The following is a 115,343-nucleotide window of genomic DNA, read 5'->3' on the forward strand; positions in this document are numbered from 1 at the left end:
GATAACGCTCATGCTCACTGGCCAGGTCGGCACCCCAGTAAATGGGGAATTCAAACTTGTGCCCATCAGCTACAGCTTTCTCTAATATCTCTACACCTTCTGTATAAGTGAGGCGCACAAAAGGCTTTTCGAGTACAGATTCGAGGCGTTCGACCAAATCCTTGTCGAAGTGTTCGGCCAAGAATTTGATATCATCGATACAATGATCTAAGGCCCAGCGTACACAGAACTTGATGAACTCCTCGGCCAAATCCATATTGTCCTCTATCTCGTTGAAAGCCACTTCAGGTTCGCACATCCAAAACTCTGCCAGATGTCTCGGCGTGTTGGAGTTTTCCGCACGGAAAGTCGGTCCGAAAGTGTAGACTCCTCCCAGAGCTAAAGCTGCCATTTCAGCTTCCAATTGCCCGGAAACGGTGAGAGAGGTCTGGCGAGCAAAGAAATCTCGGCTGTAGTCAACTGCTCCTTCTTCTGTCTTGGGGCAATTCGCCAAGTCGAGAGTTGTTACTTGGAACATTTGACCAGCTCCTTCGCAATCGCTCCCGGTGATCAGAGGTGCATTGAAGTAGAAGAATCCTTTTTGATGAAAAAAGGTGTGAATGGCGTAGGCCATGTGATGTCTTAGCCGGTAGATAGCCCCGAATGTGTTAGTACGAGGACGCAAATGGGCAATCTCTCTCAGAAACTCCAGTGAGTGACCTTTCTTTTGCAGAGGGTAGGTATTAGGATCGGCTGTCCCATACACCTCCAAGTCTGTAGCTTGCAGCTCCACACTTTGTCCTTTGCCTTGTGAGGCAACCAGCCGACCGGTAGCCCTTATACAAGCTCCGGTGGTGATAGAACTTATCAAATCCGAAGAGAAGGAGGGGAGATCTACTACAATTTGCAGATTGTGTATGGTAGACCCATCGTTGAGAGCCAGGAAAGCCACGTTTTTGTTACCACGTTTGGTGCGTACCCAGCCCTTTACGGTCGCTTCTTGATCTGTAGAAATCCCTTGCAACAGCTCTACGATCATACTTCTTTTTGACATATCGATTATGTGTTTTGAAGGAAGGGTAGTTTTATTCAAAACTGCCCATCCTTAGGTTATTTACTTCCTGTTCGTCGAGGTAACGCCATTTGCCACGTGGCAGGTTTTTCTTTGTCAGACCGGCAAAATATACGCGATCGAGTCGCTTGACGTGATACCCCAGATATTCAAATATGCGTCTTACGATGCGATTTCGTCCCGAATGTATTTCTATACCTACCTGAGATTGGTCGTCCGCCTTTACATAGCTGATGGCATCGGCATGGATTTCTCCATCTTCAAGCTCTACTCCCTGAGCTATGCGCTGCATATCTTCTACTGTTACATCTCTATCCAACCATACGTGATAGATCTTTTTCTTCTTGAACTTCGGGTGAGTCAGCTTGGCTGCCAGATCTCCGTCGTTGGTTATGAGTATTACTCCAGTGGTATTGCGGTCCAGTCGCCCCACGGGGTAGATCCGCTCGGGACAAGCCTTGCGTACCAGGTCCATCACTGTAAGTCTGCATTGCGGATCATCGGATGTCGTGACACAGTTTTTCGGCTTGTTGAGCAAGACATACACCTTGCTTTCGATGGAAACAGGTTTGCCATTGAATAGGACCTCGTCCTGTCTGGTGATACGTGTCCCCAGCTCTGTGGCCACTTGCCCGTTTACTTGTATCATCCCCTTCTGTATCAGCTCATCCGCTTCCCTGCGTGAGCAGATACCTGCATTGGCCAAAAACTTGTTTAGACGAATCGGTTCGTTTGGATCGGCCAACACTTCCTGATATTTTACTGGGTCGATCCTGCGTGGACGATTTTGATTGAGCTTTTTGCGATTGTTTTTCCCTCGCTGCTGTCCGATCGCTTGTTTGTTTGGTCTTTGGTATGGTCTCTGTTGCCAGTGCATTCCTCCGCCTTCTCTCTCTCCCATATACCCTGGCTCCATAGGTGCCATTTGCGAATTTCTCTGCAAGGGGCGGTGTGGATATTGAGGCTTGTTGGTTCGCTGGAAGTAGTCCGTACCTGTCGGACGACCGGGGCGTTGATAGTCTGTCAATGGCTCTTTCCCCTGCTGTTGGTGTGTGTTATAGCTGCGAGGGCGAGCATTTTGTTCATAGTAACCTTGAGAAGATTCGTTGTTTCTTCGCTCGTAGGGACGTGCAAAGTTTTCTCTGCGCCCGGTGTTGGCAAACAGTGGCGGCATATTTTCCCCTGTGCGAGCTTCGGTATGCAGAGTGCGTGGCTTCTTGTTCATCGTGTAGGGGATACGCTCTACTGCAGCCGGGCGTTGTGATCCGCTGCTTTCGCCTATGCGTACTCTACGACGACGAGAGATAGCGGTAGCCCCTTGAGACTGGGCCGATATGCGTTCCTCATAATTTTGTTTTACCTCCTCACGTTCGTTTTCGTTGAAGTGAGAGTCTTTTTGTTCTTCCATTGGGTCTTGTCTGTGAATTGATATTACAGCCTCACGGCTGGCGTTTTTTATTGATTAAAATTTAGTTGGATTTTTGTCCGGACAAATTCTGCCTAATATATCCCAACATAGGAGAAGGGAGTAATTTGTCTCAGTTCTTCTTTTACTTGTTCGGATACATCCAGCCCATCGATAAATCCTGCTATGGATTCCCGGCTGATCGCTTCGCCGGTACGTGTGAGGGCTTTAAGTGTTTCGTAAGGGTTGGGATAACCCTCACGCCGCAATACCGTTTGAATAGCTTCCGCTACGACCGCATAGTTACGCTCCAGATCGGCATCGATAGCAGCCCTGTTGAGCAAGAGCTTGCTCAGGCCTTTCTCCAGACTTTTCAGGGCTATCAGTCCATACCCCAGAGGCATACCGATATTACGTATTACGGTAGAGTCTGTTAAGTCTCTTTGCAGGCGAGAGATAGGTAGCTTGCGAGCCAAATGAGTCAAGAGGGCATCGGCAATTCCGAGGTTCCCCTCTGCATTCTCGAAGTCAATTGGGTTCACTTTGTGTGGCATGGCAGACGAACCGACCTCTCCGGCCTTGATCTTCTGCTTGAAATACTCCATTGATATGTACATCCAGATGTCTCGGCTCAAGTCTATCAATATCGTATTGATTCGGCAGAGAGCATCGAAAATAGCGGCCAGATGATCATAGTTGGAGATTTGGGTTGTATAGGCTTCTCGCTCCAGTCCGATAGAAGAGAGGAAACGATTGGCAAAGTCCTCCCAACGGTGAGATGGGTAGGCGATATGATGAGCATTGAAATTGCCAGTAGCTCCTCCGAATTTTCCTGTGTATGGCACGGCTTCGAGAGCTTGGTACTGCTGTTCCAAACGGTATACGTAGACTTCAAATTCTTTGCCGAGTTTGGTTGGGGAAGCCGGTTGCCCATGGGTTTTAGCCAGCATGGGAACATCTCTCCATTCTTGCGACATCGATTGCAGCTTGCTGTGTATTTGCTTGAGCACAGGTATATATACCTTCTGCATGGCATCTTTTAGCATCAACGGAAAAGCCGTGTTGTTGATGTCTTGGGAGGTTAGACCAAAGTGAATGTATTCCTTAGCGGCAGTCAGCCCCAGCTTGTCGAATTGTTCTTTGATGAAGTATTCCACGGCCTTTACGTCGTGGTTAGTCGTCTCTTCTATTTTCTTTACCGCTTGAGCATCGGCCAGAGAAAAATCCAGATATATTTTCCGGAGTCCTTCTTCGGATGTATTTTGCAGGGCGGTCTTGAGTTGGGGTAGTTCCCGGCTCAAAGCTATCAGGTACTCTATTTCGACCAGTACTCTGTATCTGATCAGTGCATACTCAGAGAAGTAACTGCTAAGTCCTTCGGTCTTGGAGCGGTATCGCCCGTCTACCGGAGAGAGAGCGTTCAATTCATCAAATTGCATGGTATGTCTTTGTTTGTAGGCACAAAGTTAATAATTCCTTTTGCGGAAAGAGACTTTGCTTACAACCATAGCCCTGATTGGGCTGATATCGTGTTCAGAGGATGAGCCAAGCTTGAAGGGAACAAAGTGGACTGCGGATGATGATGTAAATGCAATTTTTTACGGAAATGGATGCACAACGACAATTGAGTTCTTAACAGATACAAAAGTCAAAAGATAGATGTGCACCCCTCTATTTTTGATGGGAGCAAGCGTGTCAGCGTAATAGGAGGAACTTACAACTTTGATGGAAGTACTGTCATTTGGAAAGTTGATGGGAGAACAATTAAAGGAGCTGTGTCTGGAAGCATAATAATGATAGGTGAAGGCGTTGCTGGGAAAAAGGTGTACATAAAAGGAGTGATTTCAGAACAATATAGCCTATCTGGTAATTTTCCTGGCTTCAAAATTTAGAGCATCAAGGAATGGCCATGTAAAGCGGTTTCTCTAATAGTTTTTATTCTATTAATAGTGTCTTTTGTGAAAATGAAAGAGGGTGTACCATAGCTCGATAGCATGGTACACCCTCTTGGCTTTTTGTCGTAAATGAGAGGGGTTGTATAGAGAGACGCTTCCTAACTGTGATTCGGTTGCATGAAATCGGAATGAGATTTAGTCTATTCTGATTTTTCTTGCAAAAGTTCCTTTCGAGGTCTGGATCCGCACGATGTATGTGCCGGGCAACAGTCCTTCGTTTTGTATGCGTCTGCCGTCCATAGTATAGACGTCTTGTATAGAGGCGTTTTCACCTTCGGCCACAATCTTGTCTTTGAGAGGGAAGACTTTGACTTCGGTTTGCTCCGGAGTCTCGATACCCAAGAAAGCTGTGATAGGTCTGTTGGCAGCATTGTACACTTCGCAAGCATCGGGTGTTTTCAATATGTTGTCCCGGAGTTTTTTTGCAGCAAAAGCCACAATGCGTGTATTAGCTCCGGTCCATTCTTGCTTGAAGTCTATTTCTGTATTGTATTTAAAGTTTCCGGCTTCATCGAAAGTAAGTTTGATCCCTTCTTTCGGGGTAACAAATTGGCGGATAACTCCCATGTGCCAAATCGGATTTTTTCCGGTTGCGGTTGTTGCACTTGTTCCGGTACCATTTTGGTCTTCCGAATAGATATGGTCTTCCACTATATAGACATTGATATAACAATCGTCTTGATCCAAGAATCCTTTCACTGACTGTCCGTCTATTTCTATCTTCAGTTTTCGGTTTTCGGCAACATAAGTATCTTTCACATCCAGACTTACTACGGCCGGACGTTCGAGAGCTTCTGTAATATATCCCTCCAAGGTAGCTTCTTCTTTGCCTGGATAATGGGCTGGATAGGTATAGCGTGTATTGAGCTTACTACTCATACGATCCAACATGATAGCCGGAGCAGAGGGAGGCGCAGCCCCAAACAAAGGCAGGAGCGAATTACTTTCTTCGAGGGTGAATTTGTCCGTTTTAAAGCCTACATGATGTACAGCCCAAGCCACTTTGGGGCTAAATTTGGGCTTCTCTAGTACCTGATGGATCAAATGGTGAGCCTTGGGGCAGCTGCTACACATCTCTGTGGAGAATTGCTCCATGAGAGTTACACGGTCGAATGCTTTCGGCAAAACTCCCGCAATGTCTATTTCCTTCAAGAGAAGATCCTTAGGTTTGTCGTTGATTTTGTTTACTCTAATCGAGAGTTTATCTCCATTCTTGGCTTTAAGAGAAGCAACTTTCAGATAGGTAAATCCACGTGGCATGATTGCGGTTTCGTATGCCTCGTTGTGTACTTTCTCTCCATTTACAAAATATGAAATATCAAGCTTGTTGATCTTATTCGATCCGAAGTTCTGTATGTCAAAACTTATTCCAATGTTACTTTGGCTTACAACTACCGGGTTCACTTTTATGTTGGCCAGCTGGATCAAGTTGTCTGTAATCTCAGGTTTAGCTCGCAGGATTAGCTGCTGGTGTAAGGCTCCGACAGCTTGTCCTTGTCCCTTGAATTTTTTGCCATTTGAGGCGATCAGGGTAGCTTCTTCTACAGTACTCAAGTTTCCATCCGTGAGAATAATCTGTGGGCTTTCCTGTAGCTTCTGTTGATAGAAATAGCCGATTGTCAAAGGCTCTTTATAGGGGATAGGTACAGGAGTATCAAATATGATTTCGTTCCATCCCTTTTCTAAATTGACAATTTTGCTGGCTTTCTTTTTGTCGAAATCATCAGGCCAGCCGATAATGAAAACCTCAGCTTGCTTTACGGGGACAGCCACCGCTATTCTCACACCGACTGCTTCGCCACCATCTACAAAGTCTTTGATCTTTGTGTAGGGGAACATAGAACCCAACGCAACCGAAGTAATGTAGTTGATATTGTCGTACCCCATAGCATTGCTGTATTGGAGGTTTTCTATCTCATCGTAACCAAGATAGTAGTAGCCCTCCGTAGTTTTTAGTTCATCCTGTTGTTGGGCAAAAACTGTGGCGGGGAAGCAGCACAAGGCAATCAACCCCAGCAAAAACGTCTGTAATTTTCTTTTCATGACAAGCTTTTTATGAATGATTCAAAACATAAGCGGAAACCACACCCTGCCTCAAGCTTCTGACCTTTGCGAGAGGCTTGATCTTACCGGGGCCAAGGCCTTCGACGAAATGCAACCTTGAGTCCATTATACGAACCCCCAAAATGCTGTTTCAGTAGCCTTTTTGCCGGACTTTGCAGTGCGAGACAGTCAAGAAGAAGTTGAGAACGAGGGTTTTAGGAGTCTGCCCAAACCCGGAATGCTGATAATAACGCCACGAGAGCTGTATTATGCAACAGTCTCAACCCATCCTTGCCACTTTCCGGAATCTTCGAGGGCTCCGGAATATCGGGTGTTCGCAAACACCGGGGGAGGTTGTTTCGTAACTCTCGCAAAGTAAAGAAAAATATCCGGTTTTGTGGCCTATGAGTCTTTAATCGTGGCGGAATGTTTTCATATCGTGATAAAATGTCTGTTTGCTCTTTCATATCGACATTTTATGGTTTATTGGAAGGAACTTTTCTGAGGGCTTACTGCTTCTAAATAAAGGTTATATTTGCCGAATAAACTAACAGCAAGCAAAATACCTAAAAAGTTATTTGTAATGGAACAGCAAAACAAGTCCACTCGCATTGAAAGCGATTTGATTGGCGAAAGAGAGATCAGCAATGATATTCTCTATGGTGTACAAACGCTGCGTGGCATCGAAAATTTTAGGATCAGTAATTTCCATCTCAACGATTATCCTTTGTTTATCAAGGGATTGGCTCTGACCAAAGAATCTGCCGCCATAGCTAACCATCGCCTGGGCTTGCTCAGCGACGAGCAGAAAGATGCTATTGTGGCTGCCTGCCATGAAGTGGCTGAAGGTAAGCACGACAAAGACTTCCCCGTAGATATGATACAGGGAGGAGCCGGTACGACCACCAATATGAATGCCAATGAGGTGATCTGTAACCGAGCTCTCCAGTTGATGGGGCATCAGCCCGGAGAGTTTAAGTATCTCAGTCCTAACGACCATGTAAATGAGTCTCAATCTACCAATGATGCGTATCCCACGGCTATCCATTTGGGGTTGTATGCCACTCACTTGAAGTTTATGCCTCATTTGGAAGCCCTTATCCGTGCTCTTCGTGACAAGGCCGCACAGATGACCGATGTGCTGAAGATGGGTCGTACACAGTTGCAGGATGCTGTGCCTATGACATTGGGGCAGACTTTCAATGGATTTGCCTCTATCCTCTCCGATGAGGTGGAAAATCTGGAGCATGCAGCAAAAGAGTTTCTCACGGTGAATATGGGTGCTACGGCTATTGGAACCGGTATTTGTGCCGAACCCAAGTATGCCGAATATTGCACCGAAGCCATGCGTCAGGTGACCGGTTGGGACATCAAACTCTCTGCCGACTTGGTAGGAGCCACCAGCGATACTTCTGTGATGATCGGATACAGCTCTGCTCTGAGAAGATTAGCTGTAAAGGTGAATAAGATTTGCAACGATATCCGTTTGCTCTCTTCCGGTCCTCGCTGTGGTTTGGGCGAATTTAATATCCCGGCTATGCAACCCGGTTCTTCTATCATGCCCGGTAAGGTGAACCCTGTGATCCCCGAAGTGATGAGCCAAGTGTGCTACAAGGTGATGGGGAATGACTTGTGCGTGATGATGGCAGGAGATGCTGCTCAAATGGAGCTTAACGCCATGGAGCCTGTGATGGCCCAGTGCTGCTTCGAGAGTGCCGACTTGCTGATGAATGGCTTCGATACTCTGCGTGAGCGTTGTATAGTAGGTATAGAGCCCAACAGAGATACCTGTGCCAACTATATAAAGAATAGTGTAGGTATCGTGACAGCCCTTAACCCCATTATCGGCTACAAAAATTCTACCAAGATCGCCAAGGAAGCAATGGCGACTGGCCGTGGTGTATATGATTTGGTACTTGAGCATGGTATTCTCAACAAAGAAGAGTTGGATACAATACTCAGCCCGGAGAATATGATCAAGCCGGTGAAGCTCGACATTAAACCTCGTCGATAAGTCAGAGGCAAAAAATAAACAAGAAAGAGGGGGTATGCCACGACACTGAGTTGTGGCGTACCTTCTTTTTTTTGAGTCCTTGTACGGATTTTGATAGGAGGGAGTTGTACAGCACGGCACTCTATTACTTTTGATATTCGGGTTTGATCGTATACCACAAGTATCCTTCCCTGCATCCTCCATATCAAAGCTTTCAAGATTACCGCATCCTGCAAAGTCGACAAAAGGGCAAGTCTTAGTTGCCATTTTGGAGCCCGTGCAAAGGGCTTGAGAGACTGTTTTCTGTGGCCGAAATTGATATGTTTTGTAAATTCCTTCTCGCCGCAAAAACTGAAGAAATAGAGGGAAAAGAGGCTGTATGGACAAGCGAATTTATTCCTCTCTTTTTTTGCTCATGATGACTCTCTGGAATGCCGATGGATAGGGCGTTTTGAGAGGGTCGAATTTTTCTCCTGAGAGAAATTTCGCTAACACAGGAGAGAGCAATTTTTTTCTCAGGAGAGAATTTTCGTTCTCTCCCGTGTTAGCAAAAAACCGCTCCTATGGACATCAAAAAAGAGTGAGAAAATCGAATCCAAAAACCTCGGTTTTGAGTAGAAAAAACTCCTTGAAACAGAAACTTAAATAAACAGAATGGCGAGAAATATAACATTTTTATCGAAGGGAGTTATTTTGAGCTTTCAGTAGGAGCTCGTGCAAAATAACCTTGGGGTATCTACTGCTCCGGCTCAAATCAAGATCGCTCGGAAAAGAGGAGGTTCAACTCAACCAAAAAAGTCGGCTGCCTATTCTTTCTATTTGCACTTTGTGTCCGTGAGCTTCCTCCGAAGCGTGGTGCCGGGCAATAGCCAAACAGAGCATGTCCTCTATCAGAGGCCGATGCTCGATTTCTTTCTCGTCGTTCGGCTCAGGCAGGTGTAGCTCTATTTGTAATCTACCGGTCGGATGTTCTTCGATCATTTTTATTTCCTCTCTTCTGTCTCCCTCGGGCTGGGTGTAGACTTTGCCGAAATACAAATCAAAGGCATACCAAGCGTTTGTATCGATGATCCATGAGGCAAGTTGTTCACTCAGCTCCTCGAACTCGGCTTCTGCTTTGTCTGATTGGTATAGGATGGTCGGGTACTGCCCTTCTATTCCCAGTGCATTGAAGTATTCAGTCCAGGGAAAAGATTCGACTATTCTGCCTAAGCTCAAGCGAGAGGCAGAAAGGTTCCTTTCTCCAAATTCAAATGTTTCGGGAGAAGTTTCTCCGGAGAAGCTTTCTTCTGGATTCATTGCATTTAGGTTTATCTTTGGAGAAACAAATGTAGTATTATCCGATCATGAGTAAGATTCAATGTATAGGTGTGCTTACTTCCGGAGGTGATGCTCCGGGTATGAATGCCGCCATCCGGTCGGTTACCCGTGCCGCTATAGCCGAGGGGATGCAGGTAAAGGCGATTTATCGAGGATTTCGTGGCCTGATTTCCGGTGAAATACGGGAGTTTCATACCGAAGATGTGAGTAATATCATCCAGCGTGGAGGTACGATTTTGCGAACAGCTCGCTGCGACGAATTTACTACTCCGGAGGGTAGGAAAAAGGCTTACGAAACACTCAAGAGTGAAGGTATTGATGCGCTGGTCGTAATCGGAGGAGATGGATCTTTGCGTGGAGCCGCAGCCCTGTCTGCCGAATATAATTATCCAGTGGTCGGCCTGCCCGGTACAATCGACAATGATCTCTATGGTACGGATATTACCATTGGCTATACCACTGCTTTGGACACGATAATGGAGGCTGTGGATAAGATTAGAGATACAGCTTCGTCTCACGACAGACTCTTTATAGTGGAAGTGATGGGGCGAGATGCCGGCTTCCTTGCTCTCAATGGAGCTATAGCCACGGGTGCGGAAGCGGCTGTGATACCGGAGTGTGCTATTGGCCCCGACGAGTTGACACGAACTCTCAAGCAGGGCTTGCGCAAGACCAAGAATAGCAGCATCGTGTTAGTAGCTGAGAGTGAAGTGACCGGAGGAGCCATAGGGGTTGCTCGGCGAGTGCGAGAGCTGTATCCGGAGTTCGATGTGCGTGTCACGATCTTGGGACATATACAGCGAGGAGGCAGCCCTTCTGCCACAGACCGTATCTTAGCCAGTCGGATGGGTATTGCTGCTATCACGGCCCTGATAGAAGGGCAGCGGAATGTGATGATCGGAATTAAGAACAGCCAGCTTGTCTATGTCCCTTTTAGCAGAGCTATCAAGGGAGACAAGGCTATAAATCGGGATTTGGTGAATGCCGTCTCTATCTTGTCTACCTGACGAAAGCGTGGCCACAGCCCTTTTTCGTCGCAGCCTGATCGGCTGGTACGAGCGAGATCATCGACCATTGCCTTGGCGAGAGACTGCAAACCCTTATTTTGTCTGGTTGAGTGAGGTGATATTGCAGCAGACGAGGGTAGAGCAGGGTACTGCCTATTATCATCGGTTTATCGAGGCTTTCCCTACTGTTTTTCACTTGGCTGATGCCGATGAAGATCAAGTGCTGAAGCTTTGGCAAGGTTTGGGGTATTACTCTCGAGCGCGTAACCTTCGGGTTGCGGCTCAACGCTTGGTGCAGGAGTATGGTGGCAGCTTACCTGCCGATCGCAAAAAACTGTTGGCTTTGCCTGGTATAGGCCCCTATACGGCTGCTGCTATTCTCTCTTTTGCCTATGACTTGCCTTTTGTAGCGGTGGACGGAAATGTGCAGAGGGTTGTGAGTCGCCTTTTCGCTCTCCCTTTGCCTGTGGATAGCCCTCAAGGGAAAAAAGAGGTAGATCGTCTGGCCGATCTGCTCTTGGATAGGGAGCATCCGAGGCTCTTTAATAATGCTACCATGGAGCTGGGGGCCACGGTTTGTTTGCCAGTCTCTCCTCGTTGCTCCGACTGCCCTGTCGCAGACTTTTGTTTGGCGCAAAAGCTGGGTACTGCCGAAGAATTGCCACTGAAATCACCTAAACGACAGTTGCGAGATCGTTACTTCCATTATATAGATGTGCGAGACAGTCGCTCTGCTTCTCCTTTGATGTTACTCGGTCGTCGGGGGGGCGGAGATATTTGGCAAGGGCTATATCAGCCTTTGTTGGTAGAGACTCCTGTAGCTATGGAGCCGGCAGATTTTCTGGCTTCCGATTCTTTTGTCAGTCTGAAGAGGTCTTTCCCGAGTTTGGAGCCGAAAGGATATACCTCTGTTGAGACGCACGTGCTTACGCATCAGCGTATCCATGCCCGTCTTTATCGAGCCGAAGCCGATTTGGAGACCTCTTGTTTGGACGATTACCCTCCATATCAGCTCATAATGGTAGACGATCTACCTATTTATGCATTTCCTCGTTTGTTGGAGATTCTCTGGAAGAAAGGAGATGTATTATTCTGACTTATAGTTTTTTATGCATCCTTCTTTTGCTTATACCTGATTCTCGATAGCCTTTTGTTCATTACTTTTTTGTCTCTTTGTATACCTACTTGTTGGTATTCTCGATTCTTGTATTACCTTTGCGGTAGAAAACCATAAGTATTGTATCACCAAACTAAAACAAGGAAAAAATCATGGCTTACGTAATTTCAGAAGACTGCGTTGCATGCGGTAGCTGCATAGATGAATGTCCAGTATCTGCTATCTCTGAGGGCGATATCTATAAGATCGACCCGAACGTATGCACAGATTGTGGCACATGTGCCGGTATCTGCCCCTCTGAGGCTATCCATCAGGCATAAGCCCCGTCCATCTGTCTTACAGAGAAACACAAGAGACATCCCTACAGAGTTTTGTAGCGGGATGTCTCTTGTGTTATATATAGATTTGCCGTGGATTAGCCTCTCTGTTGTTGACTGAAGGGCCACGGACTAGTGTCGTGTATTTATGGATTTGCCAGAAGAATCGAGGATGTCTCCCTGCACGACAGAGTAGCTATAATGGAGCTATATATATGGAGCTTTTGAGAAAGACTCTGGAATGCCTCTCTGTTCCCCTATCCCACGAACTTATTTCATCGTTGTGCTTGATGCCGAAGCATGCAGCCGTTATTTCATGCAATAGTCCGGAAAAGAGAGAGCATGCCCTCTCCTTTTCCTGCCAGGTTTGATTGCTTTGTGCTAGGAGGGGCTTCCGAGCAAGATCGGAGATTTGTTTTTCTGCAACGCTGTGAATGTCCGTTGAAGATCATGCTTTTAGATGTCTTGAGATGTATTTTATGTGTATAAAAGTTCGGGTAGGTATTGCAGGTTTGCAGAATTACAGTATCTTTGCAGTCGCTAAACGCTTCTACTCGATTGGGTGAAGTATTAGCTGCTGGTTTGGCCCATTCGTCTATCGGTTAGGACGTCAGATTTTCATTCTGAAAAGAGGGGTTCGATTCCCCTATGGGCTACAGAATAACAAAAAAGAATAAGGATAAAGTATGGCAAATCATAAGTCATCCATTAAGAGGATTCGTCAGACCAAGAGCCGTCGCCTCCACAACCGTTACTATGCTCGTACAACGCGCAACGCTGTATATGCATTCCGTAAGTTGGAGGATCGTGCAGAGGCAGAAAAGCTGTTGCCGAGCATGAGTTCTATGTTGGATAAGCTGGCTAAGCGTAACATCATCCACAAGAACAAGGCTGCAAACTTGAAGTCCAAGTTGGCTAGACAGATCGCAAGAATGGCCTGAGAGCCTCTGAGAATCCGAAAGAAGGATTACAAATAGAAAGTTTTCGTTGGCCCATTCGTCTATCGGTTAGGACGTCAGATTTTCATTCTGAAAAGAGGGGTTCGATTCCCCTATGGGCTACGAGGTTAGAGAGGGATCTCGGTCTTTTGAAAGACGAGAGTTGGCGCATCATCGGTGGGTGATGTGCCTTTTGTTTATTCCCATAAATCCTAAGTTCTGAGAAAGCTTTGGATGGTTGAGGGGGCAACTTCGATTTCTTTTGCTAATGGAGAAAAGTTTTGTCTCGACCCAACAAAAAACTTCGAATTTTGGTTTTGTATTCAGTATGTAATATTCAAACCAATATCAGTTGTATGAAAGCAAAGTTCACGAACAAGATTCTCGTTTTTGCCTTAGGTCTGTTTCTCTCCGGAGGTATTGTGTTGGCTTCATGTGGAGGGCGCTCTTCCAAATCTGTCGATGCAAAAGAGAAAGAAGGTACGCCCACCAATGTGCACTACATAGACGGCAAGCAGATGCAGGAGCAAGTCTATGACTTCAAAGCAAATCCAAAGACTTTTGTATATAAAGGAAACAAGCCTGCTATTATTGATTTCTATGCCGACTGGTGTGGCCCTTGCCGGCAGTTGAGCCCCAAGCTCAATGAACTGGCAAAGAAATATGCAGACAAGTTGGTCATCTACAAAGTCGATGTAGATAAGGAAGGCGAATTGGCACGTCATTTTGGCGTAAGCAGTATTCCTATGCTCCTCTTCGTACCTGTTAAGGGGACCCCTATTCAGACAATGGGCAACTTGCCTATGTCCGACTTGGAGGCAACTCTTGCTAAAGTTCTTTGATCTCTCTCTCTTTTTTAGCTATATCAACGGCCTTCCGCAAAGAAAAACGGAAGGCCGTTTTTTTATCTCTCTCTTTGCTTTTCCTTTGCTGGGAGCGAATTGATTACCTTTGCGCAAGTTCTGAGCTTCCTTCCGGATATTCGTTACTCATATCCGGGCTCTGAAAAATCGGACAAGAATAATAAAATATACAATACTGCTCTATGGCAAAGGAACTTAAGGAACTTACCTCTCGTTCGGTAAGTTACTCTCAATGGTATCAAGACTTGGTTATTAAGGCCGATTTGGCCGAAAACTCAGCTGTGCGTGGTTGTATGGTTATCAAGCCTTACGGCTATGCAATTTGGGAGAAAATGCAACGCTATCTTGATGATATGTTTAAGGAAACTGGGCATTCTAACGCCTATTTCCCTCTTTTCATCCCGAAGAGTTACTTGAGTCGTGAGGCTGAGCATGTAGAGGGCTTTGCCAAGGAATGTGCTGTAGTGACCCATTACAGACTGAAGAATGCTCCCGACGGAAGCGGTGTGGTGGTTGATCCTCAAGCAAAGTTGGACGAGGAACTCATCGTGCGTCCTACTTCGGAAACGATTATTTGGAGTACTTATAAGAATTGGATACAGAGTCATCGAGATTTGCCTATCCTCTGCAACCAGTGGGCCAACGTGGTGCGTTGGGAAATGCGCACCCGTCTTTTCTTGCGTACGGCTGAGTTCCTTTGGCAAGAAGGACATACTGCCCACGCAACCAAAGAAGAGGCTGAGGAAGAAACCAAGCGTATGTTGGAGGTGTATGCGACTTTTGCCGAAGAATATATGGCTATGCCCGTAGTCAGAGGGGTCAAGAGTGCCAGTGAGCGATTTGCCGGAGCATTGGATACCTATACTATAGAGGGGTTGATGCAGGACGGTAAGGCTTTGCAATGTGGCACTTCGCATTTCCTTGGGCAGAACTTCGCCAAGGCTTTCAATGTGACTTTTGCAGACAAGGACGGTGAGCAGAAATATGTCTGGGCTACCAGCTGGGGTGTTTCTACTCGTCTGATGGGGGCTTTGATCATGAGCCACTCGGATGATAATGGGCTCGTCCTTCCTCCCAAATTGGCTCCATACCAGGTCGTTATCGTTCCTATTTACAAGAGTGAGGAGCAGCGTACAGCTATTACAGAGAAAGTGGAAGGACTTATGGCCGAGCTGAAGGCTCTCGGTATTTCGGTGAAGTATGACAACAACGATGCCAAGAAACCTGGGTGGAAATTTAGTGAATATGAATTGAAGGGAGTACCAGTTCGTTTGGCCATTGGTGCTCGTGATTTGGAGAATGGCACAGTGGAAATTGCACGCCGAGATACCCTCAGCAAGGAGACTATGCCTCTTGAGGGAATTGCTCGTCACATAGAGGCCTTGCTGAAGGATATTCAATCGAATATCTACAACAAAGCTCTTAAATACAGAGAAGAGCATACAATCACGGTGGATAGCTATGATGAATTCAAAGAAAAGATAGAGGAAGGTGGCTTTATCCTTGCCCATTGGGATGGTACGCCCGAGACCGAAGCTCTTGTCAAAGAAGAGACTAAAGCAACTATACGTTGCATCCCATTAGCCGGAGATAAGACTCCGGGTAAGTGTATGGTGACGGGCAAACCTTCTGCTTGTCGTGTCCTTTTTGCCAGAGCTTACTGATTCTCATCGAGAGGTGATGAAGTATATTCCATTGGATATTGACGGCTTGCTGTTGGTGGAGCCCGTAGTCTATTCCGATGACAGAGGTTACTTTGTCGAGACATACAGACAGGCGGATATGGAGCAAGCCTTGGGGAGGACTGTATCTTTTGTGCAGGAAAATCAGTCCGGATCCGTATATGGTGTTCTCCGGGGTATTCACCTGCAGTTGGGAGAGGCTGCGCAGGCCAAGTTGGTACGCTGTGTCCACGGTCGCATTATAGATGTGGTGGTGGATTTAAGGCCAGAGTCTCGGTACTTTGGCAATCATACCTCTGTGGAGTTAAGCGCAGATAATCACCGACAGCTCTATATCCCCAGGGGTTTTGGTCATGCGTTTGTGGCACTGAGCCCGCAGGTTGTTTTTCAGTACAAGGTCGACAATCTGTATGCTCCGCAGTCTGAATGCTGTATTCGCTATGATGATCCCGACTTGGGGATCGAATGGGGAAGGATAGCCCCGGAGTTGTCCTCTTTTCTGCTGAGTCCCAAAGACCTTGCCGGAATAAGTTTCAGGGAATATCGGGAGCTATATGGCTCTGGCAAGTACTAATTGATCTATTCTCATGCTTACATATTTAGTCACCGGAGCAGCTGGTTTCATCGGATCCAACTTTGTGCGTATGCTCAGGGAGGAAGAGCCCGAGGTGCGTATTGTGGCAGTAGATAAGCTCACCTATGCGGGTAACTATGCTTCTATTGCCGACTTGGTAGATAATGAGCAGCTTTTTGTTTTTCATCGGGCTGATATTTGCGATGCGGAGGCTATGGGAGAGCTCTTTGCTCACTACACCCCTCAGTATGTCATTAATTTTGCCGCAGAGAGCCATGTGGATAGGAGCATAGAAGACCCTCAACTTTTCCTCAGAAGTAATATTCTTGGAGTGCAGGTGCTTCTGGATGCTGCACGCAAGCAATGGCAGCAAGGGAAAGATGAGCAGGGCTATCCTTTGTGGCCGAAAGATCATCGATTTTTGCAAGTCTCGACCGATGAGGTGTACGGAAGCCTCGGACCGGAGGGGTATTTCACGGAGACTACTCCTTTGGCCCCCCGTAGCCCCTATAGCGCATCCAAGGCTTCGGCAGACTTTTTCGTACAGGCAGCTGTTGAGACTTTTCATTTTCCCGGCTTGATTACCCGTTGTTCCAACAATTATGGCCCTTATCAATTCCCGGAAAAACTGATCCCTCTTGTTCTGAACAATATATTGCAGGCAAAATCTTTGCCTGTTTATGGAGATGGTTCTAATGTGAGAGACTGGCTATATGTGACGGATCATTGTCGAGCTATCCGACGAGTTCTGCTAAGAGGAAAGGTGGGGCAAGTGTATAATGTGGGTGGACACAATGAATACTCCAACCTGCAGCTGGTACATATTATCCTCGAAACGGTGCGAAGCTTGATGGAAGAGAATCCCAAGTATAGGGATGTCCTGAGAGTTGATGTTCAGAAAAAGTCCGACTTGAGCTGGATTGGTCCCGGTCTGATTTCTTTCGTTAAGGATAGACTTGGGCACGATGCTCGTTATGCAATTGATCCGCAGAAGATTAGCGAGCAATTGGACTGGGAGCCGACAACGGATTTCCCGACTGGGATTGTCAAGACCGTGCGCTGGTATCTCGAACACCAAGATTGGGTGCGCGGAATTGTCGATGGCGACTATCAAGACTATTATAGAAAAATGTATTCTGGCAGGTGAATTTAAGAATCCAGAGAAAGGCATTACAATCAAACTATTATGCAAAAGACTTATATCCAACAGTATTACGACGAAGATTATCAACACTGTTTTGGCTGTGGCCCAAAGAATCCCGATGGCTTGCACATCAAGTCTTATCCATCGGAAGATCTGCAAACTACCTATTGTCATTACACGCCGGCCCCAGCTTATAGCGGAGGGCATCCAAGCAAGGTCTATGGAGGGATGATTGCCATGCTTTTTGATTGCCATGGCACAGCCTCTGCAGCCTATTTTTTTATGGTCAATAATGGTGGAAAATATGGAGAGGAGCAGATGCGTAGATTTGTTACAGCACATTTGTCTATCAATTACCGTAAGCCGACACCACAATCTGAGGAGCTGAAGCTAGTTGCTGTAGCAGAGGAGATTGGCGAGCGCAAGGTGCGTCTCAAAATGCTCCTTTATGCTTCCGGAAATCTTTGTGCGGATGCCGAAATGGTAGCGGTAGGTCTCTGATCTCCTCCATATTCGTTTTTTAGTCTTTTTCTTCTCATTCACTTATGTCTCTTTGCAGGATGCGCTCTTTTTCTGTGACCTCCTTCTGGGTCTTGAGCATAGTAGCGGCTTTGTTGGTTTCCTGTCGTAGTCGTTTGCCCCGACAGGAGGAGTCTGAACGTCTGCCCAAGCGAGAATTTCGTGGAGCTTGGATACAGACAGTTTACCAAAGCGAATATGCCCAATTGGGATCGGAGGGGGCTTCTGCGCTGCTTGAGAAACGTATTAGAGCTTTGCACCGTGCTGGTTGTAACGCTGTGATATTTCAAGTAAGGCCGGAGAGCGATGCTTTTTATGCATCATCAGTGGAGCCGTGGAGTCGCTTCTTGACAGGGACACAGGGTGTAGCCCCTTCTCCATATTGGGATCCTCTGAATATGGCTATTGAGTTGTGTCATAGCCTGGGTATGGAGTTGCATGCTTGGATCAATCCCTACAGGGCCTCTACTTCGGCTACGGCTGTTTTGGCTCCTAACCATCCAGCCTGCATCAATCCCGAATGGTTTGTCAATTACAACGGTCAGCTTTACTACAATCCTGCCTATCCGGAATGCCGTGCACATATCCGTCGAGTAGTGAAGGATTTGGTTTTGCGCTATGATATAGATGCACTGCATATCGATGACTATTTTTACCCCTATCCGGTTGCCGGTTTGACTTTCCCTGACCAGGCCTCTTTTGAACGCTTGGGATTAGTAGAGGGGTATCGTCCTGAACAGATAGGAGATTGGCGACGCGACAACGTGAATAAGTTGATACGAGACATTCGTACCACAATCAACGAATGTAAGCCATGGGTGAGATTTGGAGTAAGTCCGTTTGGTATTTATCGCAATAAACATTCCACACAGGACGGAAGCGGGAGCCGTACTTCTGGGTTGCAAAACTACGACGATCTCTATGCTGATGTCCTTCTTTGGGATAGAGAGAAAAATATAGATTACTTGGTTCCTCAGCTTTATTGGCCCATTGGTCATAAGGCGGCCGACTTCGGAGAGTTGGCTCCTTGGTGGAATAGGCATACAGAGCAGGATACTCACTTATACTTCGGTATCGATGTCAAGAAAACCATGCAGGAGGGGCAGCTCAGTCGCAAGTTGTCTCTTATGCGTGAGTATGCTGACGGGATTGTGTATTGGCCAGCCGGGGAGGTCGTCAATAATACTGGAGGGATAGCCGACAGCCTCAGATTGCGGCACCAACATAGCCTGTCTCTTATCCCATCGGATCCTCGGCATAGACATAAGGTGCCTAAGGTCAAAGGTCTTGTACAGCAGGCATACGATGGTGGTATTCGTTTGAGTTGGGAAGATACGTCTGATCAGTATGATCCTGTGAGACCGCAATTTTATGTGGTATATCTCATCCCTAAGGGGCAGAAGGTGAGCATTGATAATCCCGAATATATTGTCTACGTAGGGCCATATGCTGAACTTAAATTGCCTTCGTCTCTTGGTCGTGGACGTAAATATACCTGTTTGGTAACAGCTTTGGATCGTTTTCGCAATGAGAGTAAACCGGTGAAGGTGAAGCTCAAGATTCGTTGACTTATTTCTCCTTATAGCTCTTAACTCTTAAGTATTCTTTTGAGAGCTATTTGTTTGCTCATTTGTGTGTTTTATGCGGTAAGCCTTCGGGGTTATCGCATTTTTTTTGTTCCGAATCCTTTCTGGAACAGAGGGAGAGCTAGATAAGAGTCTTTCTCAAATAAAAAAAAGGAGGGCTTCCAACTTTCACAAGCTAGAAGCCCTCAGACACTATTGAACTATATTAAAAAGAGAGAAACGCAAACTAACACCGGCTATTCTCCGATAGCCTGAACAACACCCCAGACCTCAAGGCCTGAGTAAAAAGAGAGACCGAAAATCCACTACGTGAGACACGTAAAAAAGCCTTACCCTTTTCCTTTGGCAAAAGTAGAATAATATTTTGAATAATCCTAATCTGATTGATTCGATCTTTTTTTTCTATGTTTTTGGCTGTTGAATTTATGCCCAAGAATTATTTGTTGCAGCATTTGGAACCGATGCTTTAGGCTCTGGAGTTAGCAGAGTGCAGTAATGGCTTGAAGTTAGGTATGTAGCTGGTATTCGGCTTTGGTGAGGTAGGTATGTGTACCTCCTTCTCCTCCAATTCTCAATGTATTCTGTGGTTACTGCATTCTGCAAAGTTTGGCCGAAAGATTTTCGAAACAGGCTTTTTAGAGACTCCTATAATATCTTCCGAAGATCTCTATTTTCTCTCTTTCCCTCTTTCTTTCTTTCTTTTTTCCCCCCCCCTTGCAAAAAAAGCTGCGCCATACAATTTATGACGCAGCTTTTCCTTGTTTGGTAAAGGGACTTTCTTAGCCTTTGTCCACGGGCACCTTAGAATGCCAGCTTAGCTCCGAAGTATGCAGAGCGAGGCATTGTGGGTCCATAGATAAAGCCGGAGTCTCTGTTTACGCCTTTGTCGAAGTCGTTTTGGAAAGCATCGAAGATATTGCTCATCCCAGCGAACATCTGGATGTTCATCGTATTGTTTACCTTGAAATCGTAAGAGATCTTAGCTCCGAGATCGAAGAAAGGCTTTGTTTCTACGAGTTCGTCTATACGGATGGTGTTTTCTCCTGTTTCGTCCTCTTTCAGATTTTCAAAAGGCTTGTTCCCCATATCGCTGATAGCAGCACCGGCTCCGTAGGTAATTGCATGTGGAACATACATCTTGCCGGTATAGGTGCCGGTAAGAGCGATGTTGAGTGGCTTCACGGGGTTAATACCTATAGTGAAGTATCCGTATGCAGAAGGAGTACGAGTCATTTTTTTGTCTGTCTGAGAAACATTGTACTGCAGCTTCTCTACTTCTTTGCCCGTAGCCTCGTCTATGGCTGGTTGCTTGGTCATGATTGGGTTGCCACTGGCATCGAAAGTCGCTCTTATACCCCATTCTTCGGGATTGTCAAATTCACTTTTTGCCAAAGTGAAACCGGCTTGGAGCTGGAGCCACTTGTATGCAATGCGCCCTTCCAGGTTAGCACCGTATACTTTAGCACCACTACCGTTCACACGCATGTAGCGTTTGATGCCATCGCCCAAAGATGGTTGTTCCTGATTGGTGAATACATCTTGGAGTCTGTTGTAGAACCCTTCGAGCATGATATTGGCCATTACGCCATGGCCCAAGTCGAGGTAGCTGTCTACCGAAAGATTGAAAGCATGACTGATCTCCGGAGTCAGATCTTTGTGGTTGATAATTTTCTGAGCTTCGCCACCTACAACTCCTACGTGTAAGTCCTCATCAAAAACTTGAGGAGCCCGGAATCCTTTGGCATAGCTGGCTCTGAAGTTAAGCATGGAGATCGGTGCATAGCGCAGGGTAGCACGTGGGCTGAAGATAGGATTCTTTACAGCCGAGTGTTGGTCGAAGCGTCCACCGAAAAGCAGGTTGAGCTTATCGCTCTTCCATTCCAATTGTGCCAACTGGCTCCAGTTGTTGATGCGTTGATCCAAGTCGGGGAATTTTGATTCGGTGCCTGTGCCCTCTGTCTTTTCCCATGAGCGGATAGGCATCTTGTCTATCAGTTTATCATGTGTGTATTCTGCTCCCAGCAGGATTTGAGCCGGCATAAAGAGCAGGTTGTCAAAGTCATAGGTGTACTGCAGACCCATGTTGTAGGTCTTGCCATCAGTTACACCATAGTTATCACCGTATTTTTCGTGAGGTACGGGATTGCCGACTTTGCCCCAGTTGTCATCCCAGTCTTCGATTGCTCCGTAGTAACTCTTGCGCTTTACGAGTTGAGCAGAGGTATAAACTTGTCCGTGATGTTTGTAGTCACGAGAGAACAAATCGTACTTCAAGTTACCGCTGTACACAGAGTGGTCGGTGCGTTCAGCAACAGCTGCTACATGTTCGGGCCACTCCAAGTGATCTCCACCACGGCGGTATTCGTGTATTGTATGTATCTCTCCAGAGATCTTGGAGAAGTCCGATGTGCGCAAGTAGATATGGCTACCCAATGAGCGAGCATCGATTGCTCCGATTTCTGAGAACCCATCATCATTGGCATCCCACTCTTTGCGAGTACGGGATTGACCGAACACCATAGCACCGGCCTTGCCACTGTCGCTGACCATGGAGGCGTTGAAGCCCATGTTGTTATCCGGTTGTTTCATGCCGGTAAAGCCCAACGACTCGGTGAAAGATACGCGGTTGCTGCTCGGTTCCTTTGTGATGATGTTGATTACACCGGCAATGGCAGATGAGCCAAAGAGAGCTGAACCTCCCCCGCGTACTACCTCTACTCGGTCGATCATATTGGTAGGAATTTGCTCCAGACCATAAACCCCAGCCAATGCACTCATGATCGGTCGGCTATCTATCAATATCTGTGTGTAGCGACCTTCCAAACCATTGATGCGCACTTGGTTGAAACCGCAGTTCTGACAATTGTTTTCTACACGTACACCAGGTTGGAATACGAGACCTTGTGCCAGGTTGCTGGCGTTGGCTCTGTCAAATACTTCATCATTGAGTACATTCACCAATGTCGGAGCCAAACGGCGCAATGTGTTTTGTCTGTTGGAAGAAACGACTACTTCGTCCAGATTGATGTTGTCGACCTCTGCCTCGAAGTTCACTTCGATGACTTTGCCCTTCACAACATTGACTTCCTTCTGCTGGCTTTTGTAGCCCAGGCCTCGCATTTCCAGCACAACCTTGCCGGGCTTGAGGTTACGGATAAAGAAGTGACCTGTCTGATCGGTAACGGTACCGAAGGTCGTCCCCTTGATAGAGATGGTGATACCGGGCAAGTGATCACCCGAAACAGCCTCCACTACGTGCCCAATTACGTTGGCATCGGACGGGTGCCGATGTTTTTTTTCTATTTCCGGATTGTTGCCGGTTCTGGCTGCAAGCTGTGCAGGCAATGCCGTAAAGACCAGCAAAAGAGATAGAAACAGGGTTGAAAATTTCTTCATAAAAACTCTTGCTATTTTGTGTGACTAAACCAAATTAAATTCATGCTCTGATCATACACTTAAAAAGATCAGGCGCGTACCAAGTTTTCAAAATTTCGGCTGCAAAGTTAGCCCAAAGAGACCCGCATAACATAGCATAATGACAGAAATACCTGCCAGTAGGTATCTTTCCTTGAGGGTTGAACAATCTTTTTGTTTGGCTGTCTCTGTTCAATCGCCTTAAAATCAGTGAATTAGATATTTTACGCAGATAGATGTTGTTTCTTACCTTGAGTAAGGTCAGTACATCATGGTAGATCTTTGTCCTTTCTGGGTGACGAGATTTTCAAGATTATGCGACGGTTTCTCTTGGCCGAATACCCTTGTATGAGGGGAAGAAATAGAATCTGCCTGCTAAAACTTTTTTACACAATTCCTATGTGTCAACACCTGCTTATAGACTACTCTTTTCTGCATTTTTGGCCATTTTCTTCACTTCTCAAAACCCTTTATTCATCGGCATTCTGAGAGAGTCAAAATTCTCTCCTCAGAGAAATTTTTTTCTCTCCTGTGTTAGCGAAATTTTTCTCAGGAGAGAATTTTCGCTCTCTCCTCAGAGAATTTTATGTGCCTCGGTAGGTAGTAAAATGTCTATGGTAAGAGTCCTTAATTTCGCCCTTAGAAGTGTAATTTAATGTGTATTCGGAAAGGAAGGTTTCTTCCCTATATTTTGATACCCTGTTGCTCTTAGTCTCGGGGTGTACTCCATCGTAATGGAAATTGGAGGCTGCACACATACTCTCTTGTTTTTCTAACTTGTTCAGGTAAAAAAAAAGTAATACATTTGCACCGCTTATAAGGTCGCTAATACTCTTCCTTAGCTCAGTTGGTTAGAGCATCTGACTGTTAATCAGAGGGTCCTTGGTTCAAGTCCAAGAGGAAGAGCAGAAAAAAGGCCGAAAAGATATTCTTCCTTAGCTCAGTTGGTTAGAGCATCTGACTGTTAATCAGAGGGTCCTTGGTTCAAGTCCAAGAGGAAGAGCAGAAAAAAGGCCGAAAAGATATTCTTCCTTAGCTCAGTTGGTTAGAGCATCTGACTGTTAATCAGAGGGTCCTTGGTTCAAGTCCAAGAGGAAGAGCAGGAAAAGGCTGAAAAGGTATTCTTCCTTAGCTCAGTTGGTTAGAGCATCTGACTGTTAATCAGAGGGTCCTTGGTTCAAGTCCAAGAGGAAGAGCGGAATTAGGGGTTGGCTCCATGGAGGCAGCCCCTTTTTGAATTTTTACGACAGATGATACGGCAGACGAAAAGAATAGACAATGAGCAGCGTACCGAGGATTTGCGTAGCAGGCATATCCCACGGCTGCTACTGTCCTATGCTTTGCCGGCTGTTGTCGGGACATCGGTAAATGCTCTGTACAACATTGCCGACCGTATTTTTATCGGGCAGGGAGTGGGAGAGTATGCCATTTCCGGTCTCACACTCACGTTCCCGATCATGATTTTCTTGCAAGCATTCGGGATGTTGGTAGGAGCCGGGGCTTCTGTGCGTGTCTCCATATTGTTGGGCATGAAAGATCAGGCAGGAGCCGAGCGTATTTTGGCCAACGCTATCATGCTCACTATTGTGCTCTCCGTGATGACCATCGTGCCGAGCTATATTTTTATGGAGCCTCTTCTGCGTCTGTTTGGAGCAAGCGACCGCACTTTGCCCTATGCTATGGACTATTTACGGGTTATTATACCGGGAAATATCTTTGCCACACTCAGCTTTAGCTATAACGCAGTGATGCGTGCTTCGGGCTATCCTACCAAGGCGATGATTCAGATGATTTTGGGTGCTGTGCTCAATGTGGCCTTAGATGCTCTTTTCATTTTTGTGTTCGATTGGGGTATAGCCGGGGCTGCATGGGCCACGGTGATTTCGATGTTTGTGACCATGCTGTTTGTGATGGAACACTTTACCGACAAGAACAGCCTGATCCGTTTCCGTCGCTCTGCAATGCGACCGTCTCGCTCAATGATTGTCTCCATTTTGGGTATCGGTATGGCTCCTTTTGCCATGCAGTTGGTGGGGAGTGCTGTGACGATCGTCCTCAATCGGTCCTTCGTACACTACGGAGGTGGAGGGGAGTTGAGCGATTTGGCAATTGGGGTTTATGGGATTATCAATAGCTATGCCATGCTGGTTGTGATGCTGGTGCTTGGCATTTCCCAAGGGATGCAACCCATTGTGGGGTTCAATTATGGAGCCGGTAATATGGATCGAGTGCTCTATACCTACAAGTTAAGTGTCTTTACCAACAGCCTTATCACTGTCATTGGGTTCCTCCTTGGTATTTTGCTTCCATCCGTGATTGTGGGCTTTTTCACTCCCAGTCATTCGATGATCTCTATTGGGGAGTCGGCCATGCGCATCGCTTTGTTATCCTTTGGGTTTGTAGGGTTTCAGATTACTACAACACAGCTCTTCCAGAGTATCGGCATGAGCATGAAGGCAATGTTTCTCAGTTTGTCCCGACAGGTGATATTCCTCCTGCCTCTCCTATTGATATTACCTCGTTTGTTCGGGTTGGATGGGGTCTGGATGGCTATGCCTATCTCGGATTTTAGTGCAGCGGTTATTACATTTGTGCTTGTCAAGCAACAACTCAAAAAGATGAAAGGAAACCATACGGGCCATGCTCATGCTCCACTATAAAGGCTCTCTGAGAGACTTATGTAATAGGAGCAGGGCGAATGCCTTGAACCGAAAAAAGACTGGAGAGCAAAATTGCCCGAAAGAGAGTTTCCTGATGTACGATACAAAAGACGAAAAGGAAACAAGGGCTATGGCATAAGCTTTCCGTGATACAGAGATATCGAGAATGCACGGAGAATCAATACACTGAATAAACCATGAAAGTTTTTCTACAGGCCATCGTCGGCCAAATCCTCTTTAACCTCTACTTCGCTTATCGGGGAGGTCAGGCTCTCCCCAAAGAAGGGCCTTGGCGTAAGGGTTTGTATGCACTCTTGGCTGTAGAGTTCTTGCTCTATATGGTAGGGTTTTCTCTTCATCTCCATCTGCCTAAGCCAGTTATGGAATTTATCATGACTGTCTGTGGTACTTGGTACTTCGCTTCTATTTATATGTGTATGGGTTTATTGCTCATGGAACTCATCCGCCTGATCGACCATCTTACAGTTAAACGTCTCACCCATCTCAGTAAACGAACATACGGCAGACTTAAGCTCTCTCTCTTGCTTGTCATTCCGTTGGCCTCTGGTTTATTGATAGTCTGGGGTTATGGCTTGGTGCAACACCCGGAAGTGACTTATCGTACCATACGGCTCGATAAACCAATAGGCAACGAACAGAATAAGTTGCGCCTTATTCTTATCACAGATATACATATGAGTGAGACAATTACTCGCCCTTATGTAGAGCGTTTGGTAACTCTTTGCAATGAACAAAAGCCCGACTTGATATTGGTCGGCGGAGATATATTCGACTACTATAGCCATTATGGCTACAAGGACGGTATACCAGACTTGATGAATCGGATGAATCCTCCATTGGGTACCTACTATGTGCTGGGCAATCATGAGTATCGGGCAGATATGCAAGCCAAAATTGATTGGATCCCTCTGGCCGGAGGTGTATTGCTGAGGGATTCTGTGGCTCAACCCGGAGGACTGATCAACTTGGTAGGTCGGGATGATGCCATAAATAAGCAGCGTGCCGAACTATCCGAGCTGGTAGGGAGAATAGAGCCGGACAAAAGACATTTGCCTCTCGTTCTGCTTGATCATCAACCCCGAGCTTTGAAGCAGTTGCCTGCCAATGGAGTGGATTTGGGCTTATTTGGCCATACACACAATGGGCAGATCTTTCCATTTAGTATTGTGACGGATTTGGCCTTTGAGAATTCCTATGGATATAGCCGGGCAGGAAAAAGCCATGTATTTGTGAGTTGTGGCTACGGAGCTGCCGGCCCGGCTATTCGTCTTTTTACCAAGAGCGAAATCGTGGTAATAGACCTTTTAGGAGCTTGATTGTCAGCAAATAAATACTACCTTTGCGACGCTAATCTTGCATCGCCCGAAGGGCAAATGCAAAATTGGCAATAACGAGATTAATTAACAGAATGGAAAACCTAAAAAATGTTCGTCCTCTTGAAGATTTCAATTGGGACGAATTCGAACAAGGCACAACAAACATGAGTGCCTCCCGTGAGGAGCAGGAAGCTGCTTACGAAAAGACCCTCAGCGCAGTCAAGGACAATGATGTAACCATAGGCCGCGTAACCTCTATCAACAAGCGTGAAGTATCCGTAAATGTCGGCTACAAGAGCGAAGGCGTTATCAGTGCTTCGGAATTCCGATACAATCCGGATCTGAAGGTTGGTGATGAAGTAGAGGTATTTGTAGAGAGTCAGGAGGACCGTAAAGGTCAGTTGGTACTCTCTCACCGCAAAGCCCGTGCAGCTCGCTCTTGGGAGCGTGTGAACGAGGCTCTGGAAAAAGACGAAGTGATCAAGGGCTTCGTGAAGTGTCGTACCAAGGGTGGTATGATCGTGGATATCTTCGGCATCGAGGCTTTCTTGCCCGGTTCGCAGATCGACGTGCGTCCTATCCGTGACTACGATGCTTATGTAGAGAAGACTATGGAATTCAAGATTGTGAAAATCAATCAGGAATATAAGAATGTAGTCGTATCTCACAAAGTGCTTATCGAAGCTGAGCTCGAACAGCAAAAGAGAGAGATCATATCCAAACTCGAAAAAGGACAGGTACTCGAAGGTGTGGTTAAGAATATCACATCCTATGGTGTATTTATCGACTTGGGTGGCGTAGACGGTTTGATTCATATCACCGACCTTTCTTGGGGTCGTGTGGCTCACCCGGAAGAAGTGGTGCAGCTGGATCAGAAGCTCAACGTTGTAATTCTCGAATTTGACGAACAGAAGAAGCGTATCGCTCTCGGTCTCAAACAGCTCACTCCTCATCCTTGGGATGCTTTGGATCCTAACCTCAAGGTTGGTGACATCGTGAAGGGTCGTGTTGTCGTTATGGCTGATTACGGTGCTTTTGTGGAGATCGCTCCCGGTGTGGAAGGTCTTATCCACGTTTCAGAAATGTCTTGGACACAGCACTTGCGCTCGGCTCAAGACTTCTTGCACGTAGGAGACGAAATAGAAGCAATGGTACTCACGCTCGACCGCGAAGAACGCAAGATGAGCTTGGGTCTCAAGCAGCTTAAGCCAGATCCATGGGAAAATATCGAAGATCGTTTCCCCGTAGGTTCACGTCACCAAGCTCGTGTGCGCAACTTCACTAACTTCGGAGTCTTTGTTGAAATCGAAGAAGGTATTGACGGTTTGATCCACATCAGCGACTTGTCTTGGACTAAGAAAATCAAGCACCCAAGCGAATTTACAGAGGTTGGTGCTACGATAGAAGTACAGGTACTCGAGATCGACAAAGAAAATCGTCGTCTCAGCCTGGGTCACAAGCAGCTTGAGGAAAATCCTTGGGATGTGTTTGAAACGATCTTTACTAACGGCAGCATCCACGAAGGTGAGATCATTGAGCAAATGGAGCGTGGCTCTGTAATTGCTTTGCCTCATGGAGTGGAAGGCTTTGCTACCCCCAAGCATTTGGTGAAGGAAGACGGTTCTCAAGCAGCATTGCACGAGAAACTCCAATTCAAGGTGATCGAATTCAATAAGGAATCTAAGCGTATCATCGTATCACACAGCAGAGTGTTCGAAGATGATCAACGTGCTGCTCGTCGTGAAGCTGCTGCCGGTGAACGTCGCGCCGCTAACGCTCAAAAGGAAGAGAATGCAGCTCAGGCCGCTGCTAATGCTGCAGCCGTAGAGAAAGCAACTCTGGGAGACCTTGGCGAGTTGGCAGCTTTGAAAGAGAAGCTCGAAGGCAATTGATAGATTTTAGATCTCTATAAGAGGAGGGAGTGCAGCATACAGCTGTGCTCCCTCTTTTTTTGTTTAACTCCAAAGAAGAAAAGGATGAGTTTCTATATATGAGCTCGAATGTCGACAATAACTGTGTAGTGACCGCCACATTACTCAGAAGATAGAGCTGGAGGAAGAGTTAAGGAGAGGAATATGAGAGAGGGCAGAAAGAGTATATTCAGCCCATGGTCATGCGGCAACGTCGGTATACTAAGAGTACGGAGAGGACAGAGATAGCGTGCTTTGTTTTTTTCTGTATTCTGGAGCGTGCGAAAAAGAAAAAAGGGAGATAATTAGAGCTTTAGTTCGTAGTTGTGTCGTTTCTTTTCTGTTGCTCTTGTGACTGTCTTTCTATCTGTTTGCTAAGCGTAATGAACTTGTATAGAGCATCCAATCCTGCATGGATAAATCCCTCTTTGCCATCTCGAAATCCTCCTTTCAGGATGTAACTCTTGAAGAATCGGAAGGCAGGAGAGAAGAAAAGTTTGGCTCTTCCGGCTTGTTTGTTGCGTTTGCTTCGAGAGAGTTCGGATTGGGTATAGCGATTGAGTTTTTCCAGTACTTGGGATATACTGTCATTGGCCAAATGGATGAATGCCAGGTCTTTGCGCTTGGCCGGGATATACACTACAGCTCCGTCTATCTGGGGTAGACTATGTACGTGTGGAGGCCAATAGGATGCGTCTCGACGAAAGAAGCGCAAGATATGATCGGGGTAGGAGGCATGCATGAATTTGCCCATGAAGTAATTCTTGCGCGGTATCCACAGACCATATGGAGGTTGCTCGGAACTGATTAAGTCGGCCAAATAGTTTGTAAGAGCTTCGGGTACAATTTCATCGGCATCTACAACCAATACCCATTCATTTCGTGCTTGATGATTGGCAAAGTCTCTAGCCGGTTCGGCGCAGGGGTATTTATCGAAGTAGGTGATGCTACAGCCATATTCTTGGGCGATCTCTATCGTCTTGTCATTGCTGTGCATATCGCAGATTAGTATTTCCTCATATCGTCCAAGAGAGTCGAGTACTCTTCTTAGATGAAGTTCTGCATTATAGGTATTGATGACAACGCTGATAGGTAGCTTTTGCATGGATATTTAGTTGTTTGGATAGTTTTCTCTTCTGGCCAGAGATCCTCGCACATCTCCTACTCGCAAGTATTGCCGGTACAGTTCAGTTTCTTTGCGAAAGAGCTGTTTTGGGAGTCCGAAAAATCTTCGCCCGATGCGTAGTAGACGGTATTGCAGATATGCTATGCGGAAAGTCCATGGCGACATACCCTCCGAGCGTAGGCGTCGGAGTGCATACTTGTACACTTTGGAGCAGTAGAAGCGGTCTGACGCAGCCTGTATTTGCTTGATGCAAGTCTCTCGCTCCATTTTGCGGTAATCGGCATAGTGCTTGGCCAATAGCTCGCTGACCCAGGGTTGATCCGACAGACGAGCGAAGTTGCCATAGGCAAGTCGGTCTGGTAGAGGGTGTGAGTAGCACTTCATTCGATTGATGTCAATCAGAAAGAAATGGTATTCGTTCTTTTTGGAGAGATTATAGAGGATATTGCCGGGAGAGAGATCTTTGTGATAGACGCCACTTTCGTGCAGATGTCCTACAAAACGCCCGAAGGAAGCGTATAGCTCAGGATCATCGGCTTTCCCCAGCATAGCTGCTCGCAAATCAGAGCAGTCATTTAGTAGCTCGGATACATAGTAGCTGTGACGAAGCAACCCACCGGAGTATTCGAGGGCATAGCCCATGGGAGCTGCAGTCCCTATTTGTTTATGTTGGAGTTCAACAGCATTGTCATAGGAGCGTTTGGCCTTCGAGGGGCGTAGCCAGCTGTATACGATTCGCTGAAGAAAACAAGGCACTTTGAAGCTCTTTACCACTACATTCCTTCCTGCAATGGCATAGAGTTTGTTGCGCCCATCGTATATCAGCTCTATATCTTCGGGGAGAGGGGTGGGAGCCTCTGTCAGTCGGGCTACTACCTCTTTTGTGCAGAGCAGTTGCTCTCGATTTGAGCTGTAGTATTGCAGCATGGATTCGTGACTATTGCTTGGGTGGAGTGAGCGGTGGCCAACTTTGCTTTGGTAGGGGATTTCCTTGACAAAGATAGTAAGCCTTCGATAGTTTGCAGATAGTGATTTCGGCTTTTAATTATTGTGGAGATACATGGCCTGTACCGGATTGTAAATACACTTTATATCAGTGGTGTTCTATCAATTACTACTATCTTTGGCGAGATGTACGGCAGGTATTTTACGCTCTTTTGCATGTCAAACCTGTCTTAGGTGTTTTGCTTGCCGGTTCTCATCTTATTTTTCACAAAAAAATACTCTTCTGAGAACAGACCACGGTATATACAAAAGAATAACCAAGAATATGAGAATGAAAAACTTCATGCGGCTTGTGTCCGCCTTTGCTATCCTTTATTTGTCTGTCTTGTCTGCCCAATCGCTCCTAGCTCAAGAACAGCCGAAGACAATTTCTATGACAACGAGCAAGAAAATAGGTGATGCTATTGGTATCAAGGTTGTTGCGGAGGGTGATTTCTCTTTGCAGGGTATTTCTAGTTACTATTTCCTTGACCCGGAGACTCTTGTTTGTACGTTGTCTTCAGAGAAGGTTGTGATAAGTGGTGAGGTTTTGGCTTTGAACTGTAGTGATAATGAGCTTACTCACTTGGATGTGACCAATATGCCAAGTTTGACTGGATTGATTTGCAACAACAATTGTATTACTTCGCTCGATTTATCGAAAAATGAGAGCATATCCCATTTGCATTGCCACAACAATCTCTTAGAACAATTAGATGTGTCGAAAAATAGCAAGATCGAGTTTTTGCGTTGTTCGGATAATAAACTTACCAGACTCGATTTATCCAATAATTCTTCTATTACTCATTTACGTTGTTCAGGGAATGAGATCAAGCAACTTGACCTATCTCCTCTTTTGAATTTGAAAAAATTGTTTTGTGACAGAAACCAACTCTCTGAACTATCCTTGTCGAAGAATACTTCTCTGACTCATCTATATTGTCATAACAACTTTCTAAAAGACGAGGCAATGACTCGTATGTTTAATTCTCTACCTCCTTGTACCACTTCCTCTAAAGGCTTTATTTGTGTGGTGAATCAGGAAGAGGGGAATGATGAGCATAATATTTGCACGAAGGATGATGTCGAGATAGCCAAAGCGAAGAATTGGGAAGTGTATGCAACATTGGGTTCTACCGGTTATGTGCCTCATGAAGGAAGCTTTCCTGAGACTTGTGAAGACGTACAAAAAAAGGAGGTGAAACCTTCTCTTTCTTTGCGAGACCGCATCTTGCATGTAGATAAAGTCGATGCAGAGGGCAAGGTCATAATTTTTAGTGTAGATGGACATCGTCTCTTGGATGGGGATGCAGATCAATCGGGGATTGTGAAGATAGATTTGACATCTCTGATTCCGGGAGTTTATTTGCTGAGAAGTGGAGTTTCTATTGCTGAGCTTTTTGTTCTCAAGTAACCTTATTTGTTCGGAATAGTAATTTGTATCGAGGGGAGGGGAGTGTTAAATACAATAACACTCCCCTTTATTGTTTTAATCAAGATGAGAAAGTGTTGTATATGCGCAATTACTGTGCTGAATTTTATGACATACAGAACTTTTATTTCATAAGGATGTTGTATTTTCACCCTCCCTTAAAATCAACTGGATGAAAAACAAAAAAGATGAAGAGGATGAATTTACTTATTAGATGCAACAGAGTTCGACAGTTTCTGTGGGGAGCTTTGTCTGTGTTTTTTATTTTGATTGGATCTCCGAAGCTCGCTGCACAGAGTTTGGACGACTTTGAGATTAAGACAACAGTTACTCACTCCAAGTGTGGAGGTATCGATGGAGATATCGTTATTGAAGTTTCGCCCAAGCCGGGGCATCCTGTCGGCGAGGTAATAAAGACTTATCGTTTGGATACCAAGGACGGTCAGCCATTGACTCCTTCTGGGAATTATGTTGTGGAAAATAAATTTCCTGTCGGATCGGGCATATACATACCTCGTGCGAAGGTTCAGTTAAAGAACAGTGGAGTATCTTTTTTCTTGACAGGATCTCCCATCACGGTTACTTCTTCCTACGTTCCCATGACTACGACGGTTACGCTTGAGCGGAAGTCTTTGAATAAGTATAAACCGGAAGGAGCATCTGAGTACAAACTTACGGGTATTGTTTCCCTCTTCGTAAAAGATGGGACAGCTCCTTACAAGGCTACTATTTTGAGCAGCCCTAATACATACAAAGGAAAGAAGGTATTTACCGATCTGGAGAATGGCAAGAAGAAGTATCTCTATGAGTTGCCTGTTGGGGAGTATGTGATTCAGATGTCTGATGCTTGTGGTAAGGAAGCACCTGCCATCAGCGTGAAAATGGAGTATGTAGCTTCAGATTTGCCGCAGGGAGGGGCAGCAGATTTTCCTTATTGGAAGCCGTACATGAACTTCTACATGAAGCAAACTAAATGTGGTTGGGTTGCATTTTGGCACAATAAGAGACCTTCTCTTCATTACGAAGAGCCAACTCGGGATATATATCCCTATATCAATAATCTGGATACGCTTTCTAAATACTATCATTACGGATTTCAAACAATAGCAGAGAGCAAGCAAGGTAAGAAACCTAAATATTACGCTTACTCAAACTATGGAGGACCTAACAAACATGATGAGACTTTTGGGGTCGGCTCTGAACAAATTGTAGTCGAAGGCATAGCTGAGGGAAGCTTGTATTACCGGATGCCAGAAGGCAAGAGCTATGAGGAAATGTGGCTTAAAGAAGAATACTGGCCCGAAGTATTTTTGCAAGTTGTCGGTTCGGACGAACAGATGAGAGAAGGCTTCAATCCATACAAACCTAAGGATGGCAAGACGGAACCATTCCCCAAATTGGTGGAGCATTACCTTGAGAATCGTGGCGATGTTTGCAACGACAAGTATGGGATAAGGATGCGTCCGCATAAGGAGACGGTTAATCTTATGTGTTTGCCTCTCACGGGTCAGCTCAAGGAAAAAGGATCGTCTCAAATAATTGAAACAAAAGAGTTCAATTATATCGACCACCATAGTGATAAGGGAGGGAAGTATACCAAGTTTGATACAGACTTGAGCCGAGACAAAACTTATGAGGTCATCGTTACAGATACTAGAGGTTCCAAGCAGATCCTTGAATTTGAGCCCATGGAGAAGACGAGATATGATCAGAGCATAGCTTTGTTGCCTGATTATTGTGAGGGCAAGAATAGGGTTGATATGTTGATACGTGCTTATCCTATTGCCAAGGCTATGAAAGGACACATTATTCGTTTTGTGAGTGCGCCAAAAGGATTTAAGCCTTTGGAGGGAGCCATGAAGGTCGGTGATGTCTATACTGTACCCAATGATTTTGAGAGTTCATTTTTTCATGTCTTCTCCGAGAGAGGGAAAGAAAGAGAAAAGACTTACATACATATTCCGGCTGGGAAGTATGAGTTTGAGGTCGAAATCTGTAATAAGAAATATAAGGTAGAGAAAGTATTTACTGAAGAGGAGTTAAGTAAAAATAGCCCTAAATACACTGAAAATAGGGATGCTTTTACCCCTCACTTCTCAAAAGAGGAGTGTGGATATGCACGTGTTTTCCCTTTCGCTGGGAATGGAAAGGATCTTCTGAAGAAAGATGGCAAATCAACCTCGGTTAACTTGCTGATAACCAAATACCCTGATGGAATAGGGAAGAAAGATATCCGAACAAATCTCAAAGGGACTGCTTTGGCTCACTGGAATGACTACGGAGTTATCTCAACTCATGGAGAAGATGATCCTTCCAAGATCTACATAGATGTACCTGAAACGAGGGGGGATATGGAGGTTCGTTTGATTTATGCTCCGGATAAGGTTAAATCAGAACAGCTGTTGCCTTGTCTTTCTACTTATAGTTTCCGACTCTCAAATGCTTTGCTCTCTTACGACAGAGAGAAATACATAGGGTATATCTGTCCGAACAACTCTTCTGGACTTATTCGAGTAAATCCAATTAACTATGTCGGAGATGTTCGGGTAAGTCTTTTCAGAAGAGATGCGACAGATGAAGATCTGGAGAATGACTCTAAGGCTTTGGCTTCGATTGATGTTTCTCTGGAAGATCTGAAAAAAGGGAAGGGAGCTGAATTTAGACTGGGATCCAATGCTAAGGATTCAGATCCCAAAATACCTGTTGATCCTCAGGGGTATAAAGCAAAGATTGTAGACAAGAAGTGTAAGAACTCTTCGATAGAGAAGCTGATTGTTTATTCTCTACCTTCGCCTATCGCCATTCAGTCCAAAGACCAAAAACGTAAGTTCTGTGAAGGAGAGACTATTGAGTTGATGGTGGCTGCAATCAATGCCAGTGATGATGAGAATGCCTATGTATGGGAGCTGCCTAACAAGAATGTCTACAAGGGGCGTAAACTGAAGATTGAGAATGCTACATCCGATCTGTCAGGGACTTTCAAGGTGACTATCAATGGTATTATGTGTGATGGGCACCCTAATGGGACGGTAACAATTGAATTCCCTATTTCCGTTGCTCCTCGCTTGCTTTGGTGGCGCAAAGACGCTGTTGATGCAAACTGGCATAATGTGAAGAATTGGGCAAATGAAGAAGGAAAGCCCGTGAATGCAGTGCCTGCATCTTGTACCACCGTTCATATTCCGGCCAAAGTGGACAAGGCTTTCCCGGATTTGGGTGCCGAGACCAAGCGGGAAACCTATGGAAATCCCGAGTGCGATAAGCTTTATCTCCACCATGGCTCCCAACTGGGTAACCCACACTTCCTCTCCTATCAAAAGGCTTATGTGGATTATAATTTTGGGATCCTTGATGCCGACCATCAGATCAAAGCACATCGGGAACAGTATTTCCCCGAAGCTGACAGCAAATTGATGGATAGAGATCAGTGGTATATGATTGCTGCTCCGCTTAAGGAGATATTCTCCGGAGACTTCGGCTTAGCTGGCTATCCCAAGACTTATCAGCGTTATTTGAAGATCGAGGTTGGAGGCAATAAGCCTACCGATGCCTCTTTCAAAAAGCCAATCAATAATCTGGTTGAGAAGCTATCCGATCACAATGGTGCAATGGCTCTCAAGGTCGGTAAGTATCAGGCCGGGATCGTTGGTTATGATGATCACAAGCATCTCAATAAGTTAAATGGGATTGTTCGTGTTCCCTTCTTTGAAGATGGATCCCGTGTTAGTGCCTATCCTCTCCATTACTACGATGGAGTGAACAGTATTTTCGGCTACTACAACGATAATACCCTCCAGCCCGTAAATAAAACAGATAAGGGCAAACGCTCTAAGGATGCTTATCGTTTTATATTCGAAGGAGCTGACCAGAAGATCGGCAACGTAATACTGTCCGGTACTCCCGAAAGAGGATATGTATTGAGCTTGAAAGAAGGAATGAAAGCCGATGATTGGTTTATGATGGGTAACCCTTTCATGACCCCGATTGACTTTGATAAGTTTTGGGAAGCCAACAAAGATGTGATCTATCCTTATTACTACATATTCAATGGAAAGAGAGGAGTTTGGGAGTTCTATAACAAGGAAAATACCGGGACTTCTGTGAACCTTGGCAAGTCTATTGCTCCATTGCAGTCGATTGTTTTGCGTAAGAAGAATGCTGCTACAGAGCTTATCTTCCCGGTAGGAAGCAATACCGTCTTGCTGCCTTCTTGGCGTACAGAATTGGGTACAGAGTTGGTTGAGTTGCAGTCTGCTTCTGACGAGTCCACGGTACATCCTCTCTCCGTTCGTGTAAGTAACACACGTAGCCAAGAAACCATTTCCTACCTGAGCTGGGAGGGAAAAGGCTCGGTACCTGCTTTGAGTAATAGCGAGTACAGCTTTGTGCCGACTGTCTTCTTTGTAGACCCCGAAACAGGAGCTTCCAATGTGGTAGAAAGCCCAACGAAAGCCTATGGTGCATTCGCTCTTGGTGTAGAGGCAACACTGGGCGGAGAAATGGAGATGTCATTTGATCAGCTCGACCGCTCTGTATACGAGCAACTCACGTTGATAGACAAGATGGAGGGTAAAGAGCAAGACTTGTTGTCCAACTCCACTTATCGCTTTGTGCATCAGCCAAGTGATCGCCCGGCCGAACGCTTTGTTCTTAAGGTAAAACGTTTCGGAGTAGAGAATGAGCCGACAGCTCTCGAATCCATTGTTTCTCCTAATTTGCATATCTCTCGCCGAGGAGATCTTCTGCATATCGATAGCAGTGTAGGGCTACGCTCTGTTGTGATCTTCGATATGCAGGGCCGTCGCTGTGGAGAATGGCAGTTTGCTGGCTCTACCAATGCCGATATTGATATTGATAGCAATGTGCAAGGAGTTGTGATGATCGATCTTCGTTTAGAGGATGGTAGTCGTCAGGTTCGTAAGTTCGATATGGCCAACTGAGAAGAGTTTAGGGTAAGTTGCCCTATACGATAATTTTCATGCGAATGTCGGCAGTGAATTATTCACTGCCGACATTCGTGTTTATGTACACCTTGTTATCAGTGTAATTGTACAATTCCTACAATGAGACTGCCGTATAACCTGACATTCGCCGCATTATTTTCGACATTCGAGGACAAGTATACTCCCCTTCACCCTCCATCTCAATACCTTCAAGATTATCGTATTCTGCAAGGCTAATAAACCGTGTATGTTTTGTAAATTTTCGCTCGTGGTGAAAACGAGAAAATAAGAGAAAACTCGGCTATATAAACAGGCAAATCTCTTCCTTTTTATGTGCTTTATATCGACCTCCCAAAACCTCGATGAATAGGGCCTTCTGGAGAGGTCGATTTTTTCTCCTGAGAGAAATTTTGCTAACACAGGAGAGAGCAAATTTTTTCTCAGGAGAGAATTTTTGTTTTCTCCCGTGTTAGTCAAAAATGCCTCCCCTTGGCATCGAAAAGGAGTCGCTAAACTCTATTGAAAAACCCCTAATCGGAGCAGAAAAAATATGTCTGACGAGAAATGAAAATAAACATAGTAATACACAATCATATGCTATTCTGGGAACTTCCCAAGGACTTATGCCCGGAATTTATGCGATGGTATCATTAGATTCTTTTCATACATTTGTTGCAATCCTCGGCTTCTTGGCAGATTTGACATCGTGTTCTGCATTAGGATTGTTGTTTCTTATGCTTGGAGAAATAAGAGTCGCCCGAGGTCTGAATAGTTGTTCTATCATTTAATCTCTTTGTGGGTATGAAAACGAGTTTTTTACATCGGATTAATCTCTATGGACTGAGGTTGCCATTTGTGTTCTCCCTGTTGCTTTGTCTTTTGTTGTTGCCTGATATGGCAACGGCTCAGTTGGGTAAAGAAAGAGCCCGCTCCGTTGCTCTTGAGATGCTACAGCATGTCAAACCCAAATCCAAGGTTACCAAGGTTGATTTACGAGAGACTTACTTGCCGGAAGAATTTCGAGTTCATGCCTTCAATTTACCTGAGAAACAAGGATTTGTGCTTGTTTCGGACATAGAGGGGCTTAGGTCACAGATATTGGCCTACTCTCCTGATGGCAGAATCGACTATGCCTCTATGTCTCCGGCTTTGAAGATGTATCTGGAGTTGGCTTCCTTTCTTGATCCTCAAAAGCAAAAAAATAAAGTCCAGACGACTTACACTCCCATAGAGCCGATGATCCCTTACAAGTGGGATCAGCTCGAGCCCTACAATCGTCGTGCTCCTGAGGTAGGAGGTAAGCATTCCTATACTGGATGCGGAGCCACTGCCTTGGCTATGCTTATTGCATACAACCGATACCCTGAACGAGCTATAGGTCGGGTGAACTATACTTCAAATGAGCATGATCTGCATATCGTAGAAGACTTGTCTACAATCTCATTCGACTTTGACAATATGCGAGAGGTTTATACAAAGGGGAATTATACCGATGTTGAAGCAAAGGCTGTGAGCGATCTAATGTATGCTTGTGGGATAGCCATGAAGATGAATTATTCTCCCTATGGAGCCGGGAGTGGTGCCTACATGAGTGATTTGCTTTATGCGGTGAAGAATAATTTTCTCTATGACACTGAAATTGTTGGTAGAGAGAAATATACTGATGAGAATTGGATGAAGATGCTACATGAAGAGTTCAAAGCAAACAGACCTGTACTTCATTTAGCGCAGAGCAAGAGACATGGAGGACATTTCTTCCTGGCAGATGGGATAAATGAGAGTGGGTTCGTTCATATCAATTGGGGATGGAGTGGTGAAGATGATGGCTTTTTTGCTCTTGATGCTTTCGACCCCAGATTCCTATATGGAGATGGCTATAACTTTAATCAATGGGTTCTGAAAGGGATGATTCCGAAAGAAGCTCCTTTTATTGCAGCCCCTATTTCCGGATCAGCAATTGTGCTTTCGACAACCAGCTATAGCGTAGAGTTACAAGTCAAGGTAATTCGCAACGATGCCTGGATAGACCTGAATAGTAGTAAGGAGTATGATTGGAATGAGACATTGAGTCTCTCAGATAAGCGAGTGGAATATAGTACCGAAATAAATTCGGAGGTCGGTCTGTATGGAGGTATTTCTGAGTTGGATTGCTCAGAAAATAACTTTAAAACAATAAGTGCGATACGGAGCTCCGATTTAGAGGTCTTGAATTGTTCGAAAAATAAAATTTCCGAGCTCGATTTTTCTTCTTGTGCCAATGTCAAGTATATAGATTGTCATGCGAATAAGATAAAAGGCGAGGCTATGACTCGACTTATAAATTCGCTCCCTCAGCGTTCCGAAGCACTTAGAGGAGAGCTGCGCCTGATAGATCTGGATAACAACGAAGAGAAAAATAGCTGTACTGACGCAGATGTAGCTATTGCCACGAAAAAGAACTGGATCGTGAAGGTTTTCAAAGACGGAGCATGGAGAAACTATGAACAAAGCAATCCGAGTGATCCAACAGCAGTATCCCCTGTAACTGTGAGGAAAATTGGTGATGGAGAGGTTACAATTCAGGGTTTTGATGATCTGAATCAGGTACCTCATGGTACAACTCTTACAGTTGTAGTTGCTCCCGCAGAGGGGTGGGAACTTGCTACTCTTACTGCCAATGAAGAGGATATAAAAGAAAACAAAACGTTTGTTGTTTCCGGTCCCACTCATATTGTTGCCACTTTTGTCCAGAAGACTTTTGTGGTGACTCTTCGCAGCAATGAGCATGGGACAATTGCTATCGCAGAGAAGCTCCCTCTTGACAAGGTGCCTTATGGAATGACTCTCACTGTAGTTGACTTTCCAAAAAATGATCAATGTCGCTTGGAGAAGCTCACTGCCAATGGTGTTGATATTATGCCGAAGAGGATGGCTAAGATCGTGGCTGATACTGAGATCGTAGCCGAATTTGTCGATTACACAGCTTTGACGGATCTGTCAGCAGCAGTTTTCCAGGTTTATCCCAATCCGGCAGGAACTTATGTGGAGGTTTTTGGTGCAAAGCCCTGTGAAGAAGTACGGATCCTCTCTTTGGATGGCCGATGCCTATTTTTCAGTCATACTAATGAAAATGGTTTTGTACATATTGAGTTTAGATTGCCCAATGGTAATTACTTGCTGAGTGTGGGAGAGAAAACAGCCAAGCTATCTATCAAAAATTAAAGTTTGAAGTGGCATTTAATCCGATGCAGTAAAATCGTAAGCGATCCTCATAGCTTTATTGCTTTTGCCTGAAAGCTTTATTGCTTTTTGCTCGAAGCTTTATTGCTTTTGCCTGAAAGCTTTATTGCTTTTGCCTGAAAGCTTTATTGCTTTTGTCTGAAAGCTTTATTGCTTTTGTCTGAAAGCTTTATTGCTTTTGCCTGAAAGCTTTATTGCTTTTTGCTCGAAGCTTTATTGCTTTTTGCTCGAAGCTTTATTGCTTTTTGCCGAAAGCTTAGGTGCTTTAGATGTGCTCATTCGGAGCTTCCCGGAAAAGATGCTGAGCGATCGACAAAAAGATACCGAGTAATCGAGAGAATTGAGTGCTTGTCAAAATAATAAGCGAGGCACCATTTAATATTGCTTAAAGAAGCCTTCTTAAGGGACGACTTGTAATAGATTCAAATAGGTCTGCTGGATGAGGAGTGAAAAAAAAGAAAGGAGACCGTGAGGCAGTCTCCCCAAATATCCCCCTCTTTACCTGCATTTGAGTAAGAAAAGAGGGAGGACAAATCTTTTTATTCCGAAGCGGAGAGGATACGATGCTGGTTGAGAGAAGCTAACAGGAGTTCTTCCATATCCACTTTGGTAAAGGCCTTTGTTGCCATATCATAGCCCAACTTGGCTATGCGTGGTGCATTGTCTATATCGAAGCGGCGAACTCTTTGTAGCCTGTTGCTCTCTACCAATACATCGCAAAGCTGGCGATCCGGGAGAGAGTTGGCTCGGAAGATATAGTTGAAACTCCGCTCGGCTATAGACAGAATGTTTTTCTTGTAGTCGGGAGACTCTTCAGGATCCAAATGTACCCCGATCAGCACTCGACAGTAGGGGCGAATGACAGAGGCTGGTAAGTTTTTGAACAGACCTCCGTCTACATAATAAGTCCCATTTATCTCTACTGGGTTGAACAGAACAGGGATGCTGCATGAGGCTGTAATAATCTCTACCAATGGACCTTCCTCAAAATATTTACTCCTGCCGCTATCGAGGTCTGTGGCCACGATATGGAGGGGGAGAGGCAAATCTTCGAGTCGTTCGTGCCTCAGTATCGAACGCAGGAAAGAGCGGAAAGCAGTTGTATCGAACAGACCTCCCTTGGGGAGCTGCCAGTTTGTCATTTTGCGAAAGTCTTGGCCACTAAAAAGGTCTATGATTTCCACCGGATCGTAGCCATCGCAGTAGAGAGCAGCCATTAGAGCCCCTATGCTGGTGCCGGCCAATATCTCCGGCTGTATGTGTTTTTCTTGCAGATACTTCAACACCCCCAGATGGGCAAATCCCTTAGCACTGCCTCCGCTCAAGGCCAATCCTATATTATAGCTGGGAGGATATTGCTTCTTAGACATATGGAAAATGAATTATTGCAGGATTTATTACACTTCCTTCTTAGCTTTTGGAGGATAAGGCAAGTATCTCTTTGCATTGCGCTGCATCCTGATGCAGCTGCTCGCGCAGGGCACTGGGAGAGTCGAATTTGCAGTCTCCTCTGGTATGGGCAAGCAGATCCACCGCAATGTCACTCCCATAGAGGTCTGCTTTTATATCGAATATATTCACTTCAATGCTACGATGTTCTCCATTCTCAAAAGTTGGGCGTTTCCCGATGTAGAGCATTCCTCCATACGTTTTCTCGGGTAGCCGTACTCTCACAGCATAGACGCCATCGGCCGGAAGGAGCTTGTGAGGGTCTTTCACCTCTATATTGGCTGTGGGATATCCCAGAAGGCGTCCGTTTTTGTAGCCATCTACCACTTTGCCGGATATTCGGTATGGGTAGCCCAGTAGATCGTTGGCTCGCTGCAAATCTCCTTCTGTGAGTAGACGACGAATGGTCGTACTGCTCAATTCCAGATTGCCGATGATGAATTCGGATGCGAGTTCGACTTGCATACCCAACTCTTCTCCATAGCGGCGATAGTCCTCAAATCCTTCGGAGCGGTTGTGCCCGAAACGGTGATCGTAACCGACAACGAGCTGTGCTACATGCAGCTTCTCGTGTAAGATCTCTTGGATAAACTGGCGAGCCGAGAGAGCCGCAAGGTTTTTGTCGAAGCGAAGAAGCTCTACCCGGTCAATTCCCGCTCTATATAGCAGCTCTACCTTCTCTTGTGTAGAGGAGAGGAAAGACGGAGAGAGTTCGGGTCTTAGCACAAGTATGGGGGGAGCTTCAAATGTAATAGCCATGGACTTCAGCCCGGCATCCAGAGCTCTCTTTTTCACTTGATTTATGAGGAAGCGATGCCCCTTGTGCACTCCATCGAAAGTACCGATAGTGGCAACTACCTGATCCATGACATAGGGTTTTGTTTGTTCCTCTCACGCCACAGCTCGAAGTGCAGAATGCTTTTCCCCGAAGAGTGGTCTGTGAAGATACGTCCTATCTTTTGTCCTGTGCGTACTTTGTCTCCTTTTTTGATATAGACACTGCTCAGGTTCGCATAGACTGTGAGGTAGTTGCCATGTCTTACAATCACAGCCGTATTGTAGCCCGGCTGCACGAACACAAGACTGACGATCCCATCGAACACGGCATAAGCATCACTACCGGCAGAGACTGCCAGATCTACACCTCCATTATCCCGGGTGATACGAGCGTTGTGCTTATCTCGGCTCTTCCCATAAGGAACCTCTATGGTATAACGTCCACGGACGGGGGCCGGCAACTTGCCCATGTTGCCGGAGAATGAGTTACTGAGCTTGAGTTCGGCTGCATCCATAGCATAACCTCCTTTGGTCACCGCTCGTCGTTCTTCCATCTTGGGGACTTTGCGTCCGGCCTCGCGTTCTCGCTCAGCTCTCTCCTGCGCTTCTCGGGCTTTGCGTTCGGCTTCTGCTATTTCGTAGGCTATTTGTTGTTCTATCTTTTTGTTCAGAGCGTCGGCCCTCGCCTGTTGCTTGCTTAGTTGCTGTTGTAGGTTGGAGGTTTTTTTCTTTAGGGCCGCAGCCTCTTTGTTTAGAGCCTGCTCTTCCTTTTGCAACTTCTTCTTTTCGTCTTCTTTCATGGAGAGAACGGAGCGTTTATCGGCACGAGTATTCTCCAGAGCAGCACGTTTTTCCTCTATTTGCTCACGCACGTTGCGTAGCTCGGCTGCGGCCTCTTTGTGTGCCCGTGCATATTGACTCATATACATCATACGGCGAGTCCCTTCGTTGAAGTCTCGAGCTGAGAAGAGAAATAGGATACGATCCAGAGAGGATTGTCTTCGCTGCATGGCCTGTACAGCCTTGGCATAGTCGCCTTTGCGCATTTCTTCCTGTTTTCTCAGAGAGGTGATATTGGATCGTAAAGAGTCCGTCTCGGCATCCAAAACTTGCAGCTCAGCTGAGAGGAGGTCGATTACTTTGCGTCTTTGTTTTACCTGCGTCTGCAGCAGTCCCACCTGTTTGGAGACATTCCGGGCGTCCTTGCGAGTCTTATTTAGTTCTCGCTCGGTACGTTCTACCGCTTTCAGAGCCTCGGCCCGCTCTTTTTCCAACTTCTGCACCTGTCGGCTCTTTTTCTGCCCCCATGCGGAGAGGGTCAGACAGACAAGCATCAAGCAGAGAAGTCCGTATTTCTTCATAGATCGTTTATAAGGATGAATAGTTCGCTTAGGGAGACTTTGTTTGCTCCAGGCTTGGGATTGGGGCTGAAATCTTTTTCACTTGTCACATCATCTATCCTCCAGCGGTTCATATCCAAATTCAACACTTCGGTGACACCTTGTGGCCCCGAATGTCTCAGCTCAATACGCCCTGGCATATAGCCCAGATCCGGCCGAAATTCATATTCGAGATAGTCTACCCTTATCAGTTCCCTTCTGCGGTCACCGGTGATCAGTAGATAATCTGGCCGGCCGTGGGGGTTGATGCCAAATATATAGGTACGTCCCGAGTTGCCATAGGAGACAATCTCTGGTATGTTACCGTTGTATTGCAGCTCTACATTGTCCGGCTTTAGATGGCCGGTAGAAAAAAGAAAATTCGATAGGGAGGGGAAGACACGCCCCAAAAGGAGGGATTCGAGAACCGAGTAGTCAATATCAATGTCAAAATATCGAGAAATATCCAACCAAGAAGCCTCGCAGTAGGTATTGATCGGGTTTATGTGTAGAAAAAGTTTGTTCGGCTCTATCCACACACGACCAAGCTCAAAGAGAGGCATCGGCACGATGATCAAGCGCATACCGCCCCCTGCTCTGATAGACAAATCGACTCTTACCGATGAAGCCTTGTGGCTGCGAGGAAAAGACGCCCGCACACTCGATCGTAGCCTCCATACAGCCGGATTTTGCTCATTGACAAGCTCTACGAGCTGGCTTTTGCTCATATTTGCCACATCCCAAGAGCCCATTTTTACTTTGCTGCGCAAAGAACAGCTCGAAGCAAATAGGGCCAAAATAGTCACCAGCAAACAGGCCAACAGCCATGGCCAAGGAGTGAAGTCGAATTTTCTCATACGGAGTATCTTACGGTCGCAAAGGTAGGCCAATTAGCTTGATTCTTCAGTACTGTGGTTCTCCCCCTGCTGCCCGTATCTTTTTGCGCAAAGGTTCTTTTTTGTCTTCGGTGAGGATGAGGGCTTGCTGCCAGATTTCAATGGCTTCTTCTTTCTTTCCCATGAGGAGCAATACTTCTCCCAAATGATCGTGTATGGTGCTGTTCATCGCTCCTTCCGGATCTTTCAGAGCCATTCGGTAGTATTTCTCGGCATCTTCCAGCAAACCTTTCTTCTGACAGATGTAGCCATAAGTATCCAGGATGTTGTGATTATCCGGATTCAGATCATAGGCTTTCTTGATCAGGCGAAGTGCCTTATCCAGATCCGTATCCCTTTCAGCCAAGAGGTAGGCATAGTTGTTCAATACATCTGCGTTGCTATCATAGGCTTCCAAGGACTTCTCATAGGCATTCAAAGTCGAGTCCAGATCACTTTGGGCATAGTAGAGGTCTCCTATAGCGGAGTATAGTTGACTGAGAGCAGTCTTTTTCTTGTCTGTATCTCCCGGGGCTGTAGATATTCTGTCCAGCCCCAGTTGTAGCTCGCTTATTGCCTGCTGTATTTTCTCCTCGTTGGTATAGGCTATGGCATCGAAAAGGTAATAAAGGTGGTCCAGAGGCCTATTTTTCTTGGATAGGTCACAAATTCGGTGCACTTGCTGCATGTCTTCTTTCTCGATAGCATGGCTGAGCAGAACTTCGTAAATGATCTCTATTTCAGGAGCTTGCTCAATGGTTTGATAGGCCTGCTCGGTATAGGCCGAATCTTCCTTCTGCAGGCACCATAGTATGTAGAAATGTACCACATCGCTCTCTTGTGGATAAATCCGGTAGAGCTCCTCCACGAGAGAGTCTGTCTGTCGGTCTGTCCAGCCTTTGGCTTCTTTTACTTGAGAGCTGAAGATTTCGTACAACAGTTGGATCTTTTTCTCATTGTCGATCTCCGGATTGGATAGCCCTTTCCGAATGTACTTGTAGGCTTTCTTCGCATCTGTTGCTATCAGATAGATTGAGCGCATTATATACTTATCCGTGGGGTCGGAAGATATACGCTCCAACTTTTTCAGCTGCTTGGCTGCTTCTTTGTATTCATCGGCACTAATCAGGGTAAAGATCCCCAGTATTCGGAAGTTTGTTTTTGTGGAGAAACGCTCTGTCAGGGTACGAACGGCCTGCAAGAGGTCTTGCCTGCGCTTTTGTTCCAAAGATATCCGCACTATTTCGGAAAAGAAAGACACGACTGCATCTTCGTCCGTTGCTTTTTCCAACCATTGTTTCATCAAGGGGAAGGTTGCCTCTGTGAGTTCGTCGGATGAGCGAGCCACTTCCATAAGTTGTATCTTCAGTTCGTCTCTTTCGGGGAATTTATCGATAAGGTCCTCCAATACTCCATAGGCTTCTCTCTCTTTCTCTCTGTATATCAATACTCGGGCATAGAGATTGCCCATTTCTAAGTCGAGAGGAGCAAGCCGGTAACCTCTCCCCAGCCATGTCTCCACCTCTCCCATGCGACTTTGTCTTGCTACCGAATCTGCCTCTGCCAATTGGCTGATAATGGCTTTTCCCATCGAAAAGCAAAGGGCAGGGGAGAGGCTATCCAAGGTATAGGCTTGGGTGAAAAACTCTTCTGCCTGAGGGTATTTACCTGTGTTGGCAGACAGCACTCCCTGATAAAATAGAGAGTCGAATAATTGCTTGTTGGGGGATGTTTTGATTGCCTCTTGCCCGATTGACATTTGGGCGTAGAAGAGAAGGCATATTAAGGATACGAAGCTGCGAACAATGCTTTTCATGCTCTTGTCGTTTTGGTTTATCTGTTTGCAGGTTCAATATTACACAATTCCGTTTAATCGATAGGGGTTGTCCGTGCTGAGAAGATAAGGCTCTGTTACCTCGTCCTTTTAATTCCATTAGTGTCATTTTTAATTACACCTCACTTATTCCCCTACATCCGATAGCGGAAGGTATTCTTGTGCTTTACACGAAAGATAGAGACAACAAGAGACACATGGATAGAATAATGAAAGTGGGGAAAACTGGAATAAAAAGCCCTCTTTCTTACTCGAAAGTTTTACCTTTCGCGGCAAGAACAGTAATAAATACCTCTATAGCCAATGAACTTCGGCAATTCTTATGCACATCAGAAGAGCACTTTCCCTCCCTTAAATCCAGTTAAACCTAAAGTTCGCTTCGATGGAGAAGAGTTTCTATTCGAATCTCTGACCCTCGAACAGCCCATGAACTCATGCCACCACTTTGAGGTCGTTCGCGAATACCTCTCACAGGACGAGCTCTGGAAAGAGACTCCCGAAAAGCTCATGAGCCTGATCGGAGCTAGAACGCTGATCCGATTCGAACATCTCACATCCAAAGATTCGTACGAATTCTCCGGATGGGTGACCGATGTACGCATCGATGCATGGGAAAATGACGGGATAGGAAGCAGTTTTTTTCGACATCGATCGAATCGTGTCAGGATCATCGGACGTGGTGACGCCATGAGTCTCGATGGAGCACCGGGTATGCACTCTTTCGTCGATCGACAGTTGACGGATATCGTTTCCGAGGTAACAAAGGAGGCTTACTTTAAGGTCGAATGCAATCCCCGCTACAAAGGAGTATTGCCTTATTCAGTGCAGTACCGGGAGAGTGGCTTCGAGTTTCTTAACCGACTCTCCCGTATATATGGAGAGCCTTTTTTCTACGATGGTCGTACTCTCTTCTTCGGTGCGCCACACACGGCAGACTGCGAAAAACTCTTTTTCGACAGTGATATCGTTAGTCTGCGCACTTGTGCCTCTGCCATTCCTCGAAGATATGCCCATTACGACTACGTTGCGGCCGATGACAAATTCCTGCGCTTCCCTTCCGAGGAGTCTGTTCCCGGAGGTAATCCGTTGATCGAAAACATTGCCCGCCGGTCGGATCGTCTGTTTCCCGAGAAAGGAACTCTACCCTCGAATTCTCCGGTCTATACCGAATTCAACTTGTCGGATCTGGCTGCACAGCGTGAGGCGGATGCCGTGGGGCGGATGCTGCGAATAGAAGGAACGACCAAGACCTGTCGTCTGCGTCTGGGTGGAGTCATAGATGTGTTGTTCCCTGAACGCATGGATGTTCCTGCCCTCGGAAAATACCGCATCACCTCCTTGTGCCACCGGATTGAGAAGAATGGGGACTACACCAATTGGTTCACAGCCTCGCCTGCTCTGATCGACTGTGTACCTGAAGCCTATGCCCCGGAAGTAAAAGCTTATCCGGAGATGGCTACCGTTTCGGACAACAAGGATCCGAATGGACAGGGACGGGTCAGGGTGCAGTTCGACTGGCAAAAACCGAAGGGGTTGTCTACGAACTGGATCCGAGTTCAGACTCCCGATGCAGGTACGAGTGGCACGGTTACAGCAAACAGAGGATTTGTATCGATTCCGGAGGAGGGCGACCAGGTGATGGTCGGCTTCGAATATGGCGATCCCCACCGCCCTTATGTCACGGGCAGTCTCTTTCACGGCAAAAGCGGAAGGGGAGGGCATGATCAGAATCACCTCAAGAGTATCAGCACCCGTAGCGGACATCATATCGTCTTCGACGACGACGAGAAAGGCGATTGGAGCATCACCATCAAAGACAGGGGGGGAAATGCTATTCGATTGGATACGAGAGGAAAGAATATTGAAATATCTACACCTGAAACATTAACGGTCAATGCTAAGAACATCAGTCTGAATGTATTGGAAAATATGAATACGCATATTGGGAAGAATAATTCTCTTACCGTTGGTGAGACGAATGCGGAAACAGTTCAGGGGATGAAGAATACGACGGTGTCCGGAGATATAAATGTTTTCGTATCCGGCAGCCTCGTCGAGAATATAGAAGGCGATGTTTACAGCGAGACAAAACAGGGTAAAACGGTTGTAAATAGCGATCAGGGTATTGACAGTAAAGTGAGCGGAACCTTTTACAGAGAGGCACAAAAGAAAATCCGCAACAATGGCGGAGAAAATTCTTCTCTCTTTTAGTTTCATAGCCAGTTATGAGCAGAATCAGAAATGTAAAAGGACATATCACTGAAATGGTTGGGGGAGATTATAAAATCTACTCCGCTTCAGATATCGTGGAAAGTGCAACGGATAAATTCCACGAGACGGCAGATGAAGGTCTTTTTTTGGGGGAACCAGAAGATCCTCCTACACCTCCTGACAATCCCGCAAAGAAAAAATCGGAACTTATCGTTCATTTCAGAAGACCTGACGATTACGATGGCGAATTTGGATTCGATTGGATGAGGGATGATTATAGGGATATCTGTTCAAACTTTGACGAATTGGAAAAGGATTACGAATCAATGAAGATTTATGGAAAAACATATTATGTTCCATGGTTGTCAATATTCCCTGATGATCACAAACAGCAATCTGAAAAAGGAATTAGATTAAAACTTGAAGTAGAGAGTCTAAACAATAGCGAAGATAACATTGGAACTAAGATAGGATTATCAACATCCTCCCCTTCCTTGTTAGTGAATCCAACGGAAATAGATTCACAAGAGTCTTCTCATATAATCGAGATTAGATGTACTGAAAAAATTGCAGATGATAAAATATTTATAGAAGCAAGAGATTTGGCCTCCCAAAACCTTGTTGGGAAGTTGAACATTCTACGCAATGATAGTAGATATCATTTTACCCTTTTTCTGATTCGACTGCTGGATGATCCTGACAAAGCAGAGAATGAGGAGGAAAAGTCTAAAATCGAACGAGCCAATGAAATTTGTTTGGGAGACGTAAATGATGACTGGGTAAATTCTGTTGCAGATAGGGTAAATAATTTTGGGGTTAACCAAGCTCTAATAAAGTGTGATGTCGTATTTAAGGATGTAAAAATAGACTCCAAAGATTGGATTAAAAAAGGCTATCTCACAGAGGATAAGAGAATTATAAATTCTTCGTTTCATGAGGCCATAAAACCGTTATGTGAGGATAAAGGGGTTTTTGCTTTTCTCTGTGGTTTTCTTACTAAAGATTTCTCTTCTGGGGCTGCATGGGCAGGAACAGAGCCAACCACATCGAACTACATTGTATGCCCACAATATATTTATTCTGACGGAGCTGATTACGCAAAAAGGATTTTACTACACGAGATTGGTCATGTCTTAGGGTTGAGGCATACTTTTGACGAAAGAAATACCTACAAATTACAAATCCTAAAAACAGACAATGTAATGGATTATCCTATGGATCCAAAAAAACAACAAAACAGGAATCCTTTTGATAGAATTACATTCTCGAGAAGACAATGGTTGAAAATGCAAGAGGAAATAGTTTCATATCATGGAAATAAAGAGTAGACTTTTATGCTTGATTATTCTTCTTTTGGGAAGTATCTCAAAAATTGAGGCTCAGAAGACTCTTACGAAAGAAGAGCTTAATGATAGCACCTATACTTGTCGTCTTGATGGGGTTTATGTCTTGGTAGACAAAACACGCAAAACTATTCTCAGCTTCAAAAACGGGAAAAAGCATGGTCAATGGGTTACTTTTGACAAGGATTTATCCTTTTGGGTCGAGACTTTCGAAAAAGGGAAAAGGCAGGGTCTGTTTTCATCATCGACCATATATGGGGGTGTATTTGGATATTATGATAATGATCAGAAGGAGGGCTACTGGTGTGAAGTAGAAGAGGGAAAAGGTGAAGAAGGGAATTACCATAAGGGGCAAAGAACCGGAATATGGAAATGCGATAACTACAGCGAAGGAAGATTTTGGACGGGTTCCTATAAAAGAGGGTTCAAGGATGGCGTATGGGTATGCTACGACATAAATAACTCTGAGCGTGTTATTGCGAAAGAGATATTCAGAATGGGTGTTTTGGAGAGCAGCGTAACTTTTGAACATTGAGTTACACATGAGTGATTTTGGGGAAATTACACATGCCTAAATCGTTAAACCAATACAAAAATGATCACATAGGGATGGCAGCAAACGAAAGTAGAGCAAGCATCATGCGTATCTATCGCCAAAGTGTGTGCTATCCGAAAGCAAACATCGAGCTGCTTTTCGATGTCATCATAGAACGGCTTGCATCCGAGGAGCCTGATGAATATCGCTTGCTGTATTCCTGTGGGGATTTCTTTATCGATGGTCATGCTCCCGAAAGTTTTATAGACAAATTAAGCATATCCGTTTCCCAAGCTTTTTATCCTCTTGATTTGTCCATCAATCGAAAAAACGGGACTATACAGATCAACAACTCTCAAGAAATAATAGAAAGATGGGAGACAAAGAAAAAAGAACTTTTGCAGGAAAACGCCGGAGAATATCTGCTCACTTATATCAGTCAGATGGACACTATTCTGAGAGATGTAAATGCCATGCAGTCAGCAATAGAGAAAAACTTCATTTTTATAAATCTGTTTGTGATTCCATTGTCTATTGATAGCCCGGTTTATTGTCTAAAGATGAGCCAGCTTCACATCCCCTCCGGACAGTATGGTGAAAGGCTTCTCTTCAATGGAAAATTCATGCTGGAAGAAGAGGAGAATGAGGATAGCACCCTCCTTTCTTTTGATGGACGGGCTGCCAGATACTCTATTACTTCGGATGGAAGCCCTCACAAGGACAATTTCAGGGCAAAAGTTTCCTATTTCATTTCCAGTGAAATGAAGACCATTGACGATATTTACGCCGATACTTATCTTCTGTCAGAAGATGAAGGAGGTAAAGAAAGCCTGTTTCAATCCATACGGATACACTATCTTAGAAACTGAAAAAGAAAATGGGTAAAGAAAAAATTATTCTCGTACACGGAGCGATCTGTAAGTGCCAATTCGGGACGATACCGGATGTCCTGCAGGTAAAGACCCAGAAGAAGCATTATGCCAATGATAATACAGCTTCACAACAGTTAATCGCTACCGACAAAGAAATTGGTCAAGCGTTTCTGTCTGGTACATTCGGAAGCTGCAAAATGATGAACAACAATCCCTGCAAATCCGTCGTCACCCAATGGACTGGTTTTTATGATAAAGTCACTCTTAGCAACGGTGGAAAAATCCTAACAAACGAGAGTAGAGCTATTTGTCCGGTGGGAGGAGGCGCTCCATGTATCGAAATCGTGCATCATGGACAACAAGCTGTCCCATCGGCAGAGAACATGGCAAAAGCAAAAGAAGAAATACACAGTCAAATAAATCCTTTTTTCAATCCGGCGGATTCTATTGAGCACGATTTATTCGAAGGTGTAATTATTCAGGCAATAGGTAGTTGATCTCATGGGGTGGAAATATGAAATCGTAGTATTGGGAGAAGACGGTAAAAACGTTATCGTACACCGCAATGTGTCTGTTGCAGGGAAAACCGTCGATATTCTCTATGTAAAAAGAGGGTATGAAGAAGCGTGTATCGAACTAAGGATAGGGAGCTCATATGGGTTGGAGGTAGAACGTTGGCGTGAAAAAGCTCGGAAGGAAGGTTTGTCGGATTTAAACGGAAAATGGCAGCCGATCCCTTCTTCCATAGGCAATCCTCCCGTTTCGGATGCAGAACTCAAACAGATAAACTGGGTGCATGCTGCTCAAGACGATAAAGGGAAATGGAAGAATCAGGGGTTTAATGTGGTCGAAAATCAAAAGAAAACGATCAAGATTGAAGAGGGAGTATTTGAAACCGTATATACTGAGACTATTAGTATCAGAAGCTCTTCTACGTTTTCTCTGGGGCGTTTTTATTGGCTGGAGCCATATTTCAATATTCCCGACTTCCAAAAGAAAAATAGTATTTATGGGATTTATATCGTATTCTTTGATGATCCACAGCCGATGGATATTTCATGGATAGGATATCCCAAAGACCAGACTTTACTTCCCACTATACAATCATATGGGAACACGGTCAATCTGGAAATTATTTCACACCGTATGCCCAATGACGTATTGGCGACTTTTCATAGCTTCGGGAAGTATCACCTTACAGTATATTGTGGTGAAAAAGTTCTGAAAAAGGAAGTAATCCTGGCGAGAAATGTCACTTCTGATGCGAAGTTGACATCTCACAACCAGATGTCCTTGCTGATTGAACCCTCTTGGCGCGAAATGCTCGGGCATAAAGAGAACAATGGGGAGAAGGAATTACGGATAGAGGTTGAAGCCGAACTGATGTACAATCCGAATGCCCAAAAGATAAAAACGGATTCGATAGACTCGAATACCTCTGATCTGGTATTCGATGTTGGAAAAATCAATCTGCAAACCAACGATAGTATCGGCAATTACACAAAAGATTCGGAGAATGAAGAAACGGTTTCCATCCGTTACCAGCGTCCTCAAGGGAAATTTGCCGATCCATATATGGGGCATAATCCACGGGAGGAAGCAGAGAAAACGGCAAAGGCACTGGCTTGTTTTTATCCTGCTACGGAAAAAAAGAAATTAGGCAAACAGCTTCGGTTCAAGGTTCGGTATGAAAAGAAATCAGAGATTCAGGAACATCTTAGAGAGAATGTATCCAAAATGCTTGCCGTAGTAGGCAAAAATGACAGAAAGTTCAAAGCTCCGGCAAACAATCCCTGCAAATACACGGCCATCGAAGTTTCTTCTCCCGGACGAGACCCGGATCTCATCTTCGAAGAAACGGACAAAGGGGTACGCGATCTGACCGGCAACATAGGCTTCAATCTTGTAGCTGGGGAGCATAAAAGCTCTTCCAATGTCAGTATTACGTTGAAAGATCTTGACACAAAAAGCTGCAGAAACAAAACCCTCTCCCACAAAGGAGATAAAAACGTTTTCGACCTGAGTAAAATGAAACAGTTGGGGATGCGGGAGGAGGATTACAAACTGTCCAGAAATAAACTGGAGATGACCCTGCGCTACGATTACAATAAAACATACGATACCAGTTTAGGTAAAATAGGAGACAAGATAGTCGATTCCGCATGGCTTTTCCGCTACTTCTGGCCCAAAGAAGAAATGAAACAATCCTATCTGGTCCTTGTAAATACCTGCGCCTATCCCAACCAGATGGTCAATATCAATGTGTATCCGGATATTAAATGGGAAGTCTTTTTTGAATTGGGCTCCTCGAAACCTCATCTGTATACACATACGAATATGCCTGCAGAATACGGCATTTTTAAGCGACATCAGGAGAAAGCACTGAGTGCGTCCAAAAAGGTTAAGGACATCGATCTCTCGTTAGGACTATCGGTGGAGTATAATGATGGAAAGAAAGTAGAGCTTACAGCCAACATAGAGGAATCCGTAAGAAACGTATATCAAACATTCAAGACCATCAGAGACGCTTTGGATGTTTTGTCATTCAAAAAAAATGTGGATGATAATCGGGATAAACTTAAAGCCCGGCATATACTGCCCAAGAATCCCAAAAGCGGGACTATTCCGGTATTTATAGAAATATCTAGCCCTGAACTCCATCTTGGCGGTGGCTGGTCATACGAAATGGGATTATCCCGAGGGGTAATACGCAAGGGTGAAATAGGAATAGCAGCAGATCCTCTGATTGCAGCAACGGGTGGTATCGACCTGATTGCTTGTTCGACATATATCCCTGCTGCGGGACAAATTATCAAAGCGATCCTGAAGGTAAATGATCTTATCGAATGGCTTACCGATTTCATGTCGGGAGGCAAGGTTAAGTATGAGGGTTTGATCTGGTTCAACCTCTGTTTGAGAGGCCGTTTATCCATCAAGGGGATATATGAGTTCTCTTCGGGAGAGAAGAGGGTAAGCCTTGAATCTCCCATGACCATTACGTTTGTAGTGGAACTGGGGTTGAGTGCAGAAGTAAAAGTAGAAACCGTTACGATATCTGGTAAAGGAACCCAGTCTGTCAAAGCCGGATTTGGTGGAGAGGCTTCCACCGGACTCACCTTCAAACCAGCCATGGGATATAGCAATAAAGAGGGCTTTTACCTTGATCTTGACGTACGATTCAACGGCATTACGATAACAATTAGTGGAGAGGCCAAATATGAAGAAAAGAAGAAGGATAAAGAGGGGAAGCAGGAAACAAGTTCGAAGGGATTTGAATTGGATACTCAACCGCTTGCCCTTATTGAGCCATCCACTATCTGGCAAGGGCGCATTTATCCATTTGCAGATAAATAGACCATATCATATATGCGCAAATAAACAAACCGTATCATAGATATGAAAGCAATATTATTCGTTACTCTATTCACATTGATTATCGCCTGTGGTCACGCGCAGGTAAAAACAAAAAACCAGAAAGAAATGGAACAGGAAAAGGCGAAAATGGAGGTGTTGATCAAAGAAAGGCTCCAAAAAGTAAAAACGTATGCTGAAAAACCTGCATATTACCTGCAGGTCAACAAGACGGGATGCCGCCTGTTGATCCGTGTGAATGATATTCCGCTGGGGTATCATTTCGTAAAAGATAGAGGACAGTCGATGCTCTACCCAATCAACGATGTATTACTGGGAAGTGGCCGGCATACGGTCAGCATAGAGGTTTATCCGCGCACAGGCGAAACCTTGGTGGCCAAAGATGCGGTGGTGAACATCAAGGTGGTGCATTACAGAGAAAAATTAGTGGGAATGCCCGAAACGATCGAAGAATTATATACCCCGGAAGACATCGGCACTTTGAAAACTCCACTTTACCGTGATACCCTGAGTTTCGATGCCTCCCTACCATTCGATTTCAAACACATCCTTGCCCAGGCCAAAGATCTCCGAAAGGTTCCTCATCTGGAAGAGAAAGTACTGGCACATTACAATAAGGTACGGCAAATGATGATCGACGGACAATATTACGAATATGAGAAGATGCGGCTGCCGACCACATGGCCTCTCACGGAGATGAGCTATCTGGGTGAGGAAGGATTACGAAAAGCACATATAGATGAGGACTATTTGTTCCGTTTCCTTTGCAACCCGATAGACTGGATAGCTTTGCCCATAGAAAACTACGAGATGGTGATTTGCGGCAACGGGAAGTTGGTTTATCTGCGCCGGAAGATGGAATTGGACAATGTGCTCAGAACAGAGTATTACGAAACCGAGGAAGAAAAGAAAGCATATCCTGACGAACGAAGCTATGTATCCAGTCAATTCATCGCTCTTTATATGCCTGCTGATGGCGAAGATCTGGTAGAGCTTTATTGATTGAGCTTTATGAAGAGCTGCACAATACTTGTCTCTCTGTTCTGTCTGGTCGGCTGTATGCATGCGCAGGTAAAAACGAAAAACCAGAAAGAAATGGAACAGGAAAAGGCGAAAATGGAGGCATTGATCAAAGACAGGCTCCAAAAAGTAAAAACGTATGCTGAAAAACCGGCATATTACCTGCAGGTCAACAAGACGGGATGCCGCCTGTTGATCCGTGTGAATGATATTCCGCTGGGTTATTCTTTTGTGGAAGACGAGGGAGAGTCGATGCTCTACCCAATCAACAATGTACTGCTGAGCAGTGGCCGTCATATGGTCAGCATAGAGGTTTATCCGCGTACAGACGAAACCTTGGTGGCCAAAGATGCGGTGGTGAACATCAAGGTGGTGCATTACAGAGAAAAATTAGTGGGCATGCCCGAAACGATCGAAGAATTATATACCCCGGAAGACATCGGTACTTTGAAAACTCCGCTTTATCGTGACACCCTGAGTTTCGATGCCTCCCTACCGTTCAATTTCAAACATATCCTTGCCCAGGCCAAAGATCTCCGAAAGGTTCCTCATTTGGAAGAGAAAGTGCTGGCACATTACAATAAGGTACGGCAAATGATGATCAACGGACAATATTATGAATACCATAAAATGCGACTGTCAACCACGTGGCCTCTCACGGAGATGAGCTATCTGAGCGAGGAGGGATTGCGAAAGGCGTACATAGATGAGGATAGAAAATTCCGTTTCCTTTGCAACCCGATAGATTGGACAGTCCTGCCCATAGAAAACTACGAGATGGTGGTTTGTGGCAACGGAAAATTGGTTTATCTGCGCCGGAAGATGGAGTTGGACGAGGTGCTTCGAGTGGAATACTATAAAACCGAAGAAGAAAAGGAAGCATATCCTGATGAACGAACTTATGTTTCCAGCAAATTCATCGCCCTTTATATGCCTGCTGATGGCGAAGAACTGGTAGAGCTTTATTGATTGAACTTTATGAAGAGCTGCACGATACTTGTCTCGTTGTTCTGTCTGGTCGGCTGTATGCATGCGCAGGTAAAAACGAAAAACCAGAAAGAAATGGAACAGGAAAAGGCGAAAATGGAGGCACTGATCAAGGAAGAGCTCAGAAGAGTAAAAACGTATGCTGAAAAACCTGCATATTACCTGCAGGTCAACAAGACGGGATGCCGCCTGTTGATCCGTGTGAATGATATTCCGCTGGGGTATCATTTCGTAAAAGATAGAGGACAGTCGATGCTCTACCCAATCAACGATGTATTGCTGGGAAGTGGCCGGCATACGGTCAGCATAGAGGTTTATCCGCGCACAGGCGAAACCTTGGTGGCCAAAGATGCGGTGGTGAACATCAAGGTGGTGCATTACAGAGAAAAATTAGTGGGAATGCCCGAAACGATCGAAGAATTATATACCCCGGAAGACATCGGCACTTTGAAAACTCCACTTTACCGTGATACCCTGAGTTTCGATGCCTCCCTACCATTCGATTTCAAACACATCCTTGCCCAGGCCAAAGATCTCCGAAAGGTTCCTCATCTGGAAGAGAAAGTACTGGCACATTACAATAAGGTACGGCAAATGATGATCGACGGACAATATTACGAATATGAGAAGATGCGGCTGCCGACCACATGGCCTCTCACGGAGATGAGCTATCTGGGTGAGGAAGGATTACGAAAAGCACATATAGATGAGGACTATTTGTTCCGTTTCCTTTGCAACCCGATAGACTGGATAGCTTTGCCCATAGAAAACTACGAGATGGTGATTTGCGGCAACGGGAAGTTGGTTTATCTGCGCCGGAAGATGGAATTGGACAATGTGCTCAGAACAGAGTATTACGAAACCGAGGAAGAAAAGAAAGCATATCCTGACGAACGAAGCTATGTATCCAGTCAATTCATCGCTCTTTATATGCCTGCCGATGGCGAAGAATTGGTAGAGCTTTATTGATCCATTGGCAGGTACTGAAAAAAGGTTGCACTCCTCTGTCAACCTTTTTCAGTGCACGTCAGTGTTTCCGAAAGCAATATAATCCACCCCAAAAAGTGACATGAGATTTTGAGAGACTATCGAGAGAATATTTTCATAATCTCATAACACACAAAATCCTCCATTCCTATTATCTATAGTTTGTTCTGCTTAACTCATCTTGAATAGGTACCTTCGCAGCCGAATGATTTGAATAATTATATCTAATTACATGGATTCTCCTCGTGTGCAGCGAGCGGTGTTCTTCAAATATTTGTACCGCAGACGCTCCTATGTTTGGCTTTTATGTTTTCTCTTTTTGATCCAGATCTTGGATGGGATCTCCGTCCAAAAGGTTTTGCCTTCTTACAAACTTAGTTTGCCGATCATTCTGTCTGCCCTTGCTTGGTCTGTGGTGGCTTTTTATCTTGTCTGCTTCCTGCCATGGCGATGGCTCAGGCGAACGGTGGCTGTGATATTGACTTTGGTCGCTTCCTTGTTTTTCGTGACTGATGTTTATCTGCTCGAGGTCTATCATATTCCTTACACCGATGCTACTGCAGCGCCGATGTTGGCTACCAATCCCGAAGAAGCATTGGGCTTTTTTAAGGGTATGGCAGAATATGCTGGAGTAATACTAAAAGCCTTACTGTCAATCATTTTTGTTTGGATTATCTGCTGGCTGCTCTCCTTCTATTGGGATCGAATAAAACAAATGCTATCGGCCTTTCATGCTCGTGTAAGTCGCTGTGTCTCTCGAAAAATAGTGGTACCCATAGTCTCTATTTGCCTTTTGGGGGGACTGATCCTTCATAGTACTTATACGTTGCAGGGGTATAAAAATAATTGGTCGAATTATAGTTCCATGAGCATGACGGAACGGGTTTTAGTCAGCTATCTTACAGCCCAAAAGGAAATCGAACTGTCAAATATGGATTACCATTTGGCACAGGCAGATCCGGCCAAGTTCATTCGCTCGGATTCCCTCCTTGTTCACAATATCGTAATTGTGACAGCTCCTCATATTTATCCTGCCCTTATGCATTGCTATGGCTACCCTGTGGATAATACCCCTCTTATAGACAAGATGTTGGCTCAGGGCAAATTGATACGTGTTGATAGCCTATACGCTCATCATTCATCCAATTTGGGATCTTTGTCAAGTATGCTTAGTTACGCCCATTTCAGCGATTCGTTGTCGTGGGACCTTTATCCTTCGCTATCGGGCGTGATGCAGATGGCCGGTTATGAAACCTATTGGCTTGACAATTTGAACACAGCTTCTCCGAGTCATGACGTTGCCCCTCAGCTGGCCAATGATTGTCAACACAAATATTGGGTTCATTTAAGAGGAGGAGAGGAATATTGGAGTGATGAGAATATTTATGACGAAAAAGCCTTGGAGCATTTGGCTGATCCATGCCCCAATGGCAAATCTCTCTTTCAAATAGTTTCCCTCAACGGAGGTACCCCCAGTATATGGAGTCGTACCCCCGAAGATTTCTTTGAATTTGAAGCTCCGGATGTGCCCATAGGAAAAGATTTGGATAGCCCGGGACAACAATTACTTGCTCATTACAGTAATCTGATCTTAAGTCAAGATTGGATTTTTAGCCGAATTATTGATCACTACCGAGATACCCCATCAATAGTACTATATGTAGGACAAGCCGGAGCTTTTGGGAAAAGCCATCCTTATAGCAACTATGATTTGTCAAAAGAGAAGGAGGGTTGGTTGCCTTTGCTTATCTATGTGAGTCCTGCAATGGAGGAGATCCGACCGGGCATAGGGGATGCTTTGAGAACGGCTTTTGCAGGGCGAATTTCGGCTGATTTTCTACCAGATCGACTGACCCCAATATTTGGCTTTGAGTACAAACGAGAATAATTTGTTATATGGTGACATGGTGATGAAAGCAAGCTCTCGGCAGGATTATTGGAAAGGAGTATGGCAGCGTATATTTTCTTCTTCCTCTATCAGTCTGTTGATTTTTATTTTGGCCATACAATTGCTCGATCTCTATCTTGTGCAGACGATCTCTATTCATACCGATACCTGGCCTCTTTATTGGACAACTATAGCCTTGCCATTGCTGGCTTTGGCTATTCTTATACCGGCTCTTATCCCTTTTCGCACCGTTCGCAGCTGGGTTGTAGGTTGTGAGGTCTTTCTCGTTTCATTGTTATTTATTTGGGAGTATTCTCTTTTGACAGAGAAAGGCACATCCGTGACCGATACAGTGATGATGCAGTTTCTATTTTCGCCAAGCGAAGGAGCTCGCAGAGAGCTGCTTCCCTGGGGGATTTCCATTGGACAAGGTTTTAGAGCTATTCTGTGGCTGCTTTTTTTTGCTGTCCTTGCTGCAGTTCATAGACCTTTGATACGTGTATGCAAGTATTTTATTACGACCTCGCGTTATTCCATGGCCAGACGAATAGGGACATTGGTCATCATCTTTTCTGCTTGTCTTTTCTTTGCTCCATATAGTTGCTCAAGAAGGGCTTACAGTGATTTTTATATCAACGATGATCAATTATCCATGCCAGAACGCTTTTTTGTAGCCACCAAGCAGGCAATGAATGAACGATTGAAGCTACAAGAGAGGATGGATCAGATGAATTCCATTTCTCTTGACCCCATTCGAATTCTTAAGGAGAGACCTCCACACAATGTGGTGCTGATTATCGGGGAGTCGTTGCGTAGCGTGGATATGCAGTGTTATGGTTATCCGTTGAAGACTACTCCTCGGCTGGATTCGATGGCCAAGGCAGGTCATTTGATCCTCTATGATGATGTCGTGACTTGTGCACCATCGACAGATGAATCCTTGAAGAGTGTACTCACCTACCATAATGCACTCGATACCATTTCACAGTGGTATGAATTCCCTTCCATACATCAAGTATTTAAGAGTGCGAATTACAAGACATATCATACCAGTACGCAGGAACGGGGAGGGGCTTATTTAGGTTATGTTACAGCTATCACAAATATAGCTGACAGTACTGCATATACGACGTTGGATACTTATGGTATTTGGAGATGGGGTAGTGTTGATTCGGACAAAAGGTATGATGAAGACATTTTACCTCTTCTCGTTGATTATAGAGATTTTGGATCTCCTTTGTTTACAACGGTGCAACTGTTTGGTAGTCACGAGTATTATAAAGATCGTTACCCGGAGCAGTATGAACACTTCACAGCCGATAGTATTATCGAGACTCAACTCAATGATCATCAAAAAATCATGTCTGCTTACTACCTGAACAGTATCCTCTACAACGATTATGTGGTAGATCAAATTTTCAGGCGATATGCCGATACCAGCAGTATTGTAATCTACTTTTCAGATCATGGGCAAGTCCGCTATGATGCGCCTGGCTATGAAAATTCGTATGGGCATGGTGCAACGGAGAATGCTATGCGTATCCCTTTTATGGTTTATATGAGTCCTCAGTTCATAGAAGAAAATCCTGATATCTATGAGGCGGTACTATCGGCTCGTCATCGACCTTTTATGACGGATATGCTCACTCCTTCATTGGTTGCTCTGATGGGGATTACTAACCGCTTCAGCAATCCTGCTTTCGAGCTTTGGGGAGAGTCTTTCGACGCTACGCGCCCCAGAGAGTTCCATGGTTGGAGAACGGATTTAATATTTACCTCCAAGTATTGAGAAGGTTCTTTTGCGTGGCAGATTTTAGCTGACTTTCTACTCAATCGATCAATTATGATCCCCTGTCTTTGAGTATAGACTGGGATAAATTTGGTAGAGAAGTTTTATTTGAGTTTGCTGACAATGAGTATAGACCATCCCTCCTTGCCTGTTCGGTGGTCTATTGGGGTAAGACCCAGGGAGACAGCTCGTTCTTTGAGCGGTTGTATATCTTCAGCATAGAAACCGCTCATTAGCAGTTTGCCTCCTCTTTTCAGGCACTGTGTGTATTGAGGCATATCCTCCAGCAATACATTGCGCATAATATTGGCTACGATAAGGTCATAGGTTTCGACACAGGGGAGTTGGCTTGCATCTGCGACTAGGGATGTTATGTTGTCTATTTTGTTGAGTCGTGCGTTTTCTCTTGTGTTTTCGATAGCCCAGTTGTCTATATCTATGGCTGTGACGGTTTTGGCCCCTCTGAGGGAAGCAATGATACTGAGAATGCCGGTGCCACAACCCATGTCCAATACTTGCAAGTTGAGGAGATCCAAAAAGAAAAGAGTGTCTGCCACCAATGCTGTGGTCTGGTGGTTACCCGTTCCAAAAGCCATTTTGGGAGAGATGAGGATATCGAAATCCACTGTTTTATCCTCTGGATGAAAAGGCGCACGTATACGGCAAAACTCATTTATCCTCACCGGTTGGAAGTACTTGCTTTCCCATTCGTGATTCCAATCAATGTCGGGCTGTTCTTCTGCCTCATAGTCGATCTCTAAGCCTGGCAGAGGGAAGTTGGAGACAGCCTCTTTTATGTCGATTTGTTTCGATAGCTCGGTAGGTATGTAGGCATACAGTCCATTGGGTTGGTATTCAAAGGACTCAAATCCGTATTCGGCAAGGCTTTGGCTCAGCAAGTCGCTTACCGTCTCGCAGTCCAACTCTTCGGGTCTGCGGATATAGTTGATTTTATAGCAGTGATACAGCATAGTATAGTTGGGTGTGGTTTAAGCCTCTCGGCGTGCATCGAGACTGAGGAAGATAAAGAGCAGTATGGAGAAACCCCAAAGCGACGAGCCTCCGTAGCTGAAGAATGGGAGGGGGATGCCTATTACTGGTACAATGCCAAGCACCATGCCCACATTCACTATCAAGTGAAACAGAAAAATACTGCCTACGCAGTAGCCATAGACTCGAGCAAAGACAGTTGTCTGTCGCTCCGATAGGTATAGAATTCTCAATATCAGAGCTGCAAAGGCTATCAGTACGAGACTGGCTCCTACGAATCCTTTCTCTTCTCCGATTGTGCAGAAAATAAAGTCGGTAGCCTGCTCGGGTACATACTTAAGTTTGGTTTGTGTACCCTTCAGGAAGCCTTTGCCGGTAAGTCCTCCCGAACCAATGGCTATCTTGGATTGCTCCACATTGTAGCCACTCCCTCTGGGGTCATCTTCTACTCCGAGGGCTACTTTTATGCGTGTTTGCTGGTGAGGTTGCATCACTTCGTCGAATACATAATCGACCGAGTGAAAGAATCCTAAGCATCCGATGCTGAAGAGCATGATGAAGAAGTATCCTATGCGCAGGTGTGTCCACGCTCGGTAAATGAGCCAGATACTCAGGCCGGCAATTGCAACATAGTTGATAATGGCGAAATTGAATGGCATATTCAGCGCAAGAGCAATCCCCCCTACATACAGTAGCACAATAGTTCCTACTGTAATACTCCAGAAGTATTGGCCGGGTTTGCGCACATAGATGAGGATACTGACCATGGTCGCCAGCATGATAAGGAAAGAGACGACCCATACATCGGCTGGGGTATGCCCCCAAAAGTAGCTGTCACTGAGCTTAATTGCCGCAACAAATATGACAACAGCCGATGTGGCCAGACCTAAGAAAACACCATTGAATCCCTCCCGATATAGAGCCAGAAAAAGAGCAAAGAAGACCAGTGCTGATCCCGTTTCGTTTTGCAAGATGATCAGAAGGATAGGCAGCATCACGATTGTAAATATCCACGTGTAGCCTTTGATGCTACTCAGCTTAAACTCATGCATGGCCAAAACGGAGGCCAAAGCCATGGAGGTCGTTATCTTGGCAAATTCGGCAGGCTGTAGGCGTAGAGGCCCTAAGACAAGCCATGAGTGAGAGCCTTTTATGTCCGGAGCAATCACGATGGTTACTGCTAGTAGCAACAGCATCCCGACATAGAGATAAGGAGCTAATACCTCATAAGTATTGCTGTCTATGGTTAGTAATACTCCATTGATGCAGATGGCCGTGGCAATCCAGATCAACTGCATTACCGGGCGGCTACCCATGGAAAATAGAGCAGAGGTATCGAAGTCGTAAGTAGCACCACAGATAGAGAACCAGCCAGCGACGACTAATGCCAGATAGAGCAGGATCGTCGGTCGGTCCAACAGTTTCAATATGGTGTTGTTGCTCGGTTTCATTGCTGGGAGCCTATCAGAGGTTTCACCTGCGAGGTTGTGACCTGTTTCATCCGGCTGGTATCGCTCTTGAGAGTTGGGTGCCTATACACGTCGTCGTGATAGAATATCTTCGTTTGCTTGATGTTGGAGGCCGTTGCCATAGCCCCGGGGCTTAACTCTCCTTTGAGATAATACTCCATGATGAGCCGCCCGATAGGAACTCCGAATGTGGCCCCGAAACCTCCATTCTCCACATACACAGCCACTGCAATGCGAGGCGACTCTTTCGGTGCAAAACCGATGAAAGCCGAGTGGTCTTTCCCATGAGGGTTTTCGGCTGTTCCGGTCTTGCCACAGACAGTGATTTCACCCGGAGCAAAGTTAGCCCCCCTACACGTACCACCCAAGACCGCCATTGCCATTCCTTCGGCTATTTTCTCCCATATATCGGCGGATATGCCGGTATCTCTCCTCCGGGAATACAGCGTGTCGGCGGGAGATTGCCCTACAAGCTTTACGATATGCGGTTTGTAGTAGTGCCCCCTGTTGGCAACGATGCTCGCTAAGTTGGCCAATTGTACTGGGGTGGCCAGAATTTCCCCTTGCCCAATAGCTATGGAGATGATAGAGCTGCTATTCCATTTACCCTTGTACACTTTGTCATACACTTTGCTGTTCGGTATATAGCCTCTTCGTTCGCTTGGCAGATCGACATCGAGTTTATAGCCAAAGCCCATCCTTACGATGTAGTCTTTCCATTTCTCAAAGGCTTGTTGTACTGTGGGGTAGTACTGCCTGTTGTCCAGCATGAAGCGTAATCCCCAGCAGAAATAGGCATTGCAGGAGGTTGCCAATGCCGGCACCAGAGGTAATGGCGATCCGTGACCATGACAGGCCGGTCTGTTGTGCAGTGGAGGAAAGCCATGGTAGCAGCTTAGTAGAGAGGATGAAGACAAGACCCCCTCTTGCAGGAAGATAGCTCCTTGAGAAGTTTTGAAAGTAGACCCCGGTGGATAGGTCCCCATAATAGCTCTCGCATATAGAGGTTTCCCCGGTGTTTGCTCCAGTATTCGATGATTATTGCCACGCTCTTTCCCTGCTAGCAAGGCCGGATCGTAAGACGGAGCACTTACCATACAGAGGATCTCTCCCGTTGCAGGCTCTATGGCTACGATAGCTCCTCTCTTGCCCTGCATCAGCTCTTCTCCAAGAGCTTGCAAGTCTTTGTCTATACTTAGAGTGATGTCTTGCCCTGGCACCGGAGCTTTGTCGAATTGTCCGTTTTGGTAGCGTCCTTTGATTCGTCCTCTGGCATCTCGAAGGAGGATATTTACTCCCTTTTCTCCTCTGAGAATATGCTCGTAACTCTTCTCTACACCGGTTTTGCCCACATAGTCTCCTGCTACCAGAGAGCTGTCCTGCTCCAAGTCTTTCGGGTTGGCTTCGGCCAAGCTCCCCAATAGATGGGCTGCGTGGTGGTACTCATACTCTCGCAGGGTACGAGAGCGGATGTAGAAGCCGGGGTATTTGTACAACTTCTCCTGAAAGCGACCAGCCTCGGGTGCTTCTATCTGAGAAATCAGTACTTGTGGAACAAAAGGTGAATAGCCTGGGTTGAGTTTTCTATTCTTGACATCGACCAAGCGTTTGACAAGTATATCAGGTTCAACCTTCAGAGTGTGGCACAAATCAAGCGTATCCAGGTTCTCTACCTCACGAATCGTTACCATCAGGTCATAGGTCGGTTTGTTGTATACGAGCAAATCACCGTCCCTATCGTATATCACCCCTCTGGCTGGGTAAATTGGTTTCTGGTAGAATGCATTGCTGTCAGCTCGCTCCTTATAACTTGGGGTAAGTACTTGCAAATAAAACAACCGCCCCATATACAGCAATACGATGGCGATGGTTATCACTACGATGAGATAACGGCTGCTGTTAGGCTTGTGGACGGCCATCAATGGCGGTGATTAGCTTTTTGCCCCCCGAAGAGGAGGTGAAGAAGAAGAAGGAAAATATAGGTAGCCACCCAACTGGAGACTGTGCGTGTGACAAAGTGTAGTGGATCGAATAGAGACCATGCGTCCAATAGAAAGACCAGTAAGGTGTGTAACCCGGATAGGAGGAAGAGAAAGAGGTAAAACCGCCCACCCATCAATCGCAAACCCGGGCGGAGGTGTTTGAGCTCAATGTCGTCCGAGACAAAGAGAACTGCAATGTAGTTCCGCAGAAAAGCTGTGGCCGTAAGAGCTGCTGTGTGCAGGCCTGGAGAATTACCAAGAATATCCACCAGCATACCACAGAAAAATCCGTAGAGCAGAGTGGTAAGAGGGGATGCCCGGTGAGGTATCATCAGTAAGATGTACACATAGACCAGAGGTGTGGCAAAGCCGAAAAGAGAGACCGGACTGAACAGCCAGACTTGGCACAAGGCCAGCAGCACTGCCGATAGAATGCAGCTTAGGTGTTGTTTAGCGTCCATAGGTCGGCAAAGAGTCTTGTAGGCGTTGTATCTCCGGGGAGGGTTGCTCCGTGAAGACATATACAAAGGAGAGACGAGAGAAATCAGTTGCCAGTCTCACCGGGACGGAAGAGAAATTGGTGTGCGAAGAAATATCTATCTGTTGCTCCGGAGTGGTTTGTATGCTTTTGTGATCCAACTCCTCATTTTCTATTGTGCCAACAATCAAGTTTGGTAGATAGGTGAACGAATAGCCACTGGTAACCACGGTATCTCCCACCTTTACGGTGGCATGTCTGGGTAGGTCGGAAAGTCTGGCATGAGTGATGTCGGAGGGATTGTCCCAACTGAGCGAGCCTACGAAGTCTCGCCCCTTGATCCTACAGCTTAACCTTAGCTTAGAATTGATCAGAGGAACCACCAAAGCGCAACTCTCAGATACGGCTGCAACGGTACCCACAACACCTGTTGCGCTCATCACACTCATATCCTTGGCTATGCCGTCTCTTGTACCTTTATCTATGGAGAGGTAATTGTCCGTTTTGCGATTCGATGCTCGGATCACTCTGGCAGTGACATAATTCGGCATGCTATATCTTATTCCGGAGTCGAGAGCGAAAACCACGGGGCGAACGGTGTCGGCAGCTGCCCTTTGTATATCCCGCTCCAGCATGTAATAGCGAGCTTCCAGAGATGCAATCTCTTGCAGCAAAGATTTGTTTTGCTCCTTTAGCCGGACATACTCGCCCACCGAGCTGATTGTCGCATTGACCCGACCCAACAGCCGATTGGTTGCCACCAAGGCAATACTACGGTGGTACAGACTGTCGTTGAACAGCACTGTCAAGGCTACAATCTCCAGCACCAAGAAAACCAGCCAATGCTTGTAGCGGGCAAAGAAAGCAAACAGCCTACTCATTCGATCTCCCGGGCTATAGCTCTATTTACTGGAGGAAAGCACAGACAAAACGGCCAAAAGGGCTCTACTTGATGAGGAACTTGAACGTGTCAATATTGTTTACGGCAATACCTGTCCCTTTGGCCACAGCCAATAGTGGATCTTCTGCCACCTTGAAGCTGATAGCAAAGCGAGAGGTCAGACGTTCTGATATACCTCTAAGCAGCGCACCTCCACCCGTCAGGTAGACTCCGTTCTTTACGATGTCGGCATAGAGAGCAGGGGGGGTTTCTTCGAGAGTTTTCAGGATGGCCGCTTCTATCTTCTGTACTGATTTTTCCAGGCAGTGTGCGATCTCCTGATGAGTGACCTTGATCTGCTTAGGCAGGGTGTCCATCAGGTCTGCCCCCCAAATGGCGTATTCCTCGGGTGGATTTTCCAGATCTTGCAATACGGAGCCTACATTGATCTTGATTTGCTCTGCCATGCGTTCACCCACCTTCACGTTGTGGGTGCTGCGCATATGGTCTATGATATCCTGTGTAAATACGTCACCGGCAATTCTGATAGACTGATCTTTTACGATACCTCCGAGAGAGATCACTGCAATCTCTGTAGTACCCCCCCCTATATCTACAATCATGTTGCCTTCCGGTGCCAATACATCTATACCGATACCTACAGCAGCAGCCATAGGCTCATGGATCATAAATACCTCACGGCTGCCGGCATGTTCGCTGGAGTCCCTCACTGCTCGTATCTCTACTTCCGTACTCCCGGAAGGGATACATACCACTGTGCGAAGCGAGGGAGAGAACCATGAACGCTTTTTGCTGATCATTCTGATCATCCCACGTATCATCTGCTCTGCTGCATTGAAGTCTGCTATCACCCCATCACGCAAAGGACGCACCGTGCGTATATTGGCATTGCCTTTTTCGTACATTTCATTGGCGATCTTCCCCACAGCCATTACTTGGTTGGTACTGGAGTCGAAAGATACTACCGAAGGTTCGTCGAGCACGACCTTTCCATCTTTGATTATGATTGTATTGGCTGTTCCCAGGTCGATAGCCAACGATTGTCTGAAATTGAATAGACCCATGATTTTGATAAAGCTACTTTGTGAGCTGTCTTGCGGAAGCCTGCCAGAGAAACTGCCGATATGCCGGGCTCATCCTCTGTTTCAAGGCTTGTGTTTATTACTTAGTGTTTGAAGTGTCTCAGGCCGGTGAATACCATCGCTACTCCCAATTCATTGGCTTTGTCTATGCTCAGTTGATCCTTTACGGAGCCTCCTGGTTGGACGATAGCAGATATACCAGCTTTTGCTGCAATCTCTACGCAGTCGGGGAAAGGGAAGAAAGCATCGCTGGACATGACCGCACCCTGCAGGTCAAAGCCGAAGCTCCGAGCTTTCTCTATGGCCTGACACAGAGCATCAACTCTGGAGGTCTGTCCTACTCCCGAGGCCAAAAGGCGGCTGTCTTTCACCAGACTGATTGCGTTGCTTTTGCTGTGTTTTACCACTTTGGCAGCAAAGACAAGGTCCACCAACTCATCTTCCGAAGGAGACTGGCTGGTCACGGTTTGCATCTGTTCCGTTGTCTCGCTGACGCTGTCTCGCTCCTGTACGAGCATACCGCCCAGCATTGATCGCAATTGCCATTCGGGTTGTGTATGGCTTTTGCGAGAGAGAATGATACGGTTGGATTTGCGAGTCAGGTGAGTCAGTGCCTCTGTCTCATAGTCCGGAGCTACGATCAGCTCGAAGAATAGTTTGTCTATTTCTTTGGCCGTTTCTTCGTCGATTGGGCTGTTGCATACCAGTATACCTCCGAAGGCGGATACCGGATCGGCTGCCAAAGCTGCTTGCCAGGCTTCGGACACAGTTTCTCTGGAGGCTATCCCACAAGCGTTGCCATGCTTGAGTATGGCGAAAGTCGGAGCTGTAAACTCGTCTATCAGCCCCAAGCCGGCCTCGAGATCTTGCAGGTTGTTGTAGGAGAGATCCTTGCCCTGTATCTTGTCGAATACGGTGTCGAGATCTCCGTAGAACATCCCTCTCTGGTGAGGATTTTCTCCATAGCGGAGCATCCGTTGCGTGTCCTCTGCAATTCGCAAGTGAGAGAGCCGTCCCTCATCGAAATAGCCAAATATGGCAGCGTCATAGGCCGAGCTTACAGCAAAGGCTTCCTTGGCAAACCAACGACGTTCGGCCTCATTGCTCTTTCCGTGCTTGTCCTCAAGCAGGGAGCGAAGGGCGGGATACTGATCCTTGGAAGCAACGATGATCACATCCTTGTAGTTCTTTGCTGCTGCTCGTATCAGGGAGATACCGCCTATATCTATCTTTTCGATAATATCTTCAGCAGAAGCTCCGGAAGCCACCGTATCGACAAAGGGATAGAGATCTACGATTACCAAATCTATCAGTGGAAGTTTGTGGCTGGCTACATCGGCCTGATGTCCGACATCATCTCTGACGGCCAGGATTCCACCGAAGATTTTCGGATGCAGAGTTTTTACTCGTCCGTCCAGCATTTCGGGATACTCGGTGAGTTGCTCCACAGCTGTGCAAGGATAACCCTGAGAGCGGATATATGCTTCTGTTCCTCCTGTGGATACGAGTTCTACTCCTGCTTGGTGCAGCATTTTCAATATCTCATCCAGCCCATCCTTGTGATAGACCGATACAAGTGCTCGTTTGATTTCTTTTTCCATTCGCCTTTGCTTCTGTGCTGAGTCCACATTATACAACTCACAAAGATAGTCTTTTTGGGTATGCAAGCTTTGCCTTTTTCTCTCCAACAGATTGCTAACTTGCTTTCTGTTATTTTTCGAGATTATTCCACAGGGTTTCCCTCCTGCAATACTTTCTTTACCTCGCTTTGGCATACAAAAATCCCCTCTCGAAGATGTTTGTACAAACTTCCTTCGAGAGGGGGTACACTTGGTTGTTAAGGTCTTGTCAGATCGTCTCGGTGGAGTAGGCCGGAGTGTTTACATCGCCTGTGTTACCCTCTTCTTGCAGGGAGTCAGAGAAGATAGACAGACCCAAGCCGGGCAGGTAGGGTTGGAGCAAGAGTAGTTTCTTCTGTCCTTCCTCATTTTTCAGCATTTCTGCCAGTTCGGGTACCCTCCCAATTCCTATAAAGCGACGGACGTAGTACGGCTGTGTATTGTATTTCTGCACAATGATCCCTCTGGAGCAGCTGCTGTGCATCATGGTAATGTCGTCTCCATCCACTTCCACAATCATAGCCACATGCCCTACGCGAGGGCTGCGAGCATTTCTTCCCTTGAAGAAAATAAGGTCTCCCGGCTGTGGCTTATCGGTAGATTCAGTGTAAGCGTGCTGATCTCGGGAGGTTCGTGGGAGTTGGATATTGAATTGAGAGAAGATATGACAGACAAAGCCCGAGCAGTCCATCGGGAATTTGGAGGGACCTTTATATCGGTAGGGTTTGCCCAAGAACTTCTTCCCTTCCTTGATGATTTGAGAGACCAAAGTGGATACGGAGAGGTGTTGTTCCTCCTTCTGAGGAATGACGGATGTCGTCTTTTTCGTGTTCTTTGGAGGGGGAGTGTTGCTTGCGAAAGATTTTGCCACAAGCAGTACGGACAGACCTATGCAAAAAGCATAAATCAAAGCCCGTGCGGATAATCGTGTACTACTCATTCTTTTTCCGATACTGTCTGCTCTGCCCTCTCTTGAGGCCACTGTGAGAGACGGTTTTACTGCTATTGGTTCGGGACAAAAGTAGAAAAAAGTTTCGGAAGTATGTGACCATGTTCTTGATACTTAATACTTAGAATGTGTGGAGTATTAGGTAGATATGCTCCTCGCTGTCCCCTAACTGGCCTTTCGTTTACGGGGATTGTTGTACTTGCAATTGAGAATTATGTGTGGAGGGCTCAAAAAGCATTTGTTTCCCTTCACTAAACCTGGTGTGTTTTGTAAAATTTCGACCATATCAAAAGTCGGGAAAACGGAGAGAAAAGAGCTTGTTGTCTGCGAAAGAGTCAGACCCTTTTTATAGGCTTGGGATGAGCCTCCCAGAATGCTCTATTCATCGGCCTTCTGAAAGGGTCGAAATTCTCTCCTGAGAAAAATTTTGCTAACACAGGAGAGAGCGTTTTTTTTCTCAGGAGAGAATTTTTGCTCTCTCCCGTGTTAGTAAAAAATGCCTCCCCTTGACATCAAAAATGAGAGAGAAAAACCCACTAAAAAGCCTCCAATCAGGGCATAAAAATGCAACCGAATAAGAAATGGAATAATATATAAATAAACAAAGGTTTATTGATGATGATGACTGGGCCTCCTGAATGAGAGTATCGGGAATTGAGTGAAACTTGTGTAACGACTCTCTTTCTTAAAAATTCTTACCTTACACAGTTCAATAATTAGGAGTACAAACGCAAATCAAAATGGCCAATTATGTAGAAGTGTATGTGAGCAAAATGCCACTAAACTGCGAGGTTAAAGTGCAGGCAGCTTTGCCGGAAATGTGCTCAGATATTTCTCCTGATGGGGAATTCCTCAAACGAAAGTTCTGGTTTGACAGAGAGAAGAATCCGCAAAAAGAAGACTATTAGTTGCTTTAAGAAGTGTGACTTATCTTCTTTCTTGATTCAACTTTGTCTCCATATTTCGGTCGCAAGAGAGTAGGATTTTTGAGTTCTATTATTACATCAAAACAAGCAGAAAGAATGAAGTCAATATGTTTATTAGCACTTATCGTCCTTATTGGAGCTGGGTGTAATGGAAGAAGACAGCAGAGCAAACTATCTAATGATAAAACTGCCATGACAAGGGTTTTTGATATTCGTGCGTTCAATAGGAATAAGAATGACTCTAACGAATACTGTTTTAGGCAGAATGACAGTGTAATGGTGAGACAGCAAGAGACAGCAGAATCATTTTATGAGTTTATATCCAAAGAGGGGTCTGAATTCGAAGAGGTTTACGAATATTACAAAACAGGCCATTTGAAACTGTCCTTTCTGTATTTCCGATACGATTTCATGACTGGCGTATACAGAGAATACGACAAGCAAGGAAAACTAATCAGGGAGGAGGATTTGGATAAGGATTTCATTTTTTCGTGGGAAAATATAAAGCAGTATTTGGTGGCACACGGTGTTAAATCCATGAAAAATCAAGTGATAGGCATCAATAGAACTAGTGATGACAATCCCACATGGAGGTTAGAATTCGAGGGAAGCTATAAGGAATACAACAAAGGCCTATTCATCATTACTCTGGATGGAACTACAGGCGAGGAAATCGAAGTGAAGCGATTAAAGGGAAAAAACGCTTTGGGAGAAATGGGGACAACTGCCAACTATGAAATTATATACTCGAGAAAAGAGGAATAAGAATGTGGGATGTCTTTCCCTTTTTCCTTATCAGGACAATTAAAGTAATGGTCTCCGATAGGCATGATAGGACAAAAATGATTTTTCAGTATACATCGTTATCATTTTAGGAGAGCAAAAATATCTCCAGTGAGCGTTTTACCAGTATAGTAGTGGTATTTCCCCTCACTGGAGATATTTTTTGCACCTCCTTCCAAAGAAGCCTTTATTCCTTTACGAAAGAGCTATTTGTAGAGCTTCCCTCCGCTGTTACAAACATCATCAGATACCGCCCTGCTGGCAGAGAAGATACATCCAGCGAGTGAGTGTAACCTCCTTGTGACAACAACCGTCCATCCATTGCAAAGAGATAGAAGTGAGAATAGTTCCCTTTTATGTGGAGCAGGTCTGTTGTAATAGTAGGGTAGACGGTTATCTCGTTGTCCGAGCTCGGTATCTCTACCCCCGAATCGAGGGTTGCCAATAGCTTTACCAAAGCGGATGAACCACCACGAGTTTGAAGTAGCAGAGCTGCTGCACGATCCGTTTTCTCCTTGGCCTTGAATACGGTCTGTATCTCAGCACCTTCGGCCGGTATAGATGTTTTATCCACCGCAAAATACCGGGCTGCCTGTCGAGGTTCGACACTCACCGAGATCGGATTGCGAGGATTTTCGACTGTAACCGAGACGGATTGGGGAGCTGTCTTGATGTCGGGGATGAATTGGAACAGAAGAAGATCTTTGTCTGTCTTGATGGTTGTATGGTCGGTACGGCCGAATGTGACATCGTCGATCATGAAAGCAAGGGTAGCTGCATTTCCTGCTTCTGGGCTGTGTAGGCTGAAACCGAGGTAGAACAGGTCCTCCACTTGTATACTATTGTCTTGAGATAAGTCGATAAAATAGTCGTACCAGGAGTCTCTGTCAAGATCTTTCACCAGCAGGTGTTTGGTGATGTCTAAGTACTGAGCAGTTAGCTTACTGGACTGCTTTGTGATAATGTACATTCCGAACTTTTCCTCAAGATTTTTGGGAGGGAGAGAAAAGCGAAGACGGAATGTAAGAATTTTCGACTTGGCTTTCTGGAAAGAGATGGCAGGCGAAATGAGCCATGATTCGTGTTCTTGCTCAATAATTTCTCCAAGGCGGTAGAAACTGATTTGAGCACAACGCTCTTCGGTTTCGCCGGAGGTAAAATTTTTCTGATCCCAACCCCAGAAAGGTCGATTGCCTTTAAAAATAAGGCTTTGCCAGCCACTGAGATTGAATGGACGGGTATGGCGCAGACTCTCAAATTTTTCTGACAAGAGCTCCACAGGTTGTTCTTCGTTGGGCTGTAGCATACAGTTTTCTATTTTGTCGAATACAGTACGCAAAGCCTTGTCCCCCTCAATCACTTCTATTCGGTTGAGTAGACTCTTCTCTTCTGATGTATTCCGAATGCGAAAGCGAGTAGGTCTGTTGGTGGCAGGGACAAATGCTTCGCCTTGTTGCTCTATTTTCTGCCAGTGTCCTCCTCCGTCGAGGCTTATTTCCAATTCATAGACAGAAGAAGAGTGGGGTTGTAGCCGAATCGAAGCAATTCCATTTACAAAAGTCTCATCGCATTCCAGTAGACCATTGGGATCCAATTCTATTGTATTGGCTGCTTTCCAGCGACCATCGAGACGGTAGTAAGAACGGTCGAAAAGGTGGTAGTTCTTCCACGCTTCCCCTACAAATCGAGGGTCAAGCTTTTTGTCGGTCTCAAAAGTTTCTATCCATGTATCTCCCCAGGCAAGGCATTCGGCTGATAGCTCGTAGCGGACAGTGTCCATCATGGCTGTCGAGAGATGCAAGTTGGCTGTGTATTTGCCAGGTTTTTGGGGGGCAAAAGACAGTTTGACACTGTTGTTGAGCACTTTCCCTTGCTTTTCACTATAGAAGAATTGTGCAGAGTTTAGACGGAATGGCCCCCCTTCTGCTTGTTCTATAGCCAGATTTACTGAGGCTATTTCTCCACTTATATCAAAGGAAAGTTCTTTGGCATCCGATTGTCCGGGAAAAGCCCTAAAGGGGGGTATGGAGGCCATACTCTTGAGTTTGACCTGAGGAGGATTGTTCGGCTCGATGGCATAGAGCTGAATGTTCAATCGAGCGATAGGGTCTACATTCGGGTATTGTATAGAAGTTTTCCCCAGAGGGTAGGCTCCCTTTTTTTCGGGTGTGATTGTATATGAGATCTCGTTTATGCTATTCCCTTGGGGAAGTTTAGGCAAAGAGAGGCTCATTTCACCATTGGGGTAGTCGACATAAGCTTCGTGTGTAGACAATAGCCCCATCCCCTGCACAAGCATCTTGCCGGTGCTGGGTTGACCTACTTTAGCTTCTACAGTGGCCACTTCGGGTAAGATGGAGATGAACTGACGGTCTCGATCCAATGGTATAAGTCGAAGCAGGCTGAAGTCGTCGAACTCAGTCTCCGTGTGAGCATTTGTTTCTACTCGAAAGACAAAGCGAGCAGCCCCCTCTGGAGCAATCGTACGAAAACGAATGGTTCCCCATGCTTTGTGTTTGTCAAACCAATTGCCTGGGGCATTGATGAAGGCATCTTCGCCCGAAGAGAGTTGCTTCCCCTCCTTGTCAAGCCAGTGGCAGGCCAGACGAAATGCTCCAGCCGGATTTCTCGGAGCTTGCGAACGGTAATGAATAAGTCCCTCGAGCATATCTCCGGGGTTTACCTGTTTGTCTGTTCGGTTTAGATCTATCGATTGACTGATATAACCGGTTTTGCCGTCTCCTGTATTGATCCCTACGGAGAAGCCTGTGCTGGCATTGAAACCTCCTTCTATTTTCCTTGATTTGCCGGAAGTTTCCCAATGACGGGGTTTGCCGGTCTCATCGAATTCGTAGAAGAATTGATCTTCCAGTAGCTCCAAACTCTCTTCTCCTGGGTTTGCCTCTGCCCGTATTTGTGAGAGTTGCGCCGAGGCTTGGCTTCCCAGACTAAAGAGCAGGGGTAAAGCCAGTGATGTAAATAATTTCTTCAGATTCATGTGTTTCTATTCCTATATGCTTTGAGCAAAACGCCGGATCGACGTAGACCATGATGTCTTTGCCCTCGTTTCTATTCCTATATGCTTTGAGCAAAACTTATCCTCCATTGAGAGTCTTTGCAATGGTCTCATTGGAGGTTGTGAGTAAAAACAAAAAGCCCCTCACTGCGCAAGATACAAATCTTGGGTAGTGAAGGGTGAATGTTGGAGAGTTTTTGTCCTTTGGATTTTGAATTGAGAGGAGATTAAGAACGCTCTTCTTTGGCTTGTTGCCAAATGGTTTCCATTTCTTCGAGAGATAGAGAAGCCACGTCTCTCTGTTGAGACTTTGCAAATTCTTCTATTCGATTGAATCGGCGGATAAATTTGGCATTGGTTCGCTCCAGTGCATTGTCCGGATTGATCTTGTACAACCTTGCCGCATTGATAACCGCAAAGAGCAAGTCTCCGAATTCTTCTTCCAAAAGGGATGAGTCTCCCTGCTTGATAGCTTCTTGTACTTCGTGATATTCCTCCTGTACTTTCTGCCATACATCCTCTTTGTGCTCCCAATCGAACCCCACGCCACGAGCTTTGTCCTGAATACGGTAGGCTTTGATGAGAGCGGGTAGAGAGCGAGGTACTCCTCCCAATACAGTCTTGTTGCCTCCTTTTTCTTTTAGTTTAAGCTGTTCCCAATTGTTGGCAACCTCCTCTGCCGAATGGACTTCGGTGGAGGCGTAGATATGAGGGTGGCGATAGATGAGCTTATCACACAGAGAATTGGCGACATCTGCGATATCGTACAAGCCTTTTTCTTCTCCAATCTTGGCATAGAATACAATATGGAGGAGCACATCGCCGAGCTCCTTACGAAGCTCGGCGGGGTTATCTTGTATGATGGCATCGGCCAGCTCATATACCTCCTCTATAGTGTTTTGCCGGAGGCTTTCGTTAGTCTGTTTCCTATCCCATGGACATTGCTCCCGGAGCGTATCCATGACATCGAGCAGCCTCCCGAAAGCCTCCAGCTTTTGTTCTCTGGTGTGCATAAGTACGGAGTCTTTATTTCCGTTTCTTAAACTCTTTGAGACCGGTGCGCAGGAAGTCGATGTAGGCCGGTATGTCCTCATCGTATCCACGGGAGAGGTTAAGTGGCATACCTTTGGCGTCCAGTGGAACATAGAAAGGCTGTGAAGTAGCTCCGAACTTGGTTCTTTGCAGATAGCTCCACTTGTCACCAATGGTCCTCAGTTTCACGGTTTTGCCATTTTCCTCTACACTGATTGTCTCTGGTAGCGGGGTTTTGTCGTCTACCATGAGGGTGATCAATACATATTCGTCTTCCAGCAGGCCTTTCACTTCCGGATCGATCCACACGGCATTCTCCATTTTGCGGCAGTTCACACAGCCAAATCCGGAGAAGTCTACCAATACCGGCATCCCTTGCTTGGCTGCATAGGCCATACCACTCTCATAGTCATCGAATTTAGCATGCACTTCTCCCGAGTAAAGGTTGAAGTCTTGTGTTTTCAGAGGAGGTGCAAATGCCGAGATTGCTTTGAGTGGAGCACCCCACAAGCCGGGTACCATATATACGGCAAAAGCGAACGAGATTGTAGCTAAGAAATAGCGAGTTACACTCACAAACTTCATATCACTGTCGTGCGGGAACTTGATCTTACCCATCAGGTAGAAGCCCAAAGCAGCAAAGATCACGATCCAGAGGGAAACGAATACTTCTCTGTCGAGTATATGCCAGCCATAAGCCAAGTCGGCAACGGAGAGGAACTTCAGGGACAATGCCAACTCAAGGAAAGCGAGTACAACTTTTACAGAGTTGAGCCATCCACCGCTTTTGGGCATGCTCTGCAGCCAGTTGGGGAATATAGCGAAAAGGGTAAATGGTAAAGCCAAAGACAAGGCGAAACCAAGCAGACCGACAGCCGGACCTACGATAGAACCCATAGCAGTTACCTGCACCAGCAAAGTGCCGATGATGGGGCCTGTACAGGAGAAAGATACCAGCGTGAGGGTAAAGGCCATGAAGAAGATACTGAGCAGACCAGTTGTTTTGTCGGCTTTAGCATCAAGTTTGTTAGTCCATTTGGATGGCAATACCAGCTCGAAAGCACCGAAGAAAGAAATAGCGAAGAATACCAGCAGTAAGAAGAAAATGATATTGAATACGGCATTGGTAGCCATGCTATTGAGTACACTCGCATCGAAGATCAGTGTAACCACAATACCCAGCAGCAGGTAGATACATACGATAGAGAGACCGTAGGTGATAGCATCCTTGATCGCTTTGCTGCGTGTTTTGCTTCGCTTGAGGAAGAAGCTCACTGTCATCGGGATCATCGGCCAAACGCAAGGAGTTACCAATGCCACGAACCCATAGAGAAATCCGGAGAGGAAGATAAACCAAAGAGAAGAGTCTGCCTGATTGAGCGTCGCGTCTCCATAGGCTTTCAACTCTGCAACGACAGGTTTCCAGAGATCACTGTCAGTAACAGCATTGCTCATCGCTGTTGATACTGAGTCTTGAGCTGTTGTGTCGGCAGCTGCAGTGGTAACTTCTTCTTCAGGCTCTGCAGGAGTTTCCGCGACAACCGGAGCTGAGGCTACAGAAGCAGAGGAGAGTAGCTTGTGGTCTAATTTGAATTCTTCGGAAGTGGGAGGGTTACATGCATCCTTGGTGCAAGCCTGTGCCCTTATATAGCCTTCTGCCAAAAACTTGGCTGGGTCGGTCACTTGTATCTTTTGCTTGAAACTAACAGTCCCTTCGTAGTAGGTAACCTGCATGTCGAAGTCTTTGTCGAACTCTTCGTGCGGTTTTCTGGATGGCTGTGGTTTGCCCACGAGCTTGGCTCCATTGAGCTTTTCGTAAACAATTTCCAGAGAGTTGGGGCCATTTTCTTTTTGGTTGAAGCCAAAGATATGCCAACCGGGGTTGATTGTCGCAGTGAAAACAATGGTTTTCTCAGCCGAAGGGGCATCCACCAGTTTGATGTCCCACTTGTACTCCTGAGCCATCAAGGCCGATGTACACATGACTGCTACCAGGGTAGTGATTGCAGCCACGATCTTACGTGCAAATCTCATAGGGAATATTAACTTATGTATTGTGAATAATTATCTACTGTTCCGTTTGTCCTACGAATATCAATTATTTGTATCGCTTTTTTTCCTGGCTCTTGCTGTCGAGGGGTGTCTTGGTTTCGGAGGTAGAAGCCGAGGTTTGCATCAGACGTCTGAAAAGTGCGGGGATAGCTTGCTTGAATGTCATTCGCTGCCCATTGATTGGGTGTCGCATCACCAAGCGAGTGCATTGCAAAGCCACACAGCCAAGCTCCGGAAAGATAGAGCCTCCATGCCGATCCCCTGCCAATGGCAAACCGGCCTGCCTCATCTGTCTTCGTATTTGATTGTTCCGCCCATGTTTCAGAGATATTTCCAGCAAACTACAATATGCGCCGTGCCGAATAACCTTGTAAGAAGCCACACCGGCAGAGGAGGATGCGTCTGAGTTGAAAATTCTATTCTCTGAGGAGAAAATGAGACTTGCCGGATCTTCTTTATGATCTTTGTTTTGCTTGTCTGCTACAGGCTTAAGTAAAATGCCACGATCTTCTTCGGGTCTCCCCTCTATTACTGCATGGTAGACCTGCTCTTCTACTATTTCGGTCCACTGGCGAGTTATATATTCCTGTGCATCCCGGCTCTTGGCGAAAAGCACAATCCCCCCGGTATCTTTATCCAGACGATTGAGCATAAAGAGTTTAATCTTTGTATTGTAGGTCTTCAGATGAGTTGAGAGGATCCTCATGGCCGTGTGTTGTCTGTCCATCCCACTGGCTACGGTAGATATGCCTGGCTTCTTGGCACAGACGAGCAAGTCTTCGTCTTGATAGAGAATTTCCAATAGTGGGTGGTGTATCTCATCTGGTATGGGATACTTATGTAGCTCTACCTTTTGTCCCTTCTGCAAAGACCTATTGGCCACTGTTTCAGCAATACCATCTACACTCACAAAACGGTCGCGAAGCAATTGTTTGACAGTCGTGCGACTCTTATCCGGCAAGCAGCTTTGCAGGAAGTTTATTAAGCTCAAATCTCCCTCCTCGGCTGTATCAGAAACAAACCATTGCCGAGCCGAGATAGCTTTGCGAGAGCCGGAAGTACTGTGAGGGGCTTTCATCTGAATTTCGTACTAATGGGAAGATGAGGTTAGGATTTCTTTTTGAACACTAATAATAGCCCTGCATAGATGGCGAAAACCATTGCCAGGGCAAAGAAGAGGATCCACATAGTGGAATTGCGCAGAAGGAATACAGCAGAGGTGATAAACAGCAAGCCGGAAAACAAATTCATTCGAATAAGTCTTCGCTCACGTACCTCATAAGATTTGTGGGGTTGCAACAAGAAGTACAATGTGTATAGCCCGGCACCTAAGGCATAGAGCCAAGGAGCATATGACCACAGTGCTATGTGGAGGGCCGAGCCTAAAATGAGTAGGATAGCTCCCGATTGATAGAGGAAGGGATAATCTTTCATTGTGATTGTCCTTTGTCCTTTTCGTTTGGTTTGTCCTCCACGAGGAATACCTGCTCGTCCGGAGCCTTCATCATGAAGCGTTCTCTAGCAATTTGTTCAACACCATCTTTATTGCTGCGTATTTCTTCCAAACGAATACTATCTTGTCTGTAAGACTCACGTGCACGACGAAGCTCCTTTTTCAAGCCGGAGATTCGTTTGCTTCGTTTGTAGGTCTGCAGCAAGTTATGATCGCTGAATACAAAAATCATAAGCAGGGATATCAGAGCAACGGCCACAAATGGGATGTAGCGGTGCCGGGCACGCCAAACTCTGTAAGACTCCCGATAGGAGCGGAGACGAGCCCCGGGGCCTTTAGCTCTCCCCTGCGCTTGCGACTTTTGCTCTTGACTATTATTCACGGGACAATACTATGTGTAGTTTTAGTATAGGCGCAAAGATAAGCAACCCCACTCAATTTGCAATTCTGGTGAAGCAAAAGAATAGGTAAAAGCGGTGAATGTTATCATTTGTGCCAAATGATTGGGCTGTTAGATTTCTAAAGGATAGCTTTATGCTGATTTTCTGTGGTGGTATCATTCATGGAGCATAGCACAACTTCTTAGTTAGAATGTTTTGCTGCATCCTCAGAGGTTGGGAGCAATGCTCTCCGTTAGAAAATCGGAGATTACTCGTAGGCAATGTTTATGAATATTCCCAAAAAGCAATCCGGCCCTGTAACTTCATAAGGAAGTTACAGGGCCGGATTGCTTTTATGCTGTTATAGAATTTTTTCAGAGGAAATGTTTCAACTTGGGTTGCAACTCTTTGCGGGCGAAGAATATCCGGCTCTTTACTGTACCCAAAGGCAAATCAAGTGTCTCAGCTATTTCATTGTATTTGTAGCCACTTACATACATGGAGAACGGCTCTTTGAGCGTGTCCGGCAGTTCTGCGATGGCTTGAGTGATTTCGCTCAAATCCATCGTCCCTTCCGGAGTATTAAGACCTCCCTCCCCCACCAGAGGCACATTGTATGGATCCGTGTTGTCATCAATGACTGTCTGCATACGCACAACCTTGTGGTAGTTGTTGATGAAGATATTGCGCATCACGGTAAGTACCCATCCTTTGAAGTTGATGTTGTCCTTGAACTTATCTCTATTGTTGAGTACTCTGAGCGTCGTATCCTGCATCAGATCTTCTGCGTCCTCTACATTGGTCGTAAGAGACAGGGCAAAGTGGCGCATATTATCTTGTAGGCTGAGAAGTTTGTCTTGGAATTGCAATGCATTCATCTGATTCGCTTTGTTTATCCTTGTGCAGGGTTTTAATTCTACTATCTGTCCAGCCGTTCGGAATGATCGAGGATCTACCCCCATTGGCTGTTGAGACAAAGGTATGTTTTGCACAACTAAAACACAATAGATAAGTTTGCAGCTACGATAGAGGTTTTCTATATGCAGCGTCTTCCAATCAAACACTAGTAATCGTTTGGCTATGATCCGGAGAAAGAAAAAGACTTACAAACAGGGTGAATCATTTGCCGATTCTATCCATTTGCATGACTTGGCCCCCTATGCCCATTTCTATAGAGAGAATCGATTCCTATCCAAGCTCTGCAAGGTGGCGAGACTGATAGGTCGAGTTGCTGTGGAGCAATTTTTCGTGCTTTATTATCTTCTCAAAGAAGGATCTCTCTCGATCAAGGACAAAGTGATTCTAATCGCAGCCCTGGGCTACTTTATCTCACCGATAGATTTGATCCCGGACTTTTTGCTTCCCATCATCGGCTTCTCGGACGACTTGGCTGTTGTTGGCATTGTCTTGCAACTTTTGCGCCGCCATATAACACCGGAGATAAAGTCTTTGGCAGCATCTCGCACTAAAATGTTGTTTGCTTGACAGCGTTGCTGCTAACCGTAACCAAAACGGATCGGGTGTGACAATGATAGAGGATAGGAGGGTGTGGTCTCAGCTGCTCTTTGTGTTCGCTGCCGCTGTGATTGTTGCTACCTCTTTGTTTGTCTCCAAGAAGTTGGTCGATAAGGTGGCCGACGAGGAGAGGCTCAAGATGGAGATTTGGGCTATGTCTGCACGTCAGTTGGCCGCAGAAGAGGCAGATGGAGACCAAGCCTTGGATTTGATACTCAAGATTATAGAGTCCAACAAGACGATACCTGCTATTCTGTGCAATGAGAGAGATTCTATCGTATCCTACAATAATATATCCGTATCCGGCTCCGATTCAGTAGCCCAATTGCAAGGCAAGTTGGCCGATTTCCGGGAAGGTTATCCAGCTATTGTTATAGACATGGGACCCGAAGGTCTGCAATATCTGTATTACTCCGACAGTAGTACCCTAAGGCAAATACTTCTCTTCCCCTACGTACAGCTTGCCGTGATATTGCTTTTTATTTTTCTTGCTATACGGGCAGTGTTAGCTACCAAACGAGCCGAGCAAAATCGTATATGGGCAGGACTTTCCAAGGAAACGGCCCACCAATTAGGAACTCCCATATCTTCCCTCATGGCTTGGACGGAGCTGCTTCGCATGGGGCAACTCTCTCCGGAGATTGTTGCAGAGATAGAGAAAGATACGCACCGGCTGCAGATGATAGCAGATCGCTTTCAGAAGGTAGGCTCTGCATCCGTCACCTCATCTGTAGATTTGTCCCAGGTATTGAGGCAGACAATAGACTATATGCAGCCTCGCATTTCAAAGCAAGTGTCAGTTGATTTGCAATTGCCGGAGCAAACCGTGATGATTGCCGGTTCCGAGACATTGCTCAGTTGGGTGATAGAGAATTTACTGAAGAATGCCGTCGATGCCATGCAGGGAAAGGGTCGGGTCGTCTTGAGCCTCAAACAGAAAGGTCGCAATGCCGTTATTGATTTCTCCGATACTGGCAAAGGAATAGCCAAGAGTAAACTGCGCATGATCTTTCGTCCTGGTTACACCACACGTGAGAGAGGGTGGGGCTTGGGGCTTTCTTTGGCCAAACGTATTGTGGAGGAGTATCATGCCGGGCAAATTTTCGTACTGAGGTCCGAGATCGGTGTCGGTACCACTTTCCGGATATTGCTTCCGCTCATAAAGTCCGTTGTGGAGGAATAGCTTCATCCTCTTGCTATCTTTCCCAATTCTCAATTGAAAATCTTATGATGATGAATAAACAAAACAACCTTTTCCTTGCTCTTCACTCCGATTCTCTCATGTCAGACTTTTCGGAAGAGGGAGTTTCAACTTTGATAGCCCTTACCAAGATAGACAAACAACATTCTGAGGCTCTTCTGCTTGTTACTTTCGGTAGCACTTATCCGGGGCCACATCAGACCTATGCTCGAATATCCAAGGCCTATCGGAAGGCTTTCCCCGATAGAGATATCTATTGGGCTTTTACCTCTAAGATCTGTATCAAACGTTGGGCGAAGAAAACGGGGCAACAATATCACACTCCGGACTTTTGGTTGGAGGCTTTGACAGAAGCCGGATACCGGAAGATCGTAGTGCAATCTTTGCATATCATTCCGGGGCAGGAGTATTTGTTAGTGCGTGATACTTATATAAAACCTTTCTTAGAGAGGTATCCTGAGGTCTCCGTGCGTCTGGGTGAGCCTCTGTTGAGTAGTGAGGAGGAATCTAAGCGGGTGGCACATATCCTGCACGATCACTTTGCTGACCTCTTGCATAAGGGGCATGCTGTAGCTTTTATGGGGCATGGAAATGCCAATAATGCCGATTATGAGGCTGGAAATAGGAGTTATCACTATGTGCAGGACGAGTTTGCACGTCTCAATGACAGACTATTTCTCTCTACGGTTGAATATCCGGGGATGTTATTTTCTGATTTGTTAGCCAATCTTTCTGCTCTTTCTCGGCATCCCGAGGCTGTGCATTTGGTGCCGTTGATGTCTGTAGCCGGAGATCATGCTTGCAATGATATGGCGGGAGATTATGATCCGAACGAACCGGACGAAGAGCAGAGCTGGAAAGTGCAATTGACACAAAATGGCTATACCTGCCAGGACGAACATTGCCATCTGATTGGCTTGGGGGATTTTGAAGAGTTGCAGAAACTATGGATAGAGCACACTTGGCAGGCTTTGCCGGTAAGTCTCTAAGAGAGGGTCTCTCTCTGTAGATTCAGTGCAAAAGAAAACGGCCGTATCGATTATAATCGATGCGGCTGTTTTTTGTTTTTCTGCTCTTATGAGGGAGACATACTTACCTGAGCGATGCTCTCCCATTGGGCAAGTCCGGTTTGTTTAGTCTTTCACCAGCTTGCTAGTCTGAGTTCCGGCTTTTACTATATAGAGGCCTTTAGCCCAATCAGATACATTCAGTACGGCTGAGCCTTCGGCATTGGTGTAGGTGTTTGCTACGATATGACCATCTACGGTGAATACGAATACTTGTTCGTTGGCTATTGCCATTTTGATAGAGACTATATCTTTGGCTACGGTAGGATAGAGTCTAAGGTTGTTGTTGGCCACTTTAGAGATTGATCCTACTTCTCTAAATACAGCACTGAGTTCGATGTCGCCATCTACTACAAAGCGTTTCAGGCTACGTATGTCGAGGTTTTCGTTAACTAATAGTTTGTCCAATTCGTAGCCATTTGCAGGAGTTGCTGTCACTGCCAATTCTGCTCCCAGTGCAAGTCTGGAAAGATCCTGATCACCCTCGATCCTTATCTCTCCATTTGTTGTGGGTTTGAAAGTTACTGTGAAAAACTTTTCCGGCAGAGTGGTCTCTCCTTCGTATTCTTCTCCATTATCCGTTTCGGAAATATTAATGTAGTCGCCTCGTAAATCACGCACATCCCATCCTTTTTTTGTGGCTATTGCTACATCTGCCTTGGTGGATATGTTCCATTCCTTACGGTTTTTGCTGTCTATTACGTACAATTCGCATTTGGAGTTGGATGCTTTCGGTAAAGATTCGAGCATCTTGGTCATATTCTCGTTGCGAATAATGTTTCCGTAAATGTCTAGACGTTGTACTCCTTTGTTGGAGGAAAAATCCAGTTCGCGAATTTGATTGTTGTTACAAGATACATTTACCAGTGTGTTGATACCACTCAGATCTAGGCTGATCAATTGTTGTTTAACTGCCGAAAAATCGATTACTGGACCAATAATCTTTATTTCCGGGTTGCTTACCCTGAATGTAAACTCTTCCTCTTCTTTTAGTGGTTTGATAAGGACACCCGAATTTTCTACACCTTCTATCTTGATTTCATCTTTTGATCTAAGCCAAAAGGAAATCTTTTTTCCCACCGGTATCGATGTAGTGAGTTTGATAACATTCTCTTCTTGTCGTTCTTGTGCCGAAAGGTCGAAAGAGATAGATGACAGTGTTAAAAGTGCGAATGCTAAAACCAGCATTCGTGAATGAGTAAGATTTTTCATGTCGTTTTTGTTATTCATTAAAAGGTGGATATTTGACAAAAGAGTGATTACATCGAAAGCAAGAAAATCGAATGAAACAGACTATCCCCGGAATAGCGAAGCTCCGACTGTTGGTAAACTAATACAAGGACAGGGAGATTTCGATATTTTGGGGATAGCGCAAAGATATGAAAAGAGAAGAAATGCTATCCTTCTCGGAATGCCATTTTTTTAGTCTTCTGGCAGCTGATCCACTTCGTTGATCCACATATTGCTGACGGCATCGCTTGGCATTCTCCATTCTCCTCGAGGAGAGAGACTTATACAGCCTACTTTGGGTCCATCCGGCAAACAGTTTCGTTTGTATTGCTGTGCGAAGAAGCGTCTGAAGAATGTCTTGAGCACTTGTTTGATCTCTCGCTTGGTGTATTTCCCATCGAAAGCCACTTGTGCCAAAAAGAAAATCTTCTCGGGAGAGAACTCGTTGTACAAGAAATGGTAGATGAAAAAGTCGTGCAGCTCGTACGGCCCTATGCTCTGTTCGGTGTTCTGCACGATCGCTCCGCTGCTGTCTGTGGGGAGAAGCTCCGGGCTGATAGGTGTACCCAGCACATCCATCAAGATGTCAGAGGTATGGCTGCCCATGTCGGTAGATTCGGCGATATAGCGGATAAGAAGTTGCACTGTGGTTTTGGGAACCCCCGAATTGACAGCATACATACTCATGTGATCCCCATTGTAAGTCGTCCACCCGAGAGCGAGTTCGGAGAGGTCTCCTGTACCTATCACGGGGGCATTGTATTTACTACCGAGGTCCATGAGGATTTGGGTGCGCTCTCTGGCTTGTGTATTCTCGAAAGTCAGGTCTTGTACAGACTCATCGTGCCCGATATTCATAAAGTGCCTGCGACAGGCCTCTTGTATATCTATCTCCAATCGTGTCACTCCTAATGCATCCATTAGCTTTGTCGCATTACTAAGTGTGCGTCTCGAAGTACCGAATCCCGGCATGGTTACTGATATGATCCCCTTGCGATCCAGCCCGAGTATATCAAAGGTCCGTACTGTAACAAGTAGGGCCAGAGTAGAATCTAACCCTCCAGAGAGACCTATCAATACTTTCTCCGCTCCCAGATGGTGCAATCGCTGACGCAGACCGCAAACCTGAATATCGAAGATCTCAGCCGAACGCTCCTTCCGGGAGGCGTCGTCCGGCATGAATGGGTTGCGCTCCACTTTGCGTGTCATAGGGAAAGAGTCCTCTGGTTTTCGCAATTCAAAGGGCACCTCTACCAAATCTTCGTCTGTCAGTTGAGAGACGGCAGCTTTGAAACTACTGTTGATATAACGCTCGGTTTGCACACGCGAAACATCTATATCGCTCACGATCATGCGTTCGCTATAGTCGAAGCGTTTCATTTCCTCTACGATTGTGCCCACTTCGGCAATGAATGCCTTCCCAGTATAGACCAAGTCTGTGGAGCTCTCTCCGTAGCCACAAGACGCATAGACGTAGGCACAGATGCTCTGGGAAGACAAGCCACTAATCAGGGATCTCAAGTAGGCGTGTTTGCCGGCATTTTCGTTGCTGGCCGAGAGATTGAATATGATTTGTGCTCCATAGAGAGAAAGACGGGTACCGGGGGTGTAGGGTGTCCACATATCCTCGCAAATCTCTATCCCGAAGCCTACCGTGCCACAACGGAAGAGCAGGTTGCAGCCGATTGGTACACGTTCTTCTCCAATTAGCACAGTGCTGTATTGCAGGTCTCTGGCTGGTGAAAACCAACGTTTTTCCTGAAATTCTCGATAGTTCGGCAGATAGGTTTTGGGTATGGCGCCCAGGATTCGACCACTCTGGAAAACAATCGCAGCATTGAATAGCTTTTCTTCCACCCGCACCGGTGCACCCACAATGACCAGCACTCGGGTGTGAGCCGTTTCGGCCACCAGACGACATACCGCCTCTTTGGCTTTCTCCAGCAGGAATGGTTGTAAGAATAAGTCTCCGCAGGTATAGCCGGTAATGCTGAGTTCCGGAAAACAGAGTATTTCTACGCCCTTGGTTTCAGCATCCAGTATCATAGTCTTCATGCGGCTGATGTTGTAGAAACAATCGGCTACCTTGACATAAGGTACTGCCGCAGCCACTTTTAGAAATCCATATTTCATATATCCACAATATTATATAAGGTGCGCGCAAAGGTAACCAAATAAAGCCCAAGCATACAGGGGAGTACGCTTGGGCTTTGTCGGTCGTCTCGGGAAGAGGAACTACCTCGTCCTGCTTTTCTTTATGTTTTCTTGACTTTAGTCCGAAACAGCTACAGAACAGAGTTTCTGCCTCCGATCCGTCTCTTTATTCTTCCGTGGGACCAGCTGCCACCAGAGCTTTGCCAGTTTCGTTGCCGCAGAACTTTACAAAGTTCTCCCTGAAGAGCTGAGCCAACTTACGAGCCTTCTCATCCCACTCGGCTGCATTGGCATAGGTGTCACGCGGGTCAAGGATCTTTTCGTCCACGCCCGGCAACTGTGTCGGTACGGAGAACCCGAAATAGGGTATCTGTTTGGTCGGAGCCTTGTCGATAGAGCCATCAAGTATGGCATCGATGATACCTCTGGTATCTTTGATAGAGATCCGTTTGCCCGTCCCGTTCCATCCGGTGTTTACCAGATAGGCGCGTGCGCCCACACGCTCCATTTTACGTACAAGTTCTTCAGCGTATTTGGTCGGATGCAACGAAAGGAAAGCAGCTCCGAAGCAAGCGGAGAAAGTCGGGGTCGGCTCCGTGATACCGCGCTCGGTCCCTGCCAGCTTGGCTGTGAAGCCGGAGAGGAAGTAATACTTCGTCTGCTCGGGAGTGAGGATAGACACCGGAGGCAGCACTCCGAAGGCATCTGCCGATAGGAAGATCACGTTATTGGCATGGCCTGCTTTGGAAATGGGTTTGATAATGTTGTCTATGTGGTAGATCGGATAGGAGACACGAGTATTTTCCGTTACCGATTTGTCCGAGAAGTCGATTCGCCCATCTTTGTCTACTGTCACATTCTCCAAGAGAGCATCCCGGCGAATGGCATTGTAGATGTCTGGTTCGTTTTCTTTGCTCAGGTTGATGACCTTGGCGTAGCAACCGCCTTCAAAGTTGAAGATACCGTCATCGTCCCATCCGTGTTCATCGTCACCGATAAGTTTGCGTTTGGGATCGGTAGAGAGGGTTGTCTTGCCTGTGCCTGAGAGTCCGAAGAAAATTGCTGTTTCTTTCTCATCTTGACTCGTATTGGCTGAACAGTGCATGGCAGCGATGCCGGCCAGCGGGAGGCGGTAATTCATGTAGGAGAACATCCCCTTTTTCATTTCGCCACCATACCAAGTGTTTAGGATCACCTGCATTTTTTCGGTCAGGTTGAAAACAACTGCTGTCTCCGAGTTGAGTCCAAGCTCTTTGTAGTTCTCTACTTTGGCTTTGGATGCATTGAGCACCACAAAATCCGGCTCTCCGAAGTTGGCCAGCTCTTCGGCTGTCGGGCGGATAAACATATTTGTGACAAAGTGAGCTTGCCATGCCACTTCCATGATGAAGCGTATCTTGATCCTTGTATTGGCATTAGCTCCGCAGAAACCATCTACAACAAAGAGCCTCTTGTTGCTCAGTTGGTTGGCTGCCAGTTTTTTGAGCTCTTTCCAAGTTTCGAGGCTGCAGGGCTTATTGTCATTTTTGTATTCCTCACTTGTCCACCAGATCGTATCTCGAGTGATATCGTCCTTTACCCAAAATTTGTCTTTGGGGGAACGACCGGTGTAGATCCCGGTCATTACGTTCACGGCTCCCAACTCGGTGCGTTGTCCCTTTTCGTAACCTTCGAGGTTTTCTTTCAATTCTTCCTGATAGAGAGTCTCGTAGGATGGGTTGTATAGGATTTCCACATTACCGGAAATGCCGTACTTAGTTAGGTCTATTGGTTTCATAATCTTGTATTATCGTTTTACAAAGTTGCATTGATAGTCCTGAGGAAAGAATGCATGACCGCTATGTAGCGACTATCGCAAAGGTAAAAAAAAGGGGAAAAGACAAACTGTCTGTGGAGAAATCCCCACAAATACCCATCCAGATGGAGAGGGGGGAATTACAGTTTAATTGGAAGTTGAGTATACCATGCAACTCTGTGTTTTTTTCTCTCTGAGGATTGTAAGTTGTAGTTTAGTTGAAGAGGCTATTTGTACCCCTGAAAGACGGGTGATGTACATTGAAACATCTAATAGTTAGGGAGGGCAACTCTTTACTTTTGAAGGAATGCCTTTTATGGAAAGAGTGTTTTTTTTGTTTTTAGAAATAAAATAAATACCTTTAGAGCACAAGGAGAAGGAAGAAAAGTTCTTTTTAGTGTTAATTTCTTGGGCTTTTTTTGGCCTGAATGAAAAGCTCATCGAAAATAGATGCCTTGTTCTTTTCTTCGTCTTACTTAATGTCTTCCTGATATAGGTTTGTTGTTTAACTCTTGAAAGTATTAGTTATGAAAAGAAATTTATTTTTTGTACTTCTCCTGTCTTTGTTTGCATTTGGGTTTGGGTTGAGCTTGCAAGCGCAGACAGAAGAGGCCACACAAGATTGTTTCCCTGTTGGAGCAAAATGGTATTATCAAACGGAAGAGGTAACCCCTTTTTCGTATATGCCCGATAGGGATAAAAATAAAGATGAGTGGAAGATCGGCTTTTTTTTATACGAAGTCATAAAGGAAGAAAACTTGGGGACGGAAATCAAGAAAACCATCACACGGACGAGATATAATCATCTCAAGGAAATAGATAGTGTTTCGACTTTTTACCTATATCTCTGCCCCAACGGAGACCTTTGGGGGGAAGACGAAGGTGCTGCTCGTAACCTTTTCCACTCACCAAGTAAGAAGATCGGAGATAAGTGGCCGGTAACTATTCGTTATAGATCAATATATCATCTACCTATCGATGGGGTCGATGCTATTTCTTCAACTGTTACCTTGAATGATATTTATGAAGATCCGGATGGTTGTATAACTTATTATTACATTCTCCGTAGTGTAACCCCTGAGGAGGGCTCATCTTTCCCGTATTGGTACATATGTAGAGAAGGAGATCCACTGTCTCCTAGTGATCGTATTTATCCGATTGGAGGCTTTTTTGTGAATTTTTGGTATGCAGATCTCCCTATGCGGGAAGATGAAGAGATCGGAGCTCGGGCTTATGTAGCTCCGGACGGTACCGTCTATGAAACTGATTGGTGGAAGAGAAATCCTTTTCATGATATCGGTATAGATGGTGTATACCACCGCCCATTGGCTTTGCCGGTTGTTCAGAACCCAGAGGGATGGTACCGCTATGATCGACTGTCTGGAGTCGCAGTCAGCGAAGTTTCGGGACAATTGTATTTGTACGGCATGGATGGGCGACTGGTTCGTATGGGGCATGGTCAGGTTTCTACCTTGGGCCTTCCGACTGGGATATATGTCTTGAAGTCAATGGATAACCCCCATTGCTATGCAAAAATATTGGTTGAATAGAGTTTAAGCAGAAATACGATATGACACGAAACATACTTTTTATATTCCTGTCTTTGTTTGCATTTGGGTTTGGGTTGAGTTTGCAAGCGCAGACAGGAGAGGTCACACGGGATTGTTTCCCTGTTGGAGCAAAATGGTATTATCAAACGGAAGAGGTAACCCCTTTTTCGTATATGCCCGATAGGGATAAAAATAAAGATGAGTGGAAGATCGGCTTTTTTTTATACGAAGTCATAAAGGAAGAAAACTTGGGGACGGAAATCAAGAAAACCATCACACGGACGAGATATAATCATCTCAAGGAAATAGATAGTGTTTCGACTTTTTACCTATATCTCTGCCCCAACGGAGACCTTTGGGGGGAAGACGAAGGTGCTGCTCGTAACCTTTTCCACTCACCAAGTAAGAAGATCGGAGATAAGTGGCCGGTAACCGTTTGTTATAGACCAATGCATAGCCCCTCTGCCGATGAACCCAAAGCCGCTTCATCAACTGTTACCTTGAGTGATATTTATGAAAATTCGGATGGTTGTATAACTTATTATTACACTCTTCGTAGTGTAACCCCTGAGGGATACCCATCTTTCCCGTATTTGTACATATATAGAGACGGAGATCCGCTGTCTCCCAGCGATCGTATTTATCCGCTTGGAGGCTTTTTTGTGAATTTTTACGATGCAGATCGCCCTATGCGGGAAGATGAAGAGATCGGAGCTCGGGCTTATGTAGCTCCGGACGGTACCGTCTATGAATCTACTTGGTGGAAAAAACATCCGATGAGAGGGATTGGTATAGATGGTGTGTACTATCGTCCGTTGGCTTTGCCGGTTGTTTAGAACCCAGAGGGATGGTACCGCTATGATCGCCTGTCTGGAGTCGCAGTCAGCGAAGTTTCGGGACAATTGTATTTGTACGGCATGGATGGGCGACTGGTTCGTATGGGGCATGGTCAGGTTTCTACCTTGGGCCTTCCGACTGGGATATATGTCTTGAAGTCAATGGATAACCCCCATTGCTATGCAAAAATATTGGTTGAATAGAGTTTAAGCAGAAATACGATATGACACGAAACATACTTTTTATATTCCTGTCTTTGTTTGCATTTGGGTTTGGGCTGAGGTTGCAAGCGCAGACAGAAGAGGCCACACAAGATCTTCTCCCTGTGGGAGGAAAGTGGTATTACAATCAGGAAAGTGCTGGCTGGATGATTGGCCCTCCTGACAATGACATGAACAAAGCAGAGCGTTGCATTGGCGTTATAGTCAATGAGGTGACCGCTGAAGAAACCTTGGATACAGAGATCAAGAAAACGGTTGTACGCACGCGATACAACTATCTCAAACAAGTAGTATCCGTCTTTACTTCCTATCTATATGTCCAGCCCAATGGAGATATTTGGGGCCAAGATGAGGGAGAGAAGGCAGTCCGTAACCTGTTTCATTCTCCCAACAAAAAGGTAGGAGAGCGTTGGTCAGTTACGATAGACGACAATGGGACTCCCCGAGAGGCTGAGTTGGAGTTAACCTTTGTTGCAAAACAAAGGGATGGAAGTATTGTTCATTGCTATTGCCTTTTCCTTTCAGGAAAGAGCCGTCCCCTTCTCGCATACTGTTATGCAGATCACCCTTTTAGACTTGAAGATGAGCTCTATCCCATTGGCGGGACTTTTACTGGCATAGGATGGTGTGATGTCCCACTGAAGGATGCAAATATTGATGGGTATCGAGGCTATGTAGCTCCGGACGGTACAGTCTACGAAACTGATTGGTGGAAGAGAAATCCTTTTCATGATATCGGTATAGATGGTGTATATCATCGTCCGTTGGCTTTGCCGGTTGTTCAGAACCCAGAGGGATGGTACCGCTATGATCGCCTGTCTGGAGTCGCAGTCAGCGAAGTTTCGGGACAATTGTATTTGTACGGCATGGATGGGCGATTGGTCCGTATGGGTTATGGTCAGGTTTCTACCTTGGGCCTTCCGACTGGCATATATGTCTTGAAGTCAATGGATAACCCCCATCGCTATGCAAAAATATTGGTTGAATAGGGCAATGAAGCGAAAATTATGAATAGATACAGATTTATTATTCTCCTACTGGGTTGCTTGTGTTGTTTTTGGGTGATTGACCCGGCACATTCCCAGCAACCTGAGGAGCATTTCTCTTGTGAAATAGAGGGATCTAATTCTGATATTCTACACTCTTCTGCATTGTTGAGATCGGGTACTTTTCCTGATGCATTGGCAGGACAGGCAGATATGAGTTTTGTTGGGAATAGAGAGATCCGAGTGGTATTTCATTTTGTAAACTCTATATCATCCCCCACTCCAAAAAATTTTAGAGCAGTTGCTCCTCCCGGCGAGATAGATGGATATGAATACAGCAGAAGAATTCTTGCTCTGGCAAATACCGGAGATAATGCTACTATGAATCTCCCTTTGGGGAATCAGACCCCGGTATTACCTCCACGCTACCGTTTAGTTTTGTCAGGAGTTTATTTTCATGAAGAAGATAACCCTGACGGAGGTTTTTTTGGCAAATATGATGTTTGTTCAGGGGAGGTCGTTAATGTATATTTTGTTCCCAGAAAAGGGAAGAATAATCGTACTGGGGTTGCTAATATGGAGGGGCCTTATCGTCGTGCACATATTTATGGTGCATATGAGCGATATACTTCCGATCTCCCGTTTGAGCAAATGGGAGAGAAGGTGTATGGTTATGCAGTCTATGCTTGGGCCCTTATGCATGAGGTTGGGCATAATTTGGGATTACATCATACAGTTCTTTATTCCGGAGGACAAAAGCCTCCGAAATTTGACCAATATGGGAATGTGATAGAGATAGAGGATTATTGTGAGGATACCCCAACTTGGCGAGAAGTTGTGCAATCCTGTGATACTATCGGGTTGGATAAGTGGGCTCCTCCTTTTGGTAGCTGTGCCACAAACAATATGATGGATTACAATGGTTTTTTTGTTCTCACACCGGAACAGATTAATCGAATTCACTATGGATTGCAGACGATAACAAAAAGTTATTTGACAACTTCCTTCAAGACAGAGCATAAGGAGTTTGGCAGTACGGATGGCCCCAGTAATACTGTTGTATCAAAGAAAATTACCATTCCTCGCGGAGCTTCGATTTCCGTGGGAAAGGGAGAAAATTTGATTTTGAAAGCAAGGGAAGTGGAGATAAATGGAGCGATTGATATCGGGGAAGGAGGGTGGTTTGAAATACAACCATCACCTATATCCTCGAAATGATTAAATCAGTCTGTATGGCGGTGCATTAGAATACGCAAACTGCTGTGTTACTTGCGACATTCGGCTTCGGTTACGTACTTTCACGGTATGCCTCCTTTAGCCCCAGTCTTAGTACCTTGCATCTTGCGTATTTTGACGCACCCAAACAGGGCTGTGGCAAAGCTGATTTTGCCACAGCCCTGTTTTTTAGTCGTTGAGACTCTTGCTTTACACCGCACTCGCTGCGTTATTTTTCTACATTCGGGCTTAATCATGACAAGTACATTTTCTGAACTCTCAGTCTCAAATCCGGACAGAGAGTAGGAGAGGAGCGATTTGTAAATTATAGTTTAATTGAGAGGCCTGTTTGTACCCCTCAAAGACGGGTTTTTTAGGGGGAAAATAGGGCAGTGGATACCTATTGAAAAATATCTGGGGAGGGAGCGAAAATTCTCTCCTGAGAGAATTTTTGTTTTCTCCTGTGTTAGCAAAATTTCTCTGAGGAGAGAAATTTGACCCCCTCAGAATGCCGATGAATAGGGCATTTCGGAGAGGCTGTTTTTGACCCTTTTGGAGGATCTGTTCGTTAGTCTTGGTGGAGAGAACTCATGCTTGCCTATCTTAGATTATCTTTGTGGATATTAACAGCCGAGTCGAGCAATCGGCTTCGGCATATAGAGACCTGATCATTTATGCATCACTTAGTAACGATAGATCGGTTGAGTGCTGCCGATATAGAGCGGATCCTGGATCGAGCACGTTTGTTTGAAGCGAATCCCAATCGGTCGCTACTTGAGGGAAAGGTAGTAGCCACACTTTTTTTTGAACCCTCCACTCGTACCCGACTTAGTTTTGAGACGGCTGTCAATCGCTTGGGAGGCCGGGTCATCGGTTTTTCAGATGCCAGTTCGTCCAGTACATCCAAGGGAGAGAGTCTCAAGGATACTATTTCTATGGTGTCTAACTATGCCGATTTGATTATTATGCGGCACTTTCTGGAAGGAGCAGCTTTCTATGCCAGTGAGCTGAACCGGGCTCCGATCGTCAATGCCGGTGATGGGGCTAATCAACACCCCTCACAGACCTTGTTGGATCTCTATACGATTCGCCAAACACAGGGCACGCTTTACGACCACACTGTGGTGATGGTGGGAGATCTAAAGTATGGCCGCACGATCCATTCCCTGATTTCCGGCTTGTCTTCATACAGACCGCATTTCATCTTCGTGGCTCCGGAAGAATTGGCTTTGCCGGAGGAGTATCGCGAGTATTGCCGGCAGCACGATCTCCCTTTCGAAGAGACAGACCAGTTTACCCCCGAATTGATAGCCAAGGCCGATATTCTCTATATGACACGTGTGCAGCGTGAACGTTTTGTAGACATGGAAGAGTACGAGAGGGTAAAAGATGTCTATACCCTTACGGCCGATATGCTCCATTTGGCCAAACCTCATATGCGAGTGTTGCATCCCCTGCCGAGGGTCAATGAGATAGCGACCGATGTCGATGATACCCCTCATGCCTACTATGTACAGCAGGCTCGGAATGGGCTTTTCGTGCGGCAGAGTATTATATGCGAAGTGCTGGGCATCGAAGTAAACAACTAATAGCTACCCGACATAGCAATGAAAAAAGAAAAACTTTTGGTCGCAGCCATTCAGAATGGTACTGTGATCGATCATATCCCTACCGAAAAGCTCTTTTCGGTGGCTGCCATGCTCAGGCTGGACGAGATTGCTACACCGGTCACGTTGGGCAATAATTTGCCGAGTGCTACACTGGGCTCGAAAGGAGTGATCAAGATTTCTGACCGGTTTTTTAGCGAAGAGGAGCTTAGTCGTATCGCTATCTTGGCCCCGAATGTACATCTGAATGTGATACGGGAATTTGAGGTGGTGGAGAAACGTCCGATCCCATTGCCGGAGAATATAGTAGGTCTGGTACGTTGCCCCAATAGCAAGTGTATTACCAACCACGAACCTATGCGCACGCACTTCCTTGTTGTCGACTCCGATACTGAGATTTTGCAGTGTAAGTATTGTGGTCGTAAGATTCATCCGTCACAGATAGAATTATTATGAGTAGACAGGATTGGAAGCCGGGTACATTGCTCTATCCTCTCCCGGCTGCCTTGGTTAGCTGCGGAGACAGCCCGGAGAATTACAATTTGATCACGGTCTCTTGGACTGGTACGATATGCAGCACTCCTCCCATGTGCTATATCAGTGTTCGCAAGGAGCGTCATTCTCATGCGATCCTTTCAGCAACGGGAGAGTTTGGATTAAATCTTACCAATCGAGCTATGGCCAAGGCTACGGATTGGTGTGGAGTGCGTTCCGGAAAAGACTATGACAAGTTTGCTGAGACCGGTCTTCAGCCGGAAAAGGGTAAGCTGATTTCAGCCCCTCTTGTGGCTGAGAGCCCGTTGAGTCTGGAATGTAAGATCCGGCAGGTACTGGAGCTGGGCAGCCATGATATGTTTTTGGCCGATGTGGTGAATGTGAGAGTCGATCCCCGTTACTTAGACCCCGAGAGCGGAGCTTTCGATATGCAGGCTGCAGATTTGCTGGTTTATGCCCATGGCGAATATTTTGCTTTGGGGGATTTTATCGGTTACTTCGGCTGGTCTGTGAAAAAAACTCCCGGAGCTCCACAGCGCAGATACGGGCGCAAAGGATGATGCCTCCGCCTTGCTGAGAGCAAGGATTTGCAGGGAAGAATGAACCTTTATCAGGTGTATATTGTATTGATTGAGATTAATTAAGAGTTTACTTGGAAGATGAATAGAAATCGTATAGTTGTTTTAGTGCTTGTTCTGTTCCTGCTATTGCTTGGAATATCTACCTATATGAGCTATAACAGGATGGTCGATTTGCAAGAAAAGGTAGAGAGGGATTGGTCTCAAGTGCAAAATGTATATCAGCGACGTGCCGACTTGATCGTCAATTTGGCCAAGGTTGTTAAGTCTTATGCTACTCATGAGCAGGAAACACTCCGTCAGGTGACAGAGGCGAGAGCTTCCGCCACAGCAATGACAGTCGATGCCTCCAATCTCACACCGGAAGCCTTGATGCAGTTTCAGGCTGCGCAGGATGGTCTCTCTCAGGCTCTGGGGCGATTGATGGTGATACGAGAGAATTACCCCACATTGAAAGCCGATGCACAGTACAATACATTGATGATTCAACTGGAAGGCACAGAGAACCGGATCACAGTCGAGCGCAAGCGTTTCAACGAAACAGCACAAACCTATAACACGGCAATACGTCGTTTCCCCACTACAATCATCGCTTCTATGTTCGGGTTTGAAAAGCGTCCGTACTTTGAGGCAAAGACCGGCACTGATGTAGCCCCGGACTTAGATTTGTAACCTTGCTTCTCTTTTCTTTTACTTCTATGTTGTTTGCCCCTTCGGGTGACCTCTGTTGTCATACCTTCTCTCGGTTGCGTTTCCTCTTATTGACTTGTCTTTTTGTTTGGGTAAGTCTATTCTCTCTTTCGGCCGGCATACAGCCCTCGCAGGTGCCGAATGTACAGCTATCGGAGAGAAATCGCCATGTGGTCGATATGTCCGGTACGCTTTCTGCAGGAGAGTTTGCACAGCTGGATAGAGCTTGTGTCGCCCTTCGAGAGACCTATGGTCTGGAAGTGGCTGTCGTATTACTTGATGCGATAGATCATGAGAATTATACAATCAATACGTTCTCCAATGAGCTTTATCAACTTTGGAAGCTTGGCAGTAGAGAAGATGATTTTGGTTTATTGATTGTATCGGAGATGAAGGGGGAGAATGGCACACGAGATTTTCGCATAGAGACCGGATATGGAGCCGAGCCTTATATCCCCGATGCTCTGGCGATGCGTATTGCCAGGTCTGAGATTTTCCCACGTTTCAGAGAAGGGCGTGTGACTGAGGGGCTTTTGGCCGGTTTGAATGCCATAGATGCCGAGCTATCGAGAGTCGGTTACCAGAAAGGGCAAGACAGGAAGCAAACTCTTTCCTCAAACTCAGTAGAAGGCGCAGCTTATTTGAATGGATCCATTGCCCTTGCGGTATATCTCTTGCTATCTCTCTTGCTTTATATACGTTCAATCTCTATTGTCAAGCAATTCTCGATGGCACAGATTGGCCGGAGAAATTCTTTGACCTTGTTTCGAGCCTCAGCCGTATCTCCAGATGTTTTCCTGTTTTTCTTGCCGGCTTGGCCTTTTTACTTGTATTGGTACAAGAAGAAGGAAAAAGAATTGATGTCTTTGGCTATTTCCTGCCCCCATTGTGGGGCGCAAGGAAGCTCGGATAGCTCGGCTGTGGTATTGGATGAAGGGCAGATTCGGGAGAAAGCTCTTGGAACAGCCGGTCACAGAACTTTTCACTGCAATACCTGCGGATATAGTGCAGTGGAAAGTATCCCAATAAGCAGGGAGGTCGAGCGTTGCCCCAGTTGTCATTATTACACAGCTTTGCCGGTGAGATCTCGAGTACAAGATGATAGTAAAGCTCGAATGTCTGCTTCTGTGCGAAAGATGCGTTGCGAGCATTGCTTCTATGAATATGAGCGGACTGTTTCCTCTCAGGGCCGGACAGAAGTCAAGTCTTTTGCAGGAGGCTTTTGGGGCGGTTTTGTTTACATCCTTATTGCCATATTACAGGCCTTGATGTTGGGAGGCAGAGGAGGACGAGGTGGAGGCTCTGGCTCGTCTGGTCGAGGAGGCTGGGGTGGCGGTTCTTCCGGTGGCGGTGGATTTTCTGATAAATGGTGATCGTTTCTGTTGAATACAGCAGCAAAAACGTACTATACCTAAAAAAATACCCCTGAGAGTTTAGAAGAAAACTCTCAGGGGTATTTCTTTTTCGGCTCTTCTCACCTACTTCTTTCGAATGAAGGTAATGCTGGATTTGCCTTCTGGCCCATCGCCGGTGAGTACTAGTACATCTCCAGATAAACTGTAATTCGTGGCCATTTCAAGGCAAGAAAAGAGTGCAAATTCGTAGGATATTTTGTCACATCCCACTTTGGTGGAAACGATTTCCCCGAACTTGATTTTTCCTTCCTTTATTTCTTTTGTGTCTAGGTTGCAAGAGAAACGATTGCAAATACCGATCCCTCCGGCTATTTTTTTCTTGGCTTCGATATTCAGGGTAAGCTGGTCGTGAACAGGCTCTATAGCTTCACCATTCATATTGACTACCTGCCAATTCCCATCAATCTTTTGGTCACAAGATTTACGGCATCCACATTGGGTAGTCAGTAAGATTGTTGTCAGCAGAAGCAGAGACAGTGATACGATTTTTTTCATGTTCATAAGATTGTCGTTATTATGGTTAGTCGATGTTGATGTGTTCGGCCTTGATGTCGTCCGAGAGAAAAACGGAGGCTAAGTCTTTGAATTTGTCGCAGCTCTCCGTTGTTAGATAACGAATACTGCCGTTTCGGCTCAATCGCTTATCCATCTCCGGGTGTCGCTCCAGATAGTCGGTCAGAGACTTGGCTACGATCTCTCCTTGAGGTACTAGCTTTATCGTGGGGGTAAGCAGTCGCTTCATCTTTGGGATTAGGAGGGGATAGTGAGTACAGCCAAGTATGATGGTGTCTATAGAATCGTCCTTGGCAATGAGCTGTTCCAGATGTTTGCGTACAAAGTAGTCGGCTCCAGGGCTTTCGCTTTCTCCTGTCTCCACCAGAGGAACCCACAGGGGGCAGGCTTCTTCGGTCACTTTTACATCGGGGAATAGTTTGTTGATTTCTATTTGGTAGGAATGAGAGGATACAGTCCCTTGTGTAGCCAATACGCCTACGTGTCCGCCCACGGATAGTTTTTCGATAACCTCTACAGTGGGGCGAATTACCCCAAGTACTCTGCGACTGGGATCTCCAGATTGTGGCAAATCCAGCTGCTGTATAGTTCGAAGAGCTTTGGCAGAGGCTGTGTTGCAAGCCAGAATTACTAGGGGACAACCGAGATCGAAGAGCGTATCCACTGCTTGTTTGGTGAATTTGTACACCACCTCACAGGAGCGACTCCCATATGGGGAACGTGCATTATCGCCCAAATAAACGTAGTCATATTCCGGCAGCAACTTGCGTATTTCGTTGAGGATCGTCAGGCCACCGTAGCCGGAATCGAATATGCCGATAGGAGTCTTATTCATAGATTGAAGTATATACTGAGAATTCGTTGTTTGTTGTTTTGGTATTTTCCCCCAAAGATACAACATAATTTGCTCCTTCGAGGGTCTCGTTCATCTAGATATGGAGGAGCAATGCCGGAAAAGGTTCCCCAATGTTTCGCATTGCTTCGTTATCTCTAAGAGTGGTTTGCCAGCTTGTTCCCCACTTGTTTATTTGTTTCCTTTGCAGAGCGTAAGAGATTTGTGTAGTATTTAGTTCGGTCAGTCTTTTTATTCTAACTGATCACCGTATCCTCTCAGCAAGTATATATAAGCAGTTTTTATATTCTCCGTTATGAACACTAATTTTTCTATTTCCTCAGATTTCCCGAATGGTAGTGGCGCATATGACTTCGATTTTCGTGTGTACACATTCAAGGAATTGGCCTCTATCTATTACCCTGATTCATCACCCTGCCAGGCCAGTCGCAATTTGTCTCGATTTATTCATGGAGATCCGGCTTTGCTTGCCGAATTAGAGGCATGTGGCTTTTACAAAGGCAAGCATCATTTGTCGCCACGTATGGTCAGTTGCATTGTTCGTTATATGGGTGTGCCGGCGGAATTTTATAGATGTATGAAGAACTTGTATGGTCGTTGAATAATTCCTTTTCGAGTAGTCTTCAATAGCCGTTTTGATGCAGTCGAGAGGAAAACAATAGGAGTATTGGACTTATTTACGAACCTGCTATCGAAGGAGCTATTTCAGCTACCTTTGCGAAAGTAAAAGCAGTGAAATATGGGTACAGCCAAATCTGAACAGGACAAATACAAATCCTACACAGCCGCAATGGGGCGACTTGAAGAGATCGTACAGCGAATAGAGCATCAAAGCCCTGATGTAGACGAACTGACTGCTTTGGTGGCAGAAGCTGTAGATATCGTCAAATATTGTCGCAACAAACTGACTTCCGCGGATAAGAAATTGGAAGAACTGATTTCTAAATTGGAGTAGGAGAGGGTTATATAATGGGGAAGTGGAAGACCACTATGCCGGTCTATGCCGTCATTACAGCAGCAGGTAAGGGATTGCGTATGGGAGGAGACTTGCCCAAGCAGTTTCTCTCTGTTGATGGACGGAGTATATTGAGCCGTACGATAGATTGTTTCGCTCCTTACGCAGATGAGATCGTTGTTACACTGAACAAGGAAGCTTTGGCTCTTTGGGAGTCGATTGTTTCTGAGGAGTCGGGTGCTGTGCCTACTCACCGTATTGTGATTGGAGGCGAGACTCGCTTCCAATCGATCAAAAATGCTTTGCAAACAATTCCAGACGAAGCTCTGGTTGCAATTCACGATGGAGTGAGGCCTTATGTTGCTCCTGTTACGATAGAAAACTGTTTGTTGGCAGCACAGTCGGCCAATGCTGCCATACCAGTACAGCCTGTAGTTGAAAGTTTGCGCTTACTCGAACCGGACGGAAAAAGTCGGGCTGTGGATCGATCCTGTTATGTGAGTGTGCAGACCCCTCAATGCTTTTGGGCAGATCGGATCAAAAAGGCTTATTGCTGCCCATATCGCAGCGATTTTACCGATGATGCATCGGTCTACGAGGCTCTGTATGGAGTTGGAAGTGTAGTCGTCGTCGAGGGCAATTGGCAGAATATCAAAATTACCCGGCCTGGGGATTTACTTTTCAGGCCGTGGGTGAAAGATCGGTGAAAGAAAAACAATACACTTTTCAGTGTATCATTACCAGTCGGATCCCTTGCTGATTGGGAGCTTCCCAAACGAAACCGATATGCCGAGAAAGGATCCCCTCTGCCAATAGCAAGGTTCGTAGTCGGTTGGCTCTCTGGTTGAGAAAACTGTCCGTTTGCTTACCATTGGATTTGATGAGAATAAAGTTGCAGCGAGCTTGCCGGTATGCCAAGCCTATCACAGCAATCATTTGGCGAGAATCTTCCGATGGTTCGATGTCTTTATCGGAAGTATAGGTAATATCTTCCACCCATTGGCGAGCCACTGGTTTTAGGAAACTTCCATAAGGTATTTCTTGCTCTTTTTCTTCATAGGGGAGGTCATTGCTTCGTCTGTAAATCATTTCGTTGAAAAGCACACGTATAGACTGGCTAATCTCAGCTCTTATACTATCTTTTTTCAGATTACTTGGTAGTTGCTTTTCTACGATTTGGTCGAGCAATTGCAAAACTTGACTTTCGTAAAGCATCAGTGAATGTGATGGGACAACAGTTTGTGTTTGGGTTCGTTGCTCGGTTTTTTTTCTCCGTTTTGTCTTTTGTTGGCACTCGGCTTGTGTTGGGAAAAGGAACAAGGCTCCCAGCAGTAAAATCCAGAGAAAAGATTTGTCAGTCAAGCGTATATAATTCTTCATGTGGCAAATTTAGTCATTCGCCCTCATTCTCTCCTTCTCATAAGAGGAGTTTTTTGTAACTCTCATGTAGCTCTATTGGGGTCGGTTCCTTGTTTTCTTACGAAGAAGCAGGAGGGAAAAGAGGGGTGAGGAGCTTTTTGTACCTTTAAGGCGGTAAAATTGAAAACGATATAATGGAAGCACTCATAAATCCTCCTATCGAGCAGGTGGAGGTATATATAGCCAACCTTGATTTGTACAAGAAGATCCCATTGGGGTTACCTCTGAAAAATATCGCAGATGAGTTTGAGGAACAATTAGGATTTAAGCCGATCAATGTACAGGTCAATCACCGTACACAGGAGCTCACGTGGCGTTGCTACCATTCTGTGGACATTGAGTTTGTGGGCATATCCAAGGAAAGTGGTATGCGCACTTACGAGCGTACGCTCTCATTTGTTATGGCTAAGGCATTGAATGATCTTATGCCCTCGGCCAAGCTCTATATTGAGCATGCACTCTCCAAAGGTTACTATTGTCGCATTGACACAGAGCAGAAGATCACCGAAGAGGCTATCGAGCGCCTGAAAACAAAAATGTGGAGTCTTATAGAGCGAGATTTGCCATTTCGCCTTAAGACAGAGCGTACCGAGCGTGTTGCAGCGATATTTAGAGAGAGGGGATTGATAGACAAGGCCGAATTGATAGAATCTACTGGTGATCCTTATACTTCCTATCACGAATTGGACGGTTATCCCAACTATTTCTACGGCTGTTTGGCTCCAAGTACAGGCTACATACATCTCTTTGATCTTATCCCATGGATGGATGATGGTTTGCTGCTGCAGGTTCCACGTCGGGATGACACTAGTATGTTGCAGCAACCAGTGCCTCAGCCAATGATGAAAGATGTTATCCATAAGCATGACAAGCTGCTGGATATGACTCATTGTAAGTATGTGGGAAGTCTTAATGGAGTTATAGATAGAGGGCGGACGGCCACGTTGGTGCAAGTTTCCGAAGCAATGCAGGAAAAAGAGATTGCGGGTATAGCTGCCGATATAGCCAAGCGTTACCAGTCTGGTGTGCGTGTGATACTTATTTCCGGTCCTTCCTCTTCGGGTAAAACCACTTTTTGCAAAAGACTGCAAATCCAGCTGATTACAAACTACATTCGCCCTCACGGCCTTTCTCTGGACGACTATTTTGTTGATCGCGATAAAACTCCGAGAGATGAAAGAGGAGAGTATGATTTTGAGGATATTCATGCCTTAGATTTGGAACTTTTAGGCCAGCATATCTCTCAAATCCTTTCGGGAGAGGAAGTCTCTTTGCCTTCTTTTGACTTTACTACTGGCAAGCGAGTCTATCGAGGCAATACCATACAGATCAAAGACGGAGATCTGTTGGTAATGGAAGGAATTCATGCCCTCAATCCGGAGTTGCTCCCCTCGATACCTTCTTCTGCCACTTACAAGATTTACGTGAGTGCCCTTACGAATATCGCACTCGATGCGCACAACAGGATCCCTAGTACAGACAATCGTCTTTTACGACGTATCGTGAGGGATTATAAGTACCGGGCCTATTCGGCCATTGACACAATACGTCGCTGGCCTTCGGTGAGGGCGGGGGAGGAGAAGTGGGTTTTCCCATATCAGGAGAATGCGCATGTGATGTTCAATAGTGCCATGGTCTACGAATTAGCTGTACTCAAGCCCTTGGCAGAGCAAATCCTTCGTCAGGTACCACGCAATGTGCCGGAGTTTGTCGAGGCTACCAGGCTTCTTCGTTTCTTATCCTATTTCCACTATCTACCTATGCAAATATTGCCGGATGACTCTCTCTTGAGGGAGTTTGTCGGCGGAAGTATATTCGATTACTAACCCTCGTATCTTCAGCCCCATGAGCAAAAAGAATAGGAGAGATCGGCTTGGTGTCGTGTATAGCACAGCTGATAATTATGGCTATTGCTACGAGGAGGAAGAAATTCTTGATACTCTTCCGGCCGATAAGCAGAAACTACGGGTTTCATTGGATAAAAAGCAGCGCAAGGGGAAAGAAGTTACCCTCGTGAGTGGTTTTGTGGGCACAGACGATGATTTGCAGGAATTGGGGCGCAAGCTCAGGCAGTCTTGTGGTGTGGGCGGCTCGGCTAAGGATGGGCAAATTTTGGTACAGGGAGACCAACGACAGAAAGTTGCAGATCTCCTATCTCGTCTTGGGTATAAGTTGGTTAAAGTAATTTGAGGGCTCTATTCTCTCTTTTTTTTCTCGAGTAAGAGAAAGTAAGTCGTATTACGCGAAGCTGTGTCAGAATGCAAAATCTGGCACAGCTTTTTTATATACTCGTCTTATTTCATTCTTTATTGAATCGTATTTACCTTTGCGAGGCCTTTTTGTTTTTATACAACCCTAGATGTATCTGCAATGTGTCCATCTGTGAATTTTATGAAACCAATGAGTCGTACTTTTCTTTTTTGCCTATTATTATTCCTCCTGCTCTTTGCTCCATTTGGCAGTTTGGCACAGCAGAGAGGTAAGGTGAGCTTAAGCGGTTATATATCTGATGCTCAGACTGGAGAGACTCTCATCGGGGCAACGATTTTTCATCAGGCGTCAGCTACCGGTACTGTGAGTAATAATGCCGGCTTTTATAGTTTGGGTCTGACTCCGGGTGAGGTACGTATTTCTTTCTCTTATGTAGGGTATGCTCCTGTCGATACAACTATATCTTTGAATGCCAACCTACAGTTGGATATTCGTCTTTTCCCCGGTAAAGAATTGCAAGAAGTGGTTGTGACAGGGGATAAGAGGACTGAATTTGCCGGGTTGGAAACTGGGCGCACACGGCTCTCCATGGAAGATCTATCTCGCACTCCCAGTTTTGTGGGGGAGACTGACCTGATCAAATATGCTCAACTCTTACCTGGGATCGCCCGGGGGTATGAAGGATTCTCCGGTCTTGTAGTGCGCGGAGGAAACGAGGATGAGAATTTGTATCTCATAGATGGTAATCCATTATACAGCGTCAATCACCTTGGAGGCTTATTCTCTACATTTAATCCCGATGCTGTCAAGACAGCGAGTATTTACAAGGGAAGTTTTCCAGCTCGATTTGGGGGACGACTCAGTTCTGTATTAGATGTGCATACCAAGGATGGGCATATGAAAGAATATCATGGTTTGATGTCTATTGGCCTTATTTCTTCACGAGCCAATTTTGAAGGCCCTATCATCAGAAACCGAACTTCCTTCAGTGTCGCAGTTCGACGCACTTACGCAGATTTGATTCAACGCTTGTTCCCTCTGGAGCGTAAGCAAGAAACAGGGAAATCGGGAGACTTGCTGGTGACGAATACAGAGGTATCTAACCTGTATTATTTCTATGATTTCAATGTTAAAATCAATCATAAGATCAATAATAGCCATCGGCTTTTCCTTACGATTTATAGAGGTGATGATGTTTTTACTACCGAGGATATTAATTCTGAATCCTACCATAAGCCTAATGGCAACAAGGCTCAGTCTGCCTACACGAGGGAGGAGAGATTCTCATCTCTTTTTAAGTGGGGAAATCAGTTGGCCGCTTTGGGTTGGAATTGGGTTCTCTCTCCCGATCTTTTTGCTCATACCACGGCTTCCTATAGTGATTACCGATCGGATTTAAGCATGAATATGAAAACCAAGTCCAAGGATGGAGACAATCAGACAAGTAGCTCATTGGACTACAGCTTGGATAGCGGTATCAAAGATCTTCGTTTGACTTCGGATTTTGAATTTCGTCGCTGGTCTCGGCAATATATCCGGTTTGGAGGGGGAATTAGCCAGCATTTTTTCTATCCTAATGTTGAGAAAATACAGACTCTTGGCTTTCAGGATATGGAAAATGCTCCCTTGTTGGGATTGAAGCGAGGAGAGCGGATCGATGCACGAGAGTACTCTTTTTATGCCGAAGATGAGATTATCCTTACGCATTCTTTATCCGCCAACATAGGAGGTCGTTTGTCTTTACTATCAGTGAAAGACAAACTCTATTTCAGCCCGGAACCGAGACTTTCGTTGAGACAGCAAATGTCTGACAATTGGAGCATCAAGGCTTCTTATGCCGAGATGAGCCAATACGCTCGCTTGCTTCAGGGAGGATTTTTGTCTATGCCAACAGACCTATGGGTTCCTTCTACAGACAGAATTCCTCCGATGAGATCGTATCAGGGATCCTTAGGGTTGTATTGGCAGAAGAATAGCTACGAGGCCTCTCTTGAGGGGTATTACAAGTATATGTCCAACTTTCTGGCTTACCGTGACGGGGATGGAGTTTTCCTCGGGCAAGGTGACTGGCAAGATCGGGTGGCTCTGGGCAATGGACGAGCCTATGGAGCTGAATTGTTGTTGCGTAAGAATACCGGTCGTCTCTCCGGCTGGCTCTCTTATACCCTTTCTTGGGCAGATCGTATCTTCCCTGGAAAAGAGGTGAACCTTGGCAATAGGTATTTCGATAAGTTCGACAACAGGCATCGGTTTAATGCCTGCTTGATCTATAAGCTTAGTCCCAAGGTCGATCTGTCGGCCGTTTGGGTCTTTTCTTCTGGCAACCGGGTAACGATTCCAGTTCAGGAGTACATAGATATCAATGGAAATGTTCAGCAGTATATTCGTGAGCGAAACAACTTCAAAATGCCGGACTATCATCGTCTTGATTTGGGCCTGAACATCTATCGCCCCAAAGCTTCGGGACGCATGGGTATTTGGAATATAAGTGTCTACAATGCTTATCAACACCACAATTCTTTTCTAATACTCAAGGTTAAGAAAGGAGATGATGGCAAGGTAAAAGCTGCTTCTATCAGTCCCTTTATTTTCAACCTATCTGTCTCTTATACCTTTAAGTTCTAATCCTATGAATACGATGAAACGTACAAGTATATCCAAGCTATTGTTTGCGGAAAAATTGTTTTTATTACTCCTCGTATGGAGCATGAGCAGTTGTATTATCAAGGATATTGACATCGATTTAAGTGAGGACCATCCCCATAGAGTCATTGTAAATGGAATATTGGAGGCTGGCAAATACCCGGAACTACTTGTTATGCACACCATGCGTAAGGATGACCCGGGTTCCTCCATGGCAGAAGGAGAGTTCCCTTTCCGTGTTTCTGAAGCTGAAGTGACTTTACATATAAATGGCCGATTGGTTGAAAAGAGAAAATTGGATTCAAGCAACGAGTTGAAAAAACAAGATACGTATATGCTGTCGTCACCTTCTCTCATTCAGCACAAACCTCTTTTTTACCGAGGACCGGATATCCTTAATCCTGGAGATCAAGTTAAAATAGAGGTGTCAGTACCTGGTTATCCTGATGCCAGAGTAAATCAAACGGTGCCCCTGAAAGCTAATCTGGAACCAGTGTCAGTATTGGAGATAAGAGACAAAAACAATTATTTCAAGCACTTCCAAAAAGATCCGGACGAGAAAGGTGATTACCGTTATTTGAGTTATTGTCTCCGGTACGAAGATCCCAAGCCTGCTGCTCTCCAATACTATGGTATCGCAGCCAGAATGTTCTGGCCGGAAGATCTGTCCGTAGAGTTTTATTCACCCATTTGGCCGGGTGTGGATCCTGTTTTCGGGAAGCGTTGTGTAGACTTTTTCCGTGGAGCTTATGGACGATATCGTTCTGTGGAGGCATACCCCTTGGTTATCCCTTATTTTTCCAACTACGATTTGCCATCGGGTTCTCGCAATTTATGTTTTCTCACACCTATTCTTCCGGAGGGTATGAGACATCGGTTTACCCTGTATACGATAGACGAAATGTATTTTCGCTATGCTTCAATGCATTACGGGCTTGAAGATTGGGTTGACAAGGGCGATTCTTCTCTTTTTGATCCTGATGATTCTTTCCTCGTCGAGAAAACACCTTCCCTCTCCAATGTGGAAGGAGGAAGCGGTTTGGTTTTGGCACGTACAGCAATGACAGTAGAATTATAGTAGAGCCTGTGCAATAATTCCTATGTGCCGTCTTGAAGGGACCGTTGATATATCCTAAAAAAAGGAAAGCCCTGAAAAGCGGCCTTCTTATGCCCTCTCCTCAATTAAATAGGAGCTCCTGGAAGGATCGAAAATCTCTTGAGAGAGCAAATGCTAACTTTTGTATTAGCAAAAGGTATCTCCTCAAGAGATGGTTTTAGCTTTCTCCTCACTGCATTCCTATCAATAGTCTCTCTTTCGCCCTGATTTTGATGAATGAAAATAGAAGACAGATTAATATTGGATTGATATATTTAGGATAAAAAATTTGTGTATATGCTCCTCGTTTACGATATTTGTATCGCAAAGGGGAGCTCAAAGAAATGAGTTACTCGTGTTGTTGGGCCTTGCTGCCTGTATCCGAGTAGGCATGGATATTGCCAATCGGGATTGATGAGATATTAGGTGATGCCTGTGTGTGTTAAAGGAACAAAGTACGAGACTAGATAAAGTTTTTTTGAGAAAGAAAGATTGAGAGAGTATTGTTTTAAAGGCCTATTCGAAACTATTTAGTTTTGATGCAGCACAATAAAGTGAAAAGGATATGATTAAAAAAACTGTATTTTTCCTGCTACTTATGGCCTCCGTTGTTGGGGTCTCAGCACAGAAGGTCGCTATCAAGAACAACCTTGCGTATGACCTGACTGCTACGCCAAACTTGTCTCTTGAGGTGGGCCTAAGCCCGAAGGTAACATTCGACTTGACGGGAGGATTCAACCCGTTCAAAATGAAAAAGGTACTTGATAATGACATGCAGTGGAGGCACTGGCTGATTCAGCCGGAGTTTAGATACTGGTTCTGTGAACGCTTCAATGGCACTTTTGTGGGTCTGCACGGTCTCGGTGGTCAGATGAACTTTGGTGGTATCCAATGGCCCTTGGGTTATCTGACATCCAACTACATCTGGGACAAGAACCCTGAGAAGAACGAGCACGGACAATTTGTTCCTGGCAAGGATCCAGATCCTTTTAAGGATGCAGACAAGTATCGCTATCAAGGCTGGTATGTTGGAGCAGGTCTGAGCGTTGGTTATCAGTGGATTTTGAGTAATCACTGGAACTTTGAGGCCAGTATCGGTGGTGGTTATGTGCACCTCTTCTATGACAAGAGTGAATGTAAGGATTGTGGCGCAAAGCTCTACCGCAATCAGGAGGCTGACTATTTTGGTCTGACACGTGCTACACTATCTATTGTGTACCTCTTCCGTTAAATGACACCAGTCCCGTATTTTTGGGAAGGAATGAAAGATTAACTACAAACAACAAAGGATATGAAACAACTGAAAATGATGCTGGTTGCATTCTTGGCTTTCAGTGCCGGTGCAGTAGCTCAGAATATCACATATAACAACATTACTGTCTCCAACGAAGAAGGAGTGGTGTCTCTGCATACAGAAGTAGATCTCTCTCAATTGGAATGCAAAAGTCAGCAGATGCTGCTCGTAACTCCGGTATTGGTAGCTCCCAATGGAATGCAGGAGAAAGCGTTTAAACCACTGGCTGTATGTGGAGCCAAGAGAGCAAAAGCTCTGAAGCGCCAGATTGCACTTCGCAATGCAAGAGAATCAGTGAAGGATGCTCAAATAGTAAGGCGTGAGAAAGGCAAAGGTCAGGCTGTTACCATGTACGACCGTATCCCTTACGAGCCGTGGATGGTCAATGCTAATTTGGTGGTACGCGAAGAGATGACCGGCTGTGCCGAGTGTCCTGTTGGAATGAATGAGCGTGACCTTGTAAAGCGTCCTCTCTTCGATCCTTCTAAGTGTAACTACCTGCTCTCTCCTGTATGTGAGCTGGGTGGTGAGCGCACCAGAGATGCTGTAGCCAAGGCCTACATTAACTTCATTGTAGACCGTTCAGAGATCAATCCTGATTACATGAACAACAAGGCTGAGTTGGCTAAGATCGATGAGTTGATCTCTAAGATTAAGAAAGACCGCAGCCTGTCTATCCAGAGCATGGAAATCGTGGGTAACGCTTCTCCCGAAGCACGTGTAGAATACAACCAAAAGTTGTCCGAGCGCAGAGCTAAGTCCTTGGCTACGTATCTGAAAGGAAAATATGGCGATGCAATCCCCGGTAATATCTCTACTAAGGGGAACGGTGAAGACTGGGCTACTGTGCGTGAAGAAGTACAGAACAGCGATCTTAAGAACCGTAATCAAATAATCGCTGTAATTGATGGCGACTATCCTAATGAAGATGCTCGTGACCAAGCTTTGGCTCAGCAAGCCAACTATGCTAAGGTGCTCAAGAACATCTTCCCGATGAGCCGCAGAAATGACGTGCAAATCCGATTCACTGCTAAGCCTTATTCAGTAGAAGAAGCTCGTGAGGTATACAAGGAAAATCCTCAACTCTTGAGCGAACCTGAAATCTACCGCTTGGCTATGGCTTATCCTGAAAATAGCATGGAGCGTACCAATATTTTGAGAAGAGCTGTAGAGGTTTATCCCAATAGTGCTGCTGCTCGTGTGAACCTTGCTGTAGAAGCTATTAACAAGGGTATGTCTAATGATGCCGTTAGCTTGCTTTTGCCAGTAGCTGGCCAGAAGGGTGTAAATGGTGTACTTGGTGTTGCTTATGCTCGTCTCGGTATGTATGACAAGGCTGCCGACTGCTTCAACAAGGCCGCTCAGGAAGGCGATGCAAACGCCAATAAAAATCTGGATATGCTCATGGGGCGATAAACCGCTCTCTTGATATTCCAAAATAGATAGATTTCGGATAAACCGAACCACCTCGCAACAGTGTATAACTGATTTGCGAGGTGGTTTTCTTTTTTGTGAAAGTTGCAAGTCTCTGTTTGGTGAGCTTCTTTCTTTTAGTCTGTTCTTAATCGCTTACCACTATCTGGAGACTACCGAGCTCTGTAGCTCTGGCTCAATATTATTACTTTCATTCAATTATGAAATATGTATCCTTTAGTCTCACCTCTCAGTGCTTCGCCATTGTTGTGTTCTACCGAGTTTAGTAGAGAGATTAGGCGATACGGAGCCACAAGATATTCGCCATTGCTATGTTTTATCAAGTCCAGTAGAGAGATTAAGCGATACGGCTCCACAAGGTGCTTCGCCATTACCATGTTCTTATCACGTCAGGCGAAGTCTGCTGAAGCAATCCTATTGAGTAGTTTGTGTAACTGACTCATCCGGCTTTTGTGTGTACTTTTGTATTCGCTTGTTGAGCCCTCTGTCGTGTGGCTTTTGCCTACACAGGGTTCTATTGTGAGGGCTTTTGTGCCCGACAAACCGATACAACGAAAAAAGAATATGGGATTTACAGACGAGATAGCCAGACGACGCACTTTTGCAATTATCAGTCACCCTGACGCAGGTAAGACAACTCTTACAGAGAAATTGTTGCTCTTTGGAGGGGCCATACATGTGGCTGGAGCCGTCAAAAGCAACAAAATAAAAAAGACGGCTACCAGTGACTGGATGGAGATAGAGAAACAGCGTGGTATATCGGTGGCTACCTCAGTGATGGGTTTTAACTATGCCGATCACAAGATCAATATCTTGGATACTCCCGGTCACCAGGATTTTGCCGAAGATACTTTCCGTACCCTTACTGCTGTAGATTCGGTGATTATTGTGGTAGACTGTGCCAAGGGGGTAGAGGTACAGACTCGTCGCCTTATGGAAGTTTGCCGTATGCGTAAGACTCCTGTGATGATCTTTGTAAATAAATTGGATAGAGAGGGGCAGGATGCTTTCGATTTGCTGGATGAATTGGAGGAAGAATTGCAAATAGCGGTTCGTCCACTCTCCTGGCCGATTGGCATTGGAAAAACCTTCAAAGGGGTTTATAATATGTACCGTTCGGAGCTGAATTTATTTAGACCGGATAAGCAACTTGTTACCGAACGTATCACTTTTGATTCCCTCGAAGATCCAGAACTGGATAAGCAAATATCTCCAGCTCTGGGACAAAAGCTTAGGGAGGATTTGGAGCTTTTGAGTGGCGTTTATCCGGAGTTTGATCTTGAGTCTTATTTGGCTGGAGAGTTGGCTCCTGTTTTTTTTGGATCTGCCCTCAATAACTTTGGTGTCAAAGAGTTGCTGGATTGCTTTATTGAAATAGCTCCTGCTCCACGTCCCGTTCAGGCTTTGGAGCGGACCGTGGAGCCTACTGAGAAAGACTTCTCCGGCTTTGTTTTCAAGATACACGCCAATATGGATCCCAATCATCGCTCTTGTATAGCTTTCGTGAAGGTTTGCTCTGGTCGCTTCGAACGCAATAGCTATTACAAGCACATGCGTCTGGACAAGCAATTGCGTTTTAGCAGCCCCACGGCGTTTATGGCACAGAAAAAAGAGATTTTGGATGAGGCTTATGCTGGAGACATTGTAGGCCTGCCCGATACGGGAAATTTCAAGATTGGCGATACTCTCACATCCGGTGAAAATCTGCACTTCCGAGGTTTGCCGAGTTTTTCACCCGAATTATTTAAGTATATAGAGAATGATGATCCCATGAAGCAGAAACAATTGCAAAAGGGGATTGATCAGCTGATGGGCGAAGGGGTAGCTCAGTTGTTTACAAACCAGTTCAATGGTCGAAAAATCATTGGTACGGTAGGGCAATTGCAATTTGAAGTCATACAATACCGATTGTTGCACGAATATGGTGCCAGTTGCAAGTGGCAGCCGCTTAGCCTATATAAGGCTTGTTGGATAGAGAGTGATAAGCCTCAGGCTTTGGAACAATTCAAGAAGCGCAAGGTACAATATATGGCATACGACATTGAGGGTAGGGATGTCTTCTTGGCAGACTCTGCCTATGTCTTGCAGATGGCCCGACAGGATTTCCCTGATATACGCTTCCACTTTACATCGGAGTTCTGAAAATATAGATCCAACTCCTTTTAGAAAACTGTTGCTCCAGCCGCAGATAGCAAGAGACCCTTCCGAGAATATGCTTAAAGGGAAAGCCCTTCGCAATCATTTTGAGATTGTGAAGGGCTTTCTTTTTCCCTACCCAGGAATATGGATTTACCCAGTCAGGAAATTGCTGTCACATCCTCAAGGGGAGCCATCTGCCCCCTCTGAGGATTGGAGCGGTTTTAGTTATTTACGACTATTTCATAATCACTGAAGTAGCCATCCAGATTCTTCACTGAGATGGTCTCGGCAGAAGCCACTTTGTTGGATTTGAAACTTCTGGAGAAACTTTGAGAATCAGGCATATGAGTAAAGAGACATTCGTAGAAGACCTTGCCTCCTTCTATTCCGAAAATCAATCCTTCAGGCTTGGAGGGATAGAAATTCTCTGTATAGAACCGAATGCGTATGGGCAGATAGGCCTGATGGAACTCTACCGGAAACTTGATATCTACCTTGAGCGATTCTCCCTGTCCTGCCTGAACATTGACATTTACACGGTGATTGACTGCTTGAGTGCTGTTGGCAGAAAACTCTCTATAGTCGAATTTTTTTCTGACATGGATCTTCACCAGACGCTTCAATTCCGGATTGTCATTTACAGAGATTACCAATTCTGATTTGAGAGCTTCGAAACCGGGTGTATTGAGCTGCATTGTCACTTTGCCCATGGCATCTACTTGAGCATTGCTTATCGCATTCCCAGAGTGATTCACCACGATGCGATCATTAGCTTTCACATTGCTATTTTGGTCGGGATAGTAGTCCACTTGGAAAGAGGCATTGGCTTCGCCATTGGTGAACAGGAATTCTGTCTTTTCGGCTTCCAACCGTCCTTTGCCATCGGAGAAAGATGGGTAGAGTTGTACTTCCTCGGAGAGACTGATATTGTTGGCTGCAGCTCCGTTGAGAGCTCCCTCCAGTGTATTGTAGCCCTCCGTCCACACTTCGTTGATCTTAACCTTGTAGAGATGGTTGCGTATTAGGTCATAGCGTTTCTTGTCTGCCGAGCGCACAAAGTCAATCTTGTAATACGAATCCTGTCCGCTTCCGTTGTATCTTGCCTTTACAATCAGGCAGGATATTTTTCGATTGGCCGGGCTGGCATTCTTTCTTTCATAACCATAGAGAGGAGTGCCGGGACTGACAAATGAGCTCTCGGTAAACGCCACACCTGCGGGCTCTGTGACTGTCCCTTCCGTAAATTCGCCTGTGTGGGGAT

87 protein-coding genes and 6 tRNA genes (2 of these 93 cut by a window edge) are annotated in these 115,343 nt (G+C 45.6%); 58 read left to right on the forward strand and 35 right to left on the reverse strand.

Annotated features, from left to right (window positions below; genetic code table 11):
- The 4 genes from asnS to DQN70_RS04545 form a co-directional block, all read right to left on the reverse strand.
- Positions 1-1,039, reverse strand: the 5' portion of a protein-coding gene (asnS, locus tag DQN70_RS04525) for an asparagine--tRNA ligase (protein ID WP_036887267.1). The gene continues 368 nt to the left of window position 1, outside the view; 1,039 of the gene's 1,407 nt are visible here — the first part of the coding sequence; its start codon is at positions 1,037-1,039; its stop codon lies beyond the left edge, outside the window.
- 25 nt (positions 1,040-1,064) lie between these two features.
- Positions 1,065-2,459 (reverse strand): pseudouridine synthase, encoded by a 1,395-nt coding sequence (locus tag DQN70_RS04530; RefSeq protein WP_023939584.1) that lies wholly within the window; start codon positions 2,457-2,459, stop codon positions 1,065-1,067.
- Between the two features lie 92 nt (positions 2,460-2,551).
- Positions 2,552-3,895, reverse strand: coding sequence for an adenylosuccinate lyase (gene purB / locus DQN70_RS04535; RefSeq protein ID WP_023937143.1), 1,344 nt, complete (start codon positions 3,893-3,895; stop codon positions 2,552-2,554).
- A 651-nt stretch (positions 3,896-4,546) separates the two neighbouring features.
- Positions 4,547-6,454, reverse strand: a complete 1,908-nt coding sequence (locus tag DQN70_RS04545) for an Omp28-related outer membrane protein (protein ID WP_023939583.1) — start codon at positions 6,452-6,454, stop codon at positions 4,547-4,549.
- Positions 6,455-7,037: 583 nt separating this feature from the next.
- Between DQN70_RS04545 and DQN70_RS04550 the strand changes: the two genes are divergently transcribed.
- On the forward strand, positions 7,038-8,468 hold the full coding sequence (locus DQN70_RS04550) for an aspartate ammonia-lyase (RefSeq protein ID WP_023937138.1): 1,431 nt from the start codon (positions 7,038-7,040) through the stop codon (positions 8,466-8,468).
- A 759-nt stretch (positions 8,469-9,227) separates the two neighbouring features.
- Here DQN70_RS04550 and DQN70_RS04555 read toward each other — a convergent pair.
- Positions 9,228-9,746 carry a hypothetical protein gene (locus DQN70_RS04555; RefSeq protein WP_023937135.1) on the reverse strand — a complete coding sequence of 173 codons (519 nt, stop codon included), beginning with the start codon at positions 9,744-9,746 and terminating at the stop codon, positions 9,228-9,230.
- 47 nt (positions 9,747-9,793) lie between these two features.
- Between DQN70_RS04555 and pfkA the strand changes: the two genes are divergently transcribed.
- From pfkA to DQN70_RS04615, 12 genes are all read left to right on the forward strand, one after another.
- Positions 9,794-10,774, forward strand: a complete 981-nt coding sequence (pfkA, locus tag DQN70_RS04560) for a 6-phosphofructokinase (RefSeq protein WP_023937134.1) — start codon at positions 9,794-9,796, stop codon at positions 10,772-10,774.
- A complete protein-coding gene (gene mutY, locus DQN70_RS04565; protein ID WP_036890382.1) occupies positions 10,749-11,870 on the forward strand; it encodes an A/G-specific adenine glycosylase in 1,122 nt (373 codons plus the stop codon). Before pfkA ends, mutY begins: the two co-directional genes overlap by 26 nt.
- Before the next feature lie 173 nt (positions 11,871-12,043).
- Positions 12,044-12,211, forward strand: a complete 168-nt coding sequence (locus DQN70_RS04570; RefSeq protein ID WP_078801691.1) for a 4Fe-4S binding protein — start codon at positions 12,044-12,046, stop codon at positions 12,209-12,211.
- A gap of 581 nt (positions 12,212-12,792) precedes the next feature.
- Positions 12,793-12,864 (forward strand) — tRNA-Glu (locus DQN70_RS04575).
- A gap of 30 nt (positions 12,865-12,894) precedes the next feature.
- Positions 12,895-13,149: a 30S ribosomal protein S20 gene (gene rpsT / locus DQN70_RS04580; RefSeq protein WP_023939577.1), complete on the forward strand. Its 255-nt coding sequence runs from the start codon at positions 12,895-12,897 to the stop codon at positions 13,147-13,149.
- A 48-nt stretch (positions 13,150-13,197) separates the two neighbouring features.
- Positions 13,198-13,269 (forward strand) — tRNA-Glu (locus tag DQN70_RS04585).
- A gap of 233 nt (positions 13,270-13,502) precedes the next feature.
- Complete coding sequence (locus DQN70_RS04590) at positions 13,503-13,988, forward strand: thioredoxin family protein (RefSeq protein ID WP_023939576.1); 486 nt, start codon at positions 13,503-13,505, stop codon at positions 13,986-13,988.
- A gap of 203 nt (positions 13,989-14,191) precedes the next feature.
- Positions 14,192-15,673, forward strand: a complete 1,482-nt coding sequence (proS, locus tag DQN70_RS04595; protein WP_023937121.1) for a proline--tRNA ligase — start codon at positions 14,192-14,194, stop codon at positions 15,671-15,673.
- Positions 15,674-15,689: 16 nt separating this feature from the next.
- The gene (rfbC, locus tag DQN70_RS04600) at positions 15,690-16,265 is read left to right on the forward strand and encodes a dTDP-4-dehydrorhamnose 3,5-epimerase (protein WP_111759380.1); all 576 of its coding nucleotides are present in this window, start codon (positions 15,690-15,692) and stop codon (positions 16,263-16,265) included.
- Between the two features lie 13 nt (positions 16,266-16,278).
- Positions 16,279-17,412: a dTDP-glucose 4,6-dehydratase gene (gene rfbB / locus DQN70_RS04605; RefSeq protein WP_023939573.1), complete on the forward strand. Its 1,134-nt coding sequence runs from the start codon at positions 16,279-16,281 to the stop codon at positions 17,410-17,412.
- Positions 17,413-17,451: 39 nt separating this feature from the next.
- Positions 17,452-17,910: a PaaI family thioesterase gene (locus tag DQN70_RS04610; RefSeq protein ID WP_023937116.1), complete on the forward strand. Its 459-nt coding sequence runs from the start codon at positions 17,452-17,454 to the stop codon at positions 17,908-17,910.
- Positions 17,911-17,954: 44 nt separating this feature from the next.
- Positions 17,955-19,496, forward strand: coding sequence for a glycoside hydrolase family 10 protein (locus DQN70_RS04615; RefSeq protein ID WP_023939572.1), 1,542 nt, complete (start codon positions 17,955-17,957; stop codon positions 19,494-19,496).
- A gap of 819 nt (positions 19,497-20,315) precedes the next feature.
- Here the strand turns inward: DQN70_RS04615 and DQN70_RS04620 are convergent.
- Entirely contained in the window at positions 20,316-22,910 is a 2,595-nt protein-coding gene (locus tag DQN70_RS04620; protein ID WP_023937111.1) for a TonB-dependent receptor, read from the reverse strand.
- Positions 22,911-23,760: 850 nt separating this feature from the next.
- On the opposite strand from DQN70_RS04620, the gene DQN70_RS04625 reads away from it, so the two are divergent.
- The 7 genes from DQN70_RS04625 (at position 23,761) to rpsA (ending at position 28,817) form a co-directional block, all read left to right on the forward strand.
- Positions 23,761-23,834: transfer RNA gene (locus DQN70_RS04625), tRNA-Asn, on the forward strand.
- 23 nt (positions 23,835-23,857) lie between these two features.
- Positions 23,858-23,931 (forward strand) — tRNA-Asn (locus DQN70_RS04630).
- Positions 23,932-23,954: 23 nt separating this feature from the next.
- Positions 23,955-24,028, forward strand: a tRNA-Asn gene (locus DQN70_RS04635).
- A 22-nt stretch (positions 24,029-24,050) separates the two neighbouring features.
- A tRNA-Asn gene (locus tag DQN70_RS04640) sits at positions 24,051-24,124 on the forward strand.
- Positions 24,125-24,178: 54 nt separating this feature from the next.
- Positions 24,179-25,588 carry an MATE family efflux transporter gene (locus DQN70_RS04645; protein WP_042120137.1) on the forward strand — a complete coding sequence of 470 codons (1,410 nt, stop codon included), beginning with the start codon at positions 24,179-24,181 and terminating at the stop codon, positions 25,586-25,588.
- Between the two features lie 197 nt (positions 25,589-25,785).
- Positions 25,786-26,925 (forward strand): metallophosphoesterase, encoded by a 1,140-nt coding sequence (locus DQN70_RS04650; protein ID WP_023940923.1) that lies wholly within the window; start codon positions 25,786-25,788, stop codon positions 26,923-26,925.
- 92 nt (positions 26,926-27,017) lie between these two features.
- Positions 27,018-28,817: a 30S ribosomal protein S1 gene (gene rpsA, locus DQN70_RS04655; RefSeq protein ID WP_023936098.1), complete on the forward strand. Its 1,800-nt coding sequence runs from the start codon at positions 27,018-27,020 to the stop codon at positions 28,815-28,817.
- A 331-nt stretch (positions 28,818-29,148) separates the two neighbouring features.
- Here the strand turns inward: rpsA and DQN70_RS04660 are convergent, their stop codons facing one another.
- Both DQN70_RS04660 and DQN70_RS04665 read right to left on the reverse strand, forming a co-directional pair.
- Positions 29,149-29,940 carry a glycosyltransferase family 2 protein gene (locus DQN70_RS04660; protein WP_023936100.1) on the reverse strand — a complete coding sequence of 264 codons (792 nt, stop codon included), beginning with the start codon at positions 29,938-29,940 and terminating at the stop codon, positions 29,149-29,151.
- Positions 29,941-29,946: 6 nt separating this feature from the next.
- Entirely contained in the window at positions 29,947-30,888 is a 942-nt protein-coding gene (locus tag DQN70_RS04665; RefSeq protein ID WP_023936101.1) for a lipopolysaccharide kinase InaA family protein, read from the reverse strand.
- A 343-nt stretch (positions 30,889-31,231) separates the two neighbouring features.
- Between DQN70_RS04665 and DQN70_RS04675 the strand changes: the two genes are divergently transcribed.
- The 3 genes from DQN70_RS04675 to DQN70_RS04690 all read left to right on the forward strand — a co-directional run bounded on the left by DQN70_RS04675 (position 31,232) and on the right by DQN70_RS04690 (position 40,521).
- Positions 31,232-32,359 (forward strand): leucine-rich repeat domain-containing protein, encoded by a 1,128-nt coding sequence (locus DQN70_RS04675; RefSeq protein ID WP_023936102.1) that lies wholly within the window; start codon positions 31,232-31,234, stop codon positions 32,357-32,359.
- A 215-nt stretch (positions 32,360-32,574) separates the two neighbouring features.
- Complete coding sequence (locus DQN70_RS04680; protein WP_042226113.1) at positions 32,575-37,317, forward strand: hypothetical protein; 4,743 nt, start codon at positions 32,575-32,577, stop codon at positions 37,315-37,317.
- Positions 37,318-38,121: 804 nt separating this feature from the next.
- The gene (locus DQN70_RS04690; protein ID WP_023940915.1) at positions 38,122-40,521 is read left to right on the forward strand and encodes a C10 family peptidase; all 2,400 of its coding nucleotides are present in this window, start codon (positions 38,122-38,124) and stop codon (positions 40,519-40,521) included.
- Between the two features lie 557 nt (positions 40,522-41,078).
- Here DQN70_RS04690 and DQN70_RS04695 read toward each other — a convergent pair.
- From DQN70_RS04695 to DQN70_RS04715, 5 genes are read right to left on the reverse strand one after another with little or no spacing between them, the layout of a single operon-like run.
- A complete protein-coding gene (locus DQN70_RS04695) occupies positions 41,079-41,909 on the reverse strand; it encodes a patatin-like phospholipase family protein (protein ID WP_023936110.1) in 831 nt (276 codons plus the stop codon).
- A 40-nt stretch (positions 41,910-41,949) separates the two neighbouring features.
- Positions 41,950-42,855 carry a riboflavin biosynthesis protein RibF gene (gene ribF / locus DQN70_RS04700; RefSeq protein WP_023940950.1) on the reverse strand — a complete coding sequence of 302 codons (906 nt, stop codon included), beginning with the start codon at positions 42,853-42,855 and terminating at the stop codon, positions 41,950-41,952.
- Positions 42,843-44,126 carry a murein hydrolase activator EnvC family protein gene (locus tag DQN70_RS04705; RefSeq protein WP_023936114.1) on the reverse strand — a complete coding sequence of 428 codons (1,284 nt, stop codon included), beginning with the start codon at positions 44,124-44,126 and terminating at the stop codon, positions 42,843-42,845. The genes ribF and DQN70_RS04705 overlap by 13 nt, the downstream gene beginning before the upstream one ends.
- Positions 44,123-45,001, reverse strand: coding sequence for a DUF4292 domain-containing protein (locus DQN70_RS04710; RefSeq protein WP_023940952.1), 879 nt, complete (start codon positions 44,999-45,001; stop codon positions 44,123-44,125). Before DQN70_RS04710 ends, DQN70_RS04705 begins: the two co-directional genes overlap by 4 nt.
- Positions 45,002-45,047: 46 nt before the next feature.
- Positions 45,048-46,835, reverse strand: coding sequence for a tetratricopeptide repeat protein (locus tag DQN70_RS04715; RefSeq protein ID WP_023940954.1), 1,788 nt, complete (start codon positions 46,833-46,835; stop codon positions 45,048-45,050).
- Positions 46,836-47,156: 321 nt separating this feature from the next.
- Between DQN70_RS04715 and DQN70_RS04720 the strand changes: the two genes are divergently transcribed.
- The 11 genes from DQN70_RS04720 (at position 47,157) to DQN70_RS04770 (ending at position 61,857) form a co-directional block, all read left to right on the forward strand.
- Positions 47,157-49,064, forward strand: a complete 1,908-nt coding sequence (locus DQN70_RS04720; RefSeq protein WP_111759339.1) for a type VI secretion system Vgr family protein — start codon at positions 47,157-47,159, stop codon at positions 49,062-49,064.
- 14 nt (positions 49,065-49,078) lie between these two features.
- Entirely contained in the window at positions 49,079-50,392 is a 1,314-nt protein-coding gene (locus DQN70_RS04725) for a zinc-dependent metalloprotease family protein (protein ID WP_042225863.1), read from the forward strand.
- Positions 50,376-50,942: a hypothetical protein gene (locus DQN70_RS04730; RefSeq protein WP_023938671.1), complete on the forward strand. Its 567-nt coding sequence runs from the start codon at positions 50,376-50,378 to the stop codon at positions 50,940-50,942. Before DQN70_RS04725 ends, DQN70_RS04730 begins: the two co-directional genes overlap by 17 nt.
- A 32-nt stretch (positions 50,943-50,974) precedes the next feature.
- Positions 50,975-51,811 (forward strand): hypothetical protein, encoded by an 837-nt coding sequence (locus DQN70_RS04735; RefSeq protein WP_145980602.1) that lies wholly within the window; start codon positions 50,975-50,977, stop codon positions 51,809-51,811.
- A gap of 8 nt (positions 51,812-51,819) precedes the next feature.
- The gene (locus DQN70_RS04740; RefSeq protein WP_023938663.1) at positions 51,820-52,311 is read left to right on the forward strand and encodes a DUF4280 domain-containing protein; all 492 of its coding nucleotides are present in this window, start codon (positions 51,820-51,822) and stop codon (positions 52,309-52,311) included.
- 4 nt (positions 52,312-52,315) lie between these two features.
- On the forward strand, positions 52,316-55,168 hold the full coding sequence (locus DQN70_RS04745; RefSeq protein ID WP_023940161.1) for a hypothetical protein: 2,853 nt from the start codon (positions 52,316-52,318) through the stop codon (positions 55,166-55,168).
- 42 nt (positions 55,169-55,210) lie between these two features.
- On the forward strand, positions 55,211-56,188 hold the full coding sequence (locus tag DQN70_RS04750; RefSeq protein ID WP_111759340.1) for a hypothetical protein: 978 nt from the start codon (positions 55,211-55,213) through the stop codon (positions 56,186-56,188).
- A gap of 93 nt (positions 56,189-56,281) precedes the next feature.
- Positions 56,282-57,175 (forward strand): hypothetical protein, encoded by an 894-nt coding sequence (locus tag DQN70_RS04755; RefSeq protein ID WP_231968874.1) that lies wholly within the window; start codon positions 56,282-56,284, stop codon positions 57,173-57,175.
- A gap of 93 nt (positions 57,176-57,268) precedes the next feature.
- A complete protein-coding gene (locus DQN70_RS04760) occupies positions 57,269-58,162 on the forward strand; it encodes a hypothetical protein (RefSeq protein ID WP_231968877.1) in 894 nt (297 codons plus the stop codon).
- Between the two features lie 250 nt (positions 58,163-58,412).
- Entirely contained in the window at positions 58,413-60,068 is a 1,656-nt protein-coding gene (locus tag DQN70_RS04765; protein WP_023940166.1) for a sulfatase-like hydrolase/transferase, read from the forward strand.
- Between the two features lie 22 nt (positions 60,069-60,090).
- Entirely contained in the window at positions 60,091-61,857 is a 1,767-nt protein-coding gene (locus tag DQN70_RS04770; RefSeq protein ID WP_023940167.1) for a phosphoethanolamine transferase, read from the forward strand.
- Positions 61,858-61,961: 104 nt separating this feature from the next.
- Here DQN70_RS04770 and prmA read toward each other — a convergent pair whose 3' ends face one another.
- The 8 genes from prmA to DQN70_RS04810 all read right to left on the reverse strand — a co-directional run bounded on the left by prmA (position 61,962) and on the right by DQN70_RS04810 (position 71,318).
- The gene (prmA, locus tag DQN70_RS04775; RefSeq protein ID WP_023938559.1) at positions 61,962-62,828 is read right to left on the reverse strand and encodes a 50S ribosomal protein L11 methyltransferase; all 867 of its coding nucleotides are present in this window, start codon (positions 62,826-62,828) and stop codon (positions 61,962-61,964) included.
- A gap of 18 nt (positions 62,829-62,846) precedes the next feature.
- Positions 62,847-64,298, reverse strand: coding sequence for a rod shape-determining protein RodA (gene rodA / locus DQN70_RS04780; RefSeq protein ID WP_023940170.1), 1,452 nt, complete (start codon positions 64,296-64,298; stop codon positions 62,847-62,849).
- A complete protein-coding gene (locus DQN70_RS04785) occupies positions 64,295-66,235 on the reverse strand; it encodes a penicillin-binding transpeptidase domain-containing protein (protein ID WP_023938085.1) in 1,941 nt (646 codons plus the stop codon). Before DQN70_RS04785 ends, rodA begins: the two co-directional genes overlap by 4 nt.
- Complete coding sequence (locus DQN70_RS04790; protein ID WP_042225868.1) at positions 66,235-66,759, reverse strand: rod shape-determining protein MreD; 525 nt, start codon at positions 66,757-66,759, stop codon at positions 66,235-66,237. Before DQN70_RS04790 ends, DQN70_RS04785 begins: the two co-directional genes overlap by 1 nt.
- Positions 66,749-67,657 carry a rod shape-determining protein MreC gene (gene mreC, locus DQN70_RS04795; RefSeq protein WP_023940172.1) on the reverse strand — a complete coding sequence of 303 codons (909 nt, stop codon included), beginning with the start codon at positions 67,655-67,657 and terminating at the stop codon, positions 66,749-66,751. Before mreC ends, DQN70_RS04790 begins: the two co-directional genes overlap by 11 nt.
- A 64-nt stretch (positions 67,658-67,721) precedes the next feature.
- Positions 67,722-68,741 (reverse strand): rod shape-determining protein, encoded by a 1,020-nt coding sequence (gene mreB / locus DQN70_RS04800; RefSeq protein WP_023938088.1) that lies wholly within the window; start codon positions 68,739-68,741, stop codon positions 67,722-67,724.
- 101 nt (positions 68,742-68,842) lie between these two features.
- Positions 68,843-70,360, reverse strand: a complete 1,518-nt coding sequence (gene purH, locus DQN70_RS04805; protein WP_042225876.1) for a bifunctional phosphoribosylaminoimidazolecarboxamide formyltransferase/IMP cyclohydrolase — start codon at positions 70,358-70,360, stop codon at positions 68,843-68,845.
- A gap of 247 nt (positions 70,361-70,607) precedes the next feature.
- Positions 70,608-71,318 (reverse strand): C40 family peptidase, encoded by a 711-nt coding sequence (locus DQN70_RS04810; protein WP_052115644.1) that lies wholly within the window; start codon positions 71,316-71,318, stop codon positions 70,608-70,610.
- A 749-nt stretch (positions 71,319-72,067) separates the two neighbouring features.
- On the opposite strand from DQN70_RS04810, the gene DQN70_RS09505 reads away from it, so the two are divergent.
- Complete coding sequence (locus DQN70_RS09505) at positions 72,068-72,235, forward strand: hypothetical protein (protein ID WP_023938095.1); 168 nt, start codon at positions 72,068-72,070, stop codon at positions 72,233-72,235.
- A 114-nt stretch (positions 72,236-72,349) separates the two neighbouring features.
- The gene (locus tag DQN70_RS04815; RefSeq protein WP_023938097.1) at positions 72,350-73,018 is read left to right on the forward strand and encodes a hypothetical protein; all 669 of its coding nucleotides are present in this window, start codon (positions 72,350-72,352) and stop codon (positions 73,016-73,018) included.
- Positions 73,019-73,223: 205 nt separating this feature from the next.
- On the opposite strand, the gene DQN70_RS04820 is transcribed toward DQN70_RS04815, so the two are convergent.
- The 7 genes from DQN70_RS04820 to DQN70_RS04850 form a co-directional block, all read right to left on the reverse strand.
- On the reverse strand, positions 73,224-76,034 hold the full coding sequence (locus DQN70_RS04820; protein ID WP_023940178.1) for a choice-of-anchor J domain-containing protein: 2,811 nt from the start codon (positions 76,032-76,034) through the stop codon (positions 73,224-73,226).
- Positions 76,035-76,279: 245 nt separating this feature from the next.
- Positions 76,280-77,065: a nucleoside triphosphate pyrophosphohydrolase gene (mazG, locus tag DQN70_RS04825; RefSeq protein ID WP_023938101.1), complete on the reverse strand. Its 786-nt coding sequence runs from the start codon at positions 77,063-77,065 to the stop codon at positions 76,280-76,282.
- A 13-nt stretch (positions 77,066-77,078) separates the two neighbouring features.
- Complete coding sequence (locus DQN70_RS04830; RefSeq protein WP_023940181.1) at positions 77,079-79,118, reverse strand: protein-disulfide reductase DsbD family protein; 2,040 nt, start codon at positions 79,116-79,118, stop codon at positions 77,079-77,081.
- 64 nt (positions 79,119-79,182) lie between these two features.
- Positions 79,183-80,214, reverse strand: a complete 1,032-nt coding sequence (locus DQN70_RS04835; RefSeq protein WP_023940183.1) for an RluA family pseudouridine synthase — start codon at positions 80,212-80,214, stop codon at positions 79,183-79,185.
- A 29-nt stretch (positions 80,215-80,243) separates the two neighbouring features.
- Entirely contained in the window at positions 80,244-80,570 is a 327-nt protein-coding gene (locus tag DQN70_RS04840) for a hypothetical protein (protein ID WP_023938106.1), read from the reverse strand.
- Complete coding sequence (locus DQN70_RS04845; protein ID WP_023940185.1) at positions 80,567-80,971, reverse strand: FtsB family cell division protein; 405 nt, start codon at positions 80,969-80,971, stop codon at positions 80,567-80,569. Before DQN70_RS04845 ends, DQN70_RS04840 begins: the two co-directional genes overlap by 4 nt.
- Positions 80,972-81,343: 372 nt before the next feature.
- A complete protein-coding gene (locus DQN70_RS04850; RefSeq protein ID WP_023940930.1) occupies positions 81,344-81,847 on the reverse strand; it encodes an RNA polymerase sigma factor in 504 nt (167 codons plus the stop codon).
- Between the two features lie 202 nt (positions 81,848-82,049).
- Between DQN70_RS04850 and DQN70_RS04855 the strand changes: the two genes are divergently transcribed.
- From DQN70_RS04855 to DQN70_RS04865, 3 genes are read left to right on the forward strand one after another with little or no spacing between them, the layout of a single operon-like run.
- Positions 82,050-82,454 (forward strand): YkvA family protein, encoded by a 405-nt coding sequence (locus DQN70_RS04855; protein WP_023938983.1) that lies wholly within the window; start codon positions 82,050-82,052, stop codon positions 82,452-82,454.
- A complete protein-coding gene (locus DQN70_RS04860; protein ID WP_231968784.1) occupies positions 82,447-83,667 on the forward strand; it encodes a sensor histidine kinase in 1,221 nt (406 codons plus the stop codon). The genes DQN70_RS04855 and DQN70_RS04860 overlap by 8 nt, the downstream gene beginning before the upstream one ends.
- Before the next feature lie 44 nt (positions 83,668-83,711).
- Entirely contained in the window at positions 83,712-84,674 is a 963-nt protein-coding gene (locus tag DQN70_RS04865; RefSeq protein ID WP_052115647.1) for a sirohydrochlorin cobaltochelatase, read from the forward strand.
- Between the two features lie 144 nt (positions 84,675-84,818).
- Here the strand turns inward: DQN70_RS04865 and DQN70_RS04870 are convergent, their stop codons facing one another.
- From DQN70_RS04870 to pckA, 3 genes are all read right to left on the reverse strand, one after another.
- Positions 84,819-85,964 (reverse strand): T9SS type A sorting domain-containing protein, encoded by a 1,146-nt coding sequence (locus DQN70_RS04870; protein ID WP_036888502.1) that lies wholly within the window; start codon positions 85,962-85,964, stop codon positions 84,819-84,821.
- A gap of 210 nt (positions 85,965-86,174) precedes the next feature.
- Positions 86,175-88,115, reverse strand: coding sequence for an NAD(+) synthase (locus DQN70_RS04880; RefSeq protein ID WP_023940937.1), 1,941 nt, complete (start codon positions 88,113-88,115; stop codon positions 86,175-86,177).
- A gap of 187 nt (positions 88,116-88,302) precedes the next feature.
- Complete coding sequence (gene pckA / locus DQN70_RS04885) at positions 88,303-89,913, reverse strand: phosphoenolpyruvate carboxykinase (ATP) (protein WP_023940939.1); 1,611 nt, start codon at positions 89,911-89,913, stop codon at positions 88,303-88,305.
- 545 nt (positions 89,914-90,458) lie between these two features.
- Between pckA and DQN70_RS04890 the strand changes: the two genes are divergently transcribed.
- From DQN70_RS04890 to DQN70_RS04930, 9 genes are all read left to right on the forward strand, one after another.
- Positions 90,459-91,481: a hypothetical protein gene (locus DQN70_RS04890; protein WP_111759343.1), complete on the forward strand. Its 1,023-nt coding sequence runs from the start codon at positions 90,459-90,461 to the stop codon at positions 91,479-91,481.
- A 20-nt stretch (positions 91,482-91,501) separates the two neighbouring features.
- A complete protein-coding gene (locus tag DQN70_RS04895) occupies positions 91,502-92,317 on the forward strand; it encodes a hypothetical protein (RefSeq protein WP_111759344.1) in 816 nt (271 codons plus the stop codon).
- A 224-nt stretch (positions 92,318-92,541) separates the two neighbouring features.
- The gene (locus DQN70_RS04900) at positions 92,542-93,528 is read left to right on the forward strand and encodes a hypothetical protein (protein ID WP_111759345.1); all 987 of its coding nucleotides are present in this window, start codon (positions 92,542-92,544) and stop codon (positions 93,526-93,528) included.
- An 18-nt stretch (positions 93,529-93,546) separates the two neighbouring features.
- Positions 93,547-94,743, forward strand: coding sequence for a zinc metalloprotease (locus tag DQN70_RS04905; protein ID WP_023940372.1), 1,197 nt, complete (start codon positions 93,547-93,549; stop codon positions 94,741-94,743).
- A gap of 671 nt (positions 94,744-95,414) precedes the next feature.
- Complete coding sequence (pyrB, locus tag DQN70_RS04910) at positions 95,415-96,329, forward strand: aspartate carbamoyltransferase (protein ID WP_023938370.1); 915 nt, start codon at positions 95,415-95,417, stop codon at positions 96,327-96,329.
- An 18-nt stretch (positions 96,330-96,347) separates the two neighbouring features.
- Complete coding sequence (locus tag DQN70_RS04915; protein ID WP_023940375.1) at positions 96,348-96,803, forward strand: aspartate carbamoyltransferase regulatory subunit; 456 nt, start codon at positions 96,348-96,350, stop codon at positions 96,801-96,803.
- Positions 96,800-97,402: a flavin reductase family protein gene (locus DQN70_RS04920; RefSeq protein WP_023938366.1), complete on the forward strand. Its 603-nt coding sequence runs from the start codon at positions 96,800-96,802 to the stop codon at positions 97,400-97,402. Before DQN70_RS04915 ends, DQN70_RS04920 begins: the two co-directional genes overlap by 4 nt.
- A 99-nt stretch (positions 97,403-97,501) precedes the next feature.
- Complete coding sequence (locus DQN70_RS04925) at positions 97,502-98,092, forward strand: LemA family protein (RefSeq protein ID WP_023938364.1); 591 nt, start codon at positions 97,502-97,504, stop codon at positions 98,090-98,092.
- A gap of 74 nt (positions 98,093-98,166) precedes the next feature.
- Positions 98,167-99,483, forward strand: coding sequence for a TPM domain-containing protein (locus DQN70_RS04930; protein WP_158441717.1), 1,317 nt, complete (start codon positions 98,167-98,169; stop codon positions 99,481-99,483).
- A gap of 105 nt (positions 99,484-99,588) precedes the next feature.
- Here DQN70_RS04930 and DQN70_RS04935 read toward each other — a convergent pair whose 3' ends face one another.
- Together DQN70_RS04935 and murI are read right to left on the reverse strand one after the other, a co-directional pair.
- On the reverse strand, positions 99,589-100,026 hold the full coding sequence (locus DQN70_RS04935) for an META domain-containing protein (RefSeq protein ID WP_023935710.1): 438 nt from the start codon (positions 100,024-100,026) through the stop codon (positions 99,589-99,591).
- 19 nt (positions 100,027-100,045) lie between these two features.
- A complete protein-coding gene (murI, locus tag DQN70_RS04940) occupies positions 100,046-100,873 on the reverse strand; it encodes a glutamate racemase (protein ID WP_036888513.1) in 828 nt (275 codons plus the stop codon).
- A 313-nt stretch (positions 100,874-101,186) separates the two neighbouring features.
- On the opposite strand from murI, the gene DQN70_RS04945 reads away from it, so the two are divergent.
- The 3 genes from DQN70_RS04945 to DQN70_RS04955 all read left to right on the forward strand — a co-directional run bounded on the left by DQN70_RS04945 (position 101,187) and on the right by DQN70_RS04955 (position 102,553).
- Complete coding sequence (locus DQN70_RS04945; RefSeq protein ID WP_023940389.1) at positions 101,187-101,492, forward strand: DUF4248 domain-containing protein; 306 nt, start codon at positions 101,187-101,189, stop codon at positions 101,490-101,492.
- 138 nt (positions 101,493-101,630) lie between these two features.
- Positions 101,631-101,846 (forward strand): exodeoxyribonuclease VII small subunit, encoded by a 216-nt coding sequence (gene xseB, locus DQN70_RS04950; protein WP_023935715.1) that lies wholly within the window; start codon positions 101,631-101,633, stop codon positions 101,844-101,846.
- A gap of 14 nt (positions 101,847-101,860) precedes the next feature.
- The gene (locus DQN70_RS04955) at positions 101,861-102,553 is read left to right on the forward strand and encodes an IspD/TarI family cytidylyltransferase (RefSeq protein ID WP_023935717.1); all 693 of its coding nucleotides are present in this window, start codon (positions 101,861-101,863) and stop codon (positions 102,551-102,553) included.
- A gap of 19 nt (positions 102,554-102,572) precedes the next feature.
- On the opposite strand, the gene DQN70_RS04960 is transcribed toward DQN70_RS04955, so the two are convergent.
- Positions 102,573-103,061: a hypothetical protein gene (locus DQN70_RS04960; RefSeq protein ID WP_148292748.1), complete on the reverse strand. Its 489-nt coding sequence runs from the start codon at positions 103,059-103,061 to the stop codon at positions 102,573-102,575.
- Between the two features lie 338 nt (positions 103,062-103,399).
- Between DQN70_RS04960 and DQN70_RS04965 the strand changes: the two genes are divergently transcribed.
- From DQN70_RS04965 to DQN70_RS05000, 7 genes are all read left to right on the forward strand, one after another.
- On the forward strand, positions 103,400-105,091 hold the full coding sequence (locus DQN70_RS04965; RefSeq protein WP_023935723.1) for a nucleoside kinase: 1,692 nt from the start codon (positions 103,400-103,402) through the stop codon (positions 105,089-105,091).
- Positions 105,092-105,110: 19 nt separating this feature from the next.
- Positions 105,111-105,455 carry a translation initiation factor gene (locus DQN70_RS04970; protein WP_023940392.1) on the forward strand — a complete coding sequence of 115 codons (345 nt, stop codon included), beginning with the start codon at positions 105,111-105,113 and terminating at the stop codon, positions 105,453-105,455.
- A gap of 210 nt (positions 105,456-105,665) precedes the next feature.
- Entirely contained in the window at positions 105,666-108,101 is a 2,436-nt protein-coding gene (locus DQN70_RS04975; RefSeq protein ID WP_158441734.1) for a TonB-dependent receptor, read from the forward strand.
- 13 nt (positions 108,102-108,114) lie between these two features.
- Positions 108,115-109,197 (forward strand): DUF4249 family protein, encoded by a 1,083-nt coding sequence (locus DQN70_RS04980; protein ID WP_036890283.1) that lies wholly within the window; start codon positions 108,115-108,117, stop codon positions 109,195-109,197.
- Between the two features lie 583 nt (positions 109,198-109,780).
- On the forward strand, positions 109,781-110,446 hold the full coding sequence (locus tag DQN70_RS04985; RefSeq protein WP_042120076.1) for a DUF3575 domain-containing protein: 666 nt from the start codon (positions 109,781-109,783) through the stop codon (positions 110,444-110,446).
- Positions 110,447-110,506: 60 nt separating this feature from the next.
- Positions 110,507-111,925: a DUF3868 domain-containing protein gene (locus tag DQN70_RS04990; RefSeq protein ID WP_023935733.1), complete on the forward strand. Its 1,419-nt coding sequence runs from the start codon at positions 110,507-110,509 to the stop codon at positions 111,923-111,925.
- A gap of 582 nt (positions 111,926-112,507) precedes the next feature.
- The gene (locus DQN70_RS05000) at positions 112,508-114,085 is read left to right on the forward strand and encodes a peptide chain release factor 3 (RefSeq protein ID WP_036888517.1); all 1,578 of its coding nucleotides are present in this window, start codon (positions 112,508-112,510) and stop codon (positions 114,083-114,085) included.
- A gap of 218 nt (positions 114,086-114,303) precedes the next feature.
- On the opposite strand, the gene DQN70_RS05005 is transcribed toward DQN70_RS05000, so the two are convergent.
- A protein-coding gene (locus DQN70_RS05005) for a hypothetical protein (RefSeq protein WP_023935739.1) crosses the window boundary here: on the reverse strand, positions 114,304-115,343 show its 3' portion. Its footprint extends 556 nt past the window's final position; only the last 1,040 of its 1,596 coding nucleotides appear in the window; its start codon lies off the right edge, out of view; it ends in the stop codon at positions 114,304-114,306.

The sequence above is a fragment of the Porphyromonas crevioricanis genome, assembly GCF_900476255.1.
GTDB lineage: Bacteria > Bacteroidota > Bacteroidia > Bacteroidales > Porphyromonadaceae > Porphyromonas > Porphyromonas crevioricanis.

What these genes read in the sequence shown, in the direction of transcription:
- proS (WP_023937121.1), top strand. Translation starts at nt 14,192, where the DNA reads ATGGCAAAGGAACTTAAGGAACTTACCTCTCGTTCGGTAAGTTACTCT.
- DQN70_RS04970 (WP_023940392.1), top strand. Translation starts at nt 105,111, where the DNA reads ATGAGCAAAAAGAATAGGAGAGATCGGCTTGGTGTCGTGTATAGCACA.
- DQN70_RS05000 (WP_036888517.1), top strand. Translation starts at nt 112,508, where the DNA reads ATGGGATTTACAGACGAGATAGCCAGACGACGCACTTTTGCAATTATC.
- purH (WP_042225876.1), bottom strand. Translation starts at nt 70,360, where the DNA reads ATGGAAAAAGAAATCAAACGAGCACTTGTATCGGTCTATCACAAGGAT.
- DQN70_RS04965 (WP_023935723.1), top strand. Translation starts at nt 103,400, where the DNA reads ATGGAAGCACTCATAAATCCTCCTATCGAGCAGGTGGAGGTATATATA.
- DQN70_RS04985 (WP_042120076.1), top strand. Translation starts at nt 109,781, where the DNA reads ATGATTAAAAAAACTGTATTTTTCCTGCTACTTATGGCCTCCGTTGTT.
- DQN70_RS04760 (WP_231968877.1), top strand. Translation starts at nt 57,269, where the DNA reads ATGGAACAGGAAAAGGCGAAAATGGAGGCACTGATCAAGGAAGAGCTC.
- DQN70_RS04675 (WP_023936102.1), top strand. Translation starts at nt 31,232, where the DNA reads ATGAGAATGAAAAACTTCATGCGGCTTGTGTCCGCCTTTGCTATCCTT.
- pckA (WP_023940939.1), bottom strand. Translation starts at nt 89,913, where the DNA reads ATGAAACCAATAGACCTAACTAAGTACGGCATTTCCGGTAATGTGGAA.
- DQN70_RS04840 (WP_023938106.1), bottom strand. Translation starts at nt 80,570, where the DNA reads ATGAAAGATTATCCCTTCCTCTATCAATCGGGAGCTATCCTACTCATT.
- DQN70_RS04650 (WP_023940923.1), top strand. Translation starts at nt 25,786, where the DNA reads ATGAAAGTTTTTCTACAGGCCATCGTCGGCCAAATCCTCTTTAACCTC.
- rpsT (WP_023939577.1), top strand. Translation starts at nt 12,895, where the DNA reads ATGGCAAATCATAAGTCATCCATTAAGAGGATTCGTCAGACCAAGAGC.
- DQN70_RS04620 (WP_023937111.1), bottom strand. Translation starts at nt 22,910, where the DNA reads ATGAAGAAATTTTCAACCCTGTTTCTATCTCTTTTGCTGGTCTTTACG.
- DQN70_RS04835 (WP_023940183.1), bottom strand. Translation starts at nt 80,214, where the DNA reads ATGAAAGCCCCTCACAGTACTTCCGGCTCTCGCAAAGCTATCTCGGCT.
- prmA (WP_023938559.1), bottom strand. Translation starts at nt 62,828, where the DNA reads ATGCTGTATCACTGCTATAAAATCAACTATATCCGCAGACCCGAAGAG.
- DQN70_RS04735 (WP_145980602.1), top strand. Translation starts at nt 50,975, where the DNA reads ATGCCTAAATCGTTAAACCAATACAAAAATGATCACATAGGGATGGCA.
- DQN70_RS04550 (WP_023937138.1), top strand. Translation starts at nt 7,038, where the DNA reads ATGGAACAGCAAAACAAGTCCACTCGCATTGAAAGCGATTTGATTGGC.
- DQN70_RS04900 (WP_111759345.1), top strand. Translation starts at nt 92,542, where the DNA reads ATGACACGAAACATACTTTTTATATTCCTGTCTTTGTTTGCATTTGGG.
- mreC (WP_023940172.1), bottom strand. Translation starts at nt 67,657, where the DNA reads ATGAGTAGGCTGTTTGCTTTCTTTGCCCGCTACAAGCATTGGCTGGTT.
- rfbB (WP_023939573.1), top strand. Translation starts at nt 16,279, where the DNA reads ATGCTTACATATTTAGTCACCGGAGCAGCTGGTTTCATCGGATCCAAC.
- DQN70_RS04785 (WP_023938085.1), bottom strand. Translation starts at nt 66,235, where the DNA reads ATGGCCGTCCACAAGCCTAACAGCAGCCGTTATCTCATCGTAGTGATA.
- DQN70_RS04855 (WP_023938983.1), top strand. Translation starts at nt 82,050, where the DNA reads ATGATCCGGAGAAAGAAAAAGACTTACAAACAGGGTGAATCATTTGCC.
- DQN70_RS04925 (WP_023938364.1), top strand. Translation starts at nt 97,502, where the DNA reads ATGAATAGAAATCGTATAGTTGTTTTAGTGCTTGTTCTGTTCCTGCTA.
- DQN70_RS04830 (WP_023940181.1), bottom strand. Translation starts at nt 79,118, where the DNA reads ATGAGATTTGCACGTAAGATCGTGGCTGCAATCACTACCCTGGTAGCA.
- DQN70_RS04665 (WP_023936101.1), bottom strand. Translation starts at nt 30,888, where the DNA reads ATGCTGCAATACTACAGCTCAAATCGAGAGCAACTGCTCTGCACAAAA.
- DQN70_RS04850 (WP_023940930.1), bottom strand. Translation starts at nt 81,847, where the DNA reads ATGAATGCATTGCAATTCCAAGACAAACTTCTCAGCCTACAAGATAAT.
- DQN70_RS04975 (WP_158441734.1), top strand. Translation starts at nt 105,666, where the DNA reads ATGAGTCGTACTTTTCTTTTTTGCCTATTATTATTCCTCCTGCTCTTT.
- DQN70_RS04990 (WP_023935733.1), top strand. Translation starts at nt 110,507, where the DNA reads ATGAAACAACTGAAAATGATGCTGGTTGCATTCTTGGCTTTCAGTGCC.
- DQN70_RS04705 (WP_023936114.1), bottom strand. Translation starts at nt 44,126, where the DNA reads ATGAAGAAATACGGACTTCTCTGCTTGATGCTTGTCTGTCTGACCCTC.
- DQN70_RS04680 (WP_042226113.1), top strand. Translation starts at nt 32,575, where the DNA reads ATGAATTTACTTATTAGATGCAACAGAGTTCGACAGTTTCTGTGGGGA.
- DQN70_RS04645 (WP_042120137.1), top strand. Translation starts at nt 24,179, where the DNA reads ATGATACGGCAGACGAAAAGAATAGACAATGAGCAGCGTACCGAGGAT.
- DQN70_RS04905 (WP_023940372.1), top strand. Translation starts at nt 93,547, where the DNA reads ATGAATAGATACAGATTTATTATTCTCCTACTGGGTTGCTTGTGTTGT.
- mutY (WP_036890382.1), top strand. Translation starts at nt 10,749, where the DNA reads ATGCCGTCTCTATCTTGTCTACCTGACGAAAGCGTGGCCACAGCCCTT.
- DQN70_RS04590 (WP_023939576.1), top strand. Translation starts at nt 13,503, where the DNA reads ATGAAAGCAAAGTTCACGAACAAGATTCTCGTTTTTGCCTTAGGTCTG.
- DQN70_RS04815 (WP_023938097.1), top strand. Translation starts at nt 72,350, where the DNA reads ATGAAGTCAATATGTTTATTAGCACTTATCGTCCTTATTGGAGCTGGG.
- DQN70_RS04890 (WP_111759343.1), top strand. Translation starts at nt 90,459, where the DNA reads ATGAAAAGAAATTTATTTTTTGTACTTCTCCTGTCTTTGTTTGCATTT.
- DQN70_RS04555 (WP_023937135.1), bottom strand. Translation starts at nt 9,746, where the DNA reads ATGAATCCAGAAGAAAGCTTCTCCGGAGAAACTTCTCCCGAAACATTT.
- DQN70_RS04770 (WP_023940167.1), top strand. Translation starts at nt 60,091, where the DNA reads ATGAAAGCAAGCTCTCGGCAGGATTATTGGAAAGGAGTATGGCAGCGT.
- DQN70_RS04725 (WP_042225863.1), top strand. Translation starts at nt 49,079, where the DNA reads ATGAGCAGAATCAGAAATGTAAAAGGACATATCACTGAAATGGTTGGG.
- pyrB (WP_023938370.1), top strand. Translation starts at nt 95,415, where the DNA reads ATGCATCACTTAGTAACGATAGATCGGTTGAGTGCTGCCGATATAGAG.
- DQN70_RS04690 (WP_023940915.1), top strand. Translation starts at nt 38,122, where the DNA reads ATGAAAACGAGTTTTTTACATCGGATTAATCTCTATGGACTGAGGTTG.
- DQN70_RS04710 (WP_023940952.1), bottom strand. Translation starts at nt 45,001, where the DNA reads ATGAGAAAATTCGACTTCACTCCTTGGCCATGGCTGTTGGCCTGTTTG.
- DQN70_RS04880 (WP_023940937.1), bottom strand. Translation starts at nt 88,115, where the DNA reads ATGAAATATGGATTTCTAAAAGTGGCTGCGGCAGTACCTTATGTCAAG.
- DQN70_RS04745 (WP_023940161.1), top strand. Translation starts at nt 52,316, where the DNA reads ATGGGGTGGAAATATGAAATCGTAGTATTGGGAGAAGACGGTAAAAAC.
- DQN70_RS04715 (WP_023940954.1), bottom strand. Translation starts at nt 46,835, where the DNA reads ATGAAAAGCATTGTTCGCAGCTTCGTATCCTTAATATGCCTTCTCTTC.
- DQN70_RS04765 (WP_023940166.1), top strand. Translation starts at nt 58,413, where the DNA reads ATGGATTCTCCTCGTGTGCAGCGAGCGGTGTTCTTCAAATATTTGTAC.
- mazG (WP_023938101.1), bottom strand. Translation starts at nt 77,065, where the DNA reads ATGCACACCAGAGAACAAAAGCTGGAGGCTTTCGGGAGGCTGCTCGAT.
- DQN70_RS04660 (WP_023936100.1), bottom strand. Translation starts at nt 29,940, where the DNA reads ATGCAAAAGCTACCTATCAGCGTTGTCATCAATACCTATAATGCAGAA.
- DQN70_RS04615 (WP_023939572.1), top strand. Translation starts at nt 17,955, where the DNA reads ATGTCTCTTTGCAGGATGCGCTCTTTTTCTGTGACCTCCTTCTGGGTC.
- DQN70_RS04820 (WP_023940178.1), bottom strand. Translation starts at nt 76,034, where the DNA reads ATGAATCTGAAGAAATTATTTACATCACTGGCTTTACCCCTGCTCTTT.
- DQN70_RS04750 (WP_111759340.1), top strand. Translation starts at nt 55,211, where the DNA reads ATGAAAGCAATATTATTCGTTACTCTATTCACATTGATTATCGCCTGT.
- DQN70_RS04920 (WP_023938366.1), top strand. Translation starts at nt 96,800, where the DNA reads ATGAGTAGACAGGATTGGAAGCCGGGTACATTGCTCTATCCTCTCCCG.
- DQN70_RS09505 (WP_023938095.1), top strand. Translation starts at nt 72,068, where the DNA reads ATGGCCAATTATGTAGAAGTGTATGTGAGCAAAATGCCACTAAACTGC.
- DQN70_RS04895 (WP_111759344.1), top strand. Translation starts at nt 91,502, where the DNA reads ATGACACGAAACATACTTTTTATATTCCTGTCTTTGTTTGCATTTGGG.
- DQN70_RS04955 (WP_023935717.1), top strand. Translation starts at nt 101,861, where the DNA reads ATGGGGAAGTGGAAGACCACTATGCCGGTCTATGCCGTCATTACAGCA.
- DQN70_RS04730 (WP_023938671.1), top strand. Translation starts at nt 50,376, where the DNA reads ATGGAAATAAAGAGTAGACTTTTATGCTTGATTATTCTTCTTTTGGGA.
- DQN70_RS04865 (WP_052115647.1), top strand. Translation starts at nt 83,712, where the DNA reads ATGATGATGAATAAACAAAACAACCTTTTCCTTGCTCTTCACTCCGAT.
- DQN70_RS04695 (WP_023936110.1), bottom strand. Translation starts at nt 41,909, where the DNA reads ATGTCTAAGAAGCAATATCCTCCCAGCTATAATATAGGATTGGCCTTG.
- DQN70_RS04545 (WP_023939583.1), bottom strand. Translation starts at nt 6,454, where the DNA reads ATGAAAAGAAAATTACAGACGTTTTTGCTGGGGTTGATTGCCTTGTGC.
- pfkA (WP_023937134.1), top strand. Translation starts at nt 9,794, where the DNA reads ATGAGTAAGATTCAATGTATAGGTGTGCTTACTTCCGGAGGTGATGCT.
- DQN70_RS04610 (WP_023937116.1), top strand. Translation starts at nt 17,452, where the DNA reads ATGCAAAAGACTTATATCCAACAGTATTACGACGAAGATTATCAACAC.
- DQN70_RS04945 (WP_023940389.1), top strand. Translation starts at nt 101,187, where the DNA reads ATGAACACTAATTTTTCTATTTCCTCAGATTTCCCGAATGGTAGTGGC.
- DQN70_RS04935 (WP_023935710.1), bottom strand. Translation starts at nt 100,026, where the DNA reads ATGAACATGAAAAAAATCGTATCACTGTCTCTGCTTCTGCTGACAACA.
- mreB (WP_023938088.1), bottom strand. Translation starts at nt 68,741, where the DNA reads ATGGGTCTATTCAATTTCAGACAATCGTTGGCTATCGACCTGGGAACA.
- DQN70_RS04960 (WP_148292748.1), bottom strand. Translation starts at nt 103,061, where the DNA reads ATGCTTTACGAAAGTCAAGTTTTGCAATTGCTCGACCAAATCGTAGAA.
- DQN70_RS04980 (WP_036890283.1), top strand. Translation starts at nt 108,115, where the DNA reads ATGAAACGTACAAGTATATCCAAGCTATTGTTTGCGGAAAAATTGTTT.
- DQN70_RS04790 (WP_042225868.1), bottom strand. Translation starts at nt 66,759, where the DNA reads ATGGACGCTAAACAACACCTAAGCTGCATTCTATCGGCAGTGCTGCTG.
- DQN70_RS04570 (WP_078801691.1), top strand. Translation starts at nt 12,044, where the DNA reads ATGGCTTACGTAATTTCAGAAGACTGCGTTGCATGCGGTAGCTGCATA.
- murI (WP_036888513.1), bottom strand. Translation starts at nt 100,873, where the DNA reads ATGAATAAGACTCCTATCGGCATATTCGATTCCGGCTACGGTGGCCTG.
- ribF (WP_023940950.1), bottom strand. Translation starts at nt 42,855, where the DNA reads ATGGATCAGGTAGTTGCCACTATCGGTACTTTCGATGGAGTGCACAAG.
- xseB (WP_023935715.1), top strand. Translation starts at nt 101,631, where the DNA reads ATGGGTACAGCCAAATCTGAACAGGACAAATACAAATCCTACACAGCC.
- DQN70_RS04915 (WP_023940375.1), top strand. Translation starts at nt 96,348, where the DNA reads ATGAAAAAAGAAAAACTTTTGGTCGCAGCCATTCAGAATGGTACTGTG.
- DQN70_RS04720 (WP_111759339.1), top strand. Translation starts at nt 47,157, where the DNA reads ATGAACTTCGGCAATTCTTATGCACATCAGAAGAGCACTTTCCCTCCC.
- DQN70_RS04530 (WP_023939584.1), bottom strand. Translation starts at nt 2,459, where the DNA reads ATGGAAGAACAAAAAGACTCTCACTTCAACGAAAACGAACGTGAGGAG.
- rpsA (WP_023936098.1), top strand. Translation starts at nt 27,018, where the DNA reads ATGGAAAACCTAAAAAATGTTCGTCCTCTTGAAGATTTCAATTGGGAC.
- DQN70_RS04740 (WP_023938663.1), top strand. Translation starts at nt 51,820, where the DNA reads ATGGGTAAAGAAAAAATTATTCTCGTACACGGAGCGATCTGTAAGTGC.
- DQN70_RS04755 (WP_231968874.1), top strand. Translation starts at nt 56,282, where the DNA reads ATGGAACAGGAAAAGGCGAAAATGGAGGCATTGATCAAAGACAGGCTC.
- rfbC (WP_111759380.1), top strand. Translation starts at nt 15,690, where the DNA reads ATGAAGTATATTCCATTGGATATTGACGGCTTGCTGTTGGTGGAGCCC.
- DQN70_RS04810 (WP_052115644.1), bottom strand. Translation starts at nt 71,318, where the DNA reads ATGAGTAGTACACGATTATCCGCACGGGCTTTGATTTATGCTTTTTGC.
- DQN70_RS04870 (WP_036888502.1), bottom strand. Translation starts at nt 85,964, where the DNA reads ATGAAAAATCTTACTCATTCACGAATGCTGGTTTTAGCATTCGCACTT.
- purB (WP_023937143.1), bottom strand. Translation starts at nt 3,895, where the DNA reads ATGCAATTTGATGAATTGAACGCTCTCTCTCCGGTAGACGGGCGATAC.
- rodA (WP_023940170.1), bottom strand. Translation starts at nt 64,298, where the DNA reads ATGAAACCGAGCAACAACACCATATTGAAACTGTTGGACCGACCGACG.